The organism is Streptomyces shenzhenensis, from assembly GCF_021462265.1.
Classification (GTDB): domain Bacteria; phylum Actinomycetota; class Actinomycetes; order Streptomycetales; family Streptomycetaceae; genus Streptomyces; species Streptomyces shenzhenensis.
In genome coordinates, this window is sequence record NZ_JAJONF010000019.1 from 1 (window position 1) to 112,237 (window position 112,237).

The 112,237-nt window shown below is 72.1% G+C and carries 108 protein-coding genes, 2 pseudogenes and 1 riboswitch (1 of these 111 cut by a window edge); of the genes and pseudogenes, 51 read left to right on the plus strand and 59 right to left on the minus strand.

Translation table 11 applies throughout. The features are described from left to right. Window positions 1–278 precede the first annotated feature (278 nt). On the minus strand, window positions 279–929 hold the full coding sequence (locus LQ326_RS23820; RefSeq protein ID WP_234539547.1) for a DNA-3-methyladenine glycosylase: 651 nt from the start codon (window positions 927–929) through the stop codon (window positions 279–281). 155 nt (window positions 930–1,084) lie between these two features. On the opposite strand from LQ326_RS23820, the gene LQ326_RS23825 reads away from it, so the two are divergent. The 3 genes from LQ326_RS23825 (at window position 1,085) to LQ326_RS23835 (ending at window position 3,148) form a co-directional block, all read left to right on the plus strand. Next, on the plus strand, window positions 1,085–1,867 hold the full coding sequence (locus tag LQ326_RS23825; protein ID WP_234539548.1) for a sporulation protein: 783 nt from the start codon (window positions 1,085–1,087) through the stop codon (window positions 1,865–1,867). A 65-nt stretch (window positions 1,868–1,932) separates the two neighbouring features. Beyond that, window positions 1,933–2,472, plus strand: coding sequence for a YbhB/YbcL family Raf kinase inhibitor-like protein (locus tag LQ326_RS23830; RefSeq protein ID WP_234539550.1), 540 nt, complete (start codon window positions 1,933–1,935; stop codon window positions 2,470–2,472). Between the two features lie 166 nt (window positions 2,473–2,638). Beyond that, entirely contained in the window at window positions 2,639–3,148 is a 510-nt protein-coding gene (locus LQ326_RS23835) for an HNH endonuclease (protein ID WP_234539551.1), read from the plus strand. A 108-nt stretch (window positions 3,149–3,256) separates the two neighbouring features. On the opposite strand, the gene LQ326_RS23840 is transcribed toward LQ326_RS23835, so the two are convergent. The 3 genes from LQ326_RS23840 to LQ326_RS23850 form a co-directional block, all read right to left on the minus strand. After that, complete coding sequence (locus LQ326_RS23840; RefSeq protein WP_234539553.1) at window positions 3,257–4,201, minus strand: SPFH domain-containing protein; 945 nt, start codon at window positions 4,199–4,201, stop codon at window positions 3,257–3,259. Window positions 4,202–4,331: 130 nt separating this feature from the next. After that, window positions 4,332–4,763 (minus strand): NfeD family protein, encoded by a 432-nt coding sequence (locus LQ326_RS23845; protein ID WP_234539555.1) that lies wholly within the window; start codon window positions 4,761–4,763, stop codon window positions 4,332–4,334. A gap of 71 nt (window positions 4,764–4,834) precedes the next feature. After that, window positions 4,835–5,626: an ABC transporter ATP-binding protein gene (locus tag LQ326_RS23850; RefSeq protein ID WP_181805866.1), complete on the minus strand. Its 792-nt coding sequence runs from the start codon at window positions 5,624–5,626 to the stop codon at window positions 4,835–4,837. Between the two features lie 150 nt (window positions 5,627–5,776). Here LQ326_RS23850 and LQ326_RS23855 point away from each other — a divergent pair, with 150 nt between their 5' ends. Continuing rightward, on the plus strand, window positions 5,777–6,562 hold the full coding sequence (locus LQ326_RS23855; RefSeq protein ID WP_234539557.1) for an Rv1486c family protein: 786 nt from the start codon (window positions 5,777–5,779) through the stop codon (window positions 6,560–6,562). Window positions 6,563–6,634: 72 nt separating this feature from the next. Here LQ326_RS23855 and LQ326_RS23860 read toward each other — a convergent pair whose 3' ends face one another. From LQ326_RS23860 to LQ326_RS23870, 3 genes are all read right to left on the minus strand, one after another. Beyond that, window positions 6,635–6,883, minus strand: coding sequence for a chaplin (locus tag LQ326_RS23860; RefSeq protein ID WP_234539558.1), 249 nt, complete (start codon window positions 6,881–6,883; stop codon window positions 6,635–6,637). A gap of 170 nt (window positions 6,884–7,053) precedes the next feature. Then, on the minus strand, window positions 7,054–7,695 hold the full coding sequence (locus LQ326_RS23865) for a response regulator (RefSeq protein WP_234539560.1): 642 nt from the start codon (window positions 7,693–7,695) through the stop codon (window positions 7,054–7,056). Next, window positions 7,688–8,833, minus strand: a complete 1,146-nt coding sequence (locus tag LQ326_RS23870) for a GAF domain-containing sensor histidine kinase (protein WP_234539561.1) — start codon at window positions 8,831–8,833, stop codon at window positions 7,688–7,690. The genes LQ326_RS23865 and LQ326_RS23870 overlap by 8 nt, the downstream gene beginning before the upstream one ends. Before the next feature lie 225 nt (window positions 8,834–9,058). Here LQ326_RS23870 and LQ326_RS23875 point away from each other — a divergent pair, with 225 nt between their 5' ends. The 3 genes from LQ326_RS23875 (at window position 9,059) to LQ326_RS23885 (ending at window position 11,910) form a co-directional block, all read left to right on the plus strand. Continuing rightward, a complete protein-coding gene (locus LQ326_RS23875; protein WP_234539564.1) occupies window positions 9,059–9,754 on the plus strand; it encodes an SDR family NAD(P)-dependent oxidoreductase in 696 nt (231 codons plus the stop codon). Further along, a complete protein-coding gene (locus LQ326_RS23880) occupies window positions 9,751–10,881 on the plus strand; it encodes an S-adenosylmethionine:tRNA ribosyltransferase-isomerase (protein WP_234539565.1) in 1,131 nt (376 codons plus the stop codon). Before LQ326_RS23875 ends, LQ326_RS23880 begins: the two co-directional genes overlap by 4 nt. Window positions 10,882–11,181: 300 nt before the next feature. After that, entirely contained in the window at window positions 11,182–11,910 is a 729-nt protein-coding gene (locus LQ326_RS23885) for a transglycosylase SLT domain-containing protein (protein WP_234539566.1), read from the plus strand. An 81-nt stretch (window positions 11,911–11,991) separates the two neighbouring features. Here the strand turns inward: LQ326_RS23885 and LQ326_RS23890 are convergent, their stop codons facing one another. Next, on the minus strand, window positions 11,992–14,529 hold the full coding sequence (locus tag LQ326_RS23890) for an FHA domain-containing protein (protein WP_234539568.1): 2,538 nt from the start codon (window positions 14,527–14,529) through the stop codon (window positions 11,992–11,994). 231 nt (window positions 14,530–14,760) lie between these two features. Here LQ326_RS23890 and LQ326_RS23895 point away from each other — a divergent pair, with 231 nt between their 5' ends. Together LQ326_RS23895 and serB are read left to right on the plus strand one after the other, a co-directional pair. Beyond that, entirely contained in the window at window positions 14,761–16,761 is a 2,001-nt protein-coding gene (locus LQ326_RS23895) for a streptophobe family protein (protein WP_234539569.1), read from the plus strand. Between the two features lie 263 nt (window positions 16,762–17,024). Then, on the plus strand, window positions 17,025–18,233 hold the full coding sequence (serB, locus tag LQ326_RS23900; protein WP_234539570.1) for a phosphoserine phosphatase SerB: 1,209 nt from the start codon (window positions 17,025–17,027) through the stop codon (window positions 18,231–18,233). A gap of 125 nt (window positions 18,234–18,358) precedes the next feature. Here the strand turns inward: serB and LQ326_RS23905 are convergent, their stop codons facing one another. The 4 genes from LQ326_RS23905 to LQ326_RS23915 all read right to left on the minus strand — a co-directional run bounded on the left by LQ326_RS23905 (window position 18,359) and on the right by LQ326_RS23915 (window position 20,906). Then, window positions 18,359–18,877 (minus strand): SixA phosphatase family protein, encoded by a 519-nt coding sequence (locus LQ326_RS23905; RefSeq protein WP_181805996.1) that lies wholly within the window; start codon window positions 18,875–18,877, stop codon window positions 18,359–18,361. Between the two features lie 79 nt (window positions 18,878–18,956). Then, window positions 18,957–19,163 (minus strand): hypothetical protein, encoded by a 207-nt coding sequence (locus tag LQ326_RS23910; RefSeq protein ID WP_234539572.1) that lies wholly within the window; start codon window positions 19,161–19,163, stop codon window positions 18,957–18,959. A gap of 177 nt (window positions 19,164–19,340) precedes the next feature. Then, a complete protein-coding gene (locus LQ326_RS47975; RefSeq protein WP_089107830.1) occupies window positions 19,341–19,457 on the minus strand; it encodes an SGM_5486 family transporter-associated protein in 117 nt (38 codons plus the stop codon). Between the two features lie 105 nt (window positions 19,458–19,562). Beyond that, window positions 19,563–20,906: a CynX/NimT family MFS transporter gene (locus LQ326_RS23915; protein ID WP_234539574.1), complete on the minus strand. Its 1,344-nt coding sequence runs from the start codon at window positions 20,904–20,906 to the stop codon at window positions 19,563–19,565. Between the two features lie 79 nt (window positions 20,907–20,985). On the opposite strand from LQ326_RS23915, the gene LQ326_RS23920 reads away from it, so the two are divergent. Next, window positions 20,986–21,678, plus strand: a complete 693-nt coding sequence (locus tag LQ326_RS23920; protein WP_234539575.1) for a FadR/GntR family transcriptional regulator — start codon at window positions 20,986–20,988, stop codon at window positions 21,676–21,678. On the opposite strand, the gene LQ326_RS23925 is transcribed toward LQ326_RS23920, so the two are convergent. The 3 genes from LQ326_RS23925 to fabG form a co-directional block, all read right to left on the minus strand. Further along, window positions 21,656–22,006 (minus strand): hypothetical protein, encoded by a 351-nt coding sequence (locus LQ326_RS23925; RefSeq protein ID WP_234539576.1) that lies wholly within the window; start codon window positions 22,004–22,006, stop codon window positions 21,656–21,658. The genes LQ326_RS23920 and LQ326_RS23925 overlap by 23 nt on opposite strands. A 163-nt stretch (window positions 22,007–22,169) precedes the next feature. Further along, window positions 22,170–22,937 (minus strand): enoyl-ACP reductase FabI, encoded by a 768-nt coding sequence (gene fabI / locus LQ326_RS23930; RefSeq protein WP_234539578.1) that lies wholly within the window; start codon window positions 22,935–22,937, stop codon window positions 22,170–22,172. A 5-nt stretch (window positions 22,938–22,942) separates the two neighbouring features. Then, window positions 22,943–23,662 carry a 3-oxoacyl-[acyl-carrier-protein] reductase gene (fabG, locus tag LQ326_RS23935; protein ID WP_234539579.1) on the minus strand — a complete coding sequence of 240 codons (720 nt, stop codon included), beginning with the start codon at window positions 23,660–23,662 and terminating at the stop codon, window positions 22,943–22,945. Between the two features lie 196 nt (window positions 23,663–23,858). Between fabG and LQ326_RS23940 the strand changes: the two genes are divergently transcribed. From LQ326_RS23940 to tyrS, 3 genes are all read left to right on the plus strand, one after another. Continuing rightward, a complete protein-coding gene (locus LQ326_RS23940) occupies window positions 23,859–25,421 on the plus strand; it encodes a TldD/PmbA family protein (protein WP_268207470.1) in 1,563 nt (520 codons plus the stop codon). Window positions 25,422–25,527: 106 nt separating this feature from the next. Further along, window positions 25,528–26,922 (plus strand): metallopeptidase TldD-related protein, encoded by a 1,395-nt coding sequence (locus tag LQ326_RS23945; RefSeq protein ID WP_234539582.1) that lies wholly within the window; start codon window positions 25,528–25,530, stop codon window positions 26,920–26,922. Window positions 26,923–27,001: 79 nt separating this feature from the next. Then, window positions 27,002–28,270: a tyrosine--tRNA ligase gene (tyrS, locus tag LQ326_RS23950; protein WP_181805920.1), complete on the plus strand. Its 1,269-nt coding sequence runs from the start codon at window positions 27,002–27,004 to the stop codon at window positions 28,268–28,270. Between the two features lie 85 nt (window positions 28,271–28,355). Here the strand turns inward: tyrS and LQ326_RS23955 are convergent, their stop codons facing one another. Then, a complete protein-coding gene (locus tag LQ326_RS23955) occupies window positions 28,356–28,634 on the minus strand; it encodes a GlsB/YeaQ/YmgE family stress response membrane protein (protein WP_181805919.1) in 279 nt (92 codons plus the stop codon). 249 nt (window positions 28,635–28,883) lie between these two features. Between LQ326_RS23955 and LQ326_RS23960 the strand changes: the two genes are divergently transcribed. Together LQ326_RS23960 and LQ326_RS23965 are read left to right on the plus strand one after the other, a co-directional pair. Then, complete coding sequence (locus LQ326_RS23960; protein ID WP_234539583.1) at window positions 28,884–29,285, plus strand: DUF3099 domain-containing protein; 402 nt, start codon at window positions 28,884–28,886, stop codon at window positions 29,283–29,285. 243 nt (window positions 29,286–29,528) lie between these two features. Further along, window positions 29,529–29,780, plus strand: coding sequence for a hypothetical protein (locus LQ326_RS23965; protein ID WP_234539584.1), 252 nt, complete (start codon window positions 29,529–29,531; stop codon window positions 29,778–29,780). 6 nt (window positions 29,781–29,786) lie between these two features. Here LQ326_RS23965 and moaA read toward each other — a convergent pair whose 3' ends face one another. From moaA to LQ326_RS23980, 3 genes are all read right to left on the minus strand, one after another. Beyond that, window positions 29,787–30,776 (minus strand): GTP 3',8-cyclase MoaA, encoded by a 990-nt coding sequence (gene moaA / locus LQ326_RS23970; RefSeq protein ID WP_234539586.1) that lies wholly within the window; start codon window positions 30,774–30,776, stop codon window positions 29,787–29,789. A gap of 154 nt (window positions 30,777–30,930) precedes the next feature. Then, on the minus strand, window positions 30,931–32,550 hold the full coding sequence (locus LQ326_RS23975) for a monocarboxylic acid transporter (RefSeq protein WP_234539588.1): 1,620 nt from the start codon (window positions 32,548–32,550) through the stop codon (window positions 30,931–30,933). Then, window positions 32,547–32,903, minus strand: coding sequence for a DUF485 domain-containing protein (locus LQ326_RS23980; RefSeq protein ID WP_181805916.1), 357 nt, complete (start codon window positions 32,901–32,903; stop codon window positions 32,547–32,549). Before LQ326_RS23980 ends, LQ326_RS23975 begins: the two co-directional genes overlap by 4 nt. A 344-nt stretch (window positions 32,904–33,247) precedes the next feature. Here LQ326_RS23980 and LQ326_RS23985 point away from each other — a divergent pair, with 344 nt between their 5' ends. From LQ326_RS23985 to LQ326_RS23995, 3 genes are read left to right on the plus strand one after another with little or no spacing between them, the layout of a single operon-like run. Beyond that, window positions 33,248–33,502, plus strand: a complete 255-nt coding sequence (locus LQ326_RS23985; protein ID WP_234539779.1) for a hypothetical protein — start codon at window positions 33,248–33,250, stop codon at window positions 33,500–33,502. A 55-nt stretch (window positions 33,503–33,557) separates the two neighbouring features. Further along, window positions 33,558–35,099 (plus strand): S8 family peptidase, encoded by a 1,542-nt coding sequence (locus LQ326_RS23990; RefSeq protein ID WP_234539589.1) that lies wholly within the window; start codon window positions 33,558–33,560, stop codon window positions 35,097–35,099. 53 nt (window positions 35,100–35,152) lie between these two features. Beyond that, window positions 35,153–36,637 (plus strand): CoA transferase, encoded by a 1,485-nt coding sequence (locus LQ326_RS23995; RefSeq protein WP_234539591.1) that lies wholly within the window; start codon window positions 35,153–35,155, stop codon window positions 36,635–36,637. A gap of 181 nt (window positions 36,638–36,818) precedes the next feature. On the opposite strand, the gene LQ326_RS24000 is transcribed toward LQ326_RS23995, so the two are convergent. The 8 genes from LQ326_RS24000 to LQ326_RS24035 form a co-directional block, all read right to left on the minus strand. Further along, window positions 36,819–37,865 (minus strand): zinc-dependent alcohol dehydrogenase family protein, encoded by a 1,047-nt coding sequence (locus LQ326_RS24000; protein ID WP_234539593.1) that lies wholly within the window; start codon window positions 37,863–37,865, stop codon window positions 36,819–36,821. 36 nt (window positions 37,866–37,901) lie between these two features. Beyond that, window positions 37,902–38,576: a lysoplasmalogenase gene (locus LQ326_RS24005; RefSeq protein ID WP_234539595.1), complete on the minus strand. Its 675-nt coding sequence runs from the start codon at window positions 38,574–38,576 to the stop codon at window positions 37,902–37,904. Beyond that, window positions 38,573–39,439, minus strand: coding sequence for a sterol desaturase family protein (locus LQ326_RS24010; protein WP_234539597.1), 867 nt, complete (start codon window positions 39,437–39,439; stop codon window positions 38,573–38,575). Before LQ326_RS24010 ends, LQ326_RS24005 begins: the two co-directional genes overlap by 4 nt. A gap of 109 nt (window positions 39,440–39,548) precedes the next feature. Continuing rightward, complete coding sequence (locus LQ326_RS24015) at window positions 39,549–40,262, minus strand: VIT1/CCC1 transporter family protein (RefSeq protein WP_234539599.1); 714 nt, start codon at window positions 40,260–40,262, stop codon at window positions 39,549–39,551. A 66-nt stretch (window positions 40,263–40,328) separates the two neighbouring features. Next, a complete protein-coding gene (locus LQ326_RS24020) occupies window positions 40,329–41,555 on the minus strand; it encodes an amidohydrolase family protein (RefSeq protein WP_234539600.1) in 1,227 nt (408 codons plus the stop codon). Continuing rightward, the gene (locus LQ326_RS24025) at window positions 41,552–42,838 is read right to left on the minus strand and encodes an amidohydrolase family protein (RefSeq protein WP_181804393.1); all 1,287 of its coding nucleotides are present in this window, start codon (window positions 42,836–42,838) and stop codon (window positions 41,552–41,554) included. Before LQ326_RS24025 ends, LQ326_RS24020 begins: the two co-directional genes overlap by 4 nt. Window positions 42,839–42,851: 13 nt before the next feature. Then, entirely contained in the window at window positions 42,852–43,736 is an 885-nt protein-coding gene (locus tag LQ326_RS24030; RefSeq protein WP_234539602.1) for an SDR family NAD(P)-dependent oxidoreductase, read from the minus strand. Next, window positions 43,736–44,539 (minus strand): acetoacetate decarboxylase family protein, encoded by an 804-nt coding sequence (locus tag LQ326_RS24035; protein ID WP_234539603.1) that lies wholly within the window; start codon window positions 44,537–44,539, stop codon window positions 43,736–43,738. The genes LQ326_RS24030 and LQ326_RS24035 overlap by 1 nt, the downstream gene beginning before the upstream one ends. Before the next feature lie 220 nt (window positions 44,540–44,759). On the opposite strand from LQ326_RS24035, the gene LQ326_RS24040 reads away from it, so the two are divergent. The 3 genes from LQ326_RS24040 (at window position 44,760) to LQ326_RS24050 (ending at window position 46,996) form a co-directional block, all read left to right on the plus strand. Next, window positions 44,760–45,758 carry a DEDDh family exonuclease gene (locus LQ326_RS24040; protein WP_234539605.1) on the plus strand — a complete coding sequence of 333 codons (999 nt, stop codon included), beginning with the start codon at window positions 44,760–44,762 and terminating at the stop codon, window positions 45,756–45,758. A 112-nt stretch (window positions 45,759–45,870) separates the two neighbouring features. Further along, window positions 45,871–46,104, plus strand: coding sequence for a hypothetical protein (locus LQ326_RS24045; protein ID WP_181807610.1), 234 nt, complete (start codon window positions 45,871–45,873; stop codon window positions 46,102–46,104). 97 nt (window positions 46,105–46,201) lie between these two features. Next, window positions 46,202–46,996 (plus strand): SURF1 family cytochrome oxidase biogenesis protein, encoded by a 795-nt coding sequence (locus tag LQ326_RS24050; RefSeq protein ID WP_234539606.1) that lies wholly within the window; start codon window positions 46,202–46,204, stop codon window positions 46,994–46,996. Window positions 46,997–46,999: 3 nt separating this feature from the next. On the opposite strand, the gene LQ326_RS24055 is transcribed toward LQ326_RS24050, so the two are convergent. The 4 genes from LQ326_RS24055 to LQ326_RS24070 all read right to left on the minus strand — a co-directional run bounded on the left by LQ326_RS24055 (window position 47,000) and on the right by LQ326_RS24070 (window position 50,595). Further along, window positions 47,000–47,932 (minus strand): hypothetical protein, encoded by a 933-nt coding sequence (locus tag LQ326_RS24055; RefSeq protein WP_234539607.1) that lies wholly within the window; start codon window positions 47,930–47,932, stop codon window positions 47,000–47,002. 103 nt (window positions 47,933–48,035) lie between these two features. After that, window positions 48,036–48,218, minus strand: a complete 183-nt coding sequence (locus tag LQ326_RS24060; protein ID WP_234539609.1) for a YbdD/YjiX family protein — start codon at window positions 48,216–48,218, stop codon at window positions 48,036–48,038. Further along, complete coding sequence (locus LQ326_RS24065) at window positions 48,215–50,341, minus strand: carbon starvation CstA family protein (protein ID WP_234539611.1); 2,127 nt, start codon at window positions 50,339–50,341, stop codon at window positions 48,215–48,217. Before LQ326_RS24065 ends, LQ326_RS24060 begins: the two co-directional genes overlap by 4 nt. A gap of 41 nt (window positions 50,342–50,382) precedes the next feature. Beyond that, entirely contained in the window at window positions 50,383–50,595 is a 213-nt protein-coding gene (locus LQ326_RS24070; RefSeq protein ID WP_234539612.1) for a DUF3311 domain-containing protein, read from the minus strand. Between the two features lie 168 nt (window positions 50,596–50,763). On the opposite strand from LQ326_RS24070, the gene LQ326_RS24075 reads away from it, so the two are divergent. The 5 genes from LQ326_RS24075 to LQ326_RS24095 are packed head-to-tail and all read left to right on the plus strand — an operon-like array spanning window position 50,764 to window position 55,744. Then, window positions 50,764–52,305, plus strand: coding sequence for a sodium:solute symporter family protein (locus tag LQ326_RS24075; RefSeq protein WP_234539614.1), 1,542 nt, complete (start codon window positions 50,764–50,766; stop codon window positions 52,303–52,305). Window positions 52,306–52,319: 14 nt separating this feature from the next. Then, complete coding sequence (locus LQ326_RS24080) at window positions 52,320–52,868, plus strand: SigE family RNA polymerase sigma factor (protein ID WP_234539615.1); 549 nt, start codon at window positions 52,320–52,322, stop codon at window positions 52,866–52,868. Then, window positions 52,865–53,164 (plus strand): hypothetical protein, encoded by a 300-nt coding sequence (locus tag LQ326_RS24085; protein ID WP_234539617.1) that lies wholly within the window; start codon window positions 52,865–52,867, stop codon window positions 53,162–53,164. The genes LQ326_RS24080 and LQ326_RS24085 overlap by 4 nt, the downstream gene beginning before the upstream one ends. A 34-nt stretch (window positions 53,165–53,198) precedes the next feature. Next, window positions 53,199–54,983: a glycoside hydrolase family 15 protein gene (locus LQ326_RS24090; RefSeq protein ID WP_234539618.1), complete on the plus strand. Its 1,785-nt coding sequence runs from the start codon at window positions 53,199–53,201 to the stop codon at window positions 54,981–54,983. 5 nt (window positions 54,984–54,988) lie between these two features. Continuing rightward, window positions 54,989–55,744, plus strand: coding sequence for an SDR family oxidoreductase (locus LQ326_RS24095; RefSeq protein WP_234539619.1), 756 nt, complete (start codon window positions 54,989–54,991; stop codon window positions 55,742–55,744). Between the two features lie 111 nt (window positions 55,745–55,855). Here LQ326_RS24095 and amaP read toward each other — a convergent pair whose 3' ends face one another. The 5 genes from amaP to LQ326_RS24120 are packed head-to-tail and all read right to left on the minus strand — an operon-like array spanning window position 55,856 to window position 58,080. Then, the gene (amaP, locus tag LQ326_RS24100; RefSeq protein WP_234539772.1) at window positions 55,856–56,434 is read right to left on the minus strand and encodes an alkaline shock response membrane anchor protein AmaP; all 579 of its coding nucleotides are present in this window, start codon (window positions 56,432–56,434) and stop codon (window positions 55,856–55,858) included. Between the two features lie 4 nt (window positions 56,435–56,438). Beyond that, entirely contained in the window at window positions 56,439–57,047 is a 609-nt protein-coding gene (locus LQ326_RS24105) for a DUF6286 domain-containing protein (protein ID WP_234539620.1), read from the minus strand. Further along, window positions 57,047–57,406, minus strand: a complete 360-nt coding sequence (locus tag LQ326_RS24110; RefSeq protein WP_234539622.1) for an Asp23/Gls24 family envelope stress response protein — start codon at window positions 57,404–57,406, stop codon at window positions 57,047–57,049. Before LQ326_RS24110 ends, LQ326_RS24105 begins: the two co-directional genes overlap by 1 nt. Next, window positions 57,403–57,597 (minus strand): hypothetical protein, encoded by a 195-nt coding sequence (locus LQ326_RS24115; RefSeq protein WP_234539623.1) that lies wholly within the window; start codon window positions 57,595–57,597, stop codon window positions 57,403–57,405. The genes LQ326_RS24110 and LQ326_RS24115 overlap by 4 nt, the downstream gene beginning before the upstream one ends. An 18-nt stretch (window positions 57,598–57,615) precedes the next feature. Beyond that, the gene (locus tag LQ326_RS24120) at window positions 57,616–58,080 is read right to left on the minus strand and encodes an Asp23/Gls24 family envelope stress response protein (protein WP_234539624.1); all 465 of its coding nucleotides are present in this window, start codon (window positions 58,078–58,080) and stop codon (window positions 57,616–57,618) included. Between the two features lie 85 nt (window positions 58,081–58,165). On the opposite strand from LQ326_RS24120, the gene LQ326_RS24125 reads away from it, so the two are divergent. Then, entirely contained in the window at window positions 58,166–58,861 is a 696-nt protein-coding gene (locus LQ326_RS24125; protein WP_234539625.1) for a nucleopolyhedrovirus P10 family protein, read from the plus strand. Between the two features lie 83 nt (window positions 58,862–58,944). Here LQ326_RS24125 and LQ326_RS24130 read toward each other — a convergent pair whose 3' ends face one another. The 4 genes from LQ326_RS24130 to LQ326_RS47980 form a co-directional block, all read right to left on the minus strand. Beyond that, window positions 58,945–59,748, minus strand: a complete 804-nt coding sequence (locus tag LQ326_RS24130) for an enoyl-CoA hydratase/isomerase family protein (RefSeq protein WP_234539627.1) — start codon at window positions 59,746–59,748, stop codon at window positions 58,945–58,947. A 128-nt stretch (window positions 59,749–59,876) separates the two neighbouring features. Next, a complete protein-coding gene (locus LQ326_RS24135; RefSeq protein WP_046727957.1) occupies window positions 59,877–60,095 on the minus strand; it encodes a helix-turn-helix domain-containing protein in 219 nt (72 codons plus the stop codon). A gap of 361 nt (window positions 60,096–60,456) precedes the next feature. After that, window positions 60,457–62,055 carry an ABC-F family ATP-binding cassette domain-containing protein gene (locus LQ326_RS24140; protein WP_234539628.1) on the minus strand — a complete coding sequence of 533 codons (1,599 nt, stop codon included), beginning with the start codon at window positions 62,053–62,055 and terminating at the stop codon, window positions 60,457–60,459. Window positions 62,056–62,148: 93 nt separating this feature from the next. Beyond that, a complete protein-coding gene (locus LQ326_RS47980; protein WP_308402007.1) occupies window positions 62,149–63,060 on the minus strand; it encodes a hypothetical protein in 912 nt (303 codons plus the stop codon). A 538-nt stretch (window positions 63,061–63,598) separates the two neighbouring features. Between LQ326_RS47980 and LQ326_RS24155 the strand changes: the two genes are divergently transcribed. Beyond that, window positions 63,599–64,012: a VOC family protein gene (locus LQ326_RS24155; protein WP_234539631.1), complete on the plus strand. Its 414-nt coding sequence runs from the start codon at window positions 63,599–63,601 to the stop codon at window positions 64,010–64,012. A gap of 13 nt (window positions 64,013–64,025) precedes the next feature. Here the strand turns inward: LQ326_RS24155 and LQ326_RS24160 are convergent, their stop codons facing one another. From LQ326_RS24160 to LQ326_RS24170, 3 genes are all read right to left on the minus strand, one after another. After that, complete coding sequence (locus tag LQ326_RS24160) at window positions 64,026–65,414, minus strand: hypothetical protein (protein ID WP_234539632.1); 1,389 nt, start codon at window positions 65,412–65,414, stop codon at window positions 64,026–64,028. 434 nt (window positions 65,415–65,848) lie between these two features. Then, on the minus strand, window positions 65,849–66,976 hold the full coding sequence (locus tag LQ326_RS24165) for an alpha/beta hydrolase family protein (RefSeq protein ID WP_234539633.1): 1,128 nt from the start codon (window positions 66,974–66,976) through the stop codon (window positions 65,849–65,851). Window positions 66,977–67,056: 80 nt separating this feature from the next. Beyond that, a complete protein-coding gene (locus LQ326_RS24170; protein ID WP_234539635.1) occupies window positions 67,057–67,791 on the minus strand; it encodes a class II aldolase/adducin family protein in 735 nt (244 codons plus the stop codon). Between the two features lie 483 nt (window positions 67,792–68,274). Between LQ326_RS24170 and LQ326_RS24175 the strand changes: the two genes are divergently transcribed. From LQ326_RS24175 to cobI, 9 genes and pseudogenes are all read left to right on the plus strand, one after another. Then, window positions 68,275–69,537, plus strand: a complete 1,263-nt coding sequence (locus LQ326_RS24175; RefSeq protein WP_234539636.1) for an inorganic phosphate transporter — start codon at window positions 68,275–68,277, stop codon at window positions 69,535–69,537. 19 nt (window positions 69,538–69,556) lie between these two features. Beyond that, window positions 69,557–69,784, plus strand: a complete 228-nt coding sequence (locus LQ326_RS24180; protein WP_234539637.1) for a hypothetical protein — start codon at window positions 69,557–69,559, stop codon at window positions 69,782–69,784. Between the two features lie 142 nt (window positions 69,785–69,926). After that, window positions 69,927–70,065, plus strand: a riboswitch (cobalamin riboswitch). Between the two features lie 101 nt (window positions 70,066–70,166). Then, the gene (locus tag LQ326_RS24185) at window positions 70,167–71,117 is read left to right on the plus strand and encodes a cobalamin biosynthesis protein (protein ID WP_234539639.1); all 951 of its coding nucleotides are present in this window, start codon (window positions 70,167–70,169) and stop codon (window positions 71,115–71,117) included. Beyond that, window positions 71,114–72,661: a cobyric acid synthase gene (locus LQ326_RS24190; RefSeq protein ID WP_234539640.1), complete on the plus strand. Its 1,548-nt coding sequence runs from the start codon at window positions 71,114–71,116 to the stop codon at window positions 72,659–72,661. The genes LQ326_RS24185 and LQ326_RS24190 overlap by 4 nt, the downstream gene beginning before the upstream one ends. After that, window positions 72,658–76,335: a cobaltochelatase subunit CobN gene (gene cobN, locus LQ326_RS24195; protein ID WP_234539641.1), complete on the plus strand. Its 3,678-nt coding sequence runs from the start codon at window positions 72,658–72,660 to the stop codon at window positions 76,333–76,335. The genes LQ326_RS24190 and cobN overlap by 4 nt, the downstream gene beginning before the upstream one ends. Before the next feature lie 118 nt (window positions 76,336–76,453). Beyond that, a complete protein-coding gene (locus LQ326_RS24200) occupies window positions 76,454–78,568 on the plus strand; it encodes a putative cobaltochelatase (protein ID WP_234539643.1) in 2,115 nt (704 codons plus the stop codon). Further along, a complete protein-coding gene (gene cobO, locus LQ326_RS24205; RefSeq protein ID WP_234539644.1) occupies window positions 78,568–79,167 on the plus strand; it encodes a cob(I)yrinic acid a,c-diamide adenosyltransferase in 600 nt (199 codons plus the stop codon). The genes LQ326_RS24200 and cobO overlap by 1 nt, the downstream gene beginning before the upstream one ends. Further along, window positions 79,167–80,864 (plus strand): annotated as a pseudogene (locus LQ326_RS24210) (cobyrinic acid a,c-diamide synthase CobB); the annotation flags it as partial. The gene cobO and the pseudogene LQ326_RS24210, both read left to right, overlap by 1 nt. Continuing rightward, complete coding sequence (gene cobI / locus LQ326_RS24215) at window positions 80,861–81,592, plus strand: precorrin-2 C(20)-methyltransferase (protein ID WP_234539647.1); 732 nt, start codon at window positions 80,861–80,863, stop codon at window positions 81,590–81,592. The pseudogene LQ326_RS24210 and the gene cobI, both read left to right, overlap by 4 nt. A gap of 11 nt (window positions 81,593–81,603) precedes the next feature. Here the strand turns inward: cobI and LQ326_RS24220 are convergent, their stop codons facing one another. Next, window positions 81,604–82,332, minus strand: coding sequence for a ZIP family metal transporter (locus tag LQ326_RS24220; protein ID WP_234539649.1), 729 nt, complete (start codon window positions 82,330–82,332; stop codon window positions 81,604–81,606). 84 nt (window positions 82,333–82,416) lie between these two features. On the opposite strand from LQ326_RS24220, the gene cobM reads away from it, so the two are divergent. Genes cobM through cobC form a run of 6 tightly spaced genes read left to right on the plus strand, consistent with a single transcriptional unit; the run spans window position 82,417 to window position 88,926 of the window. Then, window positions 82,417–83,265 carry a precorrin-4 C(11)-methyltransferase gene (gene cobM, locus LQ326_RS24225; protein WP_234539650.1) on the plus strand — a complete coding sequence of 283 codons (849 nt, stop codon included), beginning with the start codon at window positions 82,417–82,419 and terminating at the stop codon, window positions 83,263–83,265. After that, window positions 83,262–84,611 carry a precorrin-6y C5,15-methyltransferase (decarboxylating) subunit CbiE gene (cbiE, locus tag LQ326_RS24230; RefSeq protein ID WP_234539652.1) on the plus strand — a complete coding sequence of 450 codons (1,350 nt, stop codon included), beginning with the start codon at window positions 83,262–83,264 and terminating at the stop codon, window positions 84,609–84,611. Before cobM ends, cbiE begins: the two co-directional genes overlap by 4 nt. Next, a complete protein-coding gene (cobJ, locus tag LQ326_RS24235) occupies window positions 84,608–86,311 on the plus strand; it encodes a precorrin-3B C(17)-methyltransferase (RefSeq protein WP_234539653.1) in 1,704 nt (567 codons plus the stop codon). The genes cbiE and cobJ overlap by 4 nt, the downstream gene beginning before the upstream one ends. After that, window positions 86,308–86,892 carry a precorrin-8X methylmutase gene (locus LQ326_RS24240; protein WP_234539654.1) on the plus strand — a complete coding sequence of 195 codons (585 nt, stop codon included), beginning with the start codon at window positions 86,308–86,310 and terminating at the stop codon, window positions 86,890–86,892. The genes cobJ and LQ326_RS24240 overlap by 4 nt, the downstream gene beginning before the upstream one ends. After that, a complete protein-coding gene (locus LQ326_RS24245; RefSeq protein WP_234539655.1) occupies window positions 86,889–87,815 on the plus strand; it encodes a sirohydrochlorin chelatase in 927 nt (308 codons plus the stop codon). The genes LQ326_RS24240 and LQ326_RS24245 overlap by 4 nt, the downstream gene beginning before the upstream one ends. Then, window positions 87,805–88,926, plus strand: coding sequence for an Rv2231c family histidinol phosphate aminotransferase CobC (gene cobC, locus LQ326_RS24250; protein WP_234539657.1), 1,122 nt, complete (start codon window positions 87,805–87,807; stop codon window positions 88,924–88,926). Before LQ326_RS24245 ends, cobC begins: the two co-directional genes overlap by 11 nt. 128 nt (window positions 88,927–89,054) lie before the next feature. Here cobC and LQ326_RS24255 read toward each other — a convergent pair whose 3' ends face one another. The 5 genes from LQ326_RS24255 to LQ326_RS24275 form a co-directional block, all read right to left on the minus strand. Then, complete coding sequence (locus LQ326_RS24255) at window positions 89,055–89,984, minus strand: SCO1860 family LAETG-anchored protein (RefSeq protein WP_234539658.1); 930 nt, start codon at window positions 89,982–89,984, stop codon at window positions 89,055–89,057. 153 nt (window positions 89,985–90,137) lie between these two features. Next, window positions 90,138–91,229 carry an amidohydrolase family protein gene (locus LQ326_RS24260; protein WP_234539660.1) on the minus strand — a complete coding sequence of 364 codons (1,092 nt, stop codon included), beginning with the start codon at window positions 91,227–91,229 and terminating at the stop codon, window positions 90,138–90,140. Between the two features lie 43 nt (window positions 91,230–91,272). Beyond that, window positions 91,273–92,067, minus strand: a complete 795-nt coding sequence (locus tag LQ326_RS24265) for an amino acid ABC transporter ATP-binding protein (RefSeq protein WP_234539661.1) — start codon at window positions 92,065–92,067, stop codon at window positions 91,273–91,275. Next, window positions 92,064–92,900 (minus strand): amino acid ABC transporter permease, encoded by an 837-nt coding sequence (locus LQ326_RS24270; RefSeq protein WP_234539663.1) that lies wholly within the window; start codon window positions 92,898–92,900, stop codon window positions 92,064–92,066. Before LQ326_RS24270 ends, LQ326_RS24265 begins: the two co-directional genes overlap by 4 nt. Further along, complete coding sequence (locus tag LQ326_RS24275) at window positions 92,897–93,751, minus strand: transporter substrate-binding domain-containing protein (protein ID WP_234539664.1); 855 nt, start codon at window positions 93,749–93,751, stop codon at window positions 92,897–92,899. The genes LQ326_RS24270 and LQ326_RS24275 overlap by 4 nt, the downstream gene beginning before the upstream one ends. Window positions 93,752–93,969: 218 nt before the next feature. Here LQ326_RS24275 and LQ326_RS24280 point away from each other — a divergent pair, with 218 nt between their 5' ends. The 5 genes from LQ326_RS24280 to thpD all read left to right on the plus strand — a co-directional run bounded on the left by LQ326_RS24280 (window position 93,970) and on the right by thpD (window position 98,487). Beyond that, on the plus strand, window positions 93,970–95,070 hold the full coding sequence (locus tag LQ326_RS24280) for a pyridoxal-phosphate-dependent aminotransferase family protein (protein WP_234539666.1): 1,101 nt from the start codon (window positions 93,970–93,972) through the stop codon (window positions 95,068–95,070). A gap of 289 nt (window positions 95,071–95,359) precedes the next feature. Further along, window positions 95,360–95,875, plus strand: coding sequence for a diaminobutyrate acetyltransferase (gene ectA, locus LQ326_RS24285; protein ID WP_181807995.1), 516 nt, complete (start codon window positions 95,360–95,362; stop codon window positions 95,873–95,875). A gap of 11 nt (window positions 95,876–95,886) precedes the next feature. After that, window positions 95,887–97,158, plus strand: a complete 1,272-nt coding sequence (ectB, locus tag LQ326_RS24290) for a diaminobutyrate--2-oxoglutarate transaminase (RefSeq protein WP_234539667.1) — start codon at window positions 95,887–95,889, stop codon at window positions 97,156–97,158. Window positions 97,159–97,198: 40 nt separating this feature from the next. Then, a complete protein-coding gene (locus tag LQ326_RS24295) occupies window positions 97,199–97,597 on the plus strand; it encodes an ectoine synthase (protein WP_181807997.1) in 399 nt (132 codons plus the stop codon). 2 nt (window positions 97,598–97,599) lie between these two features. Then, on the plus strand, window positions 97,600–98,487 hold the full coding sequence (gene thpD, locus LQ326_RS24300) for an ectoine hydroxylase (RefSeq protein ID WP_234539669.1): 888 nt from the start codon (window positions 97,600–97,602) through the stop codon (window positions 98,485–98,487). A 79-nt stretch (window positions 98,488–98,566) separates the two neighbouring features. Here thpD and LQ326_RS24305 read toward each other — a convergent pair whose 3' ends face one another. The 5 genes from LQ326_RS24305 to LQ326_RS24325 form a co-directional block, all read right to left on the minus strand. Beyond that, window positions 98,567–99,628, minus strand: a complete 1,062-nt coding sequence (locus LQ326_RS24305; protein ID WP_234539670.1) for an aminotransferase class V-fold PLP-dependent enzyme — start codon at window positions 99,626–99,628, stop codon at window positions 98,567–98,569. Between the two features lie 108 nt (window positions 99,629–99,736). Further along, the gene (locus tag LQ326_RS24310) at window positions 99,737–100,453 is read right to left on the minus strand and encodes a DsbA family oxidoreductase (RefSeq protein WP_234539671.1); all 717 of its coding nucleotides are present in this window, start codon (window positions 100,451–100,453) and stop codon (window positions 99,737–99,739) included. A gap of 63 nt (window positions 100,454–100,516) precedes the next feature. Next, a complete protein-coding gene (locus LQ326_RS24315) occupies window positions 100,517–101,020 on the minus strand; it encodes a GNAT family N-acetyltransferase (RefSeq protein ID WP_234539673.1) in 504 nt (167 codons plus the stop codon). 53 nt (window positions 101,021–101,073) lie between these two features. After that, on the minus strand, window positions 101,074–101,682 hold the full coding sequence (locus LQ326_RS24320) for a DUF1349 domain-containing protein (RefSeq protein ID WP_234539675.1): 609 nt from the start codon (window positions 101,680–101,682) through the stop codon (window positions 101,074–101,076). A 154-nt stretch (window positions 101,683–101,836) separates the two neighbouring features. Further along, complete coding sequence (locus LQ326_RS24325; RefSeq protein WP_308402008.1) at window positions 101,837–103,366, minus strand: aldehyde dehydrogenase (NADP(+)); 1,530 nt, start codon at window positions 103,364–103,366, stop codon at window positions 101,837–101,839. 157 nt (window positions 103,367–103,523) lie between these two features. Here LQ326_RS24325 and LQ326_RS24330 point away from each other — a divergent pair, with 157 nt between their 5' ends. Both LQ326_RS24330 and LQ326_RS24335 read left to right on the plus strand, forming a co-directional pair. Then, on the plus strand, window positions 103,524–104,297 hold the full coding sequence (locus tag LQ326_RS24330) for an IclR family transcriptional regulator (RefSeq protein WP_234539677.1): 774 nt from the start codon (window positions 103,524–103,526) through the stop codon (window positions 104,295–104,297). Between the two features lie 95 nt (window positions 104,298–104,392). Next, entirely contained in the window at window positions 104,393–105,850 is a 1,458-nt protein-coding gene (locus tag LQ326_RS24335; protein ID WP_234539678.1) for a peptidoglycan D,D-transpeptidase FtsI family protein, read from the plus strand. Window positions 105,851–105,959: 109 nt separating this feature from the next. On the opposite strand, the gene LQ326_RS24340 is transcribed toward LQ326_RS24335, so the two are convergent. Beyond that, window positions 105,960–107,411: an NCS2 family permease gene (locus LQ326_RS24340; RefSeq protein WP_234539680.1), complete on the minus strand. Its 1,452-nt coding sequence runs from the start codon at window positions 107,409–107,411 to the stop codon at window positions 105,960–105,962. A 262-nt stretch (window positions 107,412–107,673) separates the two neighbouring features. Here LQ326_RS24340 and LQ326_RS24345 point away from each other — a divergent pair, with 262 nt between their 5' ends. Further along, the gene (locus LQ326_RS24345) at window positions 107,674–108,186 is read left to right on the plus strand and encodes a hypothetical protein (RefSeq protein WP_308402009.1); all 513 of its coding nucleotides are present in this window, start codon (window positions 107,674–107,676) and stop codon (window positions 108,184–108,186) included. A 92-nt stretch (window positions 108,187–108,278) separates the two neighbouring features. On the opposite strand, the gene LQ326_RS24350 is transcribed toward LQ326_RS24345, so the two are convergent. From LQ326_RS24350 to LQ326_RS24365, 4 genes and pseudogenes are all read right to left on the minus strand, one after another. After that, on the minus strand, window positions 108,279–109,076 hold the full coding sequence (locus LQ326_RS24350) for an HAD family acid phosphatase (protein WP_234539681.1): 798 nt from the start codon (window positions 109,074–109,076) through the stop codon (window positions 108,279–108,281). A 130-nt stretch (window positions 109,077–109,206) separates the two neighbouring features. Further along, window positions 109,207–110,319: a right-handed parallel beta-helix repeat-containing protein gene (locus LQ326_RS24355; RefSeq protein WP_234539683.1), complete on the minus strand. Its 1,113-nt coding sequence runs from the start codon at window positions 110,317–110,319 to the stop codon at window positions 109,207–109,209. Between the two features lie 34 nt (window positions 110,320–110,353). Further along, window positions 110,354–111,341: pseudogene (locus tag LQ326_RS24360) on the minus strand (pectinesterase family protein). 46 nt (window positions 111,342–111,387) lie between these two features. Then, window positions 111,388–112,237, minus strand: partial view of a pectinesterase family protein gene (locus LQ326_RS24365; RefSeq protein ID WP_234539684.1) — the 3' portion only. It continues 266 nt past the right edge of the window; 850 of the gene's 1,116 nt are visible here — the last part of the coding sequence; its start codon lies beyond the right edge, outside the window — the gene reads right to left on this strand; it ends in the stop codon at window positions 111,388–111,390.

The following is a 112,237-nucleotide window of genomic DNA, read 5'->3' on the forward strand; positions in this document are numbered from 1 at the left end:
GACTCTATCAGATCCTTTCGGCGTCCGATTCCCGGTCGGCGGGATTGTCTTGAGGCTTTCCGGCTTTCGCCCGTCGGCCTTTCGACATTCACTACGTTAGCCGATTCCCGCCGGGACTCATAATCGAGTTCCAGGAGTTCGAATTCAGGCATGCAGGCATGCCGAAATCGACCCCGTCAGGGGAAGTCGCAGGTAGTGGGTGGCCGCTCCCGGCTGCTGGCGATTGCCGTACCCGGTTCAAGCGGCTCGGGCTACGTTACGCACCTTCCAGGGACGCGTCAACTTGAGCGGCGCCTGGGGACATGTGCCCGATACGGGCTCACGGTGGGATCGTTGGCGATCCAGTAGCGCCAGGGATGGACGTCGCCGTTGCCGCCCTCGCCGGCGACGCCGGTGCGCGGACCGTTGCGTACCTGGTCGGAGGGGACGGGGGTCCCGGTCAGTATCCGTAGCGGTGTCTCGCCTGCGGCACACGCGTCCGTGCCGTCCAGGGCCCGGTCGACGCCCAGGGCGGTGGCCAGACGAGCCGGCCCTTTGGCCAGTTCTCTGTCGTATCGGGCCGAAAGGCGACGTTTGCGCGCGAGCTCGGCGCCGTCGACGATCTCGCCGCCCCGGAGCAGGACCGCGCTCGCCGTGCCCTCCGGACCACAGACGAGGTTCATGCAGAACCACATGCCGTAGGTGAAGTAGACGTACACGTGTCCGGGCGGACCGAACATCACGTCGTTGCGGGGGGTGCGGCCGCGATAGGCGTGCGAGCCGGGATCGTTCGGGCCGTCGTACGCCTCCACCTCTGTGAGGCGCACCGCGATCGGACCGTCCGGGGTGGTGCGGACGAGGATGCGGCCGAGGAGGTCGGGGGCGACCTCCAGTACTGGGCGACCGAAGAAGGTTCTGGGGAGTGGCGTACGGTCCGGGGGCGCGATCATGGCGTCCGAGCCTAGTCCAGGCCGCGGACACCAAGGGCTGGTCAAAAAAACGTGCGCTTGCCAGGGTGTGGGCCGGAACCGGTCGTGGCCGGATCGCGTTTGTAGGGATCAAGGGTCCGTACGTAGTAGGTAGTCGTAGGTAGTAGAGGAGAGTCATGGGGTTCAAGAAGCTGCTCGCGAGCCTGGGGGCCGGCGGGGCGTCCGTCGAGACGGTGCTCACCGAGGCGAACGTCGTACCGGGCGGTGTCGTCCAGGGTGAGGTGCGGATCCAGGGCGGCTCGGTGAACCAGGAGATCCAGGGGCTGTCCGTGGGTCTCCAGGCGCGGGTCGAGGTGGAGAGCGGCGACGAGGAGTACAAGCAGAACATCGGCTTCGGCAAGGTGCGGCTCGGCGGTGCCTTCGAGCTTCAGGCCGGGGCCGTGCACACGGTGCCGTTCGGGCTGGAGATTCCGTGGGAGACGCCCGTCACGATGATCGACGGGCAGGCGCTGCGCGGGATGCACATCGGGGTGACCACCGAGCTGGAGATCGCGCGTGCCATCGACTCCGGGGATCTGGACCCGATCAACGTACATCCGCTGCCCGCGCAGAAGGCGATCCTCGACGCCTTCATCCAGCTGGGCTTCCGCTTCAAGAACGCGGACCTGGAGAAGGGGCACATCCGGGGGACGCGGCAGACACTGCCGTTCTACCAGGAGGTCGAGTTCCACCCGCCGTCCCAGTACCGGGGGCTCAACCAGGTCGAGCTGAGCTTCGTTGCGGACGCGCACGCCATGGACGTCGTCCTCGAAATGGACAAGAAGCCGGGGCTGTTCAGCGAGGGCAGCGACACCTTCCGTTCGTTCCAGGTGGGACTGCACGACTTCCACGGGACCGACTGGGCGGCTTATCTCAACCAGTGGCTGTCCGAGGTCGGCAGCAAGCGCAACTGGTTCTAGGCTCGGGAACTGCGGATTCCGTAACCGGTTCCGTAATCGATCAGTATCGATCAGGAGGTACCGAGGTGACCGAGTTCAAGCGGCGGCCGCTCCCCCATGACTTCCATCCGCCCGTCCCGTCGTTCACGGTCACGAGCGAGGACATCGAGGAAGGGGCGACGCTCAAGGACGCCCAGGTCTACGCCAAGGGCAACACCTCGCCGCAGCTGCGGTGGGAAGGCTTCCCGGCCGGGACCAAGAGCTTTGCCGTGACCTGCTACGACCCGGACGCCCCGACGGGCAGCGGCTTCTGGCACTGGTGCGTGTTCGACATCCCGGTCTCGGTGACCGAGCTGCCGGCCGGTGCGGGCAGCGGCAAGTTCGAGGGACTGCCCGAGGGCGCGGTGCAGGTGCGCAACGACTACGGGTCGAAGGACTTCGGCGGTGCCGCGCCGCCGCCCGGGGACGGGCCGCACCGGTACGTCTTCACGGTGTACGCGGTGGACCAGGAGAAGCTCGGTCCGGACGCCGATGTGTCGCCTGCCGTCGTCGGGTTCAATCTGCGGTTCCACGCGATCGCGCGTGCGCAGCTCGTCGGGGAGTACGAGAACCCCGAGCAGGGCTGACGCGGCGCGCGACATCAGCTGAGCGTTCATTGAACGTTTGCCCGCCTCTGGTCATGGAAGTGATCAGAGGCGGGCAGTTTTTATTGCGTTGTCCATCTCGGCGCGCCCGTCCAGAGTTGATCCAAGCCCGCCGGGGGTGGGCAGGTGCACATGGGAGGTGGGCTGGATGCGTGACACGCTGGTACTGAACGCGAGCTTCGAGCCGCTGTCTACGGTGACGTTGAACCGCGCCGTCGTTCTGGTGCTCCAGGACAAGGCCGTCGTCGAGCAGGCCCACCCCGAACTGCGCATGCGCGGTGCGGATGTGGACATACCCGCGCCTCGGGTGATCAGACTGTGCAGGTACGTACGGGTGCCGTTCCGGAGACAGGCGCCCTGGTCGAGGCGGGGGGTGCTGGTCAGGGACCGGCACCGGTGCGCGTACTGCGGGCGCCGGGCGACGACCGTCGACCATGTGGTGCCCCGGGCCCAGGGCGGTCAGGACTCTTGGCTCAACACGGTGGCCTCGTGCGCGGAGGACAATCACCGGAAGGCGGACCGGACGCCGGACCAGGCGGGGATGCCGTTGCTTCGGAAGCCGTTCGAGCCTTCGCCGCAGGATGCGATGCTGCTGGCGATGGGGGCCGAGGATCTGGCGGCGCTGCCCGAGTGGCTGGCGGGGGATGCTGCCGCCTGAGAGGGCGCCAGGTGTCGGTTGTTCGGCGGCTGCGGCCGCGTTGTGGCTTGACGCGCAGTTCCCCGCGCCCCTTACGTAGGCGCGGGGAACGTCTGCTTACGAGCGGCCCTAGTCGATGTTCGGCTTCTCGCGGCGTTCCTGAGCGGGGATGTTGCCGCCGCCGTTCGAACCTCCGCCCAGGGAGCCGAAGTTGCCCATCGCGCCGGAGAGGCCCTTGAGGGCGTCGCCGATTTCGCTGGGGACGATCCAGAGCTTGTTGGCATCGCCCTCGGCGATCTTCGGGAGCATCTGGAGGTACTGGTAGGAGAGGAGCTTCTGGTCCGGGTCACCGGCGTGGATCGCCTCGAAGACGGTGCGGACCGCCTGGGCCTCGCCTTCCGCGCGCAGCGCCGCCGCCTTGGCCTCACCCTCGGCGCGCAGGATCTGGGACTGCTTCTCGCCCTCCGCGGTGAGGATCGCGGCCTGGCGTGTGCCTTCGGCGGTGAGGATCGCGGCCCGCTTGTCACGGTCGGCGCGCATCTGCTTCTCCATCGAGTCCTGGATGGAGGTCGGCGGTTCGATCGCCTTGAGTTCGACGCGGTTGACGCGGATGCCCCACTTGCCGGTGGCCTCGTCCAGGACGCCGCGCAGGGCCGCGTTGATCTCCTCGCGGGAGGTCAGGGTGCGTTCCAGGTCCATGCCGCCGATGATGTTGCGGAGCGTGGTGACGGTGAGCTGCTCGATGGCCTGGATGTAGCTGGCGACCTCGTAGGTGGCCGCGCGGGCGTCCGTCACCTGGTAGTAGATGACGGTGTCGATGTTCACGACCAGGTTGTCCTGGGTGATCACCGGCTGCGGCGGGAACGGGACGACCTGTTCACGCAGGTCGATGCGGTTGCGGATGGTGTCGATGAACGGGACCACGATGTTGAGGCCCGCGTTCAGTGTCCGCGTGTAGCGGCCGAAGCGCTCGACGATGGCGGCGCTCGCCTGTGGGATGACTTGGATCGTCCTGACCAAGGCGATGAAGACCAACACCACCAGAATGACCAGGACGATGATGACCGGTTCCATCGTCGCTCCCCGTACCCTTCTCCGCCTTGGCGCTTCGGCAGATCTTATGGTTGTTGAAGATCTTGCGGGATGAGTCTGACAGACGCACGCACAACTCGGCGACTCTTCTGTTCAGTTGAGTATTTCGAGGTCAGATGACAATCGCCGTGGCCCCCTCGATCTCCACGACGTCCACTTCCTGGCCCACTTCGTAGGCACGGTCCGGGTCGAGGGCGCGCGCCGACCAGACCTCGCCGGCGAGTTTGATCCGTCCGTCCGCGCTGTCGACGCGTTCGAGTACGACGGCCTGTTTGCCCTTCAACGCGTCGACGCCCGAGGCGAGTCGGGGACGCTGGGCGGCGTGCCGGTTCGCGATGGGCCGTACGACGGCGATCAGCGCGACCGAGACGACGAGGAAGACGACTACCTGGAGCACGACGCCCGCGCCGAGTCCGGCGGTACCGGCGGCGGCCACCGCGCCGACCGCGAACATGCCGAATTCCGGCATCGCGGTCACCACGAGCGGAATCCCGAGCGCCGCCGCGACGACGAGCCACCACACCCACGCGTCGATGCTGTTCACACAGCCATGGTAGGCCCGGGGGTACCGACCCCGACAGTGCGCTTTGCCGGGTGAAGGGCCGTCAGGCCCCGTCAGGACAGGGGCAGTCCGTGAGCGGTCCAGCGGTCGCCGAGCTGTTCGACGACGAGCGGCAGGCCGAAGCAGAGGGAGAGGTTGCGGGAGGTGAGTTCGAGCTCCAGCGGACCGGCGGTGAGGACCTTGCCCTGGCGGATCATCAGGACGTGGGTGAAGCCGGGGGCGATCTCCTCGACGTGGTGGGTGACCATGATCATGGAGGGGGCGATCGGGTCGCGGGCGAGCCTGCCGAGCCGGCGGACCAGGTCCTCGCGGCCGCCGAGGTCGAGTCCGGCGGCGGGTTCGTCGAGGAGGAGCAGTTCGGGGTCGGTCATCAGGGCGCGGGCGATCAGAGTGCGCTTGCGCTCGCCTTCGGAGAGGGTGCCGAACTTCCGGTCGACGTACTCGGTCATGCCGAGGCGGTCGAGGAAGGCACGGGCGCGCTGCTCGTCGACCTCGTCGTACTCCTCCTGCCAGTGGGCGGTCATGCCGTAGGCGGCGGTGAGCACGGTCTCCAGGACGGTCTGGCGCTTGGGGAGCTTCTCGGCCATGGCGACACCCGCCATGCCGATGCGCGGGCGCAGGTCGAAGACGTCGACCTTGCCGAGGGTGTCGCCGAGGATGGTGGCGGTCCCCTTGCTGGGGAAGAGGTAGCTGGACGCGACGTTGAGGAGGGTGGTCTTGCCGGCGCCGTTGGGACCGAGGATGACCCAGCGCTCGCCCTCCTTCACCGACCAGGAGACCTGGTCCACCAGAGCCCGGCCCTCCCGGACCACGGATACGTCCTGAAGCTCCAGAACATCGCTCATGAGCGCGTTGTCTCCCCTTGCAGTGTCGCCGTTCTCGGCTGTCGCGTACGCCTGTGGGCCGGGCGGCGGCGCCGGTGGGCGCGGCCCCTACGAAATCTACGCCACGAGTGCGGCGCTCCATTCCATCGGTCCGGTCCTTAGGGTGGACGCATGCTCTCGGAACCGCGTTCAGGACGCCTCACCGCTTGGGGAAACGCCCTTTTGGCCGGACTTGTCTCTCCGGATGACGCCGTGCTCGCCATCGTCGGCGAGGACGCGGTGCACCGGGTCGAGGGGCTGCCGGGCGAGTCCGCTCCGGTCGGGCTCACGCTGGCGCTGGGGCGGCTGCGGACGCTGGGGACGGCCGGGCTGCGGGTCGCGCTGCCGGCGCCGGGGCATCCACTGGGGCTGAGCGGGCCGCCGGAGTTCAATGCGCGGGCGCTGGAGGCCGAGGAAGCGGTGATCTGTCACGGCGCCGCGCTCGGTCTGGTGCCTGAGGTGTATGAGGCCGGGCCCGCCGGCGATGTGCATGTCGAGGTGGTCTGGCATGTGCTGCCGGTGCGGGAGGCGCCGCCGGCCGACGTGCCGTCGCTCGGTGAGGCGGAACGGGAACTGGCGGAGGCGCTGCGGGACGCCACCGATGTCCTGTCGAAGCTGGATGTCGCGGGGTCGGGCCCGGTGGCGCAGGCGGCGATCGACGCGTACCGGGCACGGGCCGAACAGGGCCGGGAGGTACTGGCGCCGGGATATCCGCCGCGGGCGGTGCGGGTGCTGGAGCTGGCGCAGCGGGTGGGGCTGCTGATCTCACTGGCCTACGAGAACGGGCACGGCGGGGCGGTGAGCGCGTCGGAGATGGCGGCGCGTTCGCTGGCGCTGCGCCCGGTGGAGCGGACGGCCCGGCGGGCGCAGGTCGCGGCGTACAACTCGGTGGTCGAGGAGCGCGAGCGGGAGCGCTGAGGGGGCCGGGGACGGTGCCGGCCGGCCTTCCGGGGGCGCCGGAAGGCCGGAGGCCGATGCCGCGGTGCGGTCTCAGTTGTTGAGGCCGAGGCTGCCGAAGGCCGGGTTGAGCACGCCGACGGCGTTGATGCTGTTGCCGACGACGTTGACCGGAACGTCCACCGGGGCCTGGATGACGTTGCCCGAGACGACGCCCGGAGAACCGTGGGCCGCGCCGGCCGCGGCGGCGCCGCAGGTGTGGGCGGACGCCATTCCCGCACCGGCGGCCACGATCCCGCCGGCCACCATCGTCACGGCCACTGCCTTCTTCAGGTTCTTCACTTCTGGACCCCTCCTTGGCGATCGCCACGGCGGTCGCCGCAGCACGCACTGGAGAACGGCGGCGGCCGGCAGAGGATGCGCCGTCCGGGTGACATTCCCACGACGGTATGAATCTCAGCCCGGAAGACAACCATCCGGGGTGCCGCCCGTGAAGCGTTGCGGAGGGCGTTTCAGCCGGCCACGCCATGGCGGACGGCCCACAGGGCGGCCTGGGTGCGGTCGGCGAGGTCCAGTTTCATCAGGATGTTCGAGACGTGCGTCTTGACGGTCTTCTCGGACAGCACCAGGGCGCGCGCTATCTCCCGGTTGGAGCGGCCGTCGGCGATCAGCCCGAGCACCTCGCGCTCCCGCTCGGTGAGCGCACCGCCCCTGCCCTGGCCGCCGCCTGCCTCCTCCTGGGAGAGCAGGGCGCCCGCCACCTCGGGCTGGAGCAGGACGTGTCCCGCGTGCACGGAGCGGATCGCGGCGGCGAGCGCGTCGGGATCGACATCCTTGTAGACGTATCCGGCGGCGCCCGCGCGCAGGGCCGGGACGACCGTGCGCTGTTCGGTGAAGCTGGTGACGATCAGCACGCGCGCGGTGTTGTCCAGTTCGCGGAGCCTGCGCAGCGCCGCCACGCCGTCGAGGCCGGGCATCTTGACGTCCATGAGGACGATGTCGGGGGTCAGCTCCTGGGCGCGCTCGACCCCTTCGGCGCCGTCGGCGGCCTCGCCGACCACCTCGATGTCGTCCTGGACCTCCAGAAAGGTGCGCAGGCCCCGGCGGACGACCTGGTGGTCGTCGACCAGCAGCACCCGGATCGCGTCAGCCACCGGGGACCTCCATCTCGATCGTGGTGCCCTTGCCGGGCGCCGATTCCACGGTCAGCGTGCCGCCGACGCCGCTCGCCCGGTCCCGCATGGAGACCAGGCCGAGGTGGCGTCCGGCTCGCCGGGTGAGGTGCGGGTCGAAGCCACGGCCGTCGTCGGTGACCCGCAGGACGGCTCCGCCGCCGCGCCGGTTCACGGTGACGTCGACGTGGTCGGCCCCGGAGTGCCGCAGGGCGTTGTGCAGGGCTTCCTGGGCGACCCTGAGCAGGGCCTCCTCCTGGGCGGCGGGCAGGGCCCGGAAGCCACTGGCGGCGAAGGTCACGCGCGCGTTGTGGGCGCGGTCGAGGACCTGGACCTGGGTGCGCAGGGTGGCCAGCAGGCCGTCCTCGTCGAGGGCGGCGGGGCGCAGCTCGACCACGGCGGCGCGCAGCTCGTCGGCGGCCTCGGCGGCCAGCGCGGCCACCTGCTGCAGCTCGCCCTTGGCGCGGGCGGGATCGCGGTCGACCAGGGCGGCGGCGGCCTGGGCGGTCAGACGCAGGGAGAACAGCTTCTGGCTGACCGCGTCGTGCAGCTCGTGGGCGAGCCGGGAGCGCTCCTCGGCGATGGTCAGCTCGCGGCTGCGCTCGTAGAGGCGGGCATTGGTGAGGGCGATGGCCGCGTGCTGGGCGAGGATGGCGAGCAGTTCCTCGTCGTCGGCCGTGAAGCCGCAGCCCCCCTCCGGCTTCTGACAGTTCTTGTTGGCGAGGAACAGCGCGCCGATCACCTCGTCGCCGTCCCGGACCGGCAGGCCCAGGAAGTCGGACATCTCGGGGTGGGCCGAGGGCCAGCCCTCGAAGCGGGGGTCCGTGCGGACGTCTGCGAGGCGCTCGGCCTTCGCTTCGCGCAGCATCGCCGCGAGGATGCCGTGCTGGCGCGGGAGCGGGCCGATGGCCTTCCACTGGGCGTCGGTGACGCCGTCGACGACGAACTGGGCGAAGCCGCCGTGGTCGTCGGGGACCCCGAGCGCGGCGTACTGCGCGTCGAGCAGCTCGCGCGCGGAGGCGACGATCGTCTTGAGGACGTCGCGCACCTCCAGATGCCGGCTCATGGCCAGCAGCGCGGAGCTCACCGCCGCCAGACCGGACCGGGGACCTTGACTCATGTCCTCACGGTACCGGCGGGGTGTGACACCGCGGATCGGGCCGGCGGCGCAGGACCCGGACCGGTGGCCGTAGGTCCGGGGACCTAGGACGCGAGGCCCGGCCCGGCGGCTTAGTCCGAAGGGCCCCGCCAGGTTGCGGCCCGCGTCCGAGGCGGCCGGAGCGGTCGCGTTCCTACGTTGGGATCACCGCCGACGCGGGCGGACGGAGCCGAGGGGACGGTTGTCATGCCGGTAGGGATCATCACGGGGGCCTCGAAGGGGCTGGGGCGGGCGCTGGCCGAGGCGCTGGCGGCGCGCGGCTGGGATCTGGTGCTGGACGCCAGGGGCGCCGGGGAACTGAAGGAGGCGGCAGAGGCCGTCGCGGGGCACGGGACACGGGTGGTGGCGCTGCCCGGCGATGTGACCGACAGCGGGCACCGGGCCGCTCTGGTGGCCGCCGCGCGGGAGCTGGGCGGGACGGACCTGCTGGTGAGCAACGCCAGCGCGCTGGGCGCCGAGCCGCTGGTGCGCCTGGGCGAGCTGCCGCTGGCGGGGCTGCGCCGGGCGCTGGAGGTGAACGTGGTGGCCGCGCTGGGTCTGGTCCAGGAGGCGCTGCCGCTGCTGCGGGAGTCGGCGGCGGGTGCGGTGGTGACGGTCAGTTCGGACGCGGGCGCCGAGGCGTACGAGACCTGGGGCGGTTACGGCGCCTCGAAGGCGGCCCTGGACCAGCTGGCGGCCGTGCTCGGCGTGGAGGAGCCGGGGCTGCGGGTGTGGGCGGTGGATCCCGGGGACATGGCGACCGACCTGTACGCGGCGGCTGTACCGGACGACGACGATCCGCGGCCGGCCCCGGTGACTGTCGTACCGGCGTTCCTGCGGTTGCTCGACGAGCGGCCGGCGAGCGGGCGGTACGGGGCGCCGGCTCTGGTGGAGGGGCGATGACGACGGTGCTGCGGGTGCCGGAGGAGCTGTCCGCGCGGGTGCCGGCCGAGCAGCGTGGCCCAGGGCTGGAGCGGGACGCCGTACGGCTCCTGGTGTCGCGCGGGACGGCGGTGTCGCATCACGCCTTCGCCGAGCTGCCGTGCCTGCTGCGGGCCGGCGACCTGCTGGTGGTGAACACCTCGGCGACGCTGGCGGCGGCCGTGGACGGGCGGGTCGGGTACGCGCGCGTGGTGGTGCACTTCTCCACGCGCGGGGACGACGGGCGGTGGGCGGTCGAGCTGCGGGAGCCGGACGGGAACGGCACGACACGCGCGCGTGCGGGCACCCGCGCGGAAACCGCGGTGCGGCTGCCCGGGGGCGGGCGGCTGGTCCTGGAGGAGCCGCTGAGCGAGCGGGGCGAGCGGCTGTGGTGGGCGCGGGCCTCGGTGGACGTACGCGGGGTGCTGAAGGAGCACGGGCGGCCGATCCGTTACTCCTATACGGAGCGGAACCAGCCGTTGTCCGTCTATCAGACGGTGTTCGCGCTGCCGTCGGCGGACGGGGCGGGGAGCGCGGAGATGCCGAGTGCGGCGCGGCCCTTCACCACGCGGCTGGTGGCGGAGCTGGTGCGCCGCGGGGTGCAGTTCGCGCCGGTCACGCTGCACACCGGGGTGTCGTCGGCGGAGGTGCACGAGCCGCCGTACGCGGAACGTTTCGCCGTACCGGAGGCGTCCGCGCGGCTGATCAACAACGTGAGAGCCGGTCGGGAAAGGCACGCGGTGCCTCCTCGCGAGGGCGGTGGACGACAGGCGGGCGGGCGGGTGATCGCGGTGGGGACGACCGCGGTGCGGGCCGTGGAGTCGGCCGCGGGGGCCGACGGGGTGGTACGGGCGGCCGACGGGTGGACGGATCTCGTGGTGACACCCGAGCGCGGGGTACGGGTGGTGGACGGGCTGCTGACCGGACTGCACGAGCCGGAGGCCTCGCATCTGCTGATGCTGGAGGCGGTCGCGGGGCGGGCCGCGGTCGACCGCGGCTACGAGGAAGCGCTGCGCGGGCGCTACCTCTGGCACGAGTTCGGGGACGTCCACCTTGTCCTCCCGGGGGAAGGCCCTCACACAGAGCATTGCGACAGCAACTCCTGGTGAGATCCCTGTGCGGCCGATGTGAGGCCGCGCATAGGGCGCACATCACGTACGAACGGACATAGGAGAGAAAGAGTCCCGGCGCGAACGGGGCAGACGTTCCAGTCTGTCCCGTTTTGCCACCACGGGCTCCACTATCCGGGGTAGTAAGTCACACCTTTGCCACGGCATTTTGCGACCGCTAAGAATGGCTGCCGTCGCTCAGCACCGCGGGTTCCCCTCGCGGTGTTCGTGCAGGAGGAGCCGGTCTCCCCCGCAGACAAGGAGCAACCTCCGCGCTATTTCGAAGAGGTCCTACTGCCCATGCCCAAGCACGCCCACAGTCGCACGCTGACCAAGCACCACAAGATCGCGCTCGCCGGTGTCGCCGCGTTCGGCGCCGCCACCCTCGCCTTCTCGGCCGTGCCGAGCAGCGCCGAGACGGTCGCGTCCGGTGCCCCCGAGACCGCCGCCAAGGTGGCCTACGGCACCGAGCAGATCAAGGACGTCAGCGGCACGGTCACGGATCAGCTGGCCCTGCAGAACGTCAAGCTCGAGGCCATCGCCGCCAAGAGGAAGGCGACCTCCGCCCACCAGCTGCACGCGGCGCACGTCAAGAAGGTCCACTCGGCCCACGTGAAGCACGTCGCGGCCGCCAAGCGCACCGCCGGGCAGGCCGCGAGCCGGTCCGCGCAGCGCCCGCAGATCCAGCTGGTCGCAGCGCAGACCTACGCCAACAACCTCGACGGCTGGATCCGCCAGGCCCTCGACATCATGCACACCAAGGGCATCCCGGGCTCCTACAACGGCCTGCACCGCAACATCATGCGGGAGTCCTCCGGCAACCCGAACGCGATCAACAACTGGGACATCAACGCGATCAACGGCATCCCGTCCAAGGGGCTGCTCCAGGTCATCCCGCCGACCTTCGCCACGTACCACGTCTCCGGTACGTCCCAGAACATCTACGACCCGGTCGCCAACATCACCGCCGCCGCCAACTACGCAGCGCACCGTTACGGCTCGATCGACAACGTGAACAGCGCGTACTGAGGCAGCGCGGGCCTCGGCACCGACACGTCGAAGGGCGGAACCCCGTTGCGGGGTGCCGCCCTTCGACGTCGTACGGAAGGACTACTTGCGCATGACCTCGGGTTCGTGGCGGCGCAGGAAGCGGGCGACGAAGAAGGCGCAGACCACACCGAGGACGATCAGGGCGATCATGTCCAGCGTCCAGGCGCCGGCGGTGTGCGCCCACAGCGGGTCGTCGGGCTTGCCCTTGCCGGGCGGGGCGATCCTGTTGAAGTCCAGGGTGGCGCCCGCGGCGGCGACGGCCCAGCGCGACGGCATCAGGTACGAGAACTGGTTGACGCCGATCGTGCCGTTCAGGGCGAACAGGCAGCCGGTGAAGACGACCTGGATGATCGCGAACATGACCAGCAGCGGCATGGTCTTCTCGGAGGTCTTCACCAGCGCGGACATGACCAGGCCGAACATCATCGAGGTGAAGCCCAGCGCCATGACCGGCAGGCAGAGTTCCAGGAGCGTGAGGTGGCCGAAGACCACGCCCTCGGCCGGCATCGTCCGGCTGGCGAAGCCGATGACGCCGACCAGCAGGCCCTGCAGGACCGTGACGATGCCGAGCACGAAGACCTTGGACATCAGGTAGGCGGAGCGGGACAGGCCGGTCGCGCGCTCCCGCTCGTAGATGACCCGTTCCTTGATCAGTTCACGGACGGAGTTGGCGGCACCGGCGAAGCAGGCGCCGACCGCGAGGATCAGCAGGACCGTGGTGGCCGTGCCGTTCGGGACGGGCTGCTGGGTCGTCGGGTTGATCTCCGTGTTGACCAGCAGGTCCTTGCCCGAGTCGATCAGCAGGCTCACCGAGCCGAGGACCAGCGGCAGGATCACCGTCAGGGCCAGGAAGCCCTTGTCGGAGGCGATCACCGACACGTAGCGGCGCACCAGGGTGGCGAACTGCGACATCCAGCCCTGCGGCTTGGGCGGCTTCATCGCCTGCATCGGAGGCATCGGTACGGACTGCGGCTCGATGGCGTCGATGTCCGCGGCGTACATCTGGTAGTGCTGCGAGCCCTTCCAGCGGCCGGCCCAGTCGTAGTCGCGGTAGTTCTCGAAGGCGGAGAAGACATCGGCCCAGGTGTCGTAGCCGAAGAAGTTCAGCGCCTCCTCCGGCGGCCCGAAGTAGGCCACCGCGCCGCCCGGCGCCATCACCAGGAGCTTGTCGCACAGCGCCAGCTCGGCCACCGAGTGGGTGACGACGAGGACCGTGCGGCCGTCGTCGGCGAGACCGCGCAGCAGCTGCATGACATCGCGGTCCATGCCCGGGTCGAGGCCCGAGGTGGGCTCGTCGAGGAAGATCAGCGACGGCTTGGTGAGCAGTTCCAGAGCCACCGAGACCCGCTTGCGCTGGCCGCCGGAGAGGGAGGTGACCTTCTTCTCCTTGTGGATGTCGAGCTTCAGCTCGCGCAGCACCTCGTCGATGCGGGCCTCGCGCTCCTGAGCCGTGGTGTCGGCGGGGAAGCGCAGCTTGGCCGCGTACTTGAGGGCCTTCTTGACGGTCAGCTCCTTGTGCAGGATGTCGTCCTGCGGAACCAGACCGATGCGCTGGCGCAGCTCGGCGAACTGCTTGTACAGGTTGCGGTTGTCGTAGAGGACCTCGCCCTCGTTGGCGGGGCGGTAGCCGGTGAGCGCCTTGAGCAGGGTCGACTTGCCGGAACCCGACGGTCCGATGACCGCGATCAGGGACTTCTCCGGGACGCCGAAGGAGACGTCCTTGAGGATCTGCTTGCCCCCGTCGACCGTGACGGTCAAGTGGCGTGCGGAGAAGGACACCTCACCGGTGTCGACGAACTCTTCGAGCCGGTCGCCGACGACCCGGAAGGTGGAGTGGCCGACGCCCACGATGTCGTTCGGGCCGAGCAGCGCGCTGCCGCCCTTGGCGATCGGCATACCGTTGACGTACGTGCCGTTGTGCGAGCCGAGGTCGCGGATCTCCATACGGCCGTCGGGCGTGGAGTGGAACTCGGCGTGGTGGCGCGAGACCTGCAGGTCGGAGACGACCAGCTCGTTGTCCAGGGCACGGCCGATGCGCATCACGCGGCCGATGGAGAACTGGTGGAACGTGGTCGGGCTGCGGTCACCGTAGACCGGCGGCGCCCCCGCGTCGCCACCGGTGGCGGCCATGGCCGGGGCGCCCTGCTGGTGCGGGATCGCCGACGAGGCCTGCTGCCAGCCCTGTTGCGGAGCCGGCGGCTGCGCGGCCGACGGCTGCGGCGCGGGCGGCTGGGCCCAGCCCGCGCCGCCCGCGCCCTGCGCCGCGTACGGCTGCGGCTGGGCGACGGCGGCCGCGGGGCCGGAGAGACCCAGGCGCGGTCCGTCGTTCGCGTTGCCGAGATGGACGGCCGAGCCCGGGCCGATCTCCGACCGCTGGACCCGCCTGCTGTGCACGAAGGTGCCGTTGGTACTGCCGTGGTCCTCGATGGCCCAACTGCGGCCGTCGAAGCTGATCGTGGCGTGCCGCCAGGAGACCCTGGCGTCGTCGAACACGATGTCCCCCTGCGGATCGCGTCCGAGGGTGTATGACCTGGACGGATCGAGCGTCCAGGTGCGTCCGTCTGATTCCAGTACGAGTTCCGGCACTCCAAGCCCCATGAGTAGTCCCCCGAGTTGCCCCATCACAGGGAGTCTAGGGATGTCGAACATCGTCGGGAACTATTCCAGGCTCGGCCCTCTGACCGAAAGCCGGGCCTTGCGGAGTCCTCGCACGATCGCTTCGGCTCTTTCCGTTGACGGGGTTGAAACCGGGCCGGAGAGTGGTAATCCACGCGAGGGGGACAAGCGCGGCGGAGTGGTCCGGGGCGGCTGCGGATCGGGGGGCCTGTCATGAGTGCTGGTGCGTCTGGCACGGGAGTCGAGCACGTGAGGCACGGCGCGCGGCTGCCGTGGGCCGACATCCTGCTGTCCGCGATCGCCGCCGTGAGCTGGGCGTTGATCGGTATGGCGGGTACGGCGGCGCTGGGTCTGCACCTGCTGCGGGCCGACGCGGCGGGCTCACTGGGCCCGATGACCGCGGCGGTTGTGGCGCTCGGGGCGGGTGGTTCGGTCACCCCGGACGGAGATCTGTCCGCCTTCGGCCTGAAGGGAGCGGACGCCACCACGGCCATCGAGATCACGCCACTGGGGGTGAGCCTGGTCGGTGCGCTCCTTTTGTCATGGTTCTTCTTACGGTCCCTGCGCACGGCCGGAGTTGTCATCGCCCCGGCCGAACTGCTGGCCCGCGCGGGCTCGGTGGTGATGCTGTTCGTGGCGGTCCTGGGCGGGCTGGCCTGGGCGGGGCACTCCGTCGTGACCATCGACGGCGGTGCGCTCGGGCTGGACAAGGTGACGGGGGGAGGGGGCGGCGGCGGGCTGAGGATCCCCGGCATCGGTGACATCGGGGGGCTGCTCCCCGACCGCCTCGGCAACCTCGTGCATGCGAAGGCCGCGGTCGGCTTCAGCGTGGACACGGCGGCGACACTGCTCGGCGGCCTCGGCTGGTCGGCGGGCATCCTGCTGATCGCCCTGCTGGCCTCGCGCCGGACGCCGCTGCCGCCCGGCTGGACGGCGGTGCACCGGGTGGTGCGGCCGGCGGCCTCGGCGCTGGTGACGGTACTGCTGGTGGCCGTGGCGGCCGGCTGGGCGGCGGCGGCCTACGCGGCGATCGGTGACCCGCATCCGGCCAGGATCCTGGGCGCGGCCCTGCTCGGCGCCCCGAACGGCGTCTGGCTGGGCATCCCGATCGGCCTCTTCGTGCCCTTCGACGGCAGGGCCACGGGCGTCCTGACCATGTTTCTGCCGCACCCCCTGGACGGCCTGCTGAACTCGAGGTCCGACCAGTCGGTGACCTTGGGCCGCCTTGCCGACCTGGACGGGCGGGTGTGGCTGCTGGGAGTGGCGGCGGCGCTGCTGATGCTGCTGGCCGGGGTGTTCACGGCGGCGCGGACTCCGGTGGGGGCGACCGGGTCGGGCGGGGTGGGCGGCGCCGGCCGGCCGGGCTCCGGTTCCGGGGCGCTGGGATTCGCCGGACGGTGTGCCGTGCGGCTGGGGATCGCCACCGCGCTCACGCTGCCGTTGCTGGCCTGGCTGGCGGCTGTGTCGGTGGACGCCTCGCTGTCGGTGCTGGGCTTCGACGCGTTCGGGGCGGGGATCCGACTGCACGGGCAGCTGGGCATGGCGCTGCTGCTCGGAGCCCTCTGGGGTGCGGCGGCGGGAGCCGCGGGGGCGCTGCTGGCGTGGGTGACCGGCGCGGCCGGGTCACGTGCGGCCCCGGCGGCACTGGGTGCCGCGGGCCAGGACGGGGCAGGGGGCGGGCCGCCGTACCGGCGGGCCGGCGGGGCTCCGGGGCCGGCCGGCAGCGAGGAGGCGGGGCCCTACGCGCCCGGGACGCCCTACCGTCCGCCGAATCCGGACACGAACCCCTATCTCCGGGTGCCGGAGGAGCTGCGGGGGGCGGGGGGCGGCCGTGGGGCCTGGCCCGGTGCAGCGCAAGGGGCCGGAGCGGCACCGCCGAGTGGTGCCGCCGCCCCGGGCCGTCGTCCGCCGGGCGCGCCGTCCCCGGCGGACGGCGACCGGCGCGCCGACGACCGCCGGGCACCGCGGGAGCGTCGGCCGGGTGGCGGCGGGCCTCCCCGCGACGCACCGCCGCCGGACCCGGGCGATGTGTACGGCGCTCCCACCCTGGCCCGGCCGCTCGACCAGCCCCAGCCGCCCCGCTCCGCTCGGCCGCGGCCGAGCGCACGGCGGCCCGACGGCTCCCAGGACGGTCCCGGCGCCGGGCCCCCGCCGCCACCACCGCCTCCTCCCCCGTCCCCGCCCCCTCCGCGGCCGCCCAGGCGTCCGCGCTGATGGTGACGTCCGCCGGGTGCGCGGATCGTGCCGTCTGCCGTCCGAACGGATCGTGCCGTCCGCCGTCCGCGCGCCCCGGTTACTGAAGCGGGTGTGACAACACAGCCCGGATGCGCTGCCGCCACGGCCGTCGGCATCGCACGCGCGTTCGCCTGTAGTCCGGAAGCAAAGCGGCGGACACCGGGCCGACACCTATTGTTCCGTGTCCGTCAGGCGGACCACCTGCGCCGCAGGCACGGGGTGCCGGTTACGGTGGTTACACCATGAGCGATCCGCAGACCTCCGAGGTCCCCACTCTCCTCGTCAAGATTTTCGGCAAGGACAGGCCGGGCATCACGGCCGGCCTCTTCGACACTCTTGCCGCCTACATGGTCGACGTGGTCGACATCGAGCAGGTCGTCACGCGAGGCCGACTGGTGCTGTGCGTGCTCGTGACCCAGCCCCCGGCGGGTCTGGAGGGCGACCTCCGGGCGACCGTGCACAGCTGGGCGGAGTCGGTGAAGATGCAGGCGGAGATCATCTCCGGCCGCGGCGACAACCGTCCGCGTGGCCTCGGCCGTTCCCTGGTCACCGTCCTCGGTCACCCCCTGACCGCCGAGTCGACGGCTGCCATCGCCGCGCGGATCGCCAAGACCGGCGGCAACATCGACCGTATCTTCCGGCTCGCCAAGTACCCGGTGACGGCCGTCGAGTTCGCGGTGTCCGGCGTGGAGACCGAGCCGCTGCGCACCGCCCTGGTCTCCGACGCGGCCGAGCTCGGCGTGGACATCGCGGTGGTTGCGGCCGGTCTGCACCGGCGGGCCCAGCGCCTGGTGGTCATGGACGTGGACTCGACGCTCATCCAGGACGAGGTGATCGAGCTCTTCGCCGCGCACGCCGGCTGCGAGGACCAGGTCGCCGAGGTGACGGCGGCCGCGATGCGCGGCGAGCTGGACTTCGAGCAGTCGCTGCACGCGCGCGTGGCGCTGCTCAGGGGACTGGACGAGTCGGTCGTGCAGAAGGTGCGCGCCGAGGTGCGGCTGACGCCCGGTGCACGGACCCTGATCCGTACGCTGAAGCGGCTCGGCTACCAAGTCGGCGTGGTCTCGGGCGGTTTCACCCAGGTCACCGATGATCTGAAGGAGCGGCTGGGGCTGGACTTCGCCCAGGCCAACACGCTGGAGATCGTCGACGGGAAGCTGACCGGCCGGGTGACCGGCGAGATCGTGGACCGGGCGGGCAAGGCGCGGCTGCTGCGCCGGTTCGCCGCCGAGGCGGGCGTGCCGCTGGCGCAGACCGTGGCCATCGGTGACGGGGCCAACGACCTGGACATGCTGAACGCGGCCGGCCTCGGTGTCGCCTTCAACGCCAAGCCGGTGGTCCGCGAGGCCGCGCACACGGCGGTGAACGTCCCGTTCCTGGACACGGTGCTGTATCTGCTGGGTGTCACCCGCGAAGAGGTCGAGGCGGCGGACACCCTTGACGAGAGCTGACGAGAGCTGAGCTGTCCGGCCGATCCGGCCGGACACGAGGGGGCCCGCGCCGTCTCCACGGTGCCGGGCCCCTGGTCGTCCCTCGTGGTCCCTCGTGCCGCGTCAGCGGTGGCGCGGTGGAATGGTCACTCCGAGGGTGCCCAGTAGTCCGCGAGCGTGGCCACGCCGGGCTCCAAGGCCTTCCAGGAGCCCTCGTACGTCACGACGGCGAAGGCGGCGGCGGGGAAGCCCCGGCGGTTCATCCGCTCGCGGGCGTCGGTCTCGGCGGTGGCGGCGAGGATCTCGGCCAGGCCGTGCACGCCGGGGTTGTGACCGATGAGGATCACGTTCTGTACGTCGTCGGGCACCTCGTTGAGCACGGCGATCAGCTCGCCCGGCGAGGCCTCGTACACCCGCTCCTCGTAGACGGTTTTCGGCCGGTGCGCGAGCTCGTGGACGGCGAGCTTCCAGGTCTCCCGGGTGCGCACGGAAGTGGAGCACAGGGCCAGGTCGAAGGTGATGCCGCTGTCCGCGAGCTTGCGTCCGGCGACGGCGGCGTCCATTCGGCCCCGGTCAGCGAGCGGCCGCTCGTGGTCGGTCACCTGTGGCCAGTCGGCTTTCGCATGGCGGAAGAGGACAATCCTGCGGGGTTCTGCGACGCTCATGGCACCCAGCTTCGCATGAAACAGGCCATCGGGCGCAGGGAGTTGACATGCGACTTCGCCCCGTCCCGCGGTACGGCGGCTAGCGGGTGACGAGCTGCTGGACGCGCTCGAAGAGGTGGGTGACGGCGGGGTCGCCGGTGGCCGCGTGGGCGTCCGCCGGGTTCAGTATGAGGGTCAGCAGAGCGACGAAGGCGAGCGCGGGAAGGGCGAGCGCCCACCAGGGGAGCCGGATGCCGACGCTGCCCGGGGTCGCCGGGTGGTGCCGGGTGTGCGTTAGGGCCGGCATGATCGCCTCCGCTGGTCTCCGGGGTCCGTCGGCCGCCCTCGCGGCCACACCTCGAATCTACGGAATCCGCGGTGGCCGCCCCATCCGGTGATCCACCCACTTGACCCTGACCCTTACCCCCTAGGGGATGGTGGGGCTGGCCCCACCATCGGCCGCGGAGGCGGTGGCCTGCGGTGGTCAGGGTGACGCGAGGGTCGCGATGACGGCGATGACGATGAAGATGGCGAAGAACGAGCCGAAGACGATCAGCATCTTCTTCTGACCGTTCTGGGGGTTCGGGTCGAGCACTGGCATGGGACCAGTCTGGCACCCCCGGACGCGTACGGACCGCGCGGGGTGGCCGCGACACGCACCGCCGAGACCGGCGGGCCGGCGGTGCGGCGGACCGGCGGTGCGGCGTCAGGCGGTCGCGGCCGCCTCGTCCTCCACCGTACGGTCGCGGCCCGCCAGGACGCCGACGGCCATCTGCGGGATCATCAGGCCGATCATGAGGGCGATCGGCAGGCCCCAGCCACCGCTGTGCTGGTAGAGCACGCCCACCAGCAGCGGGCCGGGGATCGAGATGAGGTATCCGGTGCTCTGGGCGAAAGCGGAGAGCTGGACGACGCCCGCCGCGGTCCTGGCCCGCATCCCGACCATGGTGAGGGCGAGCGGGAAGGCGCAGGTCGAGATTCCGAGCAGCACGGCCCAGGCCCAGGCGCCGGCCGCGGGCGCGAGGTACAGGCCGGCGTATCCGGCGAGACCGCAGACGCCGAGGGCGATCACGATCGGGCCCTGGCGTGGCAGCCGGGTGGCCACGCGCGGGATGACGAAGGCCAGTGGTACGCCCATCACCATGGTGACGGCGAGCAGCAGCCCGGCCGTGCTCGCGGAGACGCCCGCGTCGCGGAAGATCTGCGCCATCCAGCCCATCGTGATGTAGGCGGCGGTGGCCTGGAGCCCGAAGAACACGGCGAGCGCCCAGGCGGTACGGCTGCGGGTGATCCGCAGGGCGGGCGGCTGTCGCTCCGCACGCGCGCGTGCCCCGGCCCGGGCCCCGGCGGTCGGCGCCGGTCCCCGGTCCCGTACCAGCGGAACCCATGGCAGCACCGCGGCCGCCGCGAGCCCGGCCCACACGGCCAGCCCGCTCTGCCAGCCGCCGCCCAGCGCGTCGGTCACGGGCACGGTCACCGCGGCGGCCACCGAGGTGCCGACGGCGAGAGCCATCGAGTACAGGCCGGTCATGGAGCCGACCCGGTCGGGGAACCAGCGTTTGACGATCACCGGCATCAGGACGTTGCTGACCGCGATGCCCATGAGCGCGAGCGCGCTGCCGGCCAGGAACCCGGCGGTGCTCCCGGCGTACGGGCGTATCAGCAGTCCGGCGGTGACGGCGGCCATCGCGGCGCAGACGACGGCCGCCGGTCCGAAGCGGCGGGCGAGGCGGGGAGCCGTGACGCCGAAGACGGCGAAGCAGAGCGGGGGCACGGAGGTGAGCAGTCCGGCCGCGCTGCCGCTCATGCCGAGGCCGTCGCGGACGTCTTCCAGGAGCGCGCCGAGGCTGGTGATGGCGGGCCGGAGATTGACCGCGGACAGCACGATGCCGATGACGACCAGCCGTGTCGTCCACGCGCGCGTGGCGGTCGCGGGGCTCCCGTGGGACGCCGTCGTCTCTGCTGCCGCCGGCGCCTTCGCCCGCGGTGCCGTCCGTCCCGTCGTGGAACTCGTGGGGCGGGTCTCCTTGCCTGTCATGTGACTCATCATAGAATCATGGGATGATTGGTTGTCCATCCCCGGGCCGTCCCGGCCGCGTCCGGCGGGCCCTCGCGTGCGAAGGTGTGCCATGCCTCTGAGTCATCCGCGCCGCTCGGCACTGTCCGAACAGGTCATCGCCGCGTTGCGGAACCAGATCACCTCGGGCGAGTGGCCGGTGGGCTCGCGCATCCCCACCGAGCCGGAGCTGGTCGAGCAGCTCGGGGTGGCCCGCAACACCGTCCGCGAGGCCGTCCGGGCGCTGGCGCACAACGGCCTGCTGGACATCCGCCAGGGCTCGGGGACGTACGTCGCGGCGACCAGTGAGCTGGCCGGCGTGATGCACCGCCGGTTCGCCGCGGCCGACCCCCGGCACATCGCCGAACTGCGCTCGACCCTGGAGTCGTCGGCCGCCCGGCTGGCCGCGGTCCGCCGGACCGAGAAGGACCTCGGGCAGCTCGACGCCCTGCTGGCGCGCCGCGAGCAGGCCTGGCGGTCGGGCGACGCGGAGGCCTTCGTGACGGCGGACGCGACCCTGCACCTGGCCGTGGTGGCCGCCTCGCACAACGACGCGCTGACGGCGATGTACGCCGACCTGGGCGAGGTGCTGCGGGAGTGGCTGCGCGCGGACGTCGGCGCCGAGCTGACGCCGCAGTCGTACATGGACCACACCCGGCTGGTCGAGGCGATCCGCGCGGGCGACGCGGACGCGGCCGCGAAGGAGGCGGCGAGCTACCCGTTCCTGTGCCGTCCGGACCGGTTCAGCTCACCTTCTGGTGACTGATCCACACCGCGCGGACGTCCTTCCAGCAGCGGCCGGCCAGCCGCACGGTCATCGCCGGACCGGTGTCGACCGGGGAGCCGTCGGTGTCGATGTCCCACCACTGGGCGCACTCGATGTGCAGCCGGACCCGGTCGGTGTCGACGTAGGGGTTGTGGCAGTAGGCCACCACATGGGAACCGCGGACGGTGGTCCGGCAGGAGGCACCGAACAGCTGCGGGGCCGGCTTGTGTCCGCTCGGCACGCGCGCGTGGGACCGCGCGTCGTACGGCAGCGACAGCACGAGGGCGAAGGCCAGGGTCACCGGGGCCAGGCTGCGGGACAGGCGCACAAGGGGGCCTCCTCGGCCGGGCTGGGGAGGGACGTCGCGCGGTGAACGCTTGCTCCACGCGTAGTCCAGCGTGCGCCGTCGTCGCGGCGGCGGCCCGGCCGGTGGGCCGAACGGGTGAGGCCCGCACCCTGGCGGGGTGCGGGCCTCGAGGAGTCCGGGCGGCTCAGGCTCCGATGGCGTGCAGGCCGCCGTCCACGTGGATGATCTCGCCGGTGGTCTTCGGGAACCAGTCGCTCAGCAGGGCGACGATGCCCTTGCCGGCCGGCTCCGGGTCCTTGAGGTCCCACTCCAGCGGGGAGCGGTGGTCCCAGACCGCGGCCAGGTCGCTGAAGCCGGGGATGGACTTGGCGGCCATGGAGCCGATGGGGCCGGCGGAGATGAGGTTGCAGCGGATGTTCTGCTTGCCGAGGTCGCGCGCGATGTAGCGGCTGGTGGCCTCCAGGGCGGCCTTGGCCGGACCCATCCAGTCGTACTGCGGCCAGGCGTACTGGGCGTCGAAGGTGAGACCGACGACCGAGCCGCCGTTCTGCATCAGCGGCAGGCAGGCCATGGTCAGCGACTTCAGGGAGTACGCCGAGACGTGCATGGCGGTGGCCACGGACTCGAACGGCGTGTTGAGGAAGTTGCCGCCGAGGGCGTCCTGGGGGGCGAAGCCGATGGAGTGGACGACCCCGTCCAGGCTGCCGAGCTCCTCGCCGACGAGGTCGGCCAGCCGCCCGAGGTGCTCGTCGTTGGTGACGTCGAGCTCGATGACCTTGGTGGGCTTCGGCAGCTTCTTGGCGATGCGCTCGGTCAGCGTGGGCCGCGGGAACGCGGTGAGGATGATCTCGGCACCCTGCTCCTGGGCCAGCTTGGCCGCGTGGAAGGCGATGGAGGACTCCATCAGCACACCCGTGATCAGGATGCGCTTGCCCTCAAGGATTCCACTCATGGTGATCAGTGACCCATTCCCAGTCCGCCGTCAACGGGGATGACGGCTCCAGTGATGTACGAGGCGTCGTCCGAGGCGAGGAACCGCACCGTCGCGGCGACCTCCTCGGGCTGCGCGTACCGGCCGAGCGGCACCTGCGACACGATGGTGGCGCGCTGCTCGTCGGTGAGCACCTTGGTCATGTCGGTGTCGACGAAACCGGGCGCGACGACGTTGAAGGTGATGTTGCGCGAGCCCAGCTCGCGGGCGAGGGACCGCGCGAAGCCGACCAGGGCGGCCTTGGAGGCGGCGTAGTTGGCCTGGCCGGGGCCGCCGTAGAGGCCGACGACCGACGAGATGAGGACGACGCGGCCCTTCTTCGCGCGCAGCATGCCGCGGTTGGCGCGCTTGACCACCCGGAAGGTGCCGGTGAGGTTGGTGTCCAGGACCGAGGTGAAGTCCTCCTCGGACATGCGCATCAGGAGCGTGTCCTTGGTGATGCCGGCGTTGGCGATCAGGACCTCGACCGGGCCGTGTGATTCCTCGATCTCCTTGTAGGCCTGCTCCACCTGCTCGGAGTCGGTGATGTCGCACTTGACGGCCAGGCAGCCGAGTTCCTTGAGGATGGCCGGCGGCTCACCCGAGCGGTACGTGACGGCGACCTTGTCGCCGTTGTCGGCGAATGCGCGGGCGATGGCGAGGCCGATGCCCCGGTTGCCTCCAGTGACGAGAACCGAGCGGCTCAACGGATCACCCTTTCGTTCGGTCTGACACCCGCCCGAACAGCTGGCATGACAGGCGGCTTCATCGAAAACCTATCGGTCCGGCCATCACCGCGGGCAAGCGGGCACCGACAGTGGCTGAGGAGAGTCACTGTCGGGTCCCTACAGAAAGCCCCGGCGCCGGGCCGAAACCTGTGGTCCGCGCACCCACGGGCGCGACATGATCGGACGGACAGGCCACGACAGCAGGGAGACCTCCGTGCCTCATTCCATCGACGAAGCCTTCACGGCGCTTCCGCTACAGGCCCTGGCCGACGCCGCGCTGGCACGCGCGCGTGCGCTGGGGGCCGAGCACGCGGACTTCAGGTTCGAGCGGGTGCGCAGCGCGTCCTGGCGGCTCCGGGACGCCAAACCCGCCGGGTCGTCGGACACCACCGACCTCGGGTACGCGGTCCGGGTCGTCCACGGCGGCACCTGGGGCTTCGCGTCGGGGGTGGACCTGAGCCTCGACGCCGCGGCCAAGGTCGCGTCGCAGGCGGTGGCCATGGCGAAACTCTCGGCGCAGGTCATCAAGGCGGCCGGGTCGGACGAGAGGGTGGAGCTGGCCGACGAGCCGGTGCACGCGGACAAGACGTGGATCTCGTCGTACGAGATCGATCCGTTCGCCGTGCCGGACGAGGAGAAGTCGGCGCTGCTCGCGGAGTGGAGCGCGCGGCTGCTGGCGGCGAACGGCGTCAACCACGTGGACGCCTCGCTGCTCACCGTGCACGAGAACAAGTTCTACGCCGACACGGCCGGGACCGTGACGACCCAGCAGCGGGTGCGGCTGCATCCGCAGCTGACGGCCGTGTCGGTCGACGAGTCCAGCGGCGAGTTCGACTCGATGCGGACCATCGCGCCGCCGGTCGGCCGCGGCTGGGAGTACCTCACCGGCACCGGCTGGAACTGGGACGCCGAGCTGGAGCAGATCCCGGAACTGCTGGCCGAGAAGATGCGGGCGCCGAGCGTGGAGGCGGGTCTGTACGACCTGGTGGTCGACCCCTCCAACCTGTGGCTGACCATCCACGAGTCCATCGGCCACGCCACCGAGCTGGACCGCGCGCTCGGCTACGAGGCCGCCTACGCCGGCACCTCCTTCGCCACCTTCGACCAGCTCGGCAAGCTGAAGTACGGCTCCGACCTGATGAACGTCACCGGCGACCGCACCGCCGAGCACGGCCTGGCGACCATCGGGTACGACGACGAGGGCGTCGCGGCCCAGTCCTGGGACCTGGTCAAGAACGGCACGCTGGCCGGCTACCAGCTGGACCGCAGGATCGCGCGGCTGACCGGCTTCGACCGCTCCAACGGGTGCGCCTACGCCGACTCCCCCGGACACGTCCCCGTGCAGCGCATGGCCAACGTGTCCCTGCAGCCGGACCCGGGCGGGCTGGCGACGGAGGACCTGATCGGCGGGGTGGACCGCGGGATCTATGTGGTGGGCGACCGCTCCTGGTCGATCGACATGCAGAGGTACAACTTCCAGTTCACCGGACAGCGGTTCTTCAAGATCGAGAACGGCCGGATCACCGGGCAGCTGCGCGATGTCGCCTACCAGGCGACGACCACCGACTTCTGGGGCTCCATGGCGGCCATCGGCGGCCCCCAGACGTACGTCCTCGGCGGCGCCTTCAACTGCGGCAAGGCCCAGCCGGGACAGGTCGCCGCCGTCTCGCACGGCTGCCCCTCGGCCCTCTTCAAGGGCGTCAACATCCTCAACACCACGCAGGAGGGCGGTCGATGAGCGTCAGTGCAGGGCTCGGCCGGGGGTCCGGGGGCCCGCGGCGGCAGCCGCTCATGCCGACGTCCCCGGGAAAGCACAGTCTCAACACCACGCAGGAGGCCGGCCGATGAGTGCCCGCACCAACAAGCCGCACGAGATCGTCGAGCGCGCGCTGGAACTGTCCCGCGCCGACGGCTGCGTGGTCATCGCCGACGAGCATTCCACGGCCAACCTGCGCTGGGCCGGCAACGCGCTCACCACCAACGGCGTCACGCGCGGCCGTTCGCTCACCGTCGTCGCCACCGTGGACGGCAAGGAGGGCACGGCGTCGGGCGTCGTCTCCCGGTCGGCCGTGACCCCCGACGACCTGGAGCCGCTGGTGCGGGCCGCCGAGGCCGCCGCGCGGGGCGCCGGGCCAGCCGAGGACGCCCAGCCGCTGGTCACCGGCGTACCGGAGGCGCCGGACTTCACGGACGCGCCCGCCGAGACCTCCTCCGCCGTGTTCGCCGACTTCGCCCCGGCGCTCGGCGAGGCCTTCGCACGCGCGCGTGCCGGTGGCCGCGAGCTGTACGGCTTCGCCAACCACGAACTCGTGTCGACGTACCTGGGCACCTCCACCGGCCTGCGGCTGCGGCACGACCAGCCCACCGGCACGCTGGAGCTGAACGCCAAGTCGCCCGACCGTACGCGCTCCGCCTGGGCGGGGCGCTCCACGCGGGACTTCAAGGACGTCGACCCCGGCGTGCTCGACGCCGAGCTCGCCGTACGGCTCGGCTGGGCCGAACGGCGCGTGGACCTCCCGGCCGGCCGGTACGAGACGCTGCTGCCGCCGACCGCCGTCGCCGACCTGCTGATCTACCAGCTGTGGTCGGCGTCCGGGCGGGACGCGGCCGAGGGCCGGACGGTGTTCTCCAAGCCGGGCGGCGGCACCCGCGTCGGCGAGAAGCTGACCGACCTGCCGCTGACCCTGCGCAGCGACCCGAACGAGCCGGGTCTGGAGTCCGCGCCCTTCGTCGTCGCGCACTCCTCCGGCGGCGACCAGTCCGTCTTCGACAACGGGCTGCCCGTCGGCTCCACCGAGTGGGTCTCGGGCGGCGTGCTGAAGAACCTGACCACCACCCGCCACACCGCCGGCCTCACCGGGCTGCCGGTCGCCACGGCGGGCGGCAACCTGATCCTCGACGGCGGCCAGGACCGCTCCCTGGACGACATGGTCGCCTCGACCGAGCGCGGGCTGCTGCTGACCTGCCTCTGGTACATCCGCGAGGTCGACCCGGCGACACTGCTGCTCACGGGCCTGACCCGGGACGGCGTCTACCTCGTGGAGAACGGCCAGGTCACCGGGCAGGTGAACAACTTCCGGTTCAACGAGTCGCCGGTGGACCTGCTCGGGCGGGCGACCGAGGCCGGGCGCACGGAAAAGACGCTGCCGCGGGAGTGGAGCGACTGGTTCACCAGGGCTGCGATGCCCGCGCTGCGAGTGCCCGACTTCAATATGAGCTCTGTCAGTCAGGGCGTATAACCTCGTAGCCGGTGGTCGCCCGACTACCCGAAGATCATCCAGAGACATACCGAAGATCGCCCAAGGAGATACGAGAACCGTGACGGACATCGTCGACGAGCTGAAGTGGCGGGGGCTGTTCGCCCTGTCCACTGACGAGGACGCATTGCGCAAGGCGCTCGCGGACGGTCCCGTCACGTTCTATTGCGGTTTCGACCCGACCGCGCCGTCCCTGCACGTCGGGCACCTGGTGCAGGTGCTCACCGTGCGCCGGCTCCAGCAGGCCGGTCACCGGCCACTGGCCCTGGTGGGCGGGGCGACGGGTCTGATCGGGGACCCGCGTCCGACCGCCGAGCGGACGCTCAACGCCCCCGAGACGGTCGCCGGCTGGGTCGGCAAGCTGCGCGCCCAGATCGAGCCGTTCCTGTCCTTCGAGGGCGAGAACGCGGCCGTCATGGTCAACAACCTCGACTGGACCGAGGGCCTGTCCGCGATCGAGTTCCTGCGGGACATCGGCAAGCACTTCCGCGTCAACAAGATGCTTACCAAAGACTCCGTGGCCCGCCGCCTGGAGTCCGACCAGGGCATCAGCTACACGGAGTTCAGCTACCAGATTCTCCAGGGCATGGACTTCCTCCAGCTGTTCCGGCGGTACGGCTGCACCCTCCAGCAGGGCGGCAGCGACCAGTGGGGCAACCTCACCGCGGGTCTGGACCTGATCCACCGCCTGGAGCCGCATGCCACCGTGCACGCGCTGGCGACGCCGCTGATGACCAAGGCGGACGGCACGAAGTTCGGCAAGACCGAGGGCGGAGCCATCTGGCTCGACGCCGAGATGACGACACCGTACGCGTTCTACCAGTTCTGGCTGAACGTGGACGACCGGGACATCTCGACGTACATGCGGATCCTGTCCTTCAAGTCCCGTACGGAGCTTGAGGAACTGGAGAAGCAGACCGAGGAGCGGCCGCAGGCGCGGGCCGCGCAGCGGGCGCTGGCCGAGGAGCTGACGACGCTCGTCCATGGCGCCGACCAGACCGCCGCGGTGATCGCCGCGTCCAAGGCGCTGTTCGGGCAGGGCGAGCTCGCGGAGCTGGACGACCGGACGCTGGCCGCGGCACTGTCCGAGGTGCCGCACGTCCGGGTCGCCGAGCTGGGCCCGGTGGTGGACCTGTTCGCCGAGGTCGGGCTGGTGGCCAGCAAGTCCGCCGCGCGGCGGACCGTGAAGGAGGGCGGCGCCTACGTGAACAACGTGAAGGTGACCGCCGAGGACGCGGTGCCGGATCCTGCGGAGCTGCTGCACGGGCGGTGGCTGGTGCTGCGGCGGGGGAAGAAGAATCTGGCGGCTGTGGAGGTCGTCGGTTCCTGAGCGCCGTGGGGGTGCGGGTGCGTTGCGGAGTGCCGGCGGGTTGTGGCTGGTCGCGCAGTTCCCCGCGCCCCTTGACGGGGCGCTCTCAGACGCGCTGTTTCCGCTTCCCCAGGGTCGCCATGTAGGCCATGTCGCCCAGGGCCACGATGATGATCGCCGCCACCAGCTGGAACAGGTGGCGGGTCCAGTCGATGCCCGGTGTCGCCGCCACGCCCACCGCGCGGGCGATCGCGTTGCCGGCGATGGCGCCCAGCATGCCGAAGATGGTCGTCAGCCAGAGCGGGCTGTGCTGCTTGCCCGGGATGACCGCCTTGGCGATCAGGCCCAGCACGAAACCCACGATGATCGCCCACAACCAGCCCATGGCTGCCTCCTCGTACGGCTCGACGTGAGCATTACGCCAAGTCTCGGCCCGTACGCCGTACGGCGCATGTCGGTACGGCCGTACGTGCTATGACGCAGGGCGTTCGCGCAGGCGGGCGGGCGACCCGGTCTCGAAGGCGGCGCAGGCGCGGCGTACCGTGGAAAGCGTCCTGGCCCGGTTCCCCGAGCGGGTGCGGACCGGACCGGGAAGGGACGCGGAGAGTCCGATGCGGGCGGATGGTGGAATGTGATGCGGAAGCAGCGCGGCGACGGCAACGTCCAGGTGTTCCGGATCACCGGAGCCCGCACCGGCCTGGCGGAGGACGTGCGCGGCCGGCAGCGGCGGTACGTCATCTCGATGACCGTCCGGACCATGTCGGTGATCCTCGCGGTGACGTTGTGGAACGTCGAGCGGTATGTCGCGGTCGTGGCTCTGGTGCTCGGGGCGGTGCTCCCCTACATCGCCGTCGTCATCGCCAACGCCGGTCGGGAACGGCCGCCGTCGCTTCCGTCGACCTTCGGGGTCGCGCCGACCCGGCTGGTGATCTCGCCGCCGCGGGCGGAGACGGCGAGGGCGGAATCCGTCCCGGAGGACGTGGCGAAGGACCCGGCGGCGGGGGCGGTGAGCGGGGAGCGGCCGGAGCCGGTCTGAGCGCCGGCGCCCCGGCCCGGACGGGCGGCGACCGGGCGCGAAGCTCAAGAAAAGCTCAGATGGATCGTGCTGTTCCAGTGCCGGGCCGAGGGTGACCCGTGACATACTGCGTACGCGCTCCGCATCCCCCGTCGGAGCGACGGACCGACGCCGGGCAGCTCCCCCCGTGGCTGCTCGGCGTCGCCCTTTCAGGGGGACGACCGCACGGCAACCCCGGCTGGGGCCTCGGCTAAGGTCGACGACGTGATCCCGAACGCCCCTGGTTCCGAAACCGGCTCCCCCGTCTGCTCCGCGAAGGGCTGTCGCGCCGACGCGGTGTGGGTGCTGGCGTGGAACAACCCGAAGATCCATACGCCGCAGCGGCGCAAGACGTGGCTCGCCTGCGAGGAGCACCGGGAGCATCTCTCGCAGTTCCTGGGGATGCGGGGCTTCCTGAAGGATGTCGTGTTGCTGCGGGAGTGGGAGTCCAGTGAGTCACCTGAGCAGGACGAGTAGGCCCAGCTAGCCTCCGATCGCGGACATCGGCCGGTCCGGCTGCACGAACGTCGGATCGTCCAGTCCCGCGCCCGCCTTCTTCCCCCACATCGCCAGCCGCCAGATGCGGGCGATCTCCTCATCCGCCGCACCCGAGCGGAGCGCACCGCGCAGGTCCGTCTCCTCACGGGCGAACAGGCAGGTCCGTATCTGGCCGTCGGCCGTGAGGCGGGTGCGGTCGCAGGCCGCGCAGAACGGGCGGGTCACCGAGGCGATGACGCCGACCCGGTGCGGGCCGCCGTCGACCAGCCAGCGCTCCGCCGGCGCCGAGCCGCGCTCGTCCGTGCCCTCGGGGGTGAGGTCGAAGCGGGTACGGAGCGAGGCGAGGATGTCCCCGGCCGTCACCATGCTGTCGCGCTTCCAGCCGTGCTGGGCGTCGAGGGGCATCTGCTCGATGAAGCGCAGCTCGTAGTCGTGGGCCACCGCCCAGGCGAGGAGGTCGGGGGCCTCGTCCTCGTTCAGGCCGGGCATCAGGACCGTGTTGACCTTGACCGGGGTGAGGCCGGCGTCGCGGGCGGCCCGGAGGCCGTCGAGGACGTCGTGGTGGCGGTCGCGGCGGGTGAGGGTCTTGAAGACGTCCGGGCGGAGGGTGTCCAGGGAGACGTTGACCCGGTCCAGGCCGGCCGTCTTGAGGGCCGTCGCGGTGCGGCGCAGGCCGATGCCGTTGGTCGTCAGGGACATCCGGGGGCGGGGAGTCAGGGCCGCCACCCGCTCCACGATGCCGACCAGGCCGGGACGCAGCAGCGGCTCACCACCGGTGAAGCGGACCTCCTCGACGCCCAGCACGCGGACGGCGATGTCGATCAGCCGGACGATCTCGTCGTCCGTGAGCAGGTCGGGCTTGGCCAGCCACTGCAGCCCTTCCTCGGGCATGCAGTACGTACAGCGCAGATTGCACCGGTCGGTCAGCGAGACTCTCAGGTCGGTCGCCACCCGGCCGTAGGTGTCGATGAGCACGCGGGCCCCCTCCCTCGTTCCGGACCAGATCTTCACCGTCACCCGCGAGCCTACGTGACGGCACTGACATCGCGAGAGGCTCGATGCCACGAGGCACGACGCGGCCGCGTCGTGGGATCCTGCGATCCCGTCGACGCGGCCAGTCGTACGGAACTCAGTGGGCGCCGGTGCCGGTCAGGGACCGCACCTCCAGCTCCGCGTACTTGGCGGCGTCCGGGACCTCCTTCGACAGCAGAGTGCCCACGATGCCGAGAAGGAATCCGACCGGGATCGAGATGATGCCGGGGTTCTCCAGCGGGAACCAGTGGAAGTCGACGCTCGGGAACATCGACGTCTCCTTGCCGGACACCACCGGCGAGAACAGCACCAGGCCGACCGCGGTGACCAGGCCGCCGTAGATCGACCAGAGGGCTCCGGCGGTGGTGAACCGCTTCCAGAAGAGGCTGTAGAGGATGGTCGGGAGGTTGGCCGAGGCGGCGACCGCGAAGGCGAGGGCGACCAGGCCGGCGACGTTCAGGTCGCGGGCGAGGGCGCCGAGGACGACGGAGACGGCGCCGATGCCGACGGTGGCCCAGCGGGCCGCGTTGATCTCCTGCTTCTCGGTGGCCTGACCCTTCTTGATGACGTTGGCGTAGATGTCGTGCGCGAAGGACGACGAGGACGCCAGGGTGAGGCCCGCGACCACCGCGAGGATCGTCGCGAAGGCCACCGCCGAGATCGTGGCCAGCAGGACCGCGCCCCAGTTGGAGTCGACGCCGCCCAGGTGGAGGGCGAGGAGGGGGGCCGCGGTGTTGCCGGACTTGTTGGAGGCGATGATCTCGTCCGGCTTGATCAGCGCGGCCGCGCCGAAGCCGAGGGCGAGGGTCATCAGGTAGAAGGCGCCGATCAGGCCGATCGCCCAGAGGACCGACTTCCGGGCCGCCTTCGCGGTGGGCACGGTGTAGAAGCGGATCAGGATGTGCGGCAGGCCGGCGGTGCCGAGGACCAGGGCGATGCCGAGGGAGAGGAAGTCCAGCTTGCTGGTGCCCGTGGCGCCGTACTTCAGGCCGGGTTCCAGGAAGGCGGACCCCTTGCCGCTGTTGTCGGCGGCCTTGCCGAGCAGGTCGGAGAGGTTGAAGTTGAACTTGGCCAGGACCATGAAGGTCAGCAGCAGGGCGCCCGCGATGAGCAGCACGGCCTTGACCATCTGGACCCAGGTGGTGCCCTTCATGCCGCCGATGGTGACGTAGACGATCATCAGGACGCCGACGAGGGCGACAATACCGATCTTGCCGCCGTCGCTGGTGATGCCGAGGAGAAGGGAGACGAGGACGCCCGCTCCCGCCATCTGGGCCAGCAGGTAGAAGATCGAGACGACGATGGTGGAGGTGCCGGCGGCGGTGCGGACCGGGCGCTGGCGCATGCGGTAGGCCAGCACGTCGCCCATGGTGTAGCGGCCGGAGTTGCGCAGCGGCTCGGCGACCAGGAGCAGGGCGACCAGCCAGGCGACCAGGAAGCCGATGGAGTACAGGAAGCCGTCGTAGCCGAAGAGGGCGATGGCGCCGGCGATGCCGAGGAAGGACGCGGCGGACATGTAGTCGCCGGAGACGGCGAGGCCGTTCTGGAAGCCGGTGAACTGGCGGCCGCCCGCGTAGAAGTCGGCGGCGTCCTTCGTCTGGCGGCCCGCCCAGATGGTGATGACGAGGGTCACGGCGACGAACACCGCGAACAGGGTGATGATCAGCGGCCGGTGTTCGCTGGCCTCGCCGGCCGCCAGCGTGATCGCGGGGCTCATGCGCCGCCCTCCATCCGGGACTTGATGGCCTCGGCCTTGGGGTCGAGCTTGGCGGCCGCGTGCCGGGCGTACCACCAGGCGATGAGGAAGGTGGTGAGGAACTGGGCGAGGCCGAGGACCAGGGCCACGTTGATGTTGCCGACGACCTTCGTGCCCATGAAGTCGTCCGCGTAGTTGGAGAGCAGGACGTACAGCAGGTACCAGGCGATGAAGGCGAAGGTCAGCGGGAAGGCGAAGGAGCGGTGGGAGTGCCGCAGTTCGGCGAACTCCGGACTCTGCTGCACCTCGGCGAACTCCTCGCCGGAGGGTTGCGGGGTCTGCGTGTTCGAGGGCGGTGGTGTCTCGGTGGCCACGGAGTCTCCTCGCGATACGGACATGCGGATTCTGACCTCACAGACAGGCGGATCACTCACCGATGGTGACCTGGCGGCTCCGGTAGGTGATTCCGACGGGGAGCCTCGATCCTGCTGTGGCTCCCTCCTCAAGGTCACGGCGCCACGCGTGGGCAGGTTCAACTCGCCCCGGTTCTTTCGGAAGTCGTCGCGGCAAGTCCCCTCCGGTCATTGCTGGCCGGTGAGTGCGGGGGATAGCTTCGGCCCAGCACCATTCGCCATGTACCTGCCCAGGCGGCATCTCCTGAGCGGTTCCGTTGTCGGTCGATGTCTTTCCGCTGATGTTCCGGACGATGTGGAGACCCATGGCTCATCCGCGTTCCAGTCGCGGGGAGGCGCTCGCCGTCCCGGTCGTCCTGCCGCTGACCGCCCCGCTCGGACTCCTGCCGACGGTGGCTTCCGCGGCCCCGTCGGCCACCCGGGTGACGCCGGCGGCGGACGGCGACGGCGTCGTCGACGCCGTCCGCGCGGGCGGCAGGCGCGCCAACGACTTCTACGGCTCCATGTCGTCGACACGCTCCGCGCGGTCAAGTGACCACCGGCCGGCCAGCAGGTACTGAAGAGCAGGACTTCCCGCACGGCACGCCCGTTCCGCCAACGAACTGGAGACCTCAGATGACCGCGCCCCAGCCGCGCCACCGTCGTGTCCTCGCCCTCCCGCTCGGCATGGCCATGGCCACGGCCCTCGCCTTCCTGCCCGGCATCTCGGCGTCCGCCGCCGACAACGGCGCGTCCGTGTCCGCGGCCGCGGCCGACGCCGGCGGCCCGACGTCGCTCAGCTATGTCGTCAACGTCCGTCCCGGACACGGCACTTCCGAACGCGTCCAGCGGGCGATCGAGCGGGCCGGCGGTTCGGTGGTGATCGCGTACGACGAGATCGGCGTGATCGTCGCCCACTCCTCGAACCCGGACTTCGCCGTGACCATCCGAAAGGTGCCCGGCGTGGACTCGGCCGGGAACACCCGCAACGCGCCGCTGCCCGCGCAGTCGACCACCGACGTCGGCACCCCGGAGGTGCTCAGCTCCGAGCAGGTGTCGGCGGCGGACGCCCAGGCGACCGACGGGCAGGACCCGTTGGAGCCGCTGCAGTGGGACCTGCCCGCCATCAAGGCGGACAAGGCGCACGAGAAGACCCTGGGCAGCCCGAAGGTCACCGTCGCCGTCATCGACACGGGCGTCGACGACACCCACCCCGACATCGCCCCGAACTTCGACGCCGCCGCGTCCACCAACTGCGTCTCGGGCAAGCCGGACACCACCTACGGCGCCTGGCGGCCCACCGCGGCGGAGAGCCCGCACGGCACGCACGTGGCGGGCGAGATCGCGGGTGCCCGGAACGGGATCGGCATCACCGGTGTCGCGCCGGGCGTCAAGGTGGCCGGCATCAAGGTCGCCACCACCGCCGGGTACTTCTACACCGAGGCCGTGGTGTGCGGCTTCGTGTGGGCGGCCGAGCACCACGTCGACGTCACCAACAACAGCTATTACACCGACCCCTGGTACTTCAACTGCACCGACGACCCGAACCAGAAGGCGCTCGTCGACGCCATCACCCGCGCCTCGCAGTTCGCCGAGCGCAAGGGCACGGTCAATGTGGCCGCGGCCGGCAACGAGAGCTACGACCTGGCCTCCCACTCCATCACCGACCCGGTCTCGCCGAACGACGGCACGCCCACCGACCGGGTGATCGACCCGCACAAGTGCTTCGACATCCCGACCCAGCTGCCGGGTGTCGTCACGGTCGCGGCGACCGGTGCGAAGGGCCTCAAGTCGTCGTTCTCCAACTACGGCCTCGGGGTCATCGACATCGCCGCGCCCGGCGGCGACTCGACGGCCTACCAGGCACCGGAACCCCCTGCCACCAGCGGCCTGATCCTGGGCCCGCTGCCGGGCGGCAGGTGGGGCTACATGGCGGGTACGTCGATGGCGACCCCGCATGTCGTCGGCGTCGCCGCATTGATCAAGTCAACCCATCCGCACGCCTCCGCCGCCCGGGTGAAGGCCCTGCTGTACGCCGAGGCGACCGCCACGCCGTGCACCGACCCGTACGACATCAACGGCGACGGCAAGATCGACGCGGTGTGCGAGGGCTCCAAGAACCACAACGGCTTCTACGGCTGGGGGACGGCCGACGCGCTGGCGGCGGTGACCAGGTAGCCGCCTGGCCTCACGTACATATATTGATCCAGTCAATAATGCATAGTACAGTCATGACTGGAATCAAGTATGCGTGGTCCGCGCTGGGCGGCGATCCGTCGCTGCCCGGGCGGGTCACGACCGTGACGCGCGCGGGCACCCTTCCCGCACGGCTTCCGGTGCGCCGGTTCGCCCGCGCCTGTGTCGGCGTGTGCGCGCTGGCCGCCGCCGAACTGGGAGCACGGCGGACCGGGGCGGCCACGCTCCCCGGGGTCCGGGTGGACGACGGAGCCGTGGCGACGGCGTTCACCAGTGAGCGGCACCTGCTGGTCGACGGGCGGGCGCCCGTGCAGTTCGCCCCGCTGTCCCGGTTCTGGCGCGCGGCCGACGGGTGGGTGCGCACGCACGCCAACTACCCGCATCACAGGGCCCGGTTGCTGGACGCGCTGGGCCTGCCGGAGGACGCCCTCCCCGAGGACGTGGCGGCCCGGATCGCCGGGCGGCCCGCGCTGGAGGTCGAGGACGCGGTGTACGGTGCCGGCGGACTCGCCGTGGCACTGCGCTCGCCCGGGGAGTGGGCCGCGCACGAGCAGGCCGTCGCGGTGGCCGCACGCCCCCTGGTCGAGCGCGGTCGCCCGGACACGGCGCACGCGCGTGTGCTCCCACCGCTCGGCGCCGGTGCCACTCCCCTGCTGCCCGCGGCCGGTCTGCGCGTCCTGGACCTGACCCGGGTCCTGGCCGGCCCGGTCGCCACCCGCACCCTCGGGCTGCTGGGCGCGGACGTCCTGCGCCTGGACGCGCCGTGGCTGCCCGAACTGCCCGACCAGCACGCCGACACGGGCTTCGGGAAGCGTTCGGCGACGCTCGACCTGACGACCGACCGGGCCGCCTTCGAGGAGCTGCTGGCCTCGGCGGACGTCGTGGTCACCGGCTACCGGCCGGGCGCCCTGGACCGGTTCGGACTCTCGCCCGAGGCGCTGGCCGAGCGGCGGCCCGGGGTGGTCGTGGCCCAGGTGTCGGCGTGGGGCGCGTACGGACCCTGGGCCGGGCGGCGCGGCTTCGACAGCCTGGTGCAGGTCGCCACGGGCATCGCGGAGATCGAGGGCGCGGCGGACCGGCCGGGCGCGCTGCCCGCGCAGGCGCTGGACCATGGCACCGGATACCTGCTGGCGGCCGGCGTGCTGCGGGCGCTGACCGAGCAGTCGTACGACGGCGGCAGCAGGTTCGTGCGGCTGGCTCTGGCACGGACCGCGCGGTGGCTCATGGAGGAGACGGTGGAGACCGAGGAGGAGAGGACGGAGGCCGAGGCGGCGCACAAGGCGCAGGACAAGGCGGCGGAGTCCGTGCCGGAGGGCGGCGGGGCGTACGAGGGTCCGGACGCCTGGCTCGCCGAGACGGACAGCGCGCTCGGGCGGCTGCGCTACGCGCGCCCGCCGTTGTCCTTCGCGGACGGCCCGGCCGACTGGGCACGGCCACCGGTGCCGTGGGGGTCGGCCCCGCCCCGGTGGGCACAGCCGCCCGGCCCGAAGGCAAGGGCGGACCTGGCACGTCGGACGTGAACGCGCGGGGCAGGGTCGCCGGAACCACACGAAGGGGTGGTATGCCGGTCCGTCAGCTGTTTACGCCCCCGCGCGGCCCGAGGTGGCGGTGCTGGGGGTGGTGGTCGCGGTGTCGGGGGTGCTGACGGCGCTGCCGCTGCCGATCAGATGGACTTGATCAAGTGTTGACCGGGGCGTTGACTCAGCCGTTCGTGACGAGCACCTTCAGCGCGGTGCGCTCGTCCATCGCCTTGTAGCCCTCGGGCACACCCTCGATGCCGACGGTCAGGTCGAAGACCGGCGACGGGTCGATCCTGCCGTCGAGGACATCGGGCAGCAGGTCGGGGATGTAGGCGCGGACCGGCGCGACACCGCCGCGCAAGGCGATGTTCCGGTCGAACATGACACCGAGGTCCAAGCCGGTGCCACTGCCGTGCGGGACGCCGACGAAGCCGATCGCCCCGCCGTCACGGGTGATCTCGACGGCCGTCCGCATGGACTGCTCGGTGCCCACGGCCTCGACGACGGCGTGCGCGCCCTGGCCCCTGGTGAGTTCGCGTACGGCGTCCACGGCCGCGTCGCCGCGTTCGCCGACGACGTCGGTGGCGCCGAAGCGGCGCGCGATGTCGGTGCGGACCTGGTGCCGGCCCAGCGCGATGATCCGCTCGGCGCCCAGCCGCTTCGCGGCCAGGACGGCGCACAGGCCGACCGCGCCGTCCCCGACGACGGCGACCGTGGCACCGGGCCGGGCACCCGCCCCGAGGGCCGCGTGGTGGCCGGTGCCGAGCACGTCGGAGAGGGTCAGCAGGGCCGACAGCAGGTGGTCGTCACAGGCCGCGTCCTTGGGCAGCCGGACCAGGGTGCCGTCGGCGAACGGGACGCGCACGGCCTCGCCCTGGCCGCCGTCGTACCCCACGGAGCCCCAGAAACCGCCGTGCTCGCAGCTCGTGGTCAGGCCCTCGCGGCAGTAGTCGCAGACGCCGTCGGACCACATGAAGGGGGCGACCACGAGGTCCCCGCGCCGCACGGTGCCCACCTCGGAGCCGGTCTCCTCGACCACGCCGAGGAACTCGTGCCCTATACGCTGCCCCGGCTGCCGGGGTGCCTCGCCCCGGTACGCCCACAGGTCGCTGCCGCAGATGCAGGCGCGCAGCACCCGCACGACGGCGTCGGTGGGCAGTCGCACCACGGGCTCGGGCACGTCCTCCACGCGCACGTCGAACGGGGCGTGGATGGTGGTGGCGCGCATGGCGAAGGTCCTTCTCGTGCGGTGTCGTGAGTGCGCTCAGGGGGTGGTCGAGCGCACCTCACGGTACGCCGAGGCCGGTGCGGACCGCGCAGCGAGGGTGCCCCGGACCAGCAGGAACTGCGCCGCCGCATAGGTGAGCATGATCCAGAAGCCGGATCGCGGCAGTTGCGGCCAGTCGGCGACGCCGGTCGCGATCAGGGTGTCGGAGAGCATGAAGAGCGCGCCGCCGAGCCCGGCGGCCGGGCCGAGCCGGGTGCCGGCCGTGTACGCCATGGCGGTGAGCAGGGTGCTGTAGCCGGCCACGGGGACCCGCAGGCCGGCGGGCAGGTCCGGCCAGAGCAGGACGACCAGGGTGACGAGCGCGGCCGCGTAGCCGAGTGCGACCAGGGCGAGGTGGCGGGCACGCGCGTGTGGCGGGCCCTGGCGGCGGAAGAGGACGAGATAGCAGACGTGTCCGGCGGCGAACGAGGCCATGCCCGCCATGAAGGCGGGGTCGGCGCCGGAGAGGAGCAGGACGTCGCCGGCCCAGCCGCACAGCAGGGCGGCGACGAGGAGCCGCGGGGCGCCGGCGCGGGCGGCGGACGCGGCGAGCAGGGGCATCAGGAGCACCTTGGCGGCGGCGTGCCCGGTGCGGAAGCCGACGGCCAGACAGGCGAGGTCGAGGACGACTGCGAGGGCGAAGGCGGCGAGCAGTGCCCGGGAAGCTCTCACGCGGCCACGGACTCCTCGGCCTGCTCCACGGTGGGCGCCGGCGCCCAGCCCGGCCCCCGGAACACCCGCCCGGCCCGCTCCCGCCAACTGCGCGCGGCCCTGATGTCCTTGGCGATGGCGACGTACTCGTGGGTGGCCACCTTGACGGGGTTGAACGTGTTGATGTTCTTGGTCAACCCGTACACAGGGCGCTCGACCTCGGGCACCCAGGACCCGAACAGCCGGTCCCAGACGATCAGGATCCCGCCGAAGTTGCGGTCCAGGTAGCCGCCCTGGGAGGCATGGTGCACACGGTGGTGGGACGGCGTGTTGAACACGAACTCGAACCACCGGGGCATCTTGTCGATGCGTTCGGTGTGGATCCAGAACTGGTAGACGAGGCTGGCCGAGGAGCAGAAGGCGAGCGCGGCGGGGTGCACCCCCACGGCCACCAGCGGGACGTAGAAGGGCCAGACGGTCAGCGAGGTCCAGGGCTGGCGCAGCGCGGTGGAGAGGTTGAACTTCTTGCTGGAGTGGTGGACGACGTGGCAGGCCCACAGGATGCGGATGACGTGGTGGCCGCGGTGGGACCAGTAGTAGAGGAAGTCCTGCGCGAGCAGCATCAGCGGGACGGTCCACCACAGGACGGGAACGCGCAGCGGGGTCAGTTCGTAGACCGCCGTGTAGATCGCGACGATGGGGATCTTCCACACGAAGTCGAAGACGAGCGACCCGAGCCCCATGCCGATGCTGGTGGCCGCGTCCTTGGCCTGGTACCCGGCGGCATCGTCGTCGGGATGGACGCGGTAGCTGATCACCTCGATCACGGTGAGCAGCACGAAGGCGGGTATCGACCACAGCACGACATCGGGCAGGTTCGGCATGGGGGCACCGTAGAACCGCGCGTCGGCTGCGGCTAGACGTTGTTACCCACAAGTATGACCGGCGGTATGCGCTTGCTTGTTGGCGATCTCCGCCAACGAGCGGCGTGCGCTAGATCCCCACCGCCCCCAGCAGACTTCCCGCCGCGTAGGTGACCCCCATGGCCAGCGCCCCGCCGGCCACGTTCCGCAGCACCGCCGGCCGCACCGCCGCCGCTCCCAGCCGGGCGCTGCTCCACCCCGTGAGGACCAGGGACGCCAGGACCGAGCCCACCGTCACCGGCAGGCGCCAGGCCTCCGGCGGCAGGATGATCGCCAGCAGGGGCAGCAGCGCCCCCGCCGTGAACGCGAGGAAACTGGCGACCGCCGCGTTCCAGGGACTGGTCAGCTCGTCCGGATCGATACCGAGCTCCACGCTCGCGTGAGCGCGCAACGCGTCCCGTTCCGTCAGCTGGACCGCCGCCTCACGCGCCACGTCCCGCGACAGACCGCGCCGCTCCAGCAGCTCGGTCAGCTCCTCCAGCTCGGCCTCGGGCTGCTCCTTCAGCTCCCGTTTCTCCATAGCCAGGGCGGCCAGTTCCGAGTCGCGCTGGGTGGAGACCGACACGTACTCCCCCGCCGCCATCGACATCGACCCGGCGAGCAGCCCCGCCAGGCCCGCCGTCAGAAGGGCGTTGCGGTCGCTGGTGGCGCCCGCGACGCCGACGACGATGCCCGCCGTCGACACGATTCCGTCGTTGGCGCCCAGGACGGCTGCCCGCAGCCAGTTCAGCCGGGAGCCGAGAGCTCCCCCGTGGGCCTCGTTCTCGTGCGTTGGTTCGGTCACAGCAGGGAGGATCGCATCCCGGGGCCGGTACGCGCAGCAGCGACGTCACCCGGCCCCGCGCCCGCGTCACCAGACCCGTACGGAAGCCCCCCGCGCGAACACCGGACTCGTCGCGTCGGCCGGCGGGGCCGGCAGCGGCTGGGCGATCTCGGCCACCGTCGGTCCCACCTTCGCCGCGATCGGGTCCAGCAGGTCCAGGTCGAAGCCGTACACGCGGGCCGCGTTGCCGCCGAGCATCGCCGCGATCTCGTCGCGCGGGACGCCGGCGAAGGCGAAGCGCAGGCCCTCCCTGGTGTACGGGTAGGTCCCCTCGTCGTGCGGGTAGTCGCTGCCCCACATGATCTTGTCCAGGCCGATGCGGTCGCGCAGCGGCACCTCGTGCGGGCGCATGAAGCTGGCGCCGACGAAGCAGTTCTCGTGCCACACCGCGGACGGGGGCTTGCCCATCGCCTCCGCCAGCCCGGCCCCGAACTTCGCCTCCGCGGTCGTCGCCCTCGTCGCCGCCAGAAGGCGGCCGTGGTAGTAGTCCAGCATGGCCAGGACCCCGGGTATCCAGCCGGAGCCCTGCTCGGTCAGGACCAGTTTCAGGTCCGGGTGGCGGCGGAAGGCGCCGCCGAAGACCAGGTGCCACAGCGCGCGGTGCGAGAACCAGGTCGTCTCGACCATGAAGACCGCGCGGGCGGCCGGTTCGTCGCCGAGCGGCGGGGAGGCCGAGCCCGCGTGGTGGTTGACGGGGACGCCGAGTTCCGCGCAGACGGCCCAGATCGGGTCGTACACGCGCGCGTGCAGCTCGGGCAGGCCCGAGCCGGGCGGTGTGCCGGGGAGCATCAGACCGCCCTTCAGGCCGGCTCCGGCCGCCCAGCGGATCTCCTTCACGGCCTCCTCGACGTCGTTCAGGAGGATCTGGAAGACGCCGGCCCGTCGGCCCGGGGCGGCGGCACAGAAGTCGGCCAGCCAGCGGTTGTGGGCGCGCAGGCCCGCCCAGCGCCGTTCGAACTCCGCCGCCGTCGGCGCGGGGGCCATGAGCGAGCCGGACGGGAAGAACGGCGGGATGGTGTTCGGGAAGATCACCTCCGCGACGATCCCGTCCCGCTCCAGCTCCGCGAGCCGCCGCGCCGAGTTCCAGTTCCGGTCCGCCGAGTCGGCGAGCAGGTCCTCGTAGGGGTTGACGTACGTCGCCGCCCACCCGTCGAAGTCGTCGTGGTAGCGCTTCTCCAGGTAGGGGCGGTAGTCGAGGAGGTCCGCCCCCGCGTGGCAGTCGGCCGAGATCACCGTGTAGCGGTCGTCGCTCACGACGTCACCCCCAGGGCCGGGAAGTCGTTGCCGGTCAGCCAGTGGCGGCCCACCTCGCGCGAGCGCGCCCAGGACGCCTCCACGGCCGCCTGGTCGGCCGGCTGGCCGAGGTCTGCGGGGGTGGGGCCGATGCGCAGGGCGAGCGGGGTCAGGCGCGCCACGTCGAAGCCGAAGGCCTCGGCCGCCGCGAGGCCGAGCATTCGGCGGGTCTCGGTCACCGGGATGTCGTGGAAGGTGCGGCGCAGCCACGCGCGTGTGTCGGGCCAGGTGCCCTCGGGATGCGGGAAGTCGCTGCCCCAGAGGATGTTGCCGACGCCGATCTCGTAGCGCTGGGCGAGCTCCCTGCGCTTGGTGTTGGTGGCGCAGACGAAGACCTGCCGGTCCAGGTACTCGTGCGGCGGACGGGTCAGCGCCTCGAAGGGGGAGAGCTTCTTGCCGCCGTGCGCGCCGAGGTAGAGGCGGTCCATGAACCACAGCAGGTTCGGCAGCCACCAGCAGCCCGACTCGGCGATGCCGAAGCGCAGCCCGGGATGGCGTTCGAAGACGCCGGACCAGAGCAGGAACCACAGCGGGCGGGCCGGCCACCACGTCACCTCGCTGACGTAGATGCCGAGATGGTCGCCGTACTCGTCACGCGGGGCCGCCCCGGAGTGGGTGAGCACCGGCATCCGGCACTCGGCGGCCGCCGCCCAGACGGGGTCGTAACGGCGGTCGTGGTACGGCTCCTTGTCGACCCACATGGCGGGGATCATCAGCGCGCCGAGGCCGGACTCCTTCGCACGGTGGATCTCGGCGACCACGCGGTCGGTGGGGCCCGTGACCGGCAGCAGGGCGACCCCGCAGTGCCGTTCGGGGTGTTCCGACACGAAGTCCGCCAGCCAGCGGTTGTGGGCCTGGGCCCCTGCCATGCCCAGCTCCGGGTCGTGGTCCCCGGACAGGCCGAGGCCGACTCCGAAGGGCGCCGCGGTCCGGCTGTCGACCGCGTCGGCGTCCGGGAAGACCACCTCGGCGGCCACCCCGTCACCGTCCAGCTCCTTCAGCCGCTGCGCGGTGTCCCAACCGCCGCGCAGCCCCTCCTCGTTGTCCTGGAACCACTTGGCGGCGAACGCCTCGTTGCGGATGCCGAGCCGGGTCATCTCCTCCCGTCGGCGGTCGCGCCCGGCAAGGAACTCGTCGAAGTCCCGGTGGAACCGGGCGTCCAGATAGGGCCGGTACTCCTCGGTGGGCAGCCCGGCGTGGCAGTCCGAGGAGATGATCAGGTATGGGTCGTCGTACGCGGTCACCACTGCCCCCTGTTCAGTCCAGGATGAAGCTTTCGAGGTACGAGGGGTTCGTCCGGCCGAGCATCGAGCGGGCCCGCGCCCTGATCTGGGCGTCGCTGTGCTCGCTCTCCGGAAGCAGCCAGAAGCGGCCCGCGCGGATGCCCGCCAGGACGAAGTCCGCGACCTCCTCGACGGGCGTGAACCGGACCTCCTTGCCCGCTTCGCGCATCGCCGCCTCCCACTGGCCGAGACTGCGGTACGGCGTCCTGCGCGGCCGTTCCTTGGCGTAGCGGTCGGGGCGGTTGCGGTGCGACTCCCACAGTCCCGTGCGCAGCATGTGCGGCCCGGGGAAGAGCACCGAGGCGCCCACGCGCGCGTGCTCGGCCCTCAGATGGGCGTACAGGGACTCGGTCAGGGTGACGACGGCCGCTTTCGTGACCGCGTACACGGAAGCCGTGGGCAGGGGTGCGATACCGCCGTCGCCGGAGGACGTGTTGACCACGTGACCGGGTTGACCCGACTTGATCATCCTGGGCACAAAAGCCTGCACGCCGTGGAAGACGCCCCACACGTTGACCTCGAACGCCCACTTCCAGTCGTTCGGCTCGTGCTCCCACATCCGGCCCTCGGCGCCCGAGCCGACCCCGGCGTTGTTGCACAGGACGTGCACCGCTCCGTAGGTGTCGTAGGCCGACTCGGCCAGCCGCAGGACCTCTTCGCGGACGCCCACGTCGACCACGCGCGCGTGCACGTCGGCGCCGTCCGCGCGCAGTGCGTCGGCGGCCTTCTCCAGGGCGGCCGGTTCCACGTCGGCGAGGACCACCTTCAGCCCTTCGGCGGCGAACCGCCGGGCCATCGCGAGCCCGATCCCGCTCGCCGCGCCGGTGACGACGGCGACCTGTCCGGCACGGAGTTCCATCAGACCGCGCTCCCTTCGCTCTCCTCCGGCGGCGCGTCGTGGATCTGGCGCGGGTCGTCGTAGCGCTGGTGGACGTACGGCAGCAGGGTCCGCGCGTCGACCCGTTCGGCGACCCGGCCGCGCTGGCCGCTGGTCTTCTCGCCGAGGGTGAGATCCAGCAGGCGCAGCACCGGCAGGTCGGCGACCGGGTCGTACGCCGACTCACGGAGGACCACCTCCCCGGTGACGCGCTCCAGCCGGCGGACCCTCTCCTCGCGTACGCAGTGCACCAGCAGCGGGTCGCCGTCGAAGCCCGAACCGTCCACCGCCGGGAGGAACTTGAAGTAGAAGTCGGTCTTCGGGGCGGGCTCGGGCAGCGGCAGCGGGCCGTCGACCGTGCCGCGTACCTCCACGAAGGCGACGCCGTGCCGGGCGAGGGCCGCGCGGAGCAGGTCGCCGTCGCGTTCGACGGTCACCTCGCCGAGTTTCTTGGGCTCGCCGAAGACCTCGCGGCCGCCGGTGAGGGCACGCTCGTGGGTCATCGGCATGACCAGCGGGTACCAGCCCTCGACCGTGCCGTGCGCGGCGGCGACCGCGAACGAGCCCGCGCCGAGCGGGTATCCGGGCAGTTCGACCTTGCTGATGCTGACGCGGGCCAGGGGCCGGCCGGCGGGCTTGAGCGGCGGTGGCAGAACGGCCGCGACCGCGTCCGGGTCGGTCTCCCAGACGGCCACCACCCCGGTGGACCAGACGTCCGGGAGCTTCGTGGTGCGGGCGGCCGCGATCTCCGCCTCGGTCCGAGCGCCGTACCGTACGCGTGCCATCCGCCGTACCGCCCTTCCGTCGACCGTCTGCGCGCCGGGCGGGGTGCACGCTTGCACCGAGCGGCAGAAAGGTCCATAGCCACGCGAAGGGCAATCAGGACAAAATCCGCGGCCGGGCGACGGGCCGTCAGGAAGGACGGATCCGCGGGACGTTCGAACGAGTGGCAGCGGGCGACCTGGCGGACAGGGCTGTCGGTGCGGGCCCGTATCCTCAGTGACCATGCTCGAAGACCGCACGACCGCAGTGTCCCCCGGCACCCCGTGGCCGGCCGCGTATCCCAAGGGCTACGCCGTCGTCGACGTGGAGACCACCGGACTGGCCCGGGACGACCGGATCATCAGCGCGGCCGTCTACCGGCTGGACGAGCGCGGCGAGGTCGAGGACCACTGGTACACGCTGGTCAACCCCGAGCGCGATCCGGGTCCGGTGTGGATCCACGGTCTGACGAGCGAGACACTCGAAGGCGCGCCGCTCTTCCCGGACATCGCCGAGGAGTTCTCGGCCCGGCTGGACGGCCGGGTGCTGGTCGCGCACAACGCGGTCTTCGACTGGCAGATGATCGCCCGTGAGTACGCGCGGGCGCGGCGCGAGGCCCCGGTGCGGCAGCGGCTGTGCACGATCGCGCTCGCCAAGGAGCTGGACCTGCCGCTGCCCAACCACAAACTGGAGACCCTGGCCGCGCACTACGGTGTCGTGCAGCGGCGGGCGCACCACGCGCTGGACGACGCGCGCGTGCTCGCGGAGGCGTTCCGGCCCAGTCTGCGGGCCGCGGCGGCGGGCAACGTACGGCTGCCGCTGCTGGAGTGCCGGCCGCTGACCGAGTGGTCGGACACGCCCCGGATCGGGTCCCAGGCGAGCGCCGGGCACGGCGGATACGGCGGCTACCGGCCCAGCGGCTGGCGGCCGTCCCGCAAGCGGCCGGCGTGCCCCTTTCCGAACCCGGGGCGGTACGAGGACGGCAGACCGCTGAAGCAGGGCATGCGGGTGGCGTTCTCCGGGGACACCTCGATCGAGCGGGAGCTGCTGGAGGACCGGGCCGTGGAGGCCGGTCTGCACGTCTCCACGAGCATCTCGCGGCTCACCAGTCTGCTCGTCACCAACGACCCGGAGTCGGGCACGTCCAAGGTCCTCAAGGCCCGTCAGTTCGGGACGCCGGTGGTCGACGAGGCGGCCTTCGGGCAGCTGCTGCGGGACGTGGCCCCGGCCACCGGGAAATGACCGCGCCGGCGGCCGTACACCCGTCCGTACGGGCCGTACGGACGGGTGATTGCGGTACGACTCGCCCGGCGCCCGCTCGCCCCCGCGCGGCCGACCGCCCACGCTGTGGCGCATGGCGAAATGCGAAGTCTGCGGCAATGACTACGGAATGACCTTCGAGGTGCACGCGCAGGGCGCGGTCCATGTCTTCGACTGCTTCTCCTGCGCGATCCACCGCATGGCCCCGCGCTGCGAGCACTGCAAGGTCTCGATCATCGGCCAGGGCGTCGAGGCCGACACCCAGTGGTTCTGCGGCGCCCACTGCGCCCGCGAGGCCGGGAAGGCCGGCATCGTCGACCGCGTGTGACCGTACGGCCCGCGCGACCGCCGGGACCGGGCCGCGGTAGGCCCTCTGGGGGACCCTCCCTCGGAGGGCCGGTACGGGAGGGGTACGGTCTTTGTTCGTGTACCGCTTCCTGTTGACCCGGCAGTGGGTGATCCTCACCCTCATCTCGCTGCTTCTCATCCCCACCATGATCCGGCTGGGGTTCTGGCAGAAGCACCGGTACGAGGAGCGCAGTGCCCGCAACCAGCTGGTCGCCGAGGCGCTCGGCGCCAAGCCGGTGCCGGTCGAGCAGGTGACGGGACCGGGGCACGCCGTGACCCGCAAGGAGCGGTACCACACGGTCACCGCGACCGGCACCTTCGACACCGCCGACGAGGTCGTCGTCCGGCGCCGCACCAACTCCGACGACGAGGTCGGCTACCACGTGCTGACCCCCCTCGTCCTGTCCGACGGCAAGGTGCTGCTGGTCAACCGGGGCTGGATCCCGTCGGACGGCCCGAGCCAGACGGCCTTCCCCAAGATCCCGGCCCCGCCGGCCGGGACGGTCACGATCCAGGGCCGGCTGATGCCCGACGAGACCACCGCGGCGAGCGGCATCAAGGACCTCAAGGGCCTGCCCGACCGGCAGGTCATGCTGATCAACAGCGCGGAGCAGGCGCGCCGGCTCGGCAAGCAGGTGCTCGGCGGCTACATCGAGCAGACGGCACCCCAGCCCAAGGGCGACACCCCGGAGCAGATCTCCGACCCGGGCAAGGAAGACGCCCCGCTGAACTACGCGTACATGATCCAGTGGTGGCTGTTCGCCGCGGGCGTCCCCTACGGCTTCTTCGTGCTGGTCCGCCGTGAGGCACGCGCGCGTGCGGAGGCGGCGGCCGAGGAGGCGGCGGCGGAAGCGGAACCGGCGTCGGTGTGAGGCTCACCGTCCGAGACGGTCGCGCCAGTACAGGAACGTGCGCTGCGGCTCGGGCAGCAGGTCCCAGGGCTGGGGCGTCATGTAAGGGCCGATGCGCCGGAAGACGGCGGCGGCCTCGGCCGGGCGGTGGATCCGGATCAGGGCGAAGGCGAGGACGTTGAGGTCGGCGACGGCCTCCGCGTGGGGCGCGGCCGCGGTACCGAACCAGTCGGTCAGGGCCGCGGCCACCTCGTCGGCGGCCCGGGATTCACGCCAGTGGGCGTCGGTCCCGAGGGACATCTGCCGCTGCCGGTGGGCGCCGAGTTCCACGCGGGCCGCGACGGGGAGCAGGGCGAGCGGTGATCCGTGCGGTGCGCGGGCCGCGGCCTGCCGGGCGAAGTCCAGCATGTCGGCGACCGTGCCGTGTCCGCGCGGGGACAGGTAGCGCAGCAGCTGGTGGTAGGCGGTGCGGAGCCAGGGGGCGCGGGTGACGGCCTCGATCCACACCGGGACCGCGTCACGGACCGGGACGGCGAAGGAGTGCATCAGCTCCAGCAGTGCCAGCCACGGGGTCGGGTCCTCGGGGCAGCGCTCGGCCGCCCGCAGACACGCCCGCTCGGCCGCACGGGCCCCGTCCCGCCCCTCGGCGACGGCCCGGGCCGACCGCACCCGGGCCCGGAGCACCAGGGCGTCCCCGTCGCCGGGCCGGTCGGCGGACCACCGCTCACAGACCGAGGGCGGCAGGTTCCGTGCCAGCACGGAGACCCGGTGCACCCGGCGGTCCCAGTCCCGTCCGGTCTTGCCCAGCAGCTCCGCGACCGGCTCCCAGAGCGGACGAGTGCGCCCGGCGCCGAGGCCGTGGAGCTGCTGCGCGGGGCGGAGTTCGGTCAGGGTCGCGTGCAGGGCGTGGTCGTCCAGCGCGGGGCGGATCACCAGGGAGGGGCGGCGTCTCAGCATCTCGTTCCCGGGGAGAAGTGGCAGGGGTCGACGAGGTCGCCTGTGGCGGCGGCCCGCCCCGGTGCCGGGAGCGGGCCGCCACGGAGCCGTCAGCGGTACGGAGTCAGCAGCACCGGCCCTGCGGATGGGTCTCGCGATGCAGCGTGCGCAGCACCTGGTACTCCCGTCGGGTCGGCAGCGGAGCCCGCGGATGGTGGCGTGCCTGCCGTTCGCAGTAGCGGTCGTACTCCGTCTCGCCGGTCAACTCCCGCAGGTACCAGCGCACCGCCCGCGCCCAGGTCCTCACGGCCCCACCTCCACGAGCTCCGGTGTCGCGTCGATACGGGACTCGACGTACGGCGCCTCGGTCGTGGGCAGCGCGGCCGGCGACCCCACGGCTCGTGCGCACACCACCGCCGCGTTCACGAGCACGACCGCGACCAGCAGCAGGAACAGCGCGATCAGCACGCCGTCGACGGTGGAGTTGGTGACCACGGTGTGCATGTCGTCGAGGGACTTGGCGGGCGGCAGGACCTGGCCGGCGTCGAGAGCGTCGGCGTACTTCGCGCGCTGGGCGAAGAAGCCGACGCGCGCGTCGCCGGAGAAGATCTTCTGCCAGCCCGCGGTGAAGGTGACCGCGGTGACCCAGGCGAGCGGGATCCCGGTGACCCAGGCCCAGCGCAGCCGTCCGGACTTGACGAGGACCGTCGTGCAGACCGCGAGGGCGATGGCGGCCAGCAGCTGGTTGGCGATGCCGAAGAGGGGGAAGAGCTGGTTGATTCCGCCGAGCGGGTCGGTGGCGCCGCTGTAGAGGAAGTATCCCCAGGCGGCCACGACCAGGCCGCTGCACAGCCATATACCGGGCTTCCAGTTGACCCGGCCGACCGGCTTCCAGACGTTGCCGAACATGTCCTGGAGCATGAAGCGCCCGACCCGCGTGCCCGCGTCGACCGTGGTCAGGATGAACAGCGCCTCGAACATGATCGCGAAGTGGTACCAGAAGGCCTTCATCGCGGTGCCGCCGAAGATGCCGGAGAAGATCTCCGACATGCCGACCGCGAGGGTCGGGGCGCCGCCGGAACGGGCGATCAGGGTCTGCTCCTGCACCGCCCTGGCCGCGTGCGTCAGCTGGTCGGGGGTGATGGTGAAGCCGAGGCCGGCGACGGCGTGGGACGCCGACTGGGCCGTCGTACCGAGAAGGCCGGCGGGGGCGTTCATGGCGTAGTACAGGCCCGGCTCCAGGGAGGCCGCGGCGATCAGCGCCATGATCGCGACGAACGACTCCATGAGCATCGCGCCGTAGCCGATCATCCGGACCTGGGACTCCTTCTGGATCAGCTTGGGAGTCGTACCGGAGGAGACCAGGGCGTGGAAGCCGGACAGGGCGCCGCAGGCGATGGTGATGAAGAGGAAGGGGAAGAGGGAGCCGGCGAAGACCGGGCCCGCTCCCGACGAGGCGAACTTGCTGACCGCGTCCGCGTGCAGGACCGGAGCGGCCACGACCACGCCGACCGCGAGCAGCGCGATGGTGCCCACCTTCATGAAGGTGGAGAGGTAGTCGCGCGGGGCCAGCAGCATCCACACCGGGAGCACGGAGGCGACGAAGCCGTAGCCGATCAGGCAGAAGACGAGGGTCGTGGGGCTGAGGGTGAAGGCGGACGCCAGCGAGGAGTCCTGGACCCAGCTGCCGCCGATGATCGCCAGCAGGAGCAGGGCCACGCCGATGAAGCTGGTCTCCACGACCCGGCCGGGGCGGATGCGGTGCAGCCAGAAGCCCATGAACAGGGCGATGGGGATGGTCATCGCCACGGAGAAGGTGCCCCACGGGGAGTGCGCGAGGGCGTTGACCACGACCAGGGCCAGCACACCCAGCAGGATGATCATGATGGCGAACACCGCGATCAGCGCCGCCGCCCCGCCCAGCCGGCCGATCTCGTCCCGCGCCATCTGCCCGAGCGACTTGCCGTCCCGCCGCATGGAGAGGAAGAGGACCACCATGTCCTGCACCGCCCCGGCGAAGATCACCCCGGCGACGATCCACAGCGTGCCGGGCAGGTATCCCATCTGGGCCGCGAGGACCGGGCCCACCAGCGGTCCGGCGCCCGCGATCGCGGCGAAGTGGTGACCGAGCAGCACACGGCGGTCGGTGGGGTGGAAGTCGACGCCGTCCTCCAGGCGTTCGGCGGGTGTGGCGCGTCGGTCGTCCGGCTTCAGGACGCGGCGGACGATGAAGCGGGAGTAAAAGCGGTAGGCGATGGCATACGAACCGAGGGCCGCGACCACCAGCCACACCGCGGAGATCTTCTCGCCCCGGGACAGCGCCAGAACGCCCCAGGCGACCGCGCCGAGCAGGGAGACGGTGGACCACAGCAGGACCGAGCGTGGGGACATTCGTGGCTTTTCGGGCAGCTCAAGGGCGGATACGGGCATGGCGGCTCCTCACCTCGACGGGTGTGAAAATGCAGGGCGAATCAGCGATGTCGGTCGATCAGCGCGTACGCGGCGAGCAGGCAGAGGCCGCACCCCGGCACCCAGGCGAGCTGGTACCAGTAGAAGAACGGCGTCCCCGCCAGCCGCGGCTCCGCGCCGGCGAACCAGGGGACCCACAGCAGGCCTGCCGCGGGTGCGAGGAGCAGTACGGCGATCGCGACGCGCCGTAGCCGGTGATGACCGGTCCGTGCCATGACCTGCGCTCCTCTCCTGTTCGCTGTCGGTCTGTGCAAGAGTTGCCCATTCCCCGAGACCGGTTGACAGCGAATATCCGGAAAATTTCCTCCCGGTTCCCTGTCATCCGTTCGGGAAGTCCGCGCAACTCTTGCGCGAGGGTTCAGGAACACCAAGGACGGTGACCCATGGCAGGTGGCGCCATGACCGCGACGTTCCTCGCCGTGATCGGCGGGGCGTCGCTGCTCGCCGTGACCGCGCGGCGCCTGCACCCGAGCGACCGGCTGCCGTCCCTGGAGGGCTGGGCACTGGCCGACCGGAGCCTCGGCCCCGTGTGGACCTGGTTCCTGCTGGGCGGCACGATCTTCACCGCGTACACCTTCACCGCCGTACCGGGACTCGCCTACGGCAACGGCGCGGCGGCCTTCTTCGCTGTGCCGTACACCGTGATCGTCTGCCCGATCGCCTTCGTCCTGCTGAGCCGTCTGTGGACCGTTGCCCGCACGCACGGCTACGTCACCGCCGCCGACTTCGTGCGCGGACGGTACGGGTCGCCGTCGCTGGCCCTGGTCGTCGCGCTGACCGGGATCCTCGCGACCATGCCGTATCTGGCGCTGCAGCTGCTCGGGATACGGGCGGTGCTGACCGCGGGGGGCGTGTCTCCGCAGGGCGTGACCGGGGACCTGGTGATGGTGGCGCTGTTCGCGGGGCTGGCGGTGGCCACGTACCGGCACGGGTTGCGGGCGCCGACGGTCATCTCCGCGCTCAAGGCGGTCGCCGTCTTCGTCTCGCTCACCGCGGTCACCTGGCTGGTCCTGGAGCGGTTCGGCGGCCCGGGGCCCGTCTTCGACGGCGCCGCGCGCCGGCTGGGCGGCCCCGCGCTGCTCCTCTCCCCCGCCCAGCAGCCCGCGTACGCCACCCTCGCCCTGGGCTCCGCCCTCGCCCTGCTGGTGTATCCGCACGTGCTGACCGCCGGTTTCGCCGCCGACGGCCCGCGCACCCTGCGCAAGGTGTCCGTTGCGCTGCCCGCCTGGACCGGCCTGCTCGCGCTCTTCGGGTTCCTCGGCATCGCGGCGCTGACGGCGGGCGTGCGGGCGCCGAAGGGCGGTGCCGAGGCGGCCGTGCCGATGCTGGTGGACCGGCTGATGCCGGGGCCGCTGGCCGGGCTGGTGTTCGGCGCCATCACCGTGGGGGCCCTGGTCCCGGCCTCGGTGATGTCGATCGCGGCCGCCACCAGTTTCGTCCGCAACGTGTACGTCGAGTACGTCCACCCGACGGCCACGCCCAAGCGGCAGGTCCGCATCGCCAAGGCCGTCTCGCTCACCGCCAAGGTGGGAGCCGTCGCCTTCGTGTTCGGGCTGCGCGACCAGGACGCCGTCAACCTCCAGCTGCTCGGCGGGGTCTGGATCCTGCAGATCGTCCCGGCTGTGGCCGTCGGCCTGTTCACCGGGCGGCTGCATCCGCGGGCGCTGCTCGCCGGGTGGGGCGCGGGGATGCTGGCCGGAACCTTCATGGTCGTGCGCGAGGGGTTCTCGTCCATCGTGGCCCTCGGCTTCGGGCCGCTGGAGGTCTACGCCGGACTTGCCGCCCTCGTCCTCAACCTGACCGTCGCGGTGGCCGGCACCGCCCTTCTCGAACGTCTCGGCGTCCCGCGCGGCGCCGACCTGACCGACCTGCCGTCCCGCCTGACCGTCAGGCGGCGCCCGGAGACGGGAGCGAACCGACCGTGAGACACAGACACCCGATGCCCGTGCCGGAGCCACGCGTCGAGCCCCTCGCGCCCGCGCTGACCGACCCGGCCGAGCTGGAACGCGAGGCCGGGCTCGCGCGCCTCTTCGAACTCCACTACTCCTCGATGCTGCGCCTGGCCGTACTGCTCGGCGCGGACGATCCGGAGAACGTGGTCGCCGAGGCGTACTACCAGATCTACCGCAAGTGGCGGCGGCTGCGGGAGGTCGAGGCGGCGGAGGCGTATCTGCGCTCCACCGTGTGCAATCTGGCCCGGATGCGGATACGGCACCTGCAGGTCGCCCGCAAGCACGTGGAGGCCCCTCCCGAGGAGGCCGTCGTCTCCGCCGAGAGCGCGGCACTGCTCCGGGACGACCAGCGCGTCCTGATCGGCGCGCTTCAGCAACTGCCCGCCCGGCAGCGCGAGGCACTCGTGCTGCGGCACTGGCTCGGGCTGAAGGAGAGTGAGATCGCCGCGGCGATGGGCATCTCCTGCGGTTCCGTGAAGACGCACACCTCACGCGGCCTCGCCGCGCTGACCCAGGCGATGGAGACCCGGCGATGACGCATCGAGATGCGACTCCGTCGCGTGGCACCAGTCCGGACCGCACCGAACGGGAGCTGAGCGAGGCGCTGGCCGCCCTCGCCGACGGTGTCCAGGCCGCCCCGGACGCCTACCGCACGGCGCGCGGAGAGTGGCTGCGCCGTGAACGCCGACGGCGGATCGTCCTCGCGGTGCTGATCGCCGTGGTGTTCGCGTTGGCCACGCTGATCGGCCTGTGGGTGCTGAACCAGACGCCGTCGCACCCGGGTGTGATCTTCTCGGGCCTGGGACCGTCACTCACCCGGCCCATCCCCTGATTGGCCCCACGTCCGTCCGGGAACCCGCAACTCCGTGCACCCCCGTATCGAGGACTACGCGCTCATCGGCGACGAGCAGACCGCGGCCCTGGTCGGCCGGGACGGCTCCATCGACTGGCTGTGCCTGCCCCGCTTCGACTCGGCGGCCTGCTTCGCCAGGCTCCTGGGCGACGAGGACCACGGCCACTGGCGGATCGCCCCGAGAGGCGCCACCACCTGCACCCGGCGCGCCTACCGGCCCGACACCCTGGTCCTGGACACCGAGTGGGAGACCGACGAGGGCACGGTCCGCGTCACCGACCTGATGCCCCAGCGCGACCGCGCGCCCGACGTCGTACGCGTCATCGAGGGCGTCAGCGGCCGGGTCACCGTGCACAGCACGCTCCGGCTCCGCTTCGACTACGGCTCGGTCATCCCGTGGATGCGCCGCTCCGGCGGCCACCGGGTCGCCGTCGCCGGCCCCGACTCGGTGTGGCTGCGCAGCGAACCGTCCGTCCGCACCTGGGGCGAGGACTTCGGCACCCACTCGGAGTTCAGCGTCGGCGAGGGCGAGCGGGTCGCGTTCGTGCTCACCTGGCACCCCTCGCACGAGCCGCGCCCACCGCTCACGGACCCGTACGAGGCACTGCGCTCCAGCGTCTCCGACTGGCGGCGCTGGACCGCCCGCTGCGCCTACCACGGCCCTCACCGGGAGACGGTCGTCCGCTCGCTGATCACCCTCAAGGCGCTCACCTACGCACCGACCGGCGGCATCGTCGCCGCGGCCACCAGCTCGCTGCCCGAGGAGCTGGGCGGGGTGCGCAACTGGGACTACCGCTTCTGCTGGCTGCGTGACTCCACACTCACCCTCGGCGCCCTGCTCGCCGCCGGCTACCGCAAGGAGGCCGAGCGCTGGCGTGACTGGCTGGTCCGCGCGGTCGCCGGCGACCCGGCGGACCTGCAGATCATGTACGGCCTCGCGGGCGAGCGCCGGCTGCCCGAGTTCGAGCTGGACTGGCTGCCCGGCTTCGCCGGCTCCAGCCCGGTACGCGTCGGCAACGGTGCCGTCGGCCAGCTCCAGCTGGACGTGTACGGCGAGGTGATGGACTCGCTGTCGCTGGCCCGCAGCGCCGGTCTGCCCACCAAGCCGCACATGTGGGCCATCCAGTGCGCGCTGATGAAGTTCCTGGAGAAGGCGTGGCGGCAGCCGGACGAGGGGCTGTGGGAGGTGCGCGGCGCCCGCCGCCACTTCGTGCACTCCAAGGTGCTGGTGTGGGTGGCCGCGGACCGCGCGGTACGGACCCTGGAGGACCGCGCGGAGCTGGAGGGCGAGCTGGAGGGCTGGCGCGCGTTCCGTGACGAGGTGCACCGGGAGGTGTGTGACAAGGGGTACGACCCGGAGCGCAACACCTTCACGCAGTACTACGGCTCCCGCGACCTCGACGCCTCCCTGCTGCTGATCCCGCGCGTCGGCTTCCTGCCGCCGGACGACCCCCGGGTGGTCGGCACGGTCGACGCGATCCGCGACGAACTGGGCCACGGCGGGTTCCTGCGCCGCTACGACACCGACGCGATCGGCGTCGACGGGATGCCGGGCGGTGAGGGCGCCTTCCTGGCCTGCTCGTTCTGGCTCGCCGACGCGCTGCACATGACGGGCCGCACCGACGAGGCGAAGGAACTGTTCGAACGGCTGGTGGGCCTGGTCAACGACGTGGGACTGCTGTCCGAGGAGTACGACCCGGAGACCGGGCACCAGCTGGGCAACTTCCCGCAGGCGTTCAGTCACATCGGCCTGGTGAACACCGCCCTCACGCTCTTCGACGGCGAGCAGGCAGGATAGGGGGCATGGATCTTGGACTGAAGGACCGGGTGTACGTCGTCACCGGAGCGACCCGCGGGCTGGGTCGCGCGGCCGCGCGCGAGCTGGTCGCGGACGGGGCGAAGGTCGTGGTGACCGGGCGGGACGAGAAGCGGGCCGCCGACGTGGCGGCCGAGCTGGGGCCGAACGCCGTGGGCGTGGCCGTCGACAACTCCGATCCGTCGGCGCCGGAGCGGGTGATCGCCGTCGCGCGTGAGCGGTTCGGAGGCTTCGACGGCATCCTCGTGAGCGTGGGCGGGCCTCCGGCCGGGTTCCTCGCCGACAACACGGACGAACAGTGGCAGGCCGGCTTCGAGTCGGTGTTCCTGGGGGCCGTACGGCTCGCCCGCGCGGCCGCGGCCGAGTTGGCGGACGGCGGGGTCATCGGGTTCGTGCTGTCCGGGTCGGTGTACGAGCCGATTCCCGGGCTGACCATCTCCAACGGGCTGCGGCCGGGGCTGGCCGGGTTCGCCAAGTCGCTCGCGGACGAGCTGGGGCCCCGTGGGATCCGGGTGGTGGGGGTGCTGCCGTCCCGGATCGACACGGACCGGGTGCGGGAGCTGGACGCCATGTCCGCCGACCCCGAGGCGACACGGGCCGAGCACGAGTCGCGGATTCCATTGCGGCGGTACGGGGCTCCGGAGGAGTTCGGTCGGGTGGCGGCGTTTCTGCTTTCTCCGGCGGCCTCCTATCTGACGGGGATCATGGTGCCCGTGGACGGGGGCATGAGGCACGGGTTCTGACGGTCGGTACTCCGGAGGCGGGTGCCCGGGGGCTGGTCGCGCGCACGCGGTGGAAGCCGCACATCGGCACAGCCCCCGCGCCCCTGTCGGGGCGCTCACCTGACGGCTGCTTCAAGTGACCCTCTCGGCACGGTGCTTCACCGAGGTCAGTCGGACTTCCGCGGGCAGCTTCTCCAGCGCCGCCGAGTCCCGGGCATGCGTCAGTGCCTGGTTCGTCAGGTCCCGCAGAGCCGTCTCCGGGGCCACGTCCGCCTCCAGCTGGAGCCACACCCGTACCCGAGGTGCCGTACGCGTGCCCCTCAGGACCGCCTCCGCGTGCGCGACGCCCTCCTGGTGGGCGGCGTCCGTCGCCAGGACCGTCTCCAGGGCCCTGCCGCGCAGCAGCGCGTCCTCGCCGTCCCCGGTGTCCACCAGGACCTCGGTCAGGCGGCGTCGGCGCAGTTGCGCGGTCAGCCACCACAGGGCGAGCAGCACCAGGAGGGCCAGGGCGGCCAGGACCGTCGGCCACCACCAGCCCGCGGCACGCCAGTGAGTGCGCTCGGCCTGGGTGAGCAGGACGTCGTGGCGGCCGTTGTGGATCCACCAGGACGGGGGCGGAGCGCCGAGGCCGACGGCCAGGACCGAGCCGCCGAGGGCGAGGAGCAGAAGGCCCGCGAGGGCGATCAGTACGCGGTTGACGGTGCCGAGCACCACGTCACCCCTTCCGGCCGGGGCGGATCACGTGCAGGGTCAGTGCGGGCGGGCGGGCCAGCCCCATGGCGCGGATCGCGTCGGTGAGGGACGCCTCCAGGTCACCGCGCACCTCGTCGAGTTCGCGGAAGTGGGAGACGGCGAGGACATGCGCGCGGGAGCGGTGCAGTCGTACCCGCACCCGGCGCACGCCCGAGATCTCCATGGCCCGGTCGCGCAGCACCATGGCGGCCGCGTCGCGGCGCAGCCCGGCGCGGACGTCGGGGTGGGTACGGCGCATGGGCAGGAGGTCCCGCAGGCCGGGCGTGACGGCCAGGACCAGCAGCCACAGGCCGAGGGCGGCGGCGATGCCCGCCCCCACCAGGACCCAGGTGCCGTCCAGGGGCTGTGCCGCGAGCTGGTGGGCGAGTTCGCGGCGCCAGCGCATGGCGGGGTGGTGGGCCCGTACGGCCCCGATGTCGTAGAGGAAGGCGCCCGCGATCACCAGGACGAGGACCGCGACCAGGGCCGCGGGGGCGCGGCGCGGGGACCAGAAGCGGGGCTCGTGGCCGGCCTGGGGTGCGGCGGCCGGTGACGGTGGCTTCTCGATGACCGGTGTCTGTTCGGCGCTCATCACGCCCTCCCCTGGGTCTGGGCCGGGTGCAGCCGTTCGACGTGAACGGCGACCTCCCGGACGTCCATGTCCACCAACGCGCCTACCCGCTCGACCACATGCCGACGCACGGCCGCGCAGCGGGCGCCGATGTCCGACGGGTAGTCGAGTTCCAGGTGGACCCGGACGCGGGCCGTGTCCTGGCGGGTGACCACGGTGGCGTGCGGGGGTACGGCGTCCTTCGGGAGGGGGCCGAGCGCCTCGCGGGCCGCCTGTGCGGCGATCTTCGCCACCACCCGGTCGGCGATCCGCAGGGCGCCGCGCTCGCCGGGCGCCACGACGGTCGGGGCGCCGCGCGTCTCACCGCTCGCGGAGGTCATCGCCGGCGGTCACGCCGGTCGTCGCGGGTACGGAAGAAGTCGCCGACTTCCAGGTCCCCCTCCGCGAACCGGCCGACGACGAACCCGACGGCTCCGAGAGCCGCCACCAGCAGAAAGGCGCCGAACCCGCCGAAGTACCCGGCGAAGCCGAGCGCCATGCCGGCGATCATGCCGACGACGGCCATACTCATGATGCGCTCCCTCAGCGGTCACTGGAGCCGGGGCTCCGGCTCCTCGTCCTCTTCCTCCGGAAGCTTCACGTCACTCACCGCGATGTTGACCTCGACCACTTCGAGTCCGGTCATGCGCTCCACGGCGGCGATCACGTTCTCCCGGACCGCGTGGGCCACGTCGGCGATCGACACGCCGTAGTCCACGACGATCTCCAGGTCCAGCGCGGTCTGCACCTCGCCGACCTCGGCCTTCACGCCCCGGGACACGGACCTGGAGCCGCCGGGCACCCGGTCGCGCACGACACCGAAGGTGCGGGCGAGGCCGCTGCCCATCGCGTGCACGCCCACCACGTCCCGGGCCGCCAGTCCGGCGATCTTCTCCACGACTCCGTCGGCGATCGTCGTCCGCCCCCGGGTCGCCGGGTCACCGCCGCCGCGTCTGACGGTCTTGCGGGTCTGTACCGTCGGGTCCTTCTCGGGCTCAGCCGCCATCTCGGTCATCGCCGTGCGTCCTTTCCCGTCGTCGTCCTGTGACCAAGGTACGTGCGGATGCCCTGCCGCGCCGAAGATGCGGCAGGCTGGAGCAATGACGGTGAACCGACGGACAGCCACGGTGCGGCACCCTCTGGGCCTGGGCAGACTGCTGCCGCTGGGCGGGCCGCACGACGCGGCGTGGCTCACGGAGGCGGCAGCGGACGCGGTGCTGCGGCGGGCGGCGGCCGAGGTGGCGGGGGTGCGGCTGGGTGCGGTGCGGATCGCCCCGGCGGATCCGGCGGACGTTACGGAGGCCGCCGTACCGGCACCGCCCGGTGCGGTACCGCCGGGCCCGCTGCGGCTGTCGGCGGACTTCGCCGCGACGGCCGCCGTGCCCCTGCCGACGACGGCTTCCGGGCTGCGCCGGGCTCTGGCCGCGGCCACGGAACGGCTCGGGCTGGCCGTGACCGAGGTGGACCTGCGGGTGACCGACCTGCTGGAGGAGGAGACGGCGGAGCCGGAGGCAGTCCTGGCGCCTCGGCCGCCGTCCATCCGGGAGGGGACGGATCCCGAGGGGGCCCGGGTGACGGCGGCGGCGCTGGCGGTGCCGGGGGTGGCGCGGGTGACGGGGGCGCTGAGCCGCCAGGTGCACTTCGACACCGCGCTGCCGCGCCGGCACGTGCGGGTGGAAGTGGCGCTGGCCGACGGCCCGCGAGCCGTGGAGGTGGCCCGAGGGGTCCGTACGGCCGTCGGCGAGGCGCTGGACGATCAGCCGACGGTGGCCGTGCTGGTGACGAGCGTCGGCTGAGGCGCCCTGTCAGGAGCGGGGGCCGGACCGATGTGCGGCTGCCGCCGCGCGGGCGTGACCGGGCCCCGCCGGCCCGCGGTGAACTACTCGCCCACTCCTGCCAGGTCCCGCAGCCGCCGCGCCTGCGCCTGCCGCTCCGCGGCCCGCTGCTCGTCATAGGTACGGTCTCCCGCGCCCCGCAGCAGCGCCTTGGTCTCCACCACCGCGTCCCGTGGCGCGGCCAGCAGCGCGCCGGCCAGGTCGCGGGCCGCCGCGTCGAGTTCGCCCAGCGGCACGGCGACGCTCGCCAGCCCGGAAGCGACCGCTTCCTCGGCCTGGACGTACCGTCCGGTCGCGCAGATCTCCAGCGCCCGGGCGTAGCCCACCAGCGAGACGAGGGGGTGGGTGCCGGTCAGGTCGGGGACCAGTCCCAGGCTCGTCTCGCGCATGGCGAACTGCACGTCGTCGGCGACGACGCGCAGGTCACAGGCGAGGGCCAGCTGGAAGCCGGCCCCGATGGCGTGCCCCTGCACGGCGGCGATCGACACGATGTCGTTCCGTCGCCACCAGGTGAACGCCTCCTGGTATCCGGCGATGGCCGCGTCGAGTCCGGCGTCGTCACGGCGCGCGAGTTCGATGAAGGTCGGCTCGCCCGGGATCCCCTCCGGCGTGAACATCTGCCGGTCGAGGCCCGCGGAGAAGGACTGGCCCTCACCGCGCAGCACGACGACCCGGACCGACCCCGGCAGCGACCGCCCGGCCTCTGCCAACGCCCGCCACAGTGCGGGGCTCTGGACGTTGCGCTTGGCCGGGTTGGTCAGCGTCACCGTGGCGAGCGCGTCGTCGACGGTGAGCCGTACGCCGTCCTTGTCGAGAACAGGAGCGAGGTCCTGGTCGGGCGAAGCCATGGGGCGCCTCCGATGTGTGCGGTCATCACGCATTGCCGTACGGCATGCTAAGTGACTGCACAGTAACCACCCGGCCGATCACTCGACCGACCGGGTGGCCACCATCGAAGCCGATGGGCCGCCCGGGGTCAGGACGCGGCTTTCTTGCCCCGCGTCGCCCCGCCACGCCCACGCAGCGTGACACCCGACTCGCTGAGCATCCGGTGGACGAAGCCATACGAGCGGCCGGTTTCCTCGGCCAGTGCCCGAATGCTCGCACCGGAGTCGTACTTCTTCTTCAGGTCTGCCGCGAGCTTGTCGCGCGCGGCGCCGGTCACCCGGCTGCCCTTCTTCAGAGTCTCGGCCACCCGTGCCTCCTCATGGGAAGTGCGCTCTGGTCCCCTCATGATCACCCCTCCGGGTCGTGATGGCCACCCATTCGGCAAGGTCCGTGAGACATCGTTGTGACGACAGGAGTGCATCCCCACATCCGGAATCTGCGATTCCGCCGTGGGTCATCCGTGCGGCCGAACGGGTTCTTCCGTGAAGTGCCAGGTCAGGCACAGAAATCGGCCGACCCCTTGTCGACAAAGGGGTCGGCCGCGAAATCGATGTAGGACACACCTCGATACGAGGAGATCTCACACAGATGATGGATCACCGATAGGCCGAATGATCCATAACCAGTGGATCAGGCATTCGATCAAACGGCGGTGACGGGATCGGAGCTCAGGCGAGGGCGACGAGGTCCGCGTAGCCGGCGCCCCACAGGTCCTCGACGCCGTCGGGGAGCAGGATGATCCGCTCGGGCTGGAGCGCCTCCACGGCGCCCTCGTCGTGGGTGACGAGGACGACCGCGCCCTTGTAGGTGCGCAGGGCGCCGAGGATCTCCTCGCGGCTGGCGGGGTCGAGGTTGTTGGTCGGCTCGTCGAGCAGCAGGACGTTCGCGGAGGAGACGACCAGGGTGGCGAGGGCGAGGCGGGTCTTCTCGCCGCCGGAGAGGACCCCGGCCGGCTTGTCGACGTCGTCCCCGGAGAACAGGAACGAGCCCAGCACCTTGCGGACCTCGACGAGGTCCATGTCGGGCGCGGCCGAGCGCATGTTCTCCAGGACCGTGCGGTCCGGGTCCAGGGTCTCGTGCTCCTGGGCGTAGTAGCCGAGCTTGAGGCCGTGGCCCTGGATCACCTCACCGGTGTCGGGCTCCTCGACGCCGCCGAGCAGCCGCAGCAGGGTGGTCTTGCCGGCACCGTTGAGGCCCAGGATGACGACCCGGGAGCCCTTGTCGATGGCCAGGTCGACGTCGGTGAAGATCTCCAGCGAGCCGTACGACTTCGACAGGCCCTCGGCGGTCAGCGGGGTCTTGCCGCACGGCGCGGGCTCCGGGAAGCGGAGCTTGGCCACCTTGTCGGAGACCCGGACGGCGTCCAGGCCGGCCAGCAGTTTGTCGGCGCGGCGGGCCATGTTCTGCGCGGCGACCGTCTTGGTGGCCTTGGCCCGCATCTTGTCGGCCTGGGAGTGCAGGGCGGCGGCCTTCTTCTCGGCGTTGGCGCGCTCGCGCTTGCGGCGCTTCTCGTCGGCCTCGCGCTGCTGCTGGTAGAGCTTCCAGCCCATGTTGTAGACGTCGATCTGGGAGCGGTTGGCGTCCAGGTAGAAGACCTTGTTGACGACCGTCTCGACCAGGTCGACGTCGTGGGAGATCACGATGAAGCCGCCGCGGTAGGTCTTCAGGTAGTCGCGCAGCCAGACGATCGAGTCCGCGTCCAGGTGGTTGGTGGGCTCGTCGAGCAGCAGGGTGTCCGCGTCGGAGAACAGGATGCGGGCCAGCTCGATACGGCGGCGCTGACCGCCGGAGAGCGTGTGCAGGGGCTGACCGAGCACCCGGTCGGGCAGGTTGAGCGCGGCGGCGATGGTGGCGGCCTCGGCCTCGGCGGCGTACCCGCCCTTGGTGAGGAACTCGGTCTCCTGGCGCTCGTACTGCCGGAGCGCCTTCTCCCGGGTGGCGCCCTGGCCGTTGGCGATGCGCTGCTCGTTCTCGCGCATCTTGCGGATCAGGACGTCGAGGCCGCGCGCGGAGAGGACGCGGTCGCGGGCGAGGACGTCGAGGTCGCCGGTGCGGGGGTCCTGCGGGAGGTAGCCGACCTCGCCGGAGCGGGTGACGGTGCCCGCGGCGGGGATGCCGTCACCGGCCAGGACCTTGGTGAGGGTGGTCTTGCCCGCGCCGTTGCGGCCGACCAGACCGATGCGGTCGCCCTTGGCGACGCGGAAGGTGGCGTTCTCGATGAGGATGCGGGCACCGGCGCGCAGCTCGATACCGGAGGCGGAGATCACGGACAGACTCCAGGGCGTACGGGTTTTTGACGGGTGGGCGGCTGAGGACGTTCCCGCCGTCTAATGCGCGAGGAGAATGGCCATGGGCCAAGTCTAACGGGGCGGCGCAAGAGCTTTTTCGGTGCGCGGATGTTCGGGACGGCCCGCGCCGGGCGGGTCGTTGCCCAGCGGTGCGCGGTGCGGAGCGATTCCGCCCAGGTCGTCCACGGCGACGAGCTGCGCGGTCCAGGCGGCGTTCGCACAGGGCTGGGCGACCAGCAGGGCGGGACCGTGACGTACGGCACGTTCGGGGCGGAACGCGCAGCCGGCGCGGGCGGGCAGCACCCAGCGCAGGTCACCGTCGGCTGTGCGGTACGCGGCGATGCGCGCCGGAGTCACGATCGCGAGGACGCCCCGGCCCAGGGGGCGCAGGACTCCGGCGCCGCCCCGGGCGCGCAGCCAGCCGGTCGCCGCGGGCAGGGCGCGGTGCCAGCGCACGGAGCGGCCGTCGGTGTCGGTGACGAGCCCGTCGTCCCAGACGGTGATCGCATGCCCGCGCGTGGGCAGCACGCTGAGCGGGCGGCGGCCCACGCGCGCGTACCTCCACCGCAGGGTCCGCCCGTCGTACGCCTCGACGACGTCGCCACGCGCGCGTGCGGTGGGCGCGGACGGGCCGGGCGTGAGGTGGTCGCCGTAGGGGGCGGGGCGGATCCGGTGGGCGCCGGCGAGGAGCAGGAGCACGGCCGCGAGGAGGACGGCACCGGCGAGCAGGGTTCTGAAGGGTTTGCGGGCGGGGGGTTCTCCCGAGGGGGCGGCCGGGGGCTGCTCCCGGACGGCGGCCGGAGGCTGCTCCCGGACGGCGATCGGCGGCTGCTCCGGAACAGTGGGCAGAGGCTGCTCCGGAGCGGTGGGCTGATGCCGGCGGCGGACGGCGATCTGCGGCTGCTCCGGGACGGCGGGCGGAAGCTGCTCCGGGTGGGCCTTCGTGGCGGGTGGCTCGGTCCTCCCGTGGTGCAGAACGGCCACCCCTCACCCCTTCGGCGCCCGGTCGGGCGCCTCTGTGCCCCGCGTCAGGCGCAGAGCGTAGCCACGCCTGACGCGGGGCGCGCGGACGTGACGCGGGAGCGGGGCGGGACATCGCCCGTTCGGGCGTCGCCCCGGTCATCGGCGCGAAGTGGCGCCGCGGATGCCGCAGAGTGGCCGCGGGGAACGGTGTGCGCAGAAGGCGGTGCCCCGTGCGGTCCGACGACGACGCCGACAATGTCGCCCGCCCCCGTCCCCGGTTCCCTGCTCACCGGCGCGGGCACAGCGCAACTGCCGTACCGGGCGGGGTTCCAAAGGCGGGTGACGCCTCGGACGTGGACGAACGGGCCGGCTCGGCGGCGCCGGCAGGGGTCCCGCCAGGGGCGCCCGACCGGGGACATGGCACGCTGCGGCACCTCTCGCCGAGCTGTTGACCTGCAACGACGGTGCGGGCTCGGGGCGTTGTCAGTGCCGGGTGCGAGACTGGGGACCAGGCCGGAACGACGGCTTTCGGGGGACCGACACAAGAGGAGTGATCGGTATGGCGGGCACGAGTGGCGGGCGGCCGAGCATCTATCCGTCGCTGCTGTACACGGACGCGCAGGCGGCGATCAAGCAGCTGACGGAGGCCTTCGGCTTCACCGAACTGTCGGTGTACGAGGGCGAGGACGGCATGGTGCTCCACGCGGAACTGGTGCAGGGCAACGGCGCGATCATGCTGGGCTCCAAGGGCCGCGGCGGCCGGTTCGACGCGGCGATGGAGGGCGCGGGCCCGACCGGGGTGTACATCGTCGTGGACGACGTCGACGCACACCACCAGCGTGCCTCGGACCACGGCGCCGAGATCCTGATGCCTCCGACGGACCAGGACTACGGCTCGCGGGACTACATGGCCCGGGACATCGAGGGCAACATCTGGAGCTTCGGCACGTACGCCCCGGAGATAGCCACCTGATCCGCCCCTCCGGCTAACCGCCGGTGTGCACCTGGAAGGCGGCCCGGCGGACGGCTTTGGCCAGTGCCGGGTCGGGGTGGGCGGCGGCGAGCGCGACCAGGACCTGCACGGTGCGCGGGTGACCGACCGCGCGCACCTCGTCGAGCAGGGCGGGGACGGTGGGCTGCAGCGCCGACTCCAGGTGGCGGACGAGCAGCGGTGCCTCACCGTGGTCGGCGACCGCGGCGGCCGTGTCCACCCAGAGCCAGGTCGCCTCTTCCCGGGTGAGCACCTCGTGCGCGTCCTCGGGGTCGATCCCGTCGTGCTCGGCCAGCCAGAGCAGGGCGTACGGCCGCAGGGTCGGCTCGTCGACGACCGCGCGGACGTCCGGTTCGGCGGGGGCGCCGACGACCCGCAGCGCCTCGAAGGCGAGGCCGCGCAGCAGGGCGTCCTCGCCGCGCGCGGCGTCGATGAGTTCGGTGACGGCGCCGCCGACGGGGCGGGCGGCGAGCCACGCGCGGTACTCGGCGCGGGCCGCGTTGGGGCGCAGTTGGGCGCAGCCGCGCAGCATCTCCTCGGCGGCGACCTCGATGTTCCCGGCGGGGCTCTGCGCGGCGACGCAGATCTGCTCCAGCTTGACCCAGACCGCCCAGCTGCCCAGCGGGGTGAGGGTGGCCTGGCCGTCGCCGTAGGTCAGCGCGCCGACTGAGGCGAGTGCGTGCAGGGACCAGTCGAGGAGGGGGGCGAGCTCGGCCTCGTCGGCCGGGGCCGGGTCCTCGGCCGCCGCGTGGTCGGCCGGGTCGGCGTCGGCGGAGCGCAGGGCGGCGAGGGGCTTGGCGGTCCCGGTGCCGTTCTCCGTGTCGTAGGGGACCTCGCAGCGCTCGGTGCGCAGTTCGGTGACCCGCTGTCCCAGCAGGTCCAGGAGCTGCTCGACCGGCACGGGACCGGCGGACAGCTGGAGGAAGGAGAGCACCTGGGGCATGGCCGAGACGACCTCGGCGACGGCGGCCGGCTCGAACTCCGCGGGCTCGGCGTGAGCGAGCGACCACGCGTCGAAGAGGGCGACCCAGCCGCGCAGCACGGCGCTGTCGTCGCGGTCCCAGGCGCGCAGGCGCCAGCCGGGCCGCGCACTGTCGCCGTGCACCTCGACCAGGCCGGCGAGGCGGGCGGTGTCCCAGTCGGCGCGGACCTGAGCGACGGTCAGGCCCAGTTCCTCGGCGGCGCTTTCGGCGGACGCGTCGGAGAGGGTGGCCTTGCCGTCAGCGGTCGCACCGTCGCTGCCGGGCCCGAGGGCGGCGTCCGCCCAGTGGGCGACGCGGGCCGCGCCGGCCAGGCCGGAGCGTGCCATTCTGGCCAGTTCCGCGGGTGCCGGGGTGCCCTCCGGCGGGCGGGGTGCGGGGCGGCGCGCGGGCCGCTGGTTCATTGCTCGGGGGGCGGCGGCCAGGGGTCGCGTTCGGACAAGTCGGAGCCTTGAGTCGCGCGGGATACGGGACGTCACGGGTGCAGTCTTCCGGTTGACGGTCCGAAAACCCAAACGGAATGTCACGGCGGGCGACGGGGCTGGCCAACGCACGGGGTACAGGGGGAGGCGAGGAGACATGTTCAGGCCAGTGGTACGGCCTTAAACGGAACCTCCGGAACCGGCCGGAATCAGGGCCTCCGGCTTGGGGCGACGAGGCACCGGGACGCGGAAGGGAAGGGCCGGCGGGTGCGGGAAGAATCACATCGGAGGCGAATCGGCGGGTGCCGTCGGCCATCGGAGGCCGAGGGGCGGGCACGGAGGCCCACACGTCGGAGCAGCGCACGCCGGGGAGCGCACGCGAGCGCACCCGGCAGGGGGGCGCGCACCGCAGCGCCTCACATCAGGGGCGTGAGGAACCGGCGCAGCCGTTCCTCGTACTCCTCCGGGTCGGCGTTCCACATCGCGCCGTGCGGAGCGTCCGGGACGGTGTGCAGGGCCACCCGGTCGGGGCGTCGCGCGGCGAGTCTGCGGGAGTACACCCAGGGGGCCACGGTGTCGTCCGGGCCGTGCGCGATCAGGGTGGGCACGGTGAGGTGGTCCGGGTCGACGGGCTCGGCGGCGTGGTCGGCGTGCAGGCGGGCGCGGCCCTGAGCGGCGCGCACCGCGAGCGGCAGCAGGGGCTCGGGGGTGTGCCGGGCCTGGGCGAGGGCGCGCAGGGTGGCTTCCCAGCTGAGTACCGGGGAGTCCAGGACCAGCCCGGAGATCCGCTCGCGCAGCGCCGAGTGGGCGGCGGCGCGCAGCGCCATGGTGGCGCCGGTGGACCAGCCGTACAGGACGACGCGGCGGGCGCCGTAGCGGAGGGCGTAGCGGACCGCCGCGTCCAGGTCGCGCCACTCGCTCTCGCCCAGGTGGTTCAGGCCGTCCGGAGGGCGTGGGGCGCCGAGGTCGCCGCGGTAGGCGAGGGCGAGCACCGGCAGGCGCCGGGTGTGCAGGAAGGCCATGACGTTCATGGGGTGCTCGCGGGTGGTGCCGAGGCCGTGCACGGCGATCACCCAGGTGTCCCGGTGGCCGGGCAGGAACCAGGCGGGCAGCGGGCCGAGTTCGCCGGGCAGGTCGACGTCGGCGTACTCCAGGCCCAGGGCCGTGCCCGGGTTGCCGACGTGGACGTTGGCGGTGAGCCAGACGTCGTCGCCGGCCTCGAAGGTGCCGTGGGTCACCCGCTCCAGCCGTCGCACCACGGTGTCGGCGGTGTGCGCGGCGGATTCCAGGACGGCGCCGACGACCGCGTGCGAGCCGTCGCCGGCCAGGCCGTAGGTGCCGGGCCGCAGCGAGGCGAGGTCGCGGGTGAGGGTGATGCGGCCGGCCGCGGTGCCGTGCACGGTGAGCCGGGGTTCGGTGGGCAGAGGCCGGCCGGGCGGTGCCTTCAGCGCGGCGTCACTGGCGAACCGGCCGGCGGCCACGCCGGCCGCACCGGCGGCGAGTACGGCACCGACCGCGGCGGCCGTGACTTTGACTGGGTGCACCTGTCCAGTGTCGGGGCGTACGCCGACGGTGGCCAGTGGAGCGCGGGACGGGCTCGCGGGAGGACGCTCGCCGGGCGGGCTCAGCCCCGTCGCTGCCCGTACCCCCGCAGCCGCTCCGCGACCTCCGTGATCTGGTGCGGGGCCAGCAGGCTCGGGGTGAGGCCGGGCACCGAGGACGCCGTCAGCCACAGGTGGCACATCCACTCCAGCTGGGCGGTGCGGTCATAGGCCTGGCCCAGGGTGGTGCCGTAGGTGATCGTGCCGTGGTTCTGGAGGAGGCAGCCGGAGCGGTCGGTCAGGGCGCGGAGCATGTTCTCGGCCAACTCCTCGGTGCCGTACGTCGCATACGGGGCAACCCGGACGGCACCGCCGAGGGCGGCGGACATGTAGTGGATCGCCGGCAGTTCGGTGACGAGCGTGGAGACGGCCGTCGCGTGCAGAGCGTGGGTGTGGACGACGGCCCCGGCGTCGCTGCTGCCGTAGACCGCGAGGTGCATCGGCAGTTCGCTGGTGGGGACCAGGGCGCCGAGGACCTGGCGGCCGAGGAGGTCGACGCCGGTCACGTCGTCCGGGGTGAGCCGGTCGTACGGCACGCCCGACGGCGTGACCAGCACGGTGTCGCCGACGCGGACCGAGACGTTGCCGGAGGTGCCGACGACGAGTCCGTCCGACACGGTGCGGCGGGCCGTGGCGACGAGTTCGCGCCAGGCGTCCGCCTCCTCCGCGCGCACATCCCGCCTTCGCGGCCCCGACACACCTGGTGTGCCGGCCCGCCCGCCCCGTCCGTCACGCTCGCCCCGTCGCCGCTCAGCCATGGCCCGATCCTGCCAGGCGGCACCCCAACCGGCCCGCGCGACAGTGCGCTTCGGGCCCGGCGTCCCGAATCCAGCAGATCACGAATCATCCCAGAAGGGTCCATGACGCGGCCTGATTGAAGATCACCGCGGCGGGAGACCGGCCGGCGGCCGGTGATCCGCACGACCGCCAACCGGTGGAACCTCCGCACCGGCGGCAGAAACGCCTTCGCCGCCGACCACGCGCCGCGGATCCGCCCGGCACGGCTCGGCGGACGGGGGACGCCGCGACCGGACGGCCGTCCTGGACCTTCCGGCAGTACGAGAACGGCGGCAACCGCCGGGTGACCAGAATCTCTCCGACGGGACGGCGGACAGGCCCCGCTCCGCCTCACCCCTTCGAAGCGAAATCCATACACCACCGCGACTGCCTCAGTTCATCTTCCGTTCACCCAGGTTGCCTACGGTCCAACAGCCAATGACTTCGAAAGATTGCCTGGGTAAATGGAAAGCTTCTCGCTGATCCTCGCGATTGTGGTGATCACCGCACTCGCGTTCGATTTCACGAACGGTTTCCACGACACCGCCAACGCGATGGCCACGACCATCTCGACCGGCGCGCTCAAGCCCAAGATCGCGGTGACGATGTCCGCCGCGCTCAACCTCGTGGGCGCTTTCCTCTCCGTAGAGGTCGCCAACACGATCTCCAAGGGTCTCGTCGACGAGAACGGCATTCGTCCCGAGGTCATCTTCGCCGCGCTGGTCGGCGCCATCCTCTGGAACCTCGTGACCTGGCTGGTGGGCCTGCCGTCCAGCTCCTCGCACGCCCTCATGGGCGGCCTGATCGGCGCCACCGTCGCCTCCGCCGGCTTCGGCGCGGTCCACGGCGACGTGCTCGTCACCAAGGTCCTGCTCCCGGCGGTCGCCGCACCCGTGGTCGCGGGCCTCGCGGCGCTGCTCTCCACCCGGCTCTCCTACGCGATCGGCAACAACGCCGACGACAACGCCACCCGCAAGGGCTTCCGCGCCGGCCAGATCGCCTCCGCCGGACTGGTCTCGCTCGCGCACGGCACCAACGACGCGCAGAAGACCATGGGCATCATCACCCTCGCGCTGATCGCGGGCGGCTCCATAGCCCCCGGCTCCAACCCTCCCACCTGGGTCATCCTCTCCGCAGGCCTCGCCATCGCGCTCGGCACCTACATCGGCGGCTGGCGGATCATCCGCACCATGGGCAAGGGCCTGACCGACCTCCAGCCGCAGCAGGGCTTCGCCGCCCAGACCAGCGCGGCCACCGCCATCCTGGCCTCCTCGCACCTCGGCTTCTCCCTCTCCACCACGCACGTCGTCTCCGGTTCCGTGATGGGCGCGGGCCTCGGCCGCAAGGGCGGCACGGTCCGCTGGTCCACCGCGACCCGGATGGCCGTCGCCTGGCTGCTCACCCTCCCGGCCGCCGCGCTGGTCGGCGCGCTCGCCGAGTCCGTGACGGGCCTCGGCGACTGGGGCACCGCGCTCGTCGCCGTCTTCCTGGTGGCCGCCGCCGCCGCGATCTGGAAGCTGTCCCGCCGCGAGGTCGTGCACAGCGGCAACGTCAACGCCACCGACGCCGACGAGCCGGCCGGCGTGGTGACCACGGCGATCGCCGCCGTGACGCCGCCGCCCGCCGGCCCGGTCGCCGACGGCCTCACCGCCACCATCCCCGCCCCGGCCGCCCTCCCCACCCCGGCACCCGCCGCTCCCGCGACCGACCCGGCCGCCACCGTCTGACCCCCGAGGAAGAAGCGACATGAACATCGACTGGGCAGCCATCGGCTCCGTCTTCGGCGTCAGCCTCGTGGTCACGGTGGGCCTGGTGGCCCTGTTCACCCTCGGCATCAAGGGACTGTCCGCCCGCGAACGCGCCACCGCCCAGGGCAACTCCGCGGCCCTGGCCGCCACGGCCGCCTACCTCTGCTTCGCCGGCTGCGCGGCCGCGGTGGCGTACGGCATCCACCTGATCGTGGCGAAGGCCTGACACCGCGGAGTCCCGCGCGCGCCGAGAAGGCTCCTCTCCCATCGCTCGGAGAGGAGCCTTCGGCATGCCCCAACCGCCTCGCCGGCCACCCGGTGTGGGTCTTCCCACACAGTCCCCTCCCAGGTCAACGGCAGGTTGACGGGTCTTCCAGGGGCGTGGTGGACTTCCGGAGCCATGTACGGCGGCAAGGGAGGAAGCCGGTGTGAATCCGGCGCGGTCCCGCCACTGTCACCGGGGAGCAGTCCCCGGAAGCCAGGAACTCCCACCGCCGGTCTCGTCGAACCAGGGCGTGGACACCCTGAGTGAGGACATATCGCCATGCGCGGCTGCCGTTCGAGGTTCCGTACCCGGCCCCTCCCCCACCCCGCGGCCGGCTGAGCCGATGGGTGCCGATCGCGTCTTCGCGTACGGCGCCGCCGCCGGCCTTCTCGGTGATCTGCTGCTCGGCGATCCGCGCCGAGGGCATCCGGTCGCCGTGTTCGGCCGGGCGGCCGGGGCCGTGGAGCGGGTGCTGTGGCGGGACCACCGCGGGTGGGGCGCGCTGCACACCGCCGTGTGCGCCGGCGGCGCTGTGGCGCTGGGCGCCGTGGCCCAGCGGCTCGTACGACCGTCCACCGTCGCGTCCGTCGCCCTCACCGGCGCGGCCACCTGGGCCGTGGTCGGCGGCACTTCGCTCGCTCGCGAGGCCCGCGCCGTCGGGCGGGCCCTGGAGGCGGGCGACGTCGAGGCGGCCCGGACGCGGCTGCCGCATCTGTGCGGTCGCGATCCGCAGGCCCTGGACGCCGACGGGATCGCCCGGGCGGTCGTGGAGTCCGTCGCCGAGAACACGAGCGACGCGGTCGTCGGGGCGCTGGTGTGGGGGGCCGTCGGGGGTGTGCCGGGGCTGCTCGGGTTCCGGGCCGTGAACACCCTGGACGCCATGGTGGGGCACAAGTCGGCCCGCTACCGCCGGTACGGATGGGCTTCCGCCCGGCTGGACGACGTGGCCGGGTGGCCTGGGGCGCGGCTCACCGCCGTGCTGGCCGCGGTGTCCGGAGGCGACCCCGAGGGAGCGGTACGGGCCTGGCGGGCCGACGCGGCGAAGCATCCGAGTCCCAACGCGGGGCCCGTGGAGGCGTCGTTCGCGGGGGCGTTGGGCGTGCGGCTCGGGGGGACGTTGTCGTACGGGGGGCGAGTCGAGCACCGGCCGGTGCTGAACGGGGAGGGGCGGGCTGTGGAAGTCGGCGACATCGACCGGGCGGTGCGGTTGTCGCGGCGGGTGGGGTGGCTGGCGTTGGGCGTGAGTGCGGCGGGGGCCCTGCTGCGCGGATCGCTCCCGGGAAGGGCGTCATGAACAACGGCGGTCTTCTCGTGGCCGGTACCACCTCCGATGCCGGGAAGAGCGTGGTCACCGCCGGCATCTGCCGGTGGCTGGTGCGGCAGGGGGTGAAGGTCGCGCCGTTCAAGGCGCAGAACATGTCCCTCAATTCGTTCGTGACGCGTGACGGGGCCGAGATCGGGCGGGCGCAGGCCATGCAGGCACAGGCCTGCCGGGTGGAGCCGACCGCGCTCATGAACCCGGTGCTGCTCAAGCCCGGTGGCGAGCAGAGCAGTCAGGTCGTGCTGCTCGGCAAGCCGGTCGGTGAGCTGAGTGCGCGTGGCTATCACGGCGGGCGGCAGCAGAAGCTGCTCGGGACCGTGCTCGACTGTCTCGCCGAGTTGCGGGGCACGTATGACGCGGTGATCTGTGAGGGAGCGGGCAGTCCGGCGGAGATCAACCTGCGCCGGACCGACATCGTGAACATGGGGATCGCCCGGAATGCCGGGCTGCCCGTGCTCGTGGTCGGGGACATCGACCGCGGGGGCGTGTTCGCTTCGTTCTTCGGCACCGTCGCCCTGCTCTCGCCGGAGGACCAGGAACTCGTCGCCGGGTTCCTCGTCAACAAGTTCCGGGGGGATGTCTCCCTGCTGGAGCCGGGCCTCGGCATGCTGCACGGGCTCACCGGGCGGCGCACCTACGGCGTCCTGCCCTTCCGGCACGGCCTCGGGATCGACGAGGAGGACGGGATGGGGGTCCCGCCGCGCGAGCGGAGCCGGGCGGGGGGAAGGGGCTCCCTGCCCGGGAGCGTCGCGGAGCCGGACGCGGCCCCGCCCGTCGGGGAGGACGTGCTGCGGGTCGCCGTCTGCGCGATCCCGCTGATGTCCAACTTCACGGACGTGGACGCCCTGGCCGCCGAACCGGGCGTCGTGGTGCGGTTCGTGGACAGGCCGGACGAGCTGGCCGACGCCGACCTCGTGGTGGTTCCGGGGACCCGGGGAACGGTCCGGGCCCTGGAGTGGCTGCACGAGCGGGGGCTCGCGCGGGCGCTGCGGCGCCGGGCCGCCGAGCAGCGGCCCGTCCTCGGTGTCTGCGGTGGCTTCCAGATCCTCGGTGAGCACATCGAGGACGACGTCGAGAGCCGTCGGGGGCGGGTCGACGGGCTCGGGGTGCTGCCGGTGCGGGTCCGGTTCGCCCGGGAGAAGACGCTGGCCCGGTCCGTCGGGGAGGCCCTCGGCGAGCGGGTCGAGGGGTACGAGATCCATCACGGGGTGGCCGAGGTGACCGGGGGCGAGGCCTTCCTGGACGGGTGCCGGGCCGGGCAGACCTGGGGCACGCACTGGCACGGCTCCCTGGAGTCGGACGGCTTCCGCCGGGCCTTCCTGCGCGAGGTGGCGGCCGCCGCGGGCCGCCGGTTCGTGCCGGCCTCCGACACCTCGTTCGCCGCGCTGCGCGAGGAGCGGCTGGACCGGCTCGGCGACCTGATCGAACAGCACGCGGACACGGACGCGCTCTGGCGGCTCATCGAGTCGGGCGCGCCGCAAGGACTGCCCTTCATCCCACCGGGAGCGCCCGCATGAGCACTGTGTTGTTGTTGTCGACCGCGGACACCGATCTGCTGGCGGCCCGGGCCGCCTCCGGTGCCGACTACCGGATCGGCAATCCGACGCGCCTCGACGCCGCCGAGGAGCTGCCCGCGCTGATCAACGGCGCGGACATCGCCGTCGTACGGCTGCTCGGCGGCAGGCGTGCCTGGGAGGACGGGCTCGCCGCGCTGAAGGCCGCCGGGATCCCGACCGTGCTGCTCGGCGGCGAGGCCGTGCCGGACGCGGAGTTGATGGCGGAGTCGTCGGTGCCGGCGGGCGTGGTCGCCGAGGCCCTCAGGTACCTGGTCGAGGGCGGCCCCGCCAACCTCACCGAGCTGGCCCGGTTCCTCTCCGACACCGTGCTGCTGACCGGCGAGGGGTTCGCCGGGCCGCGGAAGATGCCGGAGTACGGCGTCCACGGCTCGTACGAAAGGGCCGACGGCCGCCCGACCGTGGGCGTGCTCTTCTACCGGGCCCATGAACTCAGCGGCAACACCGCCTTCGTGGACACCCTGTGCCGGGCGATCGAGGCGCGCGGCGCCAACGCCCTTCCCGTGTACTGCGGTTCACTGCGCGACGCGGACGCGGGACTGTACGAGATCCTCGCCGGGGCCGACTGCCTGGTCGCCACCGTCCTCGCCGCCGGCGGCACGCATGCCTCGCAGGCCTCGGCGGGCGGCGACGAGGAGGCATGGGACGTCGGGGCGCTCGCGGACCTCGACGTGCCCGTGCTGCAAGGGCTCTGCCTGACCTCGTCGCGGGAGGCCTGGGAGGCCTCGGACGCCGCTCTCTCCCCGATGGACGCGGCGATGCAGGTCGCGATCCCGGAGTTCGACGGGCGGCTCGTCACCGTGCCGTTCTCCTTCAAGGAGCGGGTCGACGACGACGGAGCCGACGTCCCGGTGTACGTCGCCGACCCCGAGCGGGCCGCCCGGGTGGCCGGGATCGCCGTACGGCACGCGCGGTTGAAGCACAAGGCGAACGCCGAGAAGAAGCTGGCGCTCGTGTTCACCGCGTACCCGACGAAGCACTCGCGCGTCGGCAACGCGGTGGGCCTGGACACCCCCGCGTCGGCGGTACGGGTACTGGACGCACTCAAGGCCGCCGGGTACGGACTCACCGAATACCCGGCGGGCGGCGACGAGTTGATCCACCGGCTCATCGAGGCCGGCGGTCACGACGTCGAGTGGCTGACCGAGGAGCAGCTGGCCGCCGCGCCCGCGCGGGTGCCGCTCGCCGACTACCGGGCGTGGTTCGACCGGCTCGATCCCCGGCTGCGCGACAGGATGCTGGAGGTGTGGGGCGAGCCGCCGGGATCGCTGTACGTCGACGGGGACGACATCGTGCTGGCGTCCCTCCGGTTCGGCAACGTCGTCGTGATGATCCAGCCGCCGCGCGGCTTCGGGGAGAACCCGATCGCGATCTACCACGACCCCGACATGCCGCCGTCGCACCACTACATGGCGGCCTACCGGTGGCTGGAGGCCGCGGCCTCCGAGGGGGGCTTCGGCGCCGACGCCATCGTCCACATGGGCAAGCACGGCACGATGGAGTGGCTGCCCGGCAAGGGACTCGGGCTCAGCGGCGGCTGCGCGCCGGACGCCGTGCTCGGTGAACTGCCCCTGATCTACCCGTTCATCGTCAACGACCCCGGCGAGGGCACCCAGGCCAAGCGGCGCGGCCACGCCACGGTCGTCGACCACCTCGTACCGCCGATGGCCCGCGCCGACACCTACGGCGACCTGGCCAGGCTGGAGCAGCTGCTCGACGAGTACGCGCTCGTCTCCGACCTGGACCCGGCCAAGGCACCGGCGGTCCGCGCCCAGATCTGGACGCTGGTCAAGGCCGCCGAGCTGCACCACGACCTGCATGTGGACGAGCAGCCGGACGACGGCGCCTTCGACGAGTTCGTCATGCACATCGACGGCTATCTGTGCGAGATCAAGGACGTGCAGATCCGGGACGGGCTGCACATCCTCGGCGGCGGCCCGGCCGGTGAGCCGCGCGTCAATCTCGTGCTCGCGGTGCTGCGCGCCTCGCAGGTGTGGGGCGGGCAGGCGAACGCGCTGCCCGGACTGCGGGCCTCGCTGGCCGCGCATTTCGGGCTGGTCGAGAAGGAGCTGCTGGCGGAGCCCGGCGCTCCCGTGAAGGTGCCCGTCGAACTGACGGACCTGGTCGAGGGGCCGTCGCGCACCGGCGCCGACGCCGTCGACCTGCTGGAGCAGCTGTGCCGACGGCTCGCGGAGGGAATGGAGGCGCGGGACTGGGACGCCGGCGCCGTCCCCGCTCTCGTCCGTGACGTCCTCGGCACCGAACTGCCGGACGCGGTCGCGGTGCTGGAGTTCGCCTGTTCCGAGGTGGTGCCGCGGCTCGCGCGGACCACGGACGAGATCGGGCACATCCTCAAGGCGCTGGACGGCGGTTACGTCCCGGCCGGCCCGTCCGGCTCGCCCACCCGAGGCCTGGTCAACGTCCTGCCCACCGGCCGGAACTTCTACTCGGTCGACCCCAAGGCCATTCCGTCCCGGCTGAGCTGGGAGGTCGGCCAGTCGCTCGCCGACTCGCTGGTGCAGCGGTATCTGAGCGACACCGGCGCATACCCGAAGTCCGTCGGCCTGACGGTGTGGGGCACCTCCGCGATGCGCACCCAGGGCGACGACATCGCCGAGATCCTGGCACTGCTGGGCTGCCGTCCGGTCTGGGACGACGCGTCGCGCCGCGTCACCGGCTTCGAGGTGATCCCCCTGGCCGGGCTGGGCCGGCCGCGCATCGACGTCACCGTCCGGATCTCCGGCTTCTTCCGGGACGCGTTCCCGCACGTGGTCCAGCTGATCGACGACGCGGTACGCACGGTCGCCGAGCTGGACGAGCCGGCCGACGCCAACTACGTGCGGGCCCACGCCGACGAGGACACCGCCGAGCACGGCGACCGGCGCCGCGCGACCGCCCGGGTCTTCGGCTCCAAGCCGGGGGCGTACGGTGCCGGCCTGCTGCCGCTGATCGACGCCCGCAACTGGCGCTCCGACGCCGACCTCGCCGAGGTGTACGCGGTGTGGGGCGGTTACGCCTACGGGCGCGGGCTCGACGGGCGGCCTGCGCGCGGGGACATGGAGACCGCGTTCAGGCGCATCGCCGTCGCCGCGAAGAACGTGGACACCCGCGAGCACGACCTGGTGGACGCCGACGACTACTTCCAGTACCACGGCGGCATGGTCGCCATGGTGCGCCATCTGACCGGCGCGAGCCCGGAAGCGTACGTGGGCGACTCGGCCACCCCGGACCAGGTGCGGACCCGGACGCTGGGCGAGGAGACGCACCGCGTCTTCCGGGCCCGGGTGGTCAACCCCCGCTGGATGAGCGCCATGCGGAGGCACGGGTACAAGGGGGCCTTCGAGATGGCGGCGACCGTGGACTACCTGTTCGGGTACGACGCCACGGCCGGGGTCGTGGACGACTGGATGTACGAGAAGCTCGCCTCCGAGTACGTGTTCTCGCCGGAGAACCAGGAGTTCATGCGGACGTCCAACCCCTGGGCGCTGAGGGGCATCACGGAGCGCCTGCTGGAGGCCGCCGACCGGGGGCTGTGGGCGGAGCCGGACCAGGACACCCTGGACCGGCTCCGGGCGACCTACCTCGAACTCGAGGGAGACCTGGAGGGAGACGCGTGAGCTCCTCCGGTCACCCCGCACACACCCGCGACCGCAGCGAACGGGCCGTGATCCCGGCGCCGCTGCGTCCGGCGCTCGTACCGGCCCCGCCCGGCTCATCCGAAGGAGTGATCGCAGCGTGAGTACCCCGTTCCCGTTCACGGCCGTCGTCGGCCAGGACGACCTGCGGCTCGCGCTGCTGCTGAACGCCGTCTCCCCGGCGGTCGGCGGAGTGCTGGTGCGCGGCGAGAAGGGCACGGCGAAGAGCACCGCCGTACGCGCCCTCTCGGCGCTGCTGCCGGCCGTGGACGTCGTCGCCGGCTGCCGTTTCTCCTGCGACCCCGCCGCCCCGGACCCGGGCTGCCCGGACGGCCCGCACCCGCCGGGCGCCTACGAGTCCCGCCCCGCGCGCATGGTCGAACTGCCGGTCGGCGCCTCCGAGGACCGGCTGGTGGGCGCGCTCGACATCGAACGCGCCCTGGCGGAGGGCGTGAAGGCCTTCGAGCCGGGCCTGCTGGCCGACGCGCACCGCGGCATCCTCTACGTCGACGAGGTCAACCTCCTCCACGACCACCTGGTCGACCTGCTGCTGGACGCGGCCGCGATGGGCGCGTCGTACGTGGAGCGTGAGGGGGTGTCGGTCCGGCACGCGGCGCGTTTCCTGCTCGTCGGGACGATGAACCCGGAAGAGGGCGAACTGCGGCCGCAGTTGCTCGACCGGTTCGGCCTCACGGTCGAGGTGGCCGCCTCCCGCGAGCCCGACCAGCGGGTGGAGGTCGTACGGCGGCGCCTCGCGTACGACGACGATCCGCCGGGTTTCGCGACGCGTTGGGCCGGCGAGGAGGCCGCCGTACGCCAACGGATCATGGCGGCACGGGAGTTGCTGCCGTCGGTGCGGCTGGGCGACGGGGCGCTGCGGCAGATCGCGGCGACCTGCGCGGCCTTCGAGGTCGACGGCATGCGCGCCGACATCGTGATGGCCCGGACGGCGACCGCGCTGGCCGCGTGGGCCGGGCGGACCGAGGTGCTCGCCGAGGACGTACGGCAGGCGGCGCTGCTGGCGCTGCCGCACCGCAGGCGGCGCAATCCCTTCGACGCGCCCGGCCTCGACGAGGACAAGCTGGACCAGACTCTGGAGGAGTTCTCCGGGGAGTCCGGGGAGTCCGGGGAGTCCGGGGACGGCGATCCGGATCCGGACGGTCCCGGCGGGGGCGGCGGGGGCGGCGGGGGCGGCGGGCAGCCGCGGCCCGGCGAGGGGCCGCAGGGCGACGGTGGCACGGGCGGTGCCGCCCGGCCCGAGGCCGGGGAGGGCGACGGCGTGCCGCGGCAGGCCGGGGGCGGGGAGCAGGCTCCCGTACGGGCCGCCGAGCCCTTTCGCACCAAGGTGCTGAGTGTGCCGGGGATCGGCGAGGGGGCCGCCGGGCGGCGGTCCCGGGCGCGCACCGAGCACGGGCGGACCACCGGTGCGCGACGGCCGCGCGGCGCCCTGACCAAGCTGCACCTGGCGGCGACCGTGCGGGCCGCCGCCCCGCATCAGCGGGCGCGCGGACGGTCCGGGCCGGGGCTGGTGCTCCGCCGGGACGATCTGCGGCAGGCGACCCGGGAGGGCCGCGAGGGCAACCTCGTGCTCTTCGTGGTCGACGCGTCCGGGTCGATGGCGGCCCGGCAGCGGATGGGCGCCGTGAAGGGTGCCGTGCTGTCGCTGCTGCTCGACGCGTATCAGCGGCGCGACAAGGTGGGGCTGGTGACGTTCCGGGGCGCGGCCGGCGAGGTGGCGCTGCCGCCGACGTCGTCGGTGGAGGCTGCGGCGGCCCGCCTGGAGTCGCTGCCGACGGGCGGGCGTACACCGCTCGCCGCCGGGCTGCTCAAGGCGCATGACGTGCTGCGGGTGGAGCGGCTGCGGGATCCGGCGCGGCGGGCGCTGGTCGTCGTGGTGACGGACGGGCGGGCCACCGGTGGAGGGGCGGCGCGAGCGGGGTCCCCCCGGCCTTTCGGCTCTGGGGAAGCCTCCGGCCGGGGTGGTGGCCGGGCGGCGGCTGGGACGGATCCGGTCGCCCTCGCCGGGCGGGCGGCCCGGCTGTTCGCCGCCGACGGGGTCGCCTCGGTGGTCGTGGACTGCGAGTCGGGGCCCGTGCGGCTGGGGCTCGCCGGGCAGTTGGCGGGTGAGCTGGGCGGTACGGCGGTGACGCTCGACGAACTGCGGGCGGACTCGATCGCCGGGCTGGTCAAGGACGTACAGAGGAGGGCCGCGTAATGCCGCAGGGACAGCCGAGTGTGGTGCCTGACGACGGTCTGACGACCCGGCAGCGCCGTAACCGGCCGTTGGTGGTCGTGCACACGGGCGTCGGGAAGGGCAAGTCCACCGCCGCCTTCGGGCTCGCGCTGCGGGCCTGGAACCAGGGGTGGCCGATCGGGGTGTTCCAGTTCGTCAAGTCGGCGAAGTGGAAGGTCGGCGAGGAGAACGCGCTGCGGGTGCTGGGCGCCTCCGGCGAGGGCGGCTCCGTCGACTGGCACAAGATGGGCGAGGGCTGGTCGTGGGTCCAGCGCGACGCGCAGCTGGACAACGAGGAGAAGGCCCGGGAGGGCTGGGCGCAGGTCAAGCGGGACCTCGCCGCCGAGACGTACCGGCTGTACGTGCTGGACGAGTTCGCGTACCCGATGCACTGGGGGTGGGTCGACACGGACGAGGTGGTCTCGGTGCTGCGGGACCGTCCGGGGACGCAGCACGTGGTCATCACCGGGCGGAACGCGCCCCCACAGCTCGTCGACTTCGCCGATCTGGTCACCGACATGTCCAAGGTCAAGCACCCGATGGACGTGGGGCAGAAGGGGCAGAGGGGTATCGAGTGGTGACGTCCTCGTCCGTGCCCCGGCTGGTCGTCGCCGCGCCCTCCTCGGGCAGCGGCAAGACCACCGTCGCCACGGGGCTGATGGCCGCTTTCGCCGCGCGGGGGCTCGCCGTGTCCCCGCACAAGGTCGGGCCGGACTACATCGACCCCGGGTACCACGCGCTCGCGACCGGGCGGGTGGGGCGGAACCTCGACGCGTACCTGTGCGGGCCGGAGCTGATCGGTCCGCTGTTCGCGCACGGTGCGCGAGGGTGTGACCTGGCCGTCGTCGAGGGTGTGATGGGGCTGTACGACGGGGCCGCGGGGGAAGGGGAGCTGGCGTCCACGGCTCAGGTGGCGAAGCTGCTGCGGGCGCCGGTGGTGCTGGTCGTGGACGCGTCGTCGCAGTCGAGGTCGGTGGCGGCGCTGGTGCACGGATTCGCGTCGTGGGATCCGCAGGTGCGGGTGGGGGGCGTGATTCTGAACAAGGTGGGGTCGGACCGGCACGAGGCGTTGCTGCGGGAGGCGCTGGAGGCGTCGGGGGTGCCGGTGTTCGGGGTGCTGCGGCGGGTGGCGCAGGTGGGTACGCCGTCGCGGCATCTGGGGCTGGTGCCGGTGGCGGAGCGGCGGGGGGAGGCGGTTGCGGCGGTCGCCGCGATGGCTGCGCAGGTCGCCGACGGGTGTGATCTGGAGGGGCTGATGAGGTTGGCGCGGGGGGCCGGGGAGGTGCCGGGTGCGGCGTGGGACGCGGCTGAGGCGCTGGTTTCCTCGCCCCCGCCGCCCCTGCCCTACCCGTCCCCAGGGGCTGCCGCCCCTTCGCCCCCGCCTTCGGGGGCTGCCGCCCCCGGACCCCCGCATCGGCCTGAACGGCCTCGTCCTCAAACGCCGGACGGGCTGGAGGGAGTGCGGACCGCCCTTCGTCCTCAGACACCGGACGGGCCGGAGGGAGTGCAGGCCGGCCTTCGTCCTCAGACACCGGACGGGCCGGAAGGGGTACGGACCGCCCTTCGTCCTCAGACACCGGACAGGCCGGAAGGGGCACGGGACGCCCTTCGTCCCCAGACACCGGACACGCCGGTGGGAGGCAGGGGCGGCCTTCGTCGTCAGACACCGGATGTGCGGGTCAGGGTCGCTGTTGCCGGTGGCGCCGCCTTCAGTTTCTCCTATGCCGAGCATGTCGAGCTGCTTGCCGCTGCCGGAGCCGAGGTCGTGGTGTTTGATCCGCTTCGGGACGAGCGGCTGCCCGAGGAGACGCGCGGGCTGGTGATCGGGGGCGGGTTTCCCGAGGTGTACGCCGGGGAGCTGTCGGCCAACGAGTTGCTGCGGAAGGACGTCGCCGCGCTGGCGGAGCGTGGCGGGCCGGTGGCCGCCGAGTGTGCGGGGCTGCTGTATCTGTGCCGGGAGCTGGACGGGGTGCCCATGTGCGGGGTGCTGGACGCGCGGGCGCGGATGTCGGAGCGGCTCACGCTGGGGTACCGGGACGCCGTCGCCGTGAGCGACAGCGTGCTGGCCGTCGCCGGTACGCGTCTGCGGGGGCACGAGTTCCACCGGACGGTGGTGGAGCCGGGAGCGGGGGCGGTTCCCGCCTGGGGGGTGCGCACGCCCCGGCCGCGTGTCGAAGGTTTCGTACAGCGGGGTGTGCACGCCAGTTACCTGCACACGCACTGGGCGTCCGAGCCCGGTGTGGCCCGAAGGTTCGTGGAGAGGTGCCGGACGTCATGAGCAGCAGGCTGATCGGAGTCGGGGTGGGGCCCGGTGACCCGGAGCTGGTGACCGTGAAGGGGGTCAACGCCCTGCGCGCGGCCGATGTCGTCGTGGTGCCGGTCATGGACAGCGGTGAGCGGGGGCGGGCCGAGGCCACCGTGCTCCACTACGTCGGCGAGGAGAAGGTCGTACGGGTCGTCTTCGCGCTGAACGAGCGCAGTGACCGGGGGCGGCGGGAGGCTGCCTGGGACGCGGCGGGGGCCGCGGTGGCCGAGCTGCTGCGGGGGCAGGGGGTGGTCGCCTTTGCCACGATCGGGGACCCGAATGTCTATTCGACGTTCACCTATCTCGCGCAGACCATCGTCGGGCTGGTGCCCGGCGTGGTCGTCGAGACCGTGCCCGGGATCACCGCCATGCAGGACCTCGCCGCGCGCTCCGGGGCGGTGCTCACCGAGGGGACCGAGCCGCTGACGCTGGTGCCGGTGACGGCGGGGGCCGAGGTGCTCAAGGAGGCGCTGAGCGGGCCGGGGACGGTCGTGGCGTACAAGTTCGGACGGCAGGCCGGTGCGGTCGTGGCGGCGCTGCGGGAGGCCGGGCGGGTCGACGACGCCGTGTGGGGGTCCGCGCTGGGGCTGGCGGAGGAGTCCATCCGGCCCGCCGCCGAGCTGGACGGCGCCGCGCTGCCGTACCTGTCCACGCTCATCGCGCCGCCGCGCCGGGACGGCGGCAGAGGCGGGAAGCTGTGAACCGGCGGGCGTCAGCCGGATATGCCCACCACCAGCCAGATGAACGCCGCGCCGGCCACCGTGCACAGCAGCGTCGAGCGGGCCGGGTGTTCGTGGTGGGCCTCCGGAAGGATCTCCGCGGCGGCCAGGTAGAGCAGGACGCCGCCGAAGAGGCCGATATAGCCGCCGAGCAGGGCCTCGGGGATGGTGAAGAAGATCGTGGAGAGGGCACCGAGGACCGGTGCGCAGGCGTCGGCGACCAGCATCGATATCGCCCGGCGCCGCGCGTTGCCGTACAGGCTCGTGATCGTGAACGTGTTGAAGCCGTCCGCGAAGTCGTGGGCGATGACCGCGAGCGCGACCGCCGTGCCCATGCCACCGCCCACCTGGAAGGCCGCGCCGATCGCCACGCCGTCCATGGCGCTGTGGCCGACCATCGCGCTGGCCGCCGTCAGGCCCACCTCCGGCGCCCGGTGACCGTCCTCCTCGCCACCGTGCGCGGCCTGGCGGAGGGCCAGGGTGCGCTCCACCAGATGGGCCAGCAGGAAGCCGGCCACGAACAGCAGCAGGGCGGCCGGTACGCCGAAGACCGGCCGGCCGGCCGCGCGCAGCGCCTCCGGCAGCAGGTCGAGGCCGACCACCCCGAGCATCAGACCGCCGGCCAGGCCCAGGACCAGGTGACGACGGTCGGTCACACGCTGTGCCGTCCAGCCGCCGGCCAGCGTCATCAGGAACGCGCCAAGCGCGACGAAGACCGCCATGTGCCCTTGCTATCCGATCAACCCGCCTCAGCGCACATTCTGCGGCGCCCGTAACACCCTTTGTCCAGAGAGGACCGATTTTTCATGGCCGATGCCGCTGCCTCAGCCACCGCCTCCGGCGACGCGACCACCGGCAAGGTGACCTTCGTCGGTGCCGGCCCCGGCGCCGCCGATCTGCTGACGTTCCGGGCCGCGCGGGCGATCGCCGAGGCCGACGTGGTGATCTGGGCCGCGAGCCTGGTCCAGGCGGAGGTCCTTGAGCACGCGCGCGAGGACGCGGAGATCCTCGATTCCGCGACGATGTCGCTGGAGGACGTCGTCGCCGTGTACGAGCGGGCCCGTGCCGAGGGGCTGCGGGTCGCCCGGATCCACTCCGGGGACCCGGCCCTGTGGGGCGGTACGCAGGAGCAGGTCGACCGGTGTGCCGGGATCGGTGTCGAGGTCGAGATCGTGCCCGGTGTCTCCTCCTTCTCGGCCGTGGCCGCGCTGGCCCGGCGCGAGCTGACCATTCCCGAGGTGGCGCAGTCCGTCGTGCTCACCCGGCTCGGCGGCGGCAAGACGCCGATGCCACCGGGCGAGGAGGTGCGGGAGTTCGCCCGGCACGGGACCACCATGGCGGTCTTCCTCTCCGCCGCGCGCAGCGGACAGCTGGTGCGCGAGCTGCTGGAGGGCGGCTACCCGACCTCCACCCCGGTCGTCGTCGCGTATCAGGCGACCTGGCCGGAGGAGCTGATCGTGAAGTGCACGATCGGGACGCTGGAGGAGACGGTCAAGGAGCACAGGCTCTGGAAGCACACCCTCTTCCTGGTCGGCCCGGCCCTGGACGCCCACGGCACCCGCTCGCACCTCTACCACCCCGGCCACTTCCACGGCTTCCGCAGGGCCGACCCCGAGGCGCGGCGGGCGCTGCGCGAGCGGGGGGCGAGTACGTGATCACGGTCGTCGGTACGGGGACGGGCGCGCCGCTTCCGCCGGACGTGCTGACCGGCGCCCGGCTGGTCGTCGGGGGGCGGCGCCATCTGGAGGCCGTGCGGCTGCCCGAGGGGGCCGAGCGGATCGTCCTCGGGCCGCTGGCGCCCGCCCTGGACACCATCGAGGAGTACGTCGGCAAGGACCGGCCCGTGACCGTGCTGGCCTCGGGGGATCCGGGGTTCTTCGGGATCGTGCGGGTGCTCGCCGAGCGGTTCGGGAAGGAGACGCTGGACGTCCGCCCCGGGGTGTCCTCCGTCGCCACGGCCTTCGCACGGATCGGGCTGCCCTGGGACGACGCGGTGGTGGTGAGCGCGCACGGGCGGGAGCCGCGTACCGCGGTCAACGTGTGCCGGGCGCGTCCGAAGGTGGCGGTGCTGACCGGACCCGGGGCGGGTCCGGCGGAACTGGGGGCGGCACTGCGGCACGCCTTCGGCACCCACGAGGCCACGTCCGCACCCGCGGCTCGCGCGCGGGTCCTCGTCGTCGCCTCGGCGCTCGGCTCCGCGCGGGAGCGCGTCGAGTGGGTCACCCCCGCCGAAGCCGCCGCCCGGGACTGGGGGCCGGACGTCAGCGTGGTGCTGTGCCTCGACGAGACGCGGACCCGGGTACCGGGTGCCGTGCGGACGGTGGCCGGCGGCCGGGCGGAGCCCGCCGGGTGGGCCCTGGACGAGGACGAGTTCGCGCACCGCGACTCGATGATCACCAAGTTCGAGGTACGGGCGCTGGCCCTGGCCCGGCTCGGGCCCCGGCTGGGCGACCTGGTCTGGGACGTCGGCGCGGGGTCGGGATCGGTGGCCGTGGAGTGCGCGCGTCTCGGCGCCGCCGTCGTGGCCGTGGAGAAGGCGGCGGACGGGGTCGCGCGGATCGCCGCCAACGCCCGGGCGCACGGCGTGTACGTGGACGTGGTGCACGGCTCGGCGCCCAAGGCCCTGGCCGTGCTCCCCGACCCCGACGCCGTGTTCGTCGGGGGCGGGGGCCGTGACCTGCCCGCCGTCGTCGACGCCTGCGCGCGCCGCGCCCGGCGGACGGTGGTGGTGGCGATGGCCGCCCTGGACCGGGTGCCGGCGGCGCGTGCGGCGCTCACCGGTGCCGGGTTCTCCTGCGACGGGGTGCTGCTGCAGTCCTCCCGTCTCGCGCCGCTGCCGGGCGAGGTGACCCGGCTGGCGGCGGCCAATCCCGTGTTCCTGCTGTGGGGGTCCAGGATCCCCGTTCCCGAAGAAGTTTCCGAAGACGCTTCCGAAGACGGTTGCGAAGACGGTTGCGAAGACGGATCCACGGACGGATCCGAAGAAGGAGTTGCCCAGTGATCGGCCTCATTTCCGCCACCGCGGCGGGGGCGGCGGCGCGCGACCGGCTGGCCGCGGCGTGGCCGGACCGCACGCGGGTGTACGACGGTCCCGTCAAGGACGCCGTACGGTCCGCGTTCGCGGAGTGCGAGCAACTGGTCTGTTTCCTGGCCACGGGTGCGGTGGTCCGGCTGATCGCCCCGCTGCTGGGCGCGAAGGCGACCGACCCGGGTGTGGTGTGCGTCGACGAGGGCGGCCGGTTCGCCGTGTCGCTGGTCGGGGGGCACGGCGGCGGTGCGAACGAACTCGCCCGCGCGGTGGGTGAGTCGCTGGCCGCGCAGCCGGTGGTGACCACCGCGACCGACGCGGTCGGGCTGCCCGGACTCGACACCCTCGGCTTCCCGGTCGAGGGCGCGGTGGCGGCCGTGTCGCGGGCCCTGCTGGACGGCGAACCGGTGGCGCTGCGCGCCGAGTCGGCGTGGCCGCTGCCCCCGTTGCCGCTGACGGAGGAGGGCGCCCACGTCGTCCGGGTGACCGACCGCGCGGTCGAACCCGCCGGGAACGAGGTGCTGTTGCGCCCGCCGTCCCTCGTGGTCGGCGTCGGTGCCTCCAGGGGCGCCCCCGCCGACGAGGTGCTCGGGCTCGTCGAGGACGCGTTGCGGGACGCGGGCCTGTCCCCGCGCAGCGTCGCCGAACTCGCCACCGTCGACGCCAAGGCCGAGGAGCCCGGGATCGTCACGGCGGCCGCGCGGCTCGGGGTCCCGCTGGTGACGTACTCCGCCGGGGAGCTGGCCGGGATCCGGGTCCCCAACCCCTCGGACGCTCCCCGCACCGCCGTCGGCACCCCCTCCGTCGCCGAGGCGGCGGCGCTCGCGCGGGGCGGTGAACTCCTCGTGCCCAAGCGGAAGTCGCGGCGGCCGGACGGCCGGCCCGCCATGGCGACCTGCGCCGTCGTACGACGTCCCGCGCGCGGCCGGCTCGCGGTGGTCGGGCTCGGCCCCGGTGCCCGGGACCTGCTCACCCCGCGGGCCAGGGCCGAACTCCGGCGTGCCGCCGTGCTCGTGGGCCTCGACCAGTACGTCGACCAGATCCGTGACCTGCTGCGGCCCGGCACCCGGATCCTGGAGTCGGGGCTCGGTGCCGAGGAGGAGCGGGCGCGTACCGCGGTCGCCGAGGCGCGCGCCGGGCATGCCGTCGCGCTCATCGGCAGCGGGGACGCCGGCGTGTACGCCATGGCCTCCCCCGCGCTCGCCGAGGCGTCGGACGACGTCGACGTGATCGGCGTACCCGGGGTCACGGCCGCGCTCGCCGCCGGGGCGATCCTGGGCGCGCCGCTCGGCCACGACCATGTCTCGATCAGCCTGTCCGACCTGCACACGCCGTGGGAGGTCATCGAGCGCCGGGTGCGCGCGGCGGCCGAGGCGGACATCGTCGTGACGTTCTACAACCCGCGCTCCCGGGGCCGCGACTGGCAGCTTCCCAAGGCACTGGCGATCCTCGCCGGGCACCGGGAGCCGACGACGCCCGTCGGTGTCGTACGCAACGCCTCACGCCCCGACGAGTCGAGCCGGCTGACTACCCTGGGCGAGCTGGACCCGGCGTGGGTCGACATGATGACCGTCGTGACCGTGGGCAACACCGCCACCCGGAACATCGCCGGGCGGATGGTCACCCCGCGCGGCTACCGCTGGCAGGAGAGCGCTCAGGAGGAGGGCAGGTGAACCGCGTGGTCCACCCCATCGAGCAGGAGTCCTTCCGGCGGCTGCGCGCCCGCCTGGACACCTCGCACTTCCCGCCGCTGACCCGGGCGGTGGTGGAGCGGGTCATCCACTCCGCCGCCGACCTGGAGTACGCGACCGACCTGGTGACCGACGAGGACGACCTGGTGAAGGCGCACGCGGCGCTGCACGCCGGGGCGCCGGTCGTCGTGGACGTGGAGATGGTCGCCGCCGGGATCACCCGCCGGGAGACGGTGTGCCGGCTGCGCGACGCCAAGGCCGGTCCGGGGCTGACCCGTTCGGCGCACGCGATCCGGCTCGCCCACGAGCAGGTCGGGCCGGGCGCCCTGTGGGTGATCGGCAACGCGCCGACCGCCCTGGAGGAGCTGCTGACGCTGGACGCCTCCCCCGTGCTCGTCATCGGGCTGCCCGTCGGTTTCGTCGGCGCGGCCGAGTCCAAGGCCGCGTTGCGGGCGAGCGGGCTGCCCGCCGTCAGCAACGTGTCCGAGAAGGGCGGCTCGGCGGTCGCCGCCGCCGCGCTCAACGCCCTGCTGTACCACCCCACTTCCGAGGAGACGCTGTGACCACCCCGCCCGCCCTGCTCATCGCCGGCCACGGCACCCGGGACGACGCCGGGGCCGGGGCGTTCCGCGACTTCGTACGGGAGCTGGGGCGCCGCCACCCCGAACTGCCCGTCGCGGGCGGCTTCATCGAGCTGTCCCCGCCGCCGCTCGGCGACGCCGTGGCCGAGCTGGTGGAGCGGGGGGTGCGGCGGTTCGCCGCGGTGCCGCTGATGCTGGTCTCCGCCGGGCACGCCAAGGGCGACATCCCGGCCGCGCTGGCGCGGGAGAAGGAGCGGCACCCGGGGATCTCGTACACCTACGGCCGTCCGCTGGGCCCGCACCCCGCCCTGCTGTCGGTCCTCGAGCGGCGCCTGGACGAGGCGCTGGGCGGCTCCCCGCGGGCCGGGCAGGACCGCGCCGAGGTGACCGTGCTGCTGGTGGGCCGCGGTTCGACGGACCCCGACGCCAACGCCGAGGTGCACAAGGCGGCCCGGCTGCTGTGGGAGGGGCGCGGGTACGCCGGTGTGGAGACCGCGTTCGTGTCGCTGGCGGCGCCGGACGTGCCGAGCGGGCTCGACCGGTGTCTGAAACTGGGGGCGCGCCGGATCGTCGTCCTGCCGTACTTTCTCTTCACCGGGATCCTGCCGGACCGGGTGCGGCACCAGACCGAGAGCTGGGCGGCGGCGCACCCGGAGGTCGAGGTGCGTTCGGCGGACGTCATCGGGCCCGAGCCGGAACTGCTCGACCTGGTGCTGGAGCGGTACCGGGAGGCGGTCGAAGGTGATCTGCGGATGAACTGCGACTCGTGCGTGTACCGGATCGCGCTGCCCGGCTTCGAGGACAAGGTCGGACTGCCCCAGCAGCCGCACTTCCACCCGGACGACGACACTCATCCCCACGGACACGGACACCATCACCATGGCGGGCACGCGCATGCGCACTGAGGACGGTTCCGGCGGCCCCGGAGGCGGCAGAGGCTCCGCGGAGGCGGGAGGTGCCGGGGACGGGCACGATCTGCGGCACCACGGCGATGCCGAGGTCCGCGACGGCGGCCCGGCGCTTGTCGACCTCGCGGTCAACGTGCGCACCGGCACCCCTCCCGGCTGGCTGCGGGAGCGGATAGCCGAGTCGCTGGGCGGGCTCGCGGCCTACCCGGACGGCCGGGCGGCCCGGGCGGCGGTCGCGGCGCGGCACGGTCTGCCGGTGGAACGGGTGCTGCTGACGGCGGGCGCGGCGGAGGCGTTCGTCCTGCTGGCGCGGGCGCTGAAGGTGCGCCGGCCGGTGGTGGTGCATCCGCAGTTCACCGAGCCGGAGGCGGCGCTGCGGGACGCCGGGCACACCGTGGACCGGGTGCTGCTGCGCGAGGCGGACGGGTTCCGGCTCGATCCGGCGGCCGTCGCGGAGGACGCCGACCTGGTGGTGATCGGCAATCCGACCAACCCGACGTCGGTGCTGCATCCGGCGGAGACGATCGTCCGGCTGGCCCGCCCCGGGCGGACCTTGGTGGTCGACGAGGCGTTCATGGACGCGGTGCCCGGTGAGCGGGAGGCGCTGGCCGGGCGGACGGATGTGCCGGGTCTGGTGGTGCTGCGCAGTCTGACGAAGACGTGGGGGCTGGCGGGGCTGCGGATCGGGTACCTGCTGGCCGCGCCGGAGATCGTCACCGAGCTGGCGCGGGCACAGCCGTTGTGGCCGGTGTCCACGCCGGCGCTGGCGGCGGCCGAGGCGTGCGTGGCGCCCCGCGCGCTGGCGGAGGCGGCGCACGCGGCGCACCGTGTCGCCGCCGACCGGGCCCATCTGGTGGCGGGCCTTGAGGAGTTCGCGCCGGAAGGGGTACGGGTGGCGGGGCCGGCGGAGGGGCCGTTCGTGCTCGTCCGGATGGCGCAGGCGGCGGCCGTGCGACGGCAGCTTCGGGTGTTGGGGTACGCCGTCCGGCGCGGGGACACGTTTCCCGGGCTGGACGAGGAGTGGGTGCGGATCGCGGTGCGGGACCGGGTGACGGTGAACCGGTTTCTGCTGGCGCTTGATCAGGCGTTGGTGTTCGTACGCGGGTGAGGTGAGGGGCCGGGGAACCGCGGGCCGTCACGCGCGTGCGGGTGCGTTGTGGCCGGTCGTGCCCGCGCGGCGGTAGCCGGACATCGACTACCGCCCCGCGCCCCGTTGGGGCGCCTCAGTGGGCGTTTCTAGGAACGCCTGCGGCGCGCGAGGAACACCGCTCCCCCGCCCGCCGCTACGAGCACGAGCGCTCCTCCCGCCACGTACGGCGTCGCCGAACTGCCGCCCGTCTCCGCCAGCTTCGTCTCCTTCGCCGGAGCACCCTGCACCTTCACGTCGGACACCGGATCGCCCGGGTCGGCCGGATCGCTCGGGTCGCTCCGGTCGGTCGCGGGGGCCTGCGGTGTTTCGCAGGTCGCCTTCGCCAGGGTCAGGGTGCCCTCCACCTCGGCCACGTTGAGCTTCAACGGGTTGACGGAGACCTTGAGTTCGAGGGCGACGGCCGCCGCCGACGTCGATGTCGTCTCGCGCCTGGACAGGTCGAGGCGGACCTCGCCGACGCCGGGGACCCTGACGTCGGTGGGGCCGCCCGCGCTCAGCGTGACACGTCTGCCGAGCACGGTGACGGCGCCGAGGACGTTGGCGGAGGCCTCCGGCCGCTTGCCGGTCTCGCAGGTGGCCTTGGAGGTGACCGTGTCGACTTCGACGAGGGACAGCAGGGGCAGGCCCGGCAGGTGCAGCCGGGCGTGGGCGAGGTGGACGGAGGCCTCGGCACGGCCGGCCGTGACCGTCGCCTTCGCCGCGGCGGCGTCCGCGCCGAGGACGTTGAACGGCTTGCCGCCGTCCACGCCGTCGAGGGTCGCGGTCAGCGCGGTCCGGTCGGCGTTCTGCGGTGCCTGGACCTGGTTCAGGGAGACCGCGAGCGGGACGTTCACGGCCTTGTCGAGGAGGGAGACGTCCAGGCCGGTGCGCAGGACGACCGCGGTGGCCCGGCCGTGGCCGGTGGTCGCGTGTGCGGTGCCCGCGCCGGCCACGGCCGCGGGACCGGCGGCGAGGGCCGTGGCCGTCGCGAGGGTCGCGAGGCGGCGTGCGGGCAGACGGAATGTGTGGCTGTTCAAGGTGGTGGGACCCCCAGAGGAAACTTGCTCGGGACCCGCCAAGAATTACGCACTGTGGGTGAACAGGCGGCGATCCTGCGTTACTTCACCCGATAGTGGACTTTCCGTTCACGCATTCGAGTCGGTGAGCACAGGCGTTCCCTTACTCGACGACTACTCGACGACCTGCCCGTTCAGCACCACCCGGCGGGGGGCCGCGAGGACGCGTACGTCGGCGCGCGGGTCGCTCTCGTACACCACCAGGTCCGCCGGTGCGCCCTCCTCCAGACCGGGCCTGCCGAGCCAGGCACGGGCCGCCCAGCTGGTCGCCGCGAGCGCGTCCAGGGGCGGGATCCCGGCGGTGACGAGCTCGGCGACCTCGTCCGCGACCAGGCCGTGGGCGAGCGAGCCGCCGGCGTCGGTGCCGACGAAGACCGGGATGCCGGCGTCGTAGGCGTTCCGGACGGTGTCGTAACGGCGCTCGTGGAGCCGGCGCATATGGGCCGACCAGCGCGGGAACCTGGTGTCGCCGCCCGCCGCGAGCTGCGGGAAGGTGGCGATGTTGACGAGGGTGGGGACGATCGCGACGCCACGGGAGGCGAAGAGGGGGATCAGCTCCTCCGTCAGGCCGGTGGCGTGCTCGATGCAGTCGATGCCGGCCTCGACCAGGTCCTGGAGCGAGTTCTCGGCGAAGCAGTGCGCGGTGACCCGGGCGCCGAGCCGGTGTGCCTCGGCGATGGCCGCCTCGACGGCGTCGCGGGGCCAGCTGGGGGCCAGGTCGCCGAGGTCGCGGTCGATCCAGTCGCCGACCAGCTTGACCCAGCCGTCGCCGCGCCGGGCCTCCTGGGCGACGTACTCGACCAGGTCCGCCGGCTCGATCTCGTGGGCGAAGTTCCTTATGTAGCGGCGGGTGCGGGCGATGTGCCGGCCGGCCCGGATGATCTTCGGGAGGTCGTCGCGGTCGTCGACCCAGCGGGTGTCGGAGGGCGAGCCGGCGTCCCGGATGAGGAGGGTGCCGGCCTCGCGGTCGGTGCGGGCCTGCTTCTCGGCCGTCGCCGCGTCCACCGGGCCGTGCGGGCCGAGGCCGACGTGGCAGTGGGCGTCGACGAGACCGGGGAGCGCCCAGCCCGCCACGGTCCGGATGTCACGGGCGCCGGCGGGACGGCCGTAGGAGACCCGGCCGTCCACCACCCACAGTTCGTCGCGGACGTCCTCGGGGCCCACGAGGACCCTGCCCTTCACGTGCAGCACCGCCTGATCGCTCATGGGGCTCAGCCTAGGACGACCGGCAGGCCCGCATCGAAGGGGCTCAGCCGCCGGCCCCGCCCGCCCGGTCGGAGCCCTCCTCCTCCACCTGGGCCATGGCCGGATCCAGGAGCCGGGAGAGGAAGTGGCGGGTGCGCTCGTGCAGGGGGGCGCCGATGACCTGGTCCGGGGTGCCGTCCTCGACCACGACTCCGCCGTCCATGAAGACGACCCGGTCGGCGACCTCGCGGGCGAAGGTCATCTCGTGGGTGACCACCATCATGGTCATGCCCTCCCGCGCCAGCATCCGCATGACCGCCAGGACGTCCCCGACCAGCTCCGGGTCGAGGGCCGACGTCGGCTCGTCGAAGAGCATCACCTCGGGGCCCATGGACAGCGAGCGGGCGATCGCCACCCGCTGCTGCTGACCGCCGGAGAGGGAGGCGGGGTAGGCGTCCGCCTTTTCGGACAGACCCACGCGGGCGAGGTTCTCCGCGGCGACCCGTGCCGCCGTCGCCCTGTTCCTGCGCAGCACCCGGCGCTGCGGCAGGGTGAGGTTCTCGGCCACCGTGAGGTGCGGGAACAGGTTGAACTGCTGGAAGACCATGCCGATCCGGCGGCGTACGGCGTCGATGTCGACGTCCGGATCCGTCAACTCGGTGCCGCCGACGAACACCTGCCCCCGGGTGGGCTCTTCGAGGAGGTTGACGCACCGGAGCAACGTGGACTTGCCGGAACCGGACGGGCCGATCACGCACACGACCTCGCCCTGACCGATCTCCAGATCGATGCCGCGCAGCACCTCGTTGTCGCCGAAGGACTTGTGCAGGCCCTTCACCACGATCTCGGGTCGGCTCATCTGACGGCCTCCTGGGCCTTCGCCTCCATACGGCGGACGACGAAGCCGAGCGGGATCGTGACCAGCAGGTAGCACAGGCCGGCGACGAGGATCGGCGTGGAGTTGGCGGTCGTACTGGCCAGGTCGCGGCCGTACTTGGACAGTTCGCGCTCCTCCAGGGTGACGCCGAGGAAGAGGACGAGGGAGGAGTCCTTGAAGAGGAGCACCAGTTCGTTGGTGAGCGGCGGGAGGATGATGCGGAACGCCTGCGGGATGACGATCGAGACCATGGCGCGGGCGGGTGAGAAGCCCAGCGAACGGGCCGCTTCCGTCTGTCCCCTGGGGACCGCCTGGATGCCCGCGCGGATCGTCTCGGCCATGTAGGCGGCGGCGACCAGGCCGAGCGCGAGGGCCACCTTGCCGTAGGTGCCGCCGACGATCTCGGTGCCGGGGAAGGCGAGCGGGACGGCGACGCCGATGAAGATGAAGATCAGCAGGGCGGGCAGGCCGCGGAAGATCTCGATGTAGACGCCGGCCAGCCAGCGGTAGGGGCCGACCGACGACAGCCGCATCAGCGCGATCACCATGCCGAGGGCCAGTCCGACGACGAAGCCGGACAGGGTGTAGAGCACGGTGTTCTTCAGCGCCAGCGTGATGACGTCCGGGAACATCTGCCGGGCGATGTCCCACTGGGCGAACTGGTTCCGCAGCCGTCCCCAGTCGGCGCCGGCCGCGAAGGCGGTCACGGCGGCGACGAAGACGGCGTACTGGGCGCCGCGCGACAGCCGGCGCCGCTGCCTCCGGGTCAGGCCCTTCCTGCGAGGCTTGAGTTCCGTCCCGGTGTCCACGGTCATGAGGCGGCGGGGGACGCGGCCGAGGCGTCGTAGGGGCCGATCCACTTCTCGTACAGCTTCTTGTACGTGCCGTCGGCCTTGGCGCCGGCGATCGCCTTGTTGACGGCGGCGAGCAACTTGGTGTTGCCCTTCTTCACGGTGAAGCCGTACTGCTCACCGGTGTTGATGTCGCCGGCGATCCGGAAGGCGTTGGCGTTGGCCTTGTCCTTGAGCCAGCCCTGGACCACCGGGTAGTCGATGACGACGGCCTTGACCTGGCCGGTGCGCAGGCCGCTCAGGACGGCGTCGGAGGACTCGAAGGAGACCGGGTCGAAGCCCTGCTTGCTGACGTAGTCCTCGCCGGTGGTCTGCGCCTGGGCGCCCAGCCGGACCTTCTTGGCCTTGGCGTCGGCGAGCGAGGTGATGCCGCTGCTCCTGCCGACCAGGAGGGCCTGGGTGGCGTCGAAGTACGGGTCGGAGAAGTCGACGTTCTTCTTGCGCTCCGCGGTGATGGTCATGCCAGCCGCGGCCAGGTCGCACTCGCCGGAGTTGAGGAAGGCGCCGGTCTTGAAGTTCTCGAACGGCGTGTCGACGATCTGCTGCCGTACGCCGAGGTTCTTGGCGACCAGGTCGATCATCGACACGTCGAAGCCCTGCACCTTGCCGTCGATCTCCGACTGGAACGGCGGGTACGGCAGGTGGGTACAGGTGGTGAGCCGGCCGGCCTTGACCAGTTCGACCCCGCCCGCCGCTGTCCTGGAGGCGCTGGAGCCGTTGCCGCTCGACGTGCAGCCGGCCACGAGGGCCAGCCCGGCCGCGGCGGTGACGGCGGCCAGGGCGCGAGCCCGGCGGCTCCCGAGGAGCGTGGTCACGAGACCTCCCGTGGGTCTGTGGGGGCTCCCCGCGAAACTGTGGGGGAGCTGTGGATTCCGATCCTGCGGGTTCCGATTATAAGGAAATGTTTGGGTCTCTCAAACCAATCCGATGGTGCTGGAGCCGTTTGACCTGAGAACTCGCCGGTCAGAGGGGGCGGGCGACGCCGGTTACGCTCGTCCTGATCCGCCCTTTCGCGAGCAAGGAGAGCCCCGTCGTGACCCACCCCTTCCTCGACCTGCCCCCGCTGACCGCCGCCCGCTTCGCCGCGATCGAGGACCGGGTCGCCCGGCTCCTCGGCACCCGCCAGGACGTCGTGATCACGCAGGGCGAGGCGCTGCTGCCGCTGGAGGGCGCGATCAGGGCGACGGCCGGGCCGGGGACGACCGCGCTGAACGTGATCACCGGTCCGTACGGGCAGACGTTCGGGGACTGGCTGCGGGACTGCGGCGCGACGGTGATCGACCTCGCGGTGCCGTTCCACACGGCGGTGACGGCCGGACAGGTCCGGGAGGCGTTCGCCGCGCACCCGGAGATCGACTTCGTCTCGCTGGTGCATGCGGAGGCGGCGACCGGCAACACCAACCCGGTCGCGGAGATCGGCGAGGCGGTACGGGAGCAGCGCGCCCTCTTCTACCTGGACGCGGTCGCCTCGGTCGGCGCCGAGCCGGTGCTGCCGGACGCGTGGGGCGTGGACCTGTGCGTGATCGGGGCCCAGAAGGCGATGGGCGGTCCGGCGGGCGTCTCGGCGGTCTCGGTGAGCGAGCGGGCGTGGGCCCGGATGGCCGCGAACCCGAACGCCCCGCGCCGCTCCTACCTCTCCCTGCTGGACTGGAAGGAGCGCTGGATCGACGGCGGCCGCAAGGCGCTGCCGCACGCGCCGGCGCAACTGGAGATGCTGGCGCTGGAGGCGTGTGTGGAGCGGATCGAGGCGCAGGGGCTGGCGACCGTGACGGCCCGGCACCGCACGGCGGCGCTGGCCACCCGGGCCGGTGCGGTGGCCCTGGGCGGCGGCCTGGAGCCGTACGTGTACGCGGAGTCGGACGCGGCGCCGGTCGCCACGACGCTGCGGGTGCCGTCGGGCGTGGTGGCGTCGGAACTCGTCGCCGAGGCCCTGGCGGGTGACGGCACCCTTCCGCTGGCCGCGGGCGGGGGCGCCCTGGCCCAGGAGATGATCCGGGTCAACCACTACGGGACGGACGCGACGGCCGACGCCGTCCGGTCGAGCCTGGCGGCGCTCGGCGCGGGGCTGGCGAAGCGAGGGCTGGCGGTGGACCCGGAGGGGGCCCGGCGGACGGTGGAGTCCGTCTGGCGGTAGCGGGCCGCCACCCTTCTTCGGGAGCGCATACAAGGCGTTACCGGCGCCTGAATTCAAGGAAATTCCGAATTCCTTTTCGATGGTTGGCTTACCCGAGTTCTTCTGCCCGCTTTTTGCGGAGCTAAACCAAGTGAATTTCATCCGGGTTTCAACCCTGTGACGCACTCCACATGATCGGTGATTTGCCCGTTTTATGGCGGGAAATATCGCCCCATACCGACAGTACGGTTCAAGCCACCGACGGCACCTGCCGTGCGTTTTTGTATTTGCCTCGCTAAATTCAATCCGCATGACTGCCGCACAAGCAGACCTGATCGTCGACCGCCCGCTGGTGACCGACGGGGCCGCTCTCTGGCGTATCGCCCAGGATTCCGGATCCCTCGATCTGAACTCCTCGTACAGCTATCTGCTGTGGTGCCGGGATTTCGCCGGCACCTCGGCGGTGGCGCGCGGCGCGGACGGCGAGCCCGTCGGGTTCGTGACCGGATACACCCGGCCGGACCGGCCGGACACGCTGCTCGTCTGGCAGGTGGCCGTGGACGCCGCGCAGCGCGGGCGCGGCATCGCGGCGCGACTGCTGGACGGGCTCACGGCACGGGTGGCGGCCGACCGGCCGCTGACCGCCGTCGAGACCACCATCACCCCCGGCAACACCGCCTCCGAGCGCCTGTTCACCTCGTACGCCGCCCGGCACGGCGCCGCCGTGGAGCGCTCGGTGCTGTTCGAGGCCGGGGAGTTCCCCGACGGTCCGCACGCCCCCGAAGTCCTGTACCGCATCGGCCCCTTGACCCCCACATCGCACTGAGGAGCCCCGCCGTGACCATCACCCAGCCCGATCTCAGCGTCTTCGAGACCCTGGAGTCCGAGGTCCGCAGCTACTGCCGCGGCTGGCCCACCGTCTTCGACCGGGCCCGGGGCAGCCGCATGTACGACGAGGACGGACACGAGTACCTCGATTTCTTCGCCGGCGCCGGGTCGCTCAACTACGGCCACAACAACCCCGTGCTGAAACGGGCGCTGCTCGACTACCTGGAGCGCGACGGGGTCACCCACGGCCTCGACATGTCGACCACGGCCAAGCGGTCGTTCCTGCAGACCTTCCAGGAACTGGTGCTGCGGCCACGCGCGTTGCCGTACAAGGTCATGTTCCCGGGGCCGACGGGGACGAACGCCGTCGAGTCGGCGCTCAAGCTCGCCCGGAAGGTGAAGGGGCGCGAGGCGATCGTGTCGTTCACCAACGCCTTCCACGGGATGTCCCTCGGGTCCCTCGCGGTCACCGGCAACGCCTTCAAGCGGGCCGGGGCCGGGATCCCGCTGGTGCACGGGACGCCGATGCCGTTCGACAACTACTTCGACGGGACCGTGCCGGACTTCCTCTGGTTCGAGCGGCTCCTCGAGGACCAGGGGTCCGGGCTCAACAAGCCGGCCGCGGTGATCGTGGAGACCGTGCAGGGCGAAGGCGGCATCAACGTGGCCCGGCCCGAGTGGCTGCGTGCCCTCAAGGCGCTCTGCGAGCGGCAGGACATGCTGCTGATCGTCGACGACATCCAGATGGGCTGCGGGCGCACCGGCGCCTTCTTCTCCTTCGAGGAGTCGGGCATCGTCCCCGACATCGTCACGGTCTCGAAGTCCATCAGCGGCTACGGGCTGCCCATGTCCCTGTGCCTGTTCCGGCCCGAGCTGGACGTGTGGGAGCCCGGCGAGCACAACGGCACGTTCCGCGGCAACAACCCCGCCTTCGTCACCGCGACCGCCGCCCTGGAGACCTACTGGGCCGACGGGCCGGCGATGGAGAAGCAGACCCGGGCCAAGGGCGAGCAGGTCGAGCAGGGGCTCATCGCGATCGTCGAGGAGAACCTCGCCGACGTGCGGGAGTACCGGGGGCGGGGTCTGGTGTGGGGCCTGGAGTTCCACGAGAAGGAGCGGGCCGGGCGCATCGCCCGGCGGGCCTTCGAACTCGGGCTGCTCATCGAGACGTCGGGGCCGGAGAGCGAGGTCGTCAAGCTGCTGCCCGCCCTGACCGTCACCCCGGACGAACTGGACGAGGGGCTGAGCATCGTCGCCCGGGCCGTCCGCGAAACCGTCTGACACCTCTGACCGGATCGAAACAAGGAGGCTGTACACCACCGTGATCGTCCGTTCGTTCAAGGAGACCGAAGGCACCGACCGGCATGTGAAGTCGGCGTCCGGCACATGGGAGAGCAAACGCGTCGTCCTCGCGAAGGAGCGGGTCGGCTTCTCGCTGCACGAGACGATCCTGTACGCGGGCACCGAGACGTCGATGTGGTACGCCAACCACGTCGAGGCCGTCGTCTGCGTCGAGGGCGAGGCCGAGCTGACCGACCACGAGACCGGGACGTCGTACACGATCACGCCCGGCACCATGTACCTCCTCGACGGGCACGAGCGGCACTCGCTGCGCGTCAAGGAGGACTTCCGGTGCGTCTGCGTGTTCAACCCGCCGGTCACCGGCCGGGAGGACCACGACGAGAACGGCGTCTATCCCCTGCTGACGGAGGAGGGCTGACCATGACCACCGTCACCGACCTGTACCCGAGCCGCGGCCCCGTCGAGGTCGCCGTCCCCCGCAAGGACCCGGTCGTCTGGTCGGCGCCCGGCGCGCCCGGCCCGATCGCCGGGGACCAGCTGGCGGCGTTCGAGCGCGACGGCTTCCTCACCGTCGACCAGCTCCTCGCCGACGACGAGGTCGCCGGGTACCGGCGGGAGCTGGAGCGGCTGATCGACGACCCGGCGGTCCGGGCCGACGAACGCTCCGTCGTGGAGCCGAAGTCCAAGGAGATCCGGTCCGTCTTCGAGGTGCACCGGATCAGCGAGGTGTTCGCGAACCTGGTGCGCGACGAGCGGGTGGTCGGCCGGGCCCGGCAGATCCTGGGCTCGGACGTGTACGTCCACCAGTCCCGGATCAACGTCAAGCCGGGGTTCGGCGCCAGCGGCTTCTACTGGCACTCGGACTTCGAGACCTGGCACGCCGAGGACGGCCTGCCGAACATGCGCACGGTGTCCGTCTCGATCGCGCTGACCGAGAACCACGACACCAACGGCGGCCTGATGATCATGCCGGGCTCGCACCGGACGTTCCTGGGCTGCGCCGGCGCCACGCCCGAGGACAACTACAAGAAGTCGCTGCAGATGCAGGACGCCGGCACCCCTTCCGACGAGGCCCTGACGGAACTGGCCTTCCGGCACGGCATCAAGCTGTGCACCGGCAGGGCGGGTTCGGCGACCTGGTTCGACTGCAACTGCATGCACGGATCCGGCGACAACATCACGCCGTTCCCGCGCAGCAACGTCTTCATCGTGTTCAACAGCGTGGAGAACACGGCGGTGGAACCGTTCGCGGCACCGGTGCGCCGGCCTGAGTTCATCGGGGCACGGGACTTCACGCCGATCCGCTGAGCCCGTACCGCGGTACACCGGTCCTGGGGCCGCCACCACGCCCGTCGTGGGGGCGGCCCCAGGGCTGTCGCGGCGCTGTTCAGCCCGCGAGGGCGTCGAGCAGGCGGTCCACGTCGGCTGGGGTGTTGAAGAGGTGGAAGGCCGCGCGCAGGTTGCCCGCGCGGTCGGAGACCTCGATGCCGGCCCGGCTCAGCCCGGGCTGACGGCCGCCGAGCCCGGGGACCGAGACGATCGCCGAGCCGGGGGCGGGCACCGGCTCGTGTCCGAGGGCCGCGAGCCCGGCCCGGAACCGGTCGGCGAGGCCCACGTCGTGGGCGTGCACGGCGGGTCCGCCGAGTTCCTCGAGCAGGTCGAGCGAGCGGCGCAGGCCCGCGAACGTGAACAGGGCATGGGTGAGGTCGAACCGGCGGGCGGAGTGGGCGAGTTCGGCGACCGGGCCGTAGCAGCTGTCCCACGGCTCCTCGCCCGCGACCCAGCCCGCGAGCAGCGGCGTCAGTCCGCCGAAGTCCTCGGGGACCACCAGGAAGGCCGCGCCGTGCGGGCCGAGCAGCCACTTGAAGGAGACGGACGCGGTGAAGTCGTACGCGTCGGCGTCCATCGGCAGCCAGCCGGCGGCCTGGGAGAAGTCGACGTAGGTGCGGGCGCCGTGCGCGCGGGCGGCCTCGCGCAGCGCGGGCAGGTCGGCGATCCGGCCGTCCGCCGACTGGGCGGCGCTGACCGCGACGAGGGCGGTGCCCGGGCGGACGGACTCGGCGAGGCGCTCCAGCGGCACCGCGCGGACCTTGAGGTCGCCGCGGACGTGGAACGGGTTCAGTACGGAGGTGAAGTCGTCCTCGGCGGTGAGGACCTCGGCGCCGGACGGCAGCGAGGCGGCGATCACACCGGAGTGCGCGGCGACCGAGGCGCCGGCCGCGACCCTGCTCGCGGGGACCCCGGCGAGCCGGGCGTAGGCGGCCCGGCACGCCTCCACGTCCTCGTGCAGCGAGGTCAGGGGCCGCCCCTCGGCCCGCAGCAGCGCCGCCTGGTGCAGGGCGGCGACGGTACGGGCCGGCAGCAGGCCGTTGCTGGCGGTGTTGAGGTAGGTGGTCTTCGGGGTGAACTCGGCGCGGACGAGGCTCTCGAACGTCTCCGTGGTCTCCATGCGTCCACTCTGCGGCCCGGAGAACCCCCCGTCCATTGCGGATTTTTACCCGGATCCGCTAAGCGACGCTTATACGTCGCCCCTGACCTGGGCTTTCCCCAAGACCTCTCAGTGCTGCGGCACGGCGCACCCGTCCGGTCCGCAGGCCTCGGCGCCGCCTTCGTCGATCAGCTTCAGCGGGGGACGCTCCCCCCAGGCCTGGCCGAGCGCCTGCGTGAACACCTCGGCGGGCTGGGCGCCCGAGACGCCGTACTTCCGGTCGAGGACGAAGAACGGCACCCCGGTCGCGCCGAGCTCGGCGGCCTCGCGCTCGTCGGCGCGGACCTCGTCGGCGTAGCGGGACGGGTCGGCGAGCACCTCGCGCACGGCCGCCGCCTCCAGCCCGGCCTCCACGGCCAGTTCGACGACCCGCTCCGCGCCCCCGGTGAACAGGGACCGCTCCTCGGCGAAGTTCGCCCGGTACAGGATCTGGATCAGCTCGTCCTGGCGGCCCCGCTCCTTGGCGAAGTGCAGCAGCCGGTGCAGGTCGAAGGTGTTGCCGGTGTCACGGCCCCGGGTGCGGTACTCCAGCCCCTCGGCGGCGGCCTGGGCGCCCAGGTTGTCCTCGCCGGCCTGGGCCTGCGCCTCGCTCATGCCGTACTTCTTGCCGAGCATGGCGAGCACCGGCTGGACGTCGTCCTTGGCGCGGCCGGGGTCCAGCTCGAAGGAGCGGTGGACCACCTCGACGCCGTCGCGGTGCGGAAAGGCGGCGAGCGCCTTCTCGAAACGCGCTTTTCCGACGTAGCACCAGGGGCAAGCGATATCAGACCAGATCTCCACGCGCATGGTGTCGGCTCTCTCCAGGTAGTCAGCGGTCCAAAACTATCTGAACCTTCAACCAGCCTGCTTTCATTCCCCGGCCACCGCGTATCGCAGACACAGATGGTGGTCACCCGCGGCGGGCGGGTGCTCCGGGTCCGGCACCCAGCCTTGCCGGGCGTAGAAGGCCTGGGCCCGCCGGTTGTCGGCGTGCACGTCCAGTACGGCGGTGCGCCTGCCGTCGGCCCGCCACTGCTCCAGGCACGCGGTGTGCAGGGCGGTGCCGACACCGGCACGCCAGTGGTCCGGGTCGACATGGAACTGGAACAGCTTGACCCGCTCGCCGGTGGCACCCTCGGGGACCCGGAAGGAGGCGACCCCGGTGATCGTCCCCGCCTCGACCACGCACAGCACCTGCCCGTCGGGCCGTTCGACGGCGGAGCGCCAGGCGGCCGTCCAGTCCACGCCGTCGTCGGGGAGGCCGTCCGGGTAGTACGTCGACCGGGCCCGCCGATGCAGCGCGGCGATGGTCTCCGCCTCCGCGGACAGGGCCGTACGGATCACCCGGAACTCACTCGCACGGTCACTGATCACGCAACGGGAGACGTGACCGCGTCCGGGACGGTTCCGGACCGGCAGGCGGTGTCTCAGCTTCCGTCGCGCAGGTCGGCCGGCCAGTCGGGCCTGAACTCGATGTGGTCGTACGTCACCACGCACCCCTCCCCCATCGGCGACTGGGTCATGAAGCCGACCAGGGCGTTCTCGGTCTCCTTCTCGGTGCCGAGGGTGAACAGCCGTACGAAGACCCACTTCTTGCCGTCCCTGGAGGCGTGGAAGGCGAGCGCCCGCCCGGTCCGGCTGATCCGCAGCCAGACCGAACTTCCCTCCACGGTGAAGGAGTTGGCGTCGTCCGAGTGCCCCCGGGTGACCACGGTGCAGACGGTGGGCACGTCCGGGGAGTTCTCCAGGCAGAGCTTGGCCCAGGCCCGGTCGCCGACGTGGACGTACAGCACACCGGCGTCGAAGGCGGCCCCGAACCCGACGGTGACCCGGGCGATCAGCTGAAAATCCCCTTCGGGCGCCCCGAGCAGCCGGGGCGCGTCCGAGGCGGGATCCAGCGCCTCCCCGGTGGGCGACACGAACCGGTCCTGCCGGGCCCCGGCCCACCCGGTGAGCACCCCGTCCTCATAGAACCAGTGCCCGTCCGGCCCGTAGGTGCGGAGAAGGAAAGGAAGTTCGGGAAGTTCCACGTCCATGGTCAGATTGTGTCAGCAGAACCATCGAACTCGCCCAGGGGCAGCCAACCTGAAGGGGCGCTGGGGGCACCCCCGGCCGAAGGCTGGGGGAGGAACTGCGCGAGCAACCACGGACAACCCGCAGTCGCCGACGCACCCCGCCCCCCACCCGGCGCTACCGCTCCAGAACCCCGTTGAACCGCCGCGGAAGCCCCAGCGGATTGTCGTCCTTCAACTCGGCCGGCAGCAGAGCCTCCGGCACCCCCTGGTAGGCCACCGGCCGCAGCCACCGCTCGATGGCCGTACCGCCCACGGAAGTGGACGTGGAGGTGGTGGCCGGGTAGGGCCCGCCATGGTGCTGGGCCGGGGCCACGGCGACCCCCGTCGGCCAGCCGTTCACCAGCACCCGGCCCGCCAACGGCGTCAGTTCCGCGAGGATCTCCGTCCCCGCCCCCTCGCCCGCGGCCTCCTCGGCGGAGACATGCACCGTCGCCGTGAGGTTGCCCGGCAGCCGCGACAGCACCGCCGTCGCCTCGTCCCGGTCCTCGTAGCGGACCACCACCGTCACCGGCCCGAAGCACTCCTCAAGCAGCAGGTCGTAGCCGCCCTCCTCGGCCAGCCTGGCCGCCGGCACCGTCAGGAACCCGGCGCTCACGGTGTGCTCGCCGCCCGCCCCCGGCGTCACCGGGCTCTCCACGTCGGGTAGTCCGGCGCGCTCGGCGACCCCGGCGAGGAAGTTGTCCCGCATCCGGTGGTCGAGCAGCACGCCCGCGTCGGTGTTGCTGACCGCGTCCGTCAGGGACTTGACCAGGCCGTCACCGGCGGCGCCGGCCGGCACCAGCACCAGGCCCGGCTTCACGCAGAACTGGCCCACGCCCAGCGTCATCGACCCGGCGAGCCCGGTGCCGATCTCCTCGGCCCGCTCGGCGGCCGCGGCCTCGGTGACGAGGACCGGGTTCAGGGAGCCCAGTTCGCCGTGGAAGGGGATCGGCACCGGGCGCGCGGCGGCCGCGTCGAACAGCGCACGCCCGCCCCGGACGGAACCGGTGAAGCCGGCCGCGGCGATCAGCGGGTGCTTGATCAGCTCGACGCCCGCCTCGAAGCCGTGCACGAGACCGACCACGGCTTCGGGGATGCCGTGCTCGGCGGCGGCCCGGCGCAGCACCTTCGCCACCAGCTCGGACAGGGCCGGGTGGTCGGGGTGGGCCTTGACGACGACCGGGTTGCCGGCCGCCAGCGCGCTCGCGGTGTCGCCGCCGGCGACGGAGAAGGCGAAGGGGAAGTTGGAGGCCGAGTAGACGGCGACGACACCCAGCGGGACCTTGTACCGGCGCAGGTCGGGAATGGGCGGGGTGGCCGTGGCGTCGGGGTGGTTGATGATGACGTCGAGGAAGGCGCCCTCGTCGACGAGGCCGGCGAAGGCCCGCAGCTGGTAGGCGGTGCGGGCGAGTTCCCCGGTCAGCCGGACGGGGCCGAGCGCGGTCTCGGCGTCGGCCGCCTCGACCAGCTGGTCCTTGGCCGCATTGAGGCCGGCGGCGGCCGAGCGCAGGAAGGCGGCGCGTACCGTGCGGTCGGCGAGAGAGCCGCGGGCGGCGTGCGCGGCCTTGACGACGGCGTCGATCTCCTCGGCTGTGGCTTCCACCGCAACCTGTTCACGCTGCTTCCCGGTGCGCGGGTCGACACTCCAGACTGGTGCTGCTGCCACCGCGGGTCCCTCCATGAGTTGCGTACTGCCGCAGTATCCGGGTCATATCCGGGTCATCCACCAGGGGCGTTCGATATACTGAACGCTGTCTCTGATGATGAATATGCTGTTGGAGACTATAACCTCGGTTTCTCGTCCAACGAAGGGGTCAAGGGCGATGTCGGCAGGCGAGACAGGCGGCGGGGCACAGGTCAAGTCCGCGGTACGGACCGTGGAACTGCTGGAGTACTTCGCCGGCCGGCCCGGTATGCACTCCCTCGCGGCCGTCCAGGAGGCCGTCGGGTATCCCAAGTCCAGCCTCTACATGTTGCTGCGCACCCTGGTGGAGCTGGGCTGGGTGGAGACGGACGCGACCGGCACGCGGTACGGCATCGGGGTGCGGGCCCTGCTCGTCGGCACGTCGTACATCGACGGCGACGAGGTGGTCGCGGCGGCCCGCCCGACCCTGGACCGGCTCTCCGACGACACCACGGAGACCATCCACCTCGCGCGCCTCGACGGCACGAACGTGGTCTACCTGGCGACCCGCCAGTCCCAGCACTACCTGCGCCCCTTCACCCGGGTCGGCCGCCGGCTGCCCGCGCACTCCACCTCGCTCGGCAAGGCGCTGCTCGCCACCCACACCGACGAGCAGGTCCGCAAGCTGCTGCCGGAGACCCTGCCGGCGCTGACCGAGCACACCATCACGGACCGGGAGAAGCTCATCGAGGAGCTCCGCCAGATCCGCGAGCAGGGCTTCGCGATCGACCGCGAGGAGAACACGCTCGGGCTGCGCTGCTTCGGCGTGGCGATCCCCTACCGCACCCCGGCCCGCGACGCGATCAGCTGCTCGGTCCCGGTGGCCCGGCTCACCCCCGCCCACGAACAGATGATCAAGGACGCCCTGTTCGACGCGCGGGACCGCCTGACGCTGGCGACGCGCCGCCTGTGAGCCCGGGCGGGGCCCTGCGGCCCGGATGAGCGGACGATGAGAAATCCGCCCGTACGGGAACGGGTACCCCGCCTTCGCTCGTCTGTCTGAGCGGGATGAACAAGACGATCAGGCGGGCGTCCGTCTTCGCGCTGCTGCTCGTACTCGCTCTGCTGGTCAGGGCGACCTGGGTGCAGTTCTACGACGGCCAGGCCCTCGCGGACGACACGGACAACCGGCGCAACGTCATCGAGACGTACTCGCAGCCGCTCGGGAACATCGTCGTGGCCGGTGAGTCGGTCACCGGCTCGGCGCGGACCCTGAGCGGCAGCGACCTCAAGTACAGACGCACGTACACGAACGGCAAGCTGTACGCCGCGGTGACGGGCTACGCGTCGCAGAGCTACGCCCCGACCCAGCTGGAGGGCATCTACCAGGACCTGCTCAACGGCACCGACAGCCGGCTCAGGACGGTGATGGACACGGTCACCGGCGAGCGCGCCGAACCGGGCGACGTGATCACGACGATCGACCCGGACGTCCAGAAGGCGGCGTACCGGGCGCTCGGCGACAAGAAGGGCGCGGCGGTCGCGATCGACCCGAAGACCGGCAGGATCCTCGCGGTCGTGTCGACCCCGTCGTACGACCCCTCCTCGCTCACCGACGCCAACACCGCCGGTGCGGCCTGGAAGAAGCTCAACGCCGACGCGGACAAGCCGCTCACCAACCGGGCGCTGCGCCAGCCGCTGCCGCCGGGCTCGACGTTCAAGCTGGTGGTCGCGGCGGCGGCCCTGGAGGACGGCCTCTACGCGAACGCCGACACACGGACCGACAGCCCCGACCCGTACACCCTGCCGGGCACGACGACCCCGCTGAAGAACGAGAACAGCTCGGCCCCCTGCGAGAACGCCTCGATCCGTACCGCCCTGCGCTACTCCTGCAACAACGTCTTCGGCAAGATGGCCGTCGACCTGGGCCAGGACAAGGTGCGGGCGATGGCCGAGAAGTTCGGGTTCAACGACGACAAGCTGGACGTGCCGGTGCGGGCCTACGCCAGCGTCTACCCCTCCGGCATGGACAAGGCGCAGACCGGTCTCTCCGGCATCGGCCAGTTCGACGTCACGGCGACCCCGCTGCAGATGGCCATGGTGTCGGCCGTGATCGCCAACGGCGGCAGGCTGGTCTCCCCGCACATGGTGTCGCAGATCACCGACAGCGGTGGTGACGTGCTGAAGAACTACGACGACGAGGCGAGCGGCAAGGAGATCGTCAGCTCCTCGACCGCGGAGCAGCTGCGGTCCGCGATGCGGACGGTCGTCGAGGACGGCACGGGCACGAACGCGCGGATCGACGGCGTGACGGTGGGCGGCAAGACGGGCACGGCCCAGCACGGCGAGAACAACAGCAAGACGCCGTACGCCTGGTTCACGTCGTACGGCACGTCGGACAGCACGGGGAAAGAGGTCGCCGTGGCGGTGCTGGTCGAGCAGTCGGACGCGGCACGGTCGGAGGTGAGCGGCAACGGGCTGGCGGCGCCGGTGGCGAGGGCGATGATGGTGGCGGCCCTGAAGTAGAGCGCCCCTTCGGGGGCGCGGGGCGGCAGTCGATGTGCGGCTGCCGCCGCGCGGGCGCGACCAGCCACGACGAACCCGCGGCCGAGAACGCGCCCCCGCGCCCCGCCCCCTACTTCACACCCAGCACCTGCTCCACCGGATCGATCGCGAAGTACACCAGGAACAGCGCCGAGACGGCCCACAACAGCCAGTTGACCTCCTTCGCCTTCCCCAGCACCGTCTTGATGACGACGTACGCCAGGAACCCGGCCCCGATGCCGTCCGTGATGGAGTAGGTGAACGGCATCGCGGCGATGGTCAGGAACGCCGGGATGGCGATCTCGTACCGGTCCCAGTCGATGTGCTTGACGTGGGTCATCATCAGGAAGCCCACGGCGATCAGCGCGGGAGCGGCTGCCTGGAGCGGGACGATGGTCAGCAGCGGCGTGAGGAAGAGCGCGAGACCGAACAGGCCGCCGGTGACGAGGTTGGCGAAGCCGGTCCGCGCCCCCTCCCCCACCCCGGCCGCCGACTCGATGTACGCGGTGTTGGAGGAGGCCGAGCCGATGCCGCCGGCCACCGCCGCCGCGCCGTCGATGAACAGCACCCGCCCGATGCCCGGCACCTGTCCCTGCTCGTCGAGCAGCCCGGCCTCCGCGCTGATGCCGACGATCGTGCCCATGGCGTCGAAGAAGTCGGACAGGATCAGGGTGAAGACGAGCAGTACGGCGGTGAGGACACCGGCCTTGGCGAAGCCGCCGAACAGGCTGAAGTGACCGATGAGCCCGAAGTCGGGGGCGGCCACGATCTTGTCGGGGACCTTCGGCGTGGTCAGGCCCCAGCTCTTGATGTCCGCCGCCGAGTTGATGACGACCGCCACCAGGGTCATGGTGACGATGCTGATCAGGATCGCGCCCTTCACCTTCCGCGCGACCAGCGCGATGGTCAGGAGCACGCCGGCGCAGAAGACCAGCACGGGCCAGCCGGTGAGCCGTCCGACGGCCCCCAGCTGCACCGGCACGGTGGTCTGCGCGGCGTCCGGGATCCGGCTGACGAAGCCGGCGTCGACGAAGCCGATGAACGCGATGAACAGGCCGATGCCGACGCCGATCGCCTGCTTCAGCTGCTGCGGGATGGCGTTCATGATCGCCTCGCGCAGGCCGGTCAGCACGAGCACACAGATCAGCAGGCCTTCGAGGACGACCAGCCCCATCGCGTCGGACCAGCTCATCAGCGGCGCCAGCTGGAAGGCCACGACGGCGTTGAGGCCGAGACCGGCCGCGATGGCCAGGGGCAGGTTGCCGCCGACGCCCATGACGACCGTCATGACGCAGGCCACCAGCGCGGTGGCGGTGACGAGTTGGCCGGTGTCGAGGGTGTGACCGAACTTGTCCTTGGCGCTGCCGAGGATGATGGGGTTCAGGACAAGGATGTAGGCCATGGTGAAGAAGGTGGCGAAGCCGCCGCGTATCTCCCGGCCGAAGGTGGATCCCCGTTCGGAGATCTTGAAGAACCGGTCGACGCCGTTGCCGGCAGGTGGCGCGGCCCCTTGCGGCCGGGCCGCCTTCTGCGTCTCGGACATGGTCGAACTCCTCGTCCCCTGAACGTGCGTGTGCGGATGCTGGCTGGATTGTTCCCGCGTCGCACCCGTTTCAGGTTTTCCGCGTGTTACGGAATCAGGCTCGATGTGGTTCGGTTGACCACACCGCGTCCGGTACCTCGTACAAGCCGCGACGAACCATCGCGCCACCCTGCCGCCGCTGCTCGGCTGGGTCCGGGTGGCCGGCGCCACGGCCGCGACCAGCCGCCCGCCGTCCCCCCCGGCCGCCCCGCCGGCTCCCGGCGTGCCCTCGGCCCGTTCCTCGCCCGAGGCGGGTGCGAGTGCGACGCGCTCGCCGGCCCCGCGGGCCTCCGCCACCCCGGCGCCGCCCGCCGCGAAGGGCGAACAGGACGGCCCGCTCTGGTCGGACGGCTCGGTGGACCCGCACAGCAACGACTTCTGGGCGCAGTCCGATGTGACCCTGCGCATCTCCCGGCAGCTGACGGCGCTCACCGTCCGGTTGAAGGTGGCACAGACGGGCGGGGTGTCCGACACCGGGGCCTGGCACTCGCTGCCGGAGGCCGACTTCACGCAGACGGTGACCGCACGGGACGGCTTCCTGGTCTACACGTGGACGCTCAGGCCGGGCAGCAGGGCAGCGGCCGGCGAGTGGGTGTTCGCGGGCCAGTACAACCACGAACAGGGCGGCCGTGACGCGGAGAACGACAGCTACACGATCACCGGCAGCGCGGGCGGCAGGCAGTACGCGGTGACCGGCGGCTTCGCGGCGCACACCGGCGGCGCGGGCGGCTCCTGACCCCGGGCAGGCGAAACGGGCCGGAGAACCGCCCCGGCCCGTTTCCGTCTCCCTGTGGCCGTCATGGCCGAAAGGGCTGCCGCGAGCCCTGGTTACGACACGAAGTACGTCGGGTTCGGCAGCTTGTAGGTGCGGTCCGCGAAGCCGCCGTCCAGGTCCGAGTACTGGTCGCCGAAGTTGGCGACGATCTCGTACCCGAGGTCGTCCTCGATGTGCTTGCGGGTGCCGGACTTGTACTGCACGGTCGTGCAGGTCCAGGTGCCCGGGGTGGCGCAGGCGCTCAGGTAGGACGGCGGGTTGGCCTTGTCCTTGAGGAACATGTGGGCCGCGTCGAGGTTGACGTCGGCGCCGATCTTCTTCAGGTTCTCGACGGCGGCGGTGCGCTGCGCCTCACTGAGCCCGGAGTTGTAGAAGACCTCGACGCCCTTGCCCTCCGCGTACTGGACGAGTTCGGCGCTGCCGAACACGCCCGGACGGTCGGCCCTGTTGACGTAGTCGGCCCAGGTGGTCGAGTTGTAGGTGTAGTTGTAGCGCTTTTCGTAGTCGAGGCTGAGCAGCAGCGTGTCGTCGATGTCGAAGACGACCGCGGGCTTCTCGCCGTGGCGGTGCGCCTTGCGCGCGGCCCGGTCGATGTAGCGCTTGGCGTCCGCGTCGATGCTCGCCAGGTCCTTGGCGTAGGGACTGGTCGGCGAGGCCTGGTAGACCCCGTTGGCGTCGGCGGCGGTGCCGTAGTAGGTGTCGATGTCCTTCACCAGGAGCCCGATGTTGTACGGCTCGTGGGTGGAGTTCGCGGTGGACTGGCCGGCCGTGGCGGCACCGGCGCCGTAGAGGGCGCCGCCGGCGAGCACACAGGCCGTGGCGATCGCCGCGAGGCGAAGTGACTTATGCATGTCAGGAGTTCTACGCGCGTCGCCCCGGTGGGCGCGAGACCCGTTGCCCGATCGATATCTCATCGGCGGGCAAAAAACGGGTCAAGCGCCCTGGACTGAGTCCTTCCGGTTGTCCCGGCGCGGTCGCGGGTCAGTTCATGGTCGCCCCGATGGTCGTGCTGCCCGTCGTCAGGAAGGCGGTCGCCGGCAACGAGCCGTCCGACTGCCGGGCGTTGTACGTGGTGGTCGCGTCCGTCGACTTGAACGCGGGGGTGCTGACGCCGCTGTCCCAGTTGTTGCCGGCGGACACCACCGAGGAGCCCTTGCTGACCAGCCCGCTGCCGTTGCTCACCGCGAGGTTCTTGCCGAGTCTGGCCGCGCTGGTGGCGAAGTAGTAGCCCCAGCCGCCGTTGGCGTAGGCGGTGGTGCGGTTGATGACGATCGCGCCGGTGTTGGAGTTCTCGGTGAACCCGTTGCCGGAGTTGCCCCAGGCGGCCGAGTTGTTGACGACGTGCGCGACGGTGACGCCGCCCCCGCCCAGCTTGAAGCCGTTGCCGTTGCCCTCGAAGGCGGAGTCGCCCCAGCGGTTGACGCCGTTGCCGAAGGACCAGGTGTGCTCGATGGTGACCGGCGAGGAGAAGGACCACAGGTCGATCCCGTCGTCCGAGTTGTTGTACAGCCGGGCGCCGGTGACGAGGTTGCCGGAGCCGGAACCGAACTTGATGGCGACGCCGTCGGCGTTCTGGCCGTGCGTGGCGGCGTCGTAGTTGCCGTAACTGTCCAGGTTCCTGACGGTGTTGTTGACCGTCCCGTCCCCGGTCAGGGTGAAGCCGGAGTCGCCGCCGTTGATGGTCTTGACGTTGTTCCAGTTGGTGCCGGTGCAGGACTGGCAGACCACCGCGCTGTCCGGGGAGTTCTGGAAGGTGAGGTTGGAGACGTTCCAGTAGTCCGCGGTCAGTTTGAAGATCCACTGGCCGGAGGGCAATGACGAGCCGTCGATCTTGACCGTCTCCGAGCCGTACGCGGTGAGGGTGATCGGCGCGGAGGAGGTGCCGTTCGCCGTGGACTGGAGGGTGGCCGTCGGGTAGTAGGTGCCGCCGCGGACCTGGATGACCGTGCCGGCGGTGGCGTTCTTGATGGCGTTGGACAGGTCGGTGGAGTTGCTGACCACGACGGTGGCCGCGTGCGCCGGGGTGGCCAGCACGGCCAGCCCGAGCGATGCCGCGGTCACGGCCAGCGCGGTGAGGGAGCTGATACGACGCATGACGTGCGGGTCCTTTCGTCGATCAGGGGGATTTTCAGAGTGAGCGGGCGGGTTTCCAGTCGCCGAGGTAGGTCGCGGGGGTGTGCGACGCGGCCTCGGCGGCGGTGAGCTGGGGCCGGTTCCCGGGGACGGTGATCACCGCGCCCGGCCCGGAGTTGCGGTACTCGCGGAACCGCATGGACTGCCACGGGTAGGCGTCCCGCATGTTCGTGTAGGGCGCGACGGGGGTCGATCCCGGGGCCGATGAGACTGTCCCGCACGACCAGCGAGGGCCAGGCGGTGGTCTCGTACGTCGGCACCCAGGGCCGCGCCAGCTTGTAGGCCCCGTCCTCCGCGCCTGAGGAGAACCGGCAGCGGACGGCGAGGAACCCGTGCGCGTTGGCACGGGCGGTCGAGGGGGCGAACACCATGCCCTTGGGGGTGAAGGTCACCTCTCGTGGCAGGGTGCGGAAGTGGCAGTGCTCGTACACCGCGGTGGCCCGTCCGAAGACGAAGTCGACGTCACCCTCGATGTGGCAGCGGTGGAAGAACTGCCGGCCGAAGGAGCCGAGTTCGGTGGTGTCGGCGAACAGGGTGTCCTGGTGGGCGAGCAGCCGCACGTTCTCGACGTGCGTCCGGTCGCCGGTCAGGTACGCGGCGACGGCCTGGGTCCCGGTGACGTCCGGGTGGTCGGCGCGCAGCCAGTCGTTGGCGAGGGTGAGGTCGCGTACGACGAGCCCGGGCGCCGCCGAGGCGAAGGTGGCCGACCCGGCGGTGCCGTAGGTCCCCGAACCGTCCGGCCGCTGTTTCCCGTTGGCGTTGTCGTAGACGACGACGGCGTCCCGGGGATCGCGGCTCGCCCCGCGCAGGGTCAGCTCCTCCTTGTCGGCGGGCACGTCGACGACCTCACGGTACGTTCCCGGATGCACGACGATCGTCCATCCCGGCCCGGACACCGCGTCCACGGCCGCCTGGACGGAGTCGCCGGGGTGGACGTGCAGGACGCGGCGGTCGCGGGCGACGGCCGTGACCGGACTGCCCATGGCCACCGCCGCCGTGGCGGCGAGAAGCGCGCGTCGGGTCGGCATGTCAGCGCTCCTCCCACGGGGCCCAGTCGCCGAGGTAGGTCGCGCGGGTGTGTGACGCGGCCTCGGCGGCGGTGAGCTGGGGCCGGTTCCCGGGGACGGTGATCACCGCGCCCGGCCCGGTGTCGCGGTACTCGGCGAAGCGCTGGCGCTGCCAGGGGAAGGCGTCCGACATGTTGGTGTACGGCGCGACGGCGTCGATGCCCGCACCGAGGCAGGAGTCGCGGACGACGAGCGCGGGACGGGCCGTGGTGTCGGAGCTGGGCACCCAGGGGCGGGCCAGCTTGTAGGCGGCGTCCGGGGCTTCGCTGCTGATCCGGCTCCGGCTCACCAGGTAGCCGTAGGGGTTGGCGGCCGCCGTCGACGGTGCGAACACGAACCCGTACGGGGCGGCCGCCAGGTCGGTCCGGTTCAGGGTGCGGAAGTGGCATCCCTCGTACACGGCCGTGGCCCGCCCGAAGACGAAGTCGACGTCACCCTCGGCATAGCAGCGCGCGAAGTACTGCCGGGCGAACACCCCGAGGGCCGTCGAGTCGGCGTACAGGGTGTCCTGGTGGCCGAGGAACCGGCAGTCGTGGAAGGCACTGCGGTCGCCCTGCACCTTGAGGGCGACGGCCTGGGTGCCGCTGATGTCCGGGTGGTCGGCGCGCAGCCAGTCGTTGGCGAAGGTGATCCAGTGGGCGGTGAAGCCGTCGGCCTGCACGGTGGTGGTGGCGGAGCCGGTGGTGCCGTACGTCCCGCCGCCGGGCTTGGGGGTGCCGGCCGCGTTGTCGTAGACGATGACGACGGCACGCGGGTCCTCGGCGGCGCCGATCCAGGTGGCCTCGGTGCGGGTGGTGTCGACGGCGACCGTC

Bases quoted from the DNA above. Each gene is read 5' to 3' on its own strand.
- LQ326_RS23880 (WP_234539565.1), top strand. From the start codon at position 9,751: ATGACGACGGTGCTGCGGGTGCCGGAGGAGCTGTCCGCGCGGGTGCCG.
- LQ326_RS23855 (WP_234539557.1), top strand. From the start codon at position 5,777: ATGCTCTCGGAACCGCGTTCAGGACGCCTCACCGCTTGGGGAAACGCC.
- LQ326_RS24305 (WP_234539670.1), bottom strand. From the start codon at position 99,628: ATGGAGACCACGGAGACGTTCGAGAGCCTCGTCCGCGCCGAGTTCACC.
- LQ326_RS23915 (WP_234539574.1), bottom strand. From the start codon at position 20,906: ATGATGAGTCACATGACAGGCAAGGAGACCCGCCCCACGAGTTCCACG.
- LQ326_RS24350 (WP_234539681.1), bottom strand. From the start codon at position 109,076: ATGCATAAGTCACTTCGCCTCGCGGCGATCGCCACGGCCTGTGTGCTC.
- LQ326_RS23995 (WP_234539591.1), top strand. From the start codon at position 35,153: ATGACTGGAATCAAGTATGCGTGGTCCGCGCTGGGCGGCGATCCGTCG.
- LQ326_RS24185 (WP_234539639.1), top strand. From the start codon at position 70,167: ATGGGTGCCGATCGCGTCTTCGCGTACGGCGCCGCCGCCGGCCTTCTC.
- ectA (WP_181807995.1), top strand. From the start codon at position 95,360: ATGACTGCCGCACAAGCAGACCTGATCGTCGACCGCCCGCTGGTGACC.
- LQ326_RS24085 (WP_234539617.1), top strand. From the start codon at position 52,865: ATGACGCATCGAGATGCGACTCCGTCGCGTGGCACCAGTCCGGACCGC.
- LQ326_RS23955 (WP_181805919.1), bottom strand. From the start codon at position 28,634: ATGGGCTGGTTGTGGGCGATCATCGTGGGTTTCGTGCTGGGCCTGATC.
- serB (WP_234539570.1), top strand. From the start codon at position 17,025: ATGAGCGATCCGCAGACCTCCGAGGTCCCCACTCTCCTCGTCAAGATT.
- LQ326_RS23920 (WP_234539575.1), top strand. From the start codon at position 20,986: ATGCCTCTGAGTCATCCGCGCCGCTCGGCACTGTCCGAACAGGTCATC.
- LQ326_RS24070 (WP_234539612.1), bottom strand. From the start codon at position 50,595: ATGGCACGGACCGGTCATCACCGGCTACGGCGCGTCGCGATCGCCGTA.
- LQ326_RS24155 (WP_234539631.1), top strand. From the start codon at position 63,599: ATGGCGGGCACGAGTGGCGGGCGGCCGAGCATCTATCCGTCGCTGCTG.
- LQ326_RS24160 (WP_234539632.1), bottom strand. From the start codon at position 65,414: ATGAACCAGCGGCCCGCGCGCCGCCCCGCACCCCGCCCGCCGGAGGGC.
- LQ326_RS23875 (WP_234539564.1), top strand. From the start codon at position 9,059: ATGCCGGTAGGGATCATCACGGGGGCCTCGAAGGGGCTGGGGCGGGCG.
- LQ326_RS24265 (WP_234539661.1), bottom strand. From the start codon at position 92,067: ATGAGCCGACCCGAGATCGTGGTGAAGGGCCTGCACAAGTCCTTCGGC.
- cobC (WP_234539657.1), top strand. From the start codon at position 87,805: ATGCGCACTGAGGACGGTTCCGGCGGCCCCGGAGGCGGCAGAGGCTCC.
- LQ326_RS24030 (WP_234539602.1), bottom strand. From the start codon at position 43,736: ATGGAACTCCGTGCCGGACAGGTCGCCGTCGTCACCGGCGCGGCGAGC.
- LQ326_RS24115 (WP_234539623.1), bottom strand. From the start codon at position 57,597: ATGAGTATGGCCGTCGTCGGCATGATCGCCGGCATGGCGCTCGGCTTC.
- LQ326_RS23940 (WP_268207470.1), top strand. From the start codon at position 23,859: ATGATCGGACGGACAGGCCACGACAGCAGGGAGACCTCCGTGCCTCAT.
- LQ326_RS23960 (WP_234539583.1), top strand. From the start codon at position 28,884: ATGCGGAAGCAGCGCGGCGACGGCAACGTCCAGGTGTTCCGGATCACC.
- LQ326_RS23850 (WP_181805866.1), bottom strand. From the start codon at position 5,626: ATGAGCGATGTTCTGGAGCTTCAGGACGTATCCGTGGTCCGGGAGGGC.
- LQ326_RS24055 (WP_234539607.1), bottom strand. From the start codon at position 47,932: ATGCTGAGACGCCGCCCCTCCCTGGTGATCCGCCCCGCGCTGGACGAC.
- LQ326_RS24095 (WP_234539619.1), top strand. From the start codon at position 54,989: ATGGATCTTGGACTGAAGGACCGGGTGTACGTCGTCACCGGAGCGACC.
- cobO (WP_234539644.1), top strand. From the start codon at position 78,568: ATGCCGCAGGGACAGCCGAGTGTGGTGCCTGACGACGGTCTGACGACC.
- cobM (WP_234539650.1), top strand. From the start codon at position 82,417: ATGGCCGATGCCGCTGCCTCAGCCACCGCCTCCGGCGACGCGACCACC.
- LQ326_RS24035 (WP_234539603.1), bottom strand. From the start codon at position 44,539: ATGGCACGCGTACGGTACGGCGCTCGGACCGAGGCGGAGATCGCGGCC.
- LQ326_RS24105 (WP_234539620.1), bottom strand. From the start codon at position 57,047: ATGAGCGCCGAACAGACACCGGTCATCGAGAAGCCACCGTCACCGGCC.
- LQ326_RS24175 (WP_234539636.1), top strand. From the start codon at position 68,275: ATGGAAAGCTTCTCGCTGATCCTCGCGATTGTGGTGATCACCGCACTC.
- LQ326_RS24340 (WP_234539680.1), bottom strand. From the start codon at position 107,411: ATGTCCGAGACGCAGAAGGCGGCCCGGCCGCAAGGGGCCGCGCCACCT.
- LQ326_RS24310 (WP_234539671.1), bottom strand. From the start codon at position 100,453: ATGCGCGTGGAGATCTGGTCTGATATCGCTTGCCCCTGGTGCTACGTC.
- LQ326_RS24320 (WP_234539675.1), bottom strand. From the start codon at position 101,682: ATGGACGTGGAACTTCCCGAACTTCCTTTCCTTCTCCGCACCTACGGG.
- LQ326_RS24335 (WP_234539678.1), top strand. From the start codon at position 104,393: ATGAACAAGACGATCAGGCGGGCGTCCGTCTTCGCGCTGCTGCTCGTA.
- cobI (WP_234539647.1), top strand. From the start codon at position 80,861: ATGAGCAGCAGGCTGATCGGAGTCGGGGTGGGGCCCGGTGACCCGGAG.
- LQ326_RS23885 (WP_234539566.1), top strand. From the start codon at position 11,182: ATGCCCAAGCACGCCCACAGTCGCACGCTGACCAAGCACCACAAGATC.
- LQ326_RS24260 (WP_234539660.1), bottom strand. From the start codon at position 91,229: ATGAGCGATCAGGCGGTGCTGCACGTGAAGGGCAGGGTCCTCGTGGGC.
- fabI (WP_234539578.1), bottom strand. From the start codon at position 22,937: ATGAGTGGAATCCTTGAGGGCAAGCGCATCCTGATCACGGGTGTGCTG.
- LQ326_RS23835 (WP_234539551.1), top strand. From the start codon at position 2,639: ATGCGTGACACGCTGGTACTGAACGCGAGCTTCGAGCCGCTGTCTACG.
- thpD (WP_234539669.1), top strand. From the start codon at position 97,600: ATGACCACCGTCACCGACCTGTACCCGAGCCGCGGCCCCGTCGAGGTC.
- cobN (WP_234539641.1), top strand. From the start codon at position 72,658: ATGAGCACTGTGTTGTTGTTGTCGACCGCGGACACCGATCTGCTGGCG.
- LQ326_RS24010 (WP_234539597.1), bottom strand. From the start codon at position 39,439: ATGCCGAACCTGCCCGATGTCGTGCTGTGGTCGATACCCGCCTTCGTG.
- LQ326_RS24045 (WP_181807610.1), top strand. From the start codon at position 45,871: ATGGCGAAATGCGAAGTCTGCGGCAATGACTACGGAATGACCTTCGAG.
- LQ326_RS47975 (WP_089107830.1), bottom strand. From the start codon at position 19,457: ATGCCAGTGCTCGACCCGAACCCCCAGAACGGTCAGAAGAAGATGCTG.
- LQ326_RS24355 (WP_234539683.1), bottom strand. From the start codon at position 110,319: ATGCGTCGTATCAGCTCCCTCACCGCGCTGGCCGTGACCGCGGCATCG.
- LQ326_RS23905 (WP_181805996.1), bottom strand. From the start codon at position 18,877: ATGAGCGTCGCAGAACCCCGCAGGATTGTCCTCTTCCGCCATGCGAAA.
- LQ326_RS23985 (WP_234539779.1), top strand. From the start codon at position 33,248: ATGGCTCATCCGCGTTCCAGTCGCGGGGAGGCGCTCGCCGTCCCGGTC.
- LQ326_RS23895 (WP_234539569.1), top strand. From the start codon at position 14,761: ATGAGTGCTGGTGCGTCTGGCACGGGAGTCGAGCACGTGAGGCACGGC.
- LQ326_RS24110 (WP_234539622.1), bottom strand. From the start codon at position 57,406: ATGACCTCCGCGAGCGGTGAGACGCGCGGCGCCCCGACCGTCGTGGCG.
- LQ326_RS24170 (WP_234539635.1), bottom strand. From the start codon at position 67,791: ATGGCTGAGCGGCGACGGGGCGAGCGTGACGGACGGGGCGGGCGGGCC.
- LQ326_RS24120 (WP_234539624.1), bottom strand. From the start codon at position 58,080: ATGACCGAGATGGCGGCTGAGCCCGAGAAGGACCCGACGGTACAGACC.
- LQ326_RS23870 (WP_234539561.1), bottom strand. From the start codon at position 8,833: ATGAGTCAAGGTCCCCGGTCCGGTCTGGCGGCGGTGAGCTCCGCGCTG.
- LQ326_RS24180 (WP_234539637.1), top strand. From the start codon at position 69,557: ATGAACATCGACTGGGCAGCCATCGGCTCCGTCTTCGGCGTCAGCCTC.
- LQ326_RS23975 (WP_234539588.1), bottom strand. From the start codon at position 32,550: ATGAGCCCCGCGATCACGCTGGCGGCCGGCGAGGCCAGCGAACACCGG.
- LQ326_RS24130 (WP_234539627.1), bottom strand. From the start codon at position 59,748: ATGGCTTCGCCCGACCAGGACCTCGCTCCTGTTCTCGACAAGGACGGC.
- LQ326_RS24000 (WP_234539593.1), bottom strand. From the start codon at position 37,865: ATGCGCGCCACCACCATCCACGCCCCGTTCGACGTGCGCGTGGAGGAC.
- LQ326_RS24125 (WP_234539625.1), top strand. From the start codon at position 58,166: ATGACGGTGAACCGACGGACAGCCACGGTGCGGCACCCTCTGGGCCTG.
- LQ326_RS23840 (WP_234539553.1), bottom strand. From the start codon at position 4,201: ATGGAACCGGTCATCATCGTCCTGGTCATTCTGGTGGTGTTGGTCTTC.
- LQ326_RS24330 (WP_234539677.1), top strand. From the start codon at position 103,524: ATGTCGGCAGGCGAGACAGGCGGCGGGGCACAGGTCAAGTCCGCGGTA.
- LQ326_RS24220 (WP_234539649.1), bottom strand. From the start codon at position 82,332: ATGGCGGTCTTCGTCGCGCTTGGCGCGTTCCTGATGACGCTGGCCGGC.
- LQ326_RS24040 (WP_234539605.1), top strand. From the start codon at position 44,760: ATGCTCGAAGACCGCACGACCGCAGTGTCCCCCGGCACCCCGTGGCCG.
- LQ326_RS24080 (WP_234539615.1), top strand. From the start codon at position 52,320: ATGCCCGTGCCGGAGCCACGCGTCGAGCCCCTCGCGCCCGCGCTGACC.
- LQ326_RS23990 (WP_234539589.1), top strand. From the start codon at position 33,558: ATGACCGCGCCCCAGCCGCGCCACCGTCGTGTCCTCGCCCTCCCGCTC.
- LQ326_RS24065 (WP_234539611.1), bottom strand. From the start codon at position 50,341: ATGCCCGTATCCGCCCTTGAGCTGCCCGAAAAGCCACGAATGTCCCCA.
- LQ326_RS24270 (WP_234539663.1), bottom strand. From the start codon at position 92,900: ATGACCGTGGACACCGGGACGGAACTCAAGCCTCGCAGGAAGGGCCTG.
- LQ326_RS23825 (WP_234539548.1), top strand. From the start codon at position 1,085: ATGGGGTTCAAGAAGCTGCTCGCGAGCCTGGGGGCCGGCGGGGCGTCC.
- LQ326_RS23820 (WP_234539547.1), bottom strand. From the start codon at position 929: ATGATCGCGCCCCCGGACCGTACGCCACTCCCCAGAACCTTCTTCGGT.
- LQ326_RS23910 (WP_234539572.1), bottom strand. From the start codon at position 19,163: ATGCCGGCCCTAACGCACACCCGGCACCACCCGGCGACCCCGGGCAGC.
- LQ326_RS23890 (WP_234539568.1), bottom strand. From the start codon at position 14,529: ATGGGGCTTGGAGTGCCGGAACTCGTACTGGAATCAGACGGACGCACC.
- LQ326_RS23945 (WP_234539582.1), top strand. From the start codon at position 25,528: ATGAGTGCCCGCACCAACAAGCCGCACGAGATCGTCGAGCGCGCGCTG.
- LQ326_RS24190 (WP_234539640.1), top strand. From the start codon at position 71,114: ATGAACAACGGCGGTCTTCTCGTGGCCGGTACCACCTCCGATGCCGGG.
- LQ326_RS24075 (WP_234539614.1), top strand. From the start codon at position 50,764: ATGGCAGGTGGCGCCATGACCGCGACGTTCCTCGCCGTGATCGGCGGG.